Consider the following 115,343-nt stretch of genomic DNA (forward strand, 5'->3'; position numbering starts at 1 on the left):
CTCCTGACCTCAACTTCCCGAACCGCCCGGTGCGGACCCGCATGCCGGGTGGTGTGGCAGGGGCGTAGCCTCTTGGCTACCCCCTATGCCGATTGGCGCGTCGACGAACGTTGGGCGCCGAGCTCAGCTCAGTCGGCGACGAGGCCGCCGTTCCGAACGCGCACGCGCTCGCCGTCGCGCAACGGCGGCGCCTCGCTATAGGTGAAGTAGCGCGTCTTGCCGTCTTCCATGTGCACGCGCACCGAATACGACGTCGTGCTGCGCAGATGTTTTTCGACCGAGTTGCCGGCGAACCCGCCGCCCAGCGCGCCGAGCAGCGTCATCGCGGTACGCCCGCCGCCGGCGCCGAATTGATTACCGACGACGCCCCCGGCCACCGCACCGCCGACCGCGCCAATGCCGGTGCCATGTCCTTCATGCCGAACCGCCGAGATCGCGACGACGGTGCCGCAAGTCGAGCAATAAGCGGCATGCGGCGCCGGCTGCTGCGCATACTGCGGCGCGGCCTGTGCCTGCTGTTGCTGCGCGTATTGCTGCTGGGTCGGAGCGGCGGCAGGGGCGGCCGGCACCGCTTGCTGAGCCTGATCCTGCCGCTGTTGCGCAGATGGCTTGACCGGCGCGGCCGAATCGACGACGCCCGGCGCTTGCGTGCTGACCTGCGCGGCCTGCGTCTGATCGTTCTGTGCGCCGTTGCCCGACGCCTTCGGGAACACGCCGGTGATCGCCGCGGTAGCGACGAGACTCGCGACGAGCACCGCGCCGGCGGCCACCGCGATCAAGGGATGAAGACGACGTGGCTGCGTGGGTTGATGAGTAGGGGTGTCCATGTAGGGCCTCCGTTTCTGGCAGAGCCGACTTCTTGTGAGACTGAGTGTCGGGCAATTCGATCCGGGCGGCGTTTCTATTTGTAACCGCTCAGGTGGCGCCCTTTACGCGGTGCGCTTTGGTGTCAACAAGCTTCTAAGACCATCGAGTCCGCGGCGACTTGCGCGCGAACGAGCAGCTTTTACCGCTGGTTACAAACGATGGGAAGCAGAAAACGGTCCCGCAAAGCGAAAACGCGCGCATAAGAAAACGCCCGGCATCAACCGGGCGCTCTTCAAACCATCGCATTGCGCGCGAAGCACAACGAGCGCTCGCGCCCAGCGTCGCTCAGTCTTCGCGACGCAGATGCGGGAACAGAATCACGTCGCGGATGCTCGGGCTATCGGTCAGCATCATGACCAGACGATCGATGCCGATACCGCAGCCGCCCGCTGGCGGCATGCCGTATTCGAGCGCGCGGATGTAGTCGGCGTCGTAGAACATCGCTTCCTCGTCGCCGGCGTCTTTCTGGTCGACCTGCTTCCTGAAGCGCGCGGCCTGATCTTCCGGATCGTTCAGCTCCGAGAAGCCGTTGGCGATTTCGCGGCCGGTGATGAACAGCTCGAAACGCTCGGTGATGCCTGCCACCTTGTCCGACGCACGCGCGAGCGGCGACACCTCGATCGGGTAGTCGATGATGTAGGTCGGCTCCCACAGTTGCGACTCGGCGGTCTCTTCGAACAGCGCCAATTGCAGCGAGCCGACGCCCGCGTTCAGGAACTGCGGCTGCGATGCATCGACGCCGAACTTCTTCAGCTCGGCGCGCAGGAACGTGCCGTCGGCGAGCTGCTCGTTCGTGTATTGCGGCGCGTATTTCTGGATCGCCTGCGTGATCGTGAGCCGATGGAACGGCTTCGACAGATCGAGCTCGCGGCCCTGATAAGTGATGGTGGCCGTGCCGAGCGCATCGATCGCCGCCTGGCGAATCAGCTGCTCGGTGAAGTCCATCAGCCACTTGTAATCGGTGTAGGCCGCGTAGAACTCGATCATCGTGAATTCCGGGTTGTGGCGCACGGATACGCCCTCGTTGCGGAAATTACGATTGATCTCGAACACGCGCTCGAAGCCGCCCACCACCAGCCGCTTCAGGTACAGCTCCGGCGCGATGCGCAGGAACATCTGCATGTCGAGCGCATTGTGGTGCGTCGAGAACGGCTTGGCCGCCGCGCCGCCCGGAATCGGGTGCAGCATCGGTGTTTCGACTTCCATGAAGTTCGCGTCGGCCATGTACTTGCGGATCGACGAAATCGCCTTCGTGCGCGCGACGAACGTGCGGCGCGTTTCCGGCGTGACGATCAGATCGACATAGCGCTGGCGGTACTTCATTTCCTGGTCGGCGAGACCGTGGAACTTGTCCGGCAGCGGACGCAGCGACTTCGACAGCAGGCGCAGCTCCGTGCAGCGCACCGATAGCTCGCCCTTGTTGGTGCGGAACAGCACGCCGCGCGCGGCGACGATGTCGCCCATGTCCCACTTCTTGAACGCGTCGTAGGTCTCCTGACCGACGTCGGCCGGTGTGATGAAGAACTGGATCTGACCCGAGCCGTCGCGCACGGTTGCGAAACTTGCCTTGCCCATCACGCGTTTCAGCATCATGCGGCCGGCGATCGCGACTTCGAGCGGATTCGCTTCGAGTGCTTCCTTGTCGGTGTGCTCGTACTGCGCCTGCAGATCTTCAGCGTGGTGCGTGGGACGGAAATCGTTCGGATAGGCGACGCCTCGCTCACGCAGTTCGCGCAGCTTTTCGCGGCGCTCGGCGATGATCTTGTTGTCGTCCGCTTCGGGCACGACAGTCGGCTGGGTCGGTTCAGTCATGATGATTTGGTATTCGGTAGCCCGCCGCGGAGTGCTCCGCTGGCGGGAAGCCAGTCAGTGTAAAAACCTCAGGCGGTACTGGAAAAACGGCGAACAAATAGCGTGGAAGCAACGCAAAAGCAACGCAAAAGCAGCAACGAAGAAGGCGCGGTCCCGATCGGTGAACGGGGCCGCGCCGTGCGCGCCTAGACGCCCTGTTTCAGGCTCGCGCTGATGAACGGATCGAGGTCACCGTCGAGCACGCTCTTCGTATTGCTGATTTCGACGTTGGTGCGCAGATCCTTGATGCGGCTGTTGTCGAGCACGTACGAACGGATCTGATGGCCCCAACCCACATCGGTCTTGCCGGCTTCCAGCTTGTCCTGCTCGGCCTGACGCTTGCGGATTTCCGCTTCATAGAGGCGCGATTTCAGCATCGCCATGGCTTCGGCGCGGTTGCGGTGCTGCGAGCGGTCGTTCTGGCACTGCACGACGATGCCCGACGGCATGTGCGTGATACGCACCGCCGAGTCGGTCTTGTTGATGTGCTGACCACCCGCGCCCGAAGCACGGTACGTGTCGATGCGCAGGTCGGCCGGGTTGATGTCGACTTCGATCGAGTCGTCGATTTCCGGGTACACGAACACCGACGAGAACGACGTGTGACGACCGCCCGACGAGTCGAACGGCGACTTGCGCACGAGCCGGTGCACGCCGGTTTCGGTACGCAGGAAGCCGTACGCGTATTCGCCTTCGATCTTGATCGTCGCGTTCTTGATGCCGGCGACGTCGCCGTCGGTCTGCTCGAGTACTTCGGTCTTGAAGCCCTTGCGCTCGCAGTAGCGCAGATACTGGCGCAGCAGCATCGACGCCCAGTCGCACGCCTCGGTGCCGCCGGCGCCGGCCTGGATGTCGAGAAAGGCGTTGTTGGGATCGGCCGGGTTCGCGAACATCCGGCGGAATTCCATGCCGGCGACGCGTGCCTCGATGGCCTGGGCGTCACCTTCGCAGGCGAGAAGCGTGTCGTCGTCGGCTTCTTCGCGTGCCATCTCGAACAGGTCTTGCGCGTCGCGCACGTCGTTCGTGATCGACGTGAGCTTGCCGACCGTGTCGTCGAGCAGCTTCTTTTCCTTACCGAGCGCCTGGGCGTGCTTCGAGTCGTTCCAGACGTCCGGGTCTTCGAGTTCCCGGTTGACTTCGATTAGACGCAGTGCTTTGTCGTCGTAGTCAAAGATACCCCCGTAGGTCGTCCGCGCGCTTGCGCAGGTCGGCCAGAGAGGCTTCGATCGCGTTGAGACGTTCCGCTTCCATGTCGATCTTCTATTCTGCGTAAAAAGCAGAAATTATAGCCGATCGGCACGCCGCGCCGGAGCCTCGCGGGCGATCTGGCGCGTGTTCGCGATTGATTTTGCGGAAGATTTCAGCTCACCGCGTGCTCGACGATCAGTTGCACGCGCGACACGCCGTTCCATGTATCGCTCGCGAGCCGGTAGGCGACGGTGGTGCGCGCGGGCAGCGTGTCGGTGTGATTGAACCAGATCGCGTTGAAGCGCTGGCGGCCGCGCAGCAGTTGCAGCTTCAGGTGCTTGTCCTTCACCAACGCCTGCGAGGCGACCTCGAATTCGCCGGAGAACACCGGCGCCGGAAAACCCTGGCCCCAGACGGCCGCGTCGAGCATTTCGACGAATTGCGGCGTGAAGTACGCGTCTTCGAGCTCGCCGTCGGTTTCGATCGTGCGTGCGAGCGCCTGCGCGGACAGCCATTCGCGGCCGACCGCCTCGAACGCGGCGGTGAAGCGCGGCACGTTGGCGGCGGCGATCGTCAGGCCCGCGGCCATCGCGTGGCCGCCGAATTTGACGATCAGGTCCGGCTCGCGCTTCGAGATCAGATCGAGCGCGTCGCGCAGGTGGAAGCCCGCGATCGAGCGGCCCGAGCCCTTGACGAGCATGCCGGTATCGTCGGCCGGCGCGAACGTGAACGACGGGCGGTGGAACTTCTCTTTCAGCCGTCCCGCGACGATGCCGATCACGCCCTGATGCCAGCCCGGATTGAACAACGTGATCGTGGTCGCGCCGTCGGGATCGACCGTCGACAGGTCGTCCAGCGCCTGCTGCTGCATGCCGGCCTCGATTTCGCGGCGCTCGCGGTTCATCGTGTCGAGCTGCTGCGCGAGTTCCCAGGCACGGCCGACGTCGTCGGTGGTCAGGCATTCGATGCCGAGCGACATGTCCGACAGCCGACCCGCCGCGTTCAGGCGCGGTCCCAGCGCGAAGCCGAGGTCGAAGCCGGAGGCGTTGCGCGCATCGCGCGCGGCGGCCCGAAACAGCGCGGCGATGCCCGGCTGCATGCGGCCGCGGCGGATGCGCTGCAGACCTTGCGCGACCAGCACGCGGTTGTTGCCGTCGAGTTTGACGACATCGGCGACGGTGCCGAGTGCGACCAGATCGAGCAGGCCGTCGAGGCGCGGCTCGGGCAGCGCCTCGCCGAACGCCCCACGGCGGCGCAGTTCGGCGCGCAGCGCGAGCAGCACGTAGAACATCACGCCGACGCCGGCGAGACACTTGCTCGGGAACGTACAGCCCGGCTGGTTCGGATTGACGATTGCGCGCGCGGCGGGCAGTTCGTCGCCGGGCAGGTGGTGGTCGGTGACGAGCACGTCGATGCCGAGGGCGTTGGCCGCCGCGACGCCGTCGACGCTCGCGATGCCGTTGTCGACGGTGATCAGCAGATCGGGCTTGCCGGCCGCGCTACGCGCCGCCAGCTCGACGATGTCCGGCGTGAGCCCGTAGCCGTGCTCCATGCGGTTCGGCACGAGGTAGTCGATGCGCGCGCCGAACATGCGCAGCCCGCGCACCGCGACCGCGCAGGCGGTCGCGCCGTCGCAGTCGTAATCGGCGACGACCAGCATGCGGCGCTGCTGCTGGAGCGCGTCGGCGAGCAGCGCGGCGGCCGCGTCGCAGCCCTTCAGTTCGGCGGGCGGCACGAGCCGCGCGAGGCCGGTTTCGACGTCCTCGGGCAGGCACACGCCGCGCGCTGCGTACAGGCGTGCGAGCACCGGATGCAGGCCGCAGCGGGTCAGCACTTCGGCGTCGACGGGGGAGCAGGGGCGTGTAACGATTCGGGTCATGCGGAAGGGCCGTGGATCATTCGATGAAAAGCGAGGCCAGCACGCGCCGCCGCCAGAATTTGCGCAGATCGCCGCGCGTGACCGTCAGCGTCACCGAGCCGGTGTCGCCGCACAGCGTGAGGCCGAGCTCGGCGAGTTCGCCCGACTTGAGTGCCGCGAGCGCGGGCGCGAACCAGTCGGTCTGCAGCGCGGCGAATGCCTGGTTCCAGCGCGCCCAGTCCTGTTCGATGTAGGGCGCCGAGAAGGGGTCGAGTTCGACGAGCGTTGCGCCGCTGCCGTGGGTGGTACCGCGCAGCGCCGCGACCAGTTCGCGATACGACGCCGGCGGCGCGCCTGTCGCGACCCCCGCGCTGAGCGCGAGACCGCGCGTTGCGGCGGCATCGGACAGCACCTGCGCGAACGGACTGCGCACGCTCCGCGCGACGCCTTGCGCGTGAAACCAGATCGAGTTGACGGCCGGCAGTCCGCGTGCCTCCCGCGCTTCGTTGACCGGGTGCTCGAACCACGCCATCTGCACTTCGTTCTGCAGCTTCATCCACGCGCGAGAGCGTTCGCCGGAATGCGCTTCGTGCGGCAACCAGATCTCGATGTTGCGGCCGCTCGCGCGCAACGGCGACGCGCCCGCGAGCGAACCGAAAGCGTCGCTCGACAGATACCAGCGGATTGGCTTGGGCGCCTCGATGCGCACGCCGAGTTCCTCGATCAGCGGACGCGCAAGCGCGAGCAGCGTGCTCGCTTCGGCGTCCGACAGATTGAGCGACGCCGGGTCGATCAGCACCAGGTGGTCGTGCGCGATGTGCACGTGTACCGGCTGCACGCAGGCCCACGTCGCGTTGCCGGGTTCGCCGCCGTCGGCGCGCAGCATGTAGGGCGCGAGCGGGGCTTCGTCGGCGGCGGCCGAGGCGCCGTCGGGCAGCGCGCCGAATTGTCGCGCGACCCAGCGCTCGTGCGGCAGCGTGCGCTGAAAATCCTCGCCGATCACGCGTTCGATCAGCGTCGCGCGCGCGATCAGCCTGTCGAGAGCGGGACACTGGATGTCGTGAAGCGCGGTGGAGGCGTCGGCCGCGGCAGGCAGCGCGAAGGGCAGCAGAAGATGGAGGCGGTCGGCAGGCATGATGCTGCGCATTGTAGGGCAAACGGTGCGAGTATTTCGACGAAGCGCGGCCGGTTCGTCGATGGCGCGGCCGAGGCACGTCCTTTGCGCGAGCCGCCGGCATTGTGTGGCAAACTTCGCGCTTGATCGCTGGACCCGGCAGAGTGGCGCACCGCGGCGCCGCGCCTCTATGCGCCGGCAGAGCCGCACAGCGGCCGGGCGCGCGAGGAACGATCCGCGCCGCCGCGAGCCCAACGATCACGACGCTCGGGCCGCACGGCGGACGCTCGATGTCCGCCGGTCCCGACATACAGTCGAAGAACGCACAAAAGGATTCGCTTGAAATTTCCCTACGAATGGCAGATTGGCTGGCGCTACACACGCGCCGGCAAACGCACGACCGGTAACGGCTTCATTTCGTTCATCGCGCTGGTGTCGATGTCGGGCATCGCGCTTGGCGTCGCGGCGCTGATCGTCGTGTTGTCGGTGATGAACGGCTTTCAGAAAGAGGTGCGCGACCGCATGCTGTCGGTGCTCGCGCACGTCGAGATCTTTTCGCCGACCGGTTCGATGCCCGACTGGCAACTGACCGCGAAGGAGGCGCGCCAGAACAAGGAGGTGATCGGCGCGGCGCCGTACGTCGAGGCCCAGGCGCTGCTGACGCGCCAGGACGCGGTGAGCGGCGTCGCGTTGCGTGGCATCGAGCCGACGCTCGAGCCTGAAGTGTCCGACATCGGCAAGGAAATGAAAGGCGGCAAGCTGGCCGACCTCGTGCCCGGCGGCTTCGGCATCGTGCTCGGCGCCGATCTGGCGGCCAATCTCGGCGTGCAGCTGAACGACAAGATCACGCTCGTCGCGCCCGAAGGCACGATCACGCCGGCCGGCATGCTGCCGCGCCTGAAGCAGTTCACGGTGGTCGGCATCTTCGAGTCGGGCCATTACGAATACGACAGCACGCTCGCGCTGATCAACATCAAGGACGCACAGGCGCTGTTCCGGCTGCCCGCGCCGACCGGCGTGCGGCTGCGCCTCACCGACATGCAGCGCGCGCCGGAAGTCGCGCATCAGCTCGCGCGCACGCTGTCGGGCGATCTGTACATTCGCGACTGGACCCAGCAGAACAAGACCTGGTTCTCGGCGGTGCAGATCGAGAAGCGCATGATGTTCATCATCCTGACGCTGATCATTGCGGTGGCCGCGTTCAATCTGGTGTCGTCGCTGGTGATGACGGTGACCAACAAGCAGGCCGACATCGCGATTCTGCGCACGCTCGGCGCGCAACCCGGCTCGATCATGAAGATCTTCGTCGTGCAAGGCGTGACGATCGGCTTCATCGGCACGGCGACCGGCGTCGTGCTCGGCTGTCTGATCGCGTGGAGCATTCCGTGGCTCGTGCCGATGATCGAGCATCTGCTCGGCGTGCAATTCCTGCCGCCGTCGGTGTACTTCATCAGCGAGCTGCCGTCCGAGCTGGTTCCGGCGGACGTCGCGCGCATCGGCATCATCGCGTTCGTGCTGTCGGCGCTCGCGACGCTCTATCCGAGCTGGCGCGGCGCGAAGGTCCGTCCGGCGGAGGCGCTGCGCTATGAATGACCGCCTCGTCCATCCCTCAACCGATTCATCCATGACCGCTCAGGACTCCGCGTCGCATCCGTTCGTGCTCGAAGCCACCGGCATTTCCAAAGCGTTCGTGCAGGGCGGGCTGAACGTGCAGGTGCTCAACAATGCGCAACTCGCCGTGCGGCGCGGCGAGAAGCTCGCGATCGTCGGCGCGTCGGGCTCCGGCAAGAGCACGCTGCTGCACGTGCTCGGCGGTCTCGACGATCCGAGCGCAGGCCATGTGTCGGTGCTCGGCAAGCCGTTCACGAAACTCTCCGAGCGCGAGCGCAACGTCCTGCGCAATCGCGCGCTCGGTTTCGTGTATCAGTTTCACCATCTGCTGCCGGAGTTTTCCGCCCTCGATAACGTCGCGATGCCGCTGCGGATTCGTCGCGAGACGACCGAAGTCGCGCGCCGCGAGGCCATGGCGGTGCTGGAGCGCGTCGGCATGGGGCATCGCGCGAAGCATCGGCCGGGCGAGCTGTCGGGCGGCGAGCGTCAGCGTGTCGCGATCGCGCGTGCGCTCGTCACGAAGCCCGCCTGCGTGCTCGCCGACGAGCCGACCGGTAACCTTGACGGCGGCACCGCCGACACGGTCTTCAACCTGATGCTCGAACTGTCGCGCACGCTCGAGACGAGCTTCGTGATCGTCACGCACGACCCGGAGCTGGCGGGCCGCTGTGATCGCATCATGCGGTTGCGCGACGGCGTGCTGCACGAAGAGCCGCCGGTGCCGGTCTGAGTGCGGGCCGGCACGGTCCGTCCTCTTGCCAGCGAGATAACCCATGTGGATCGACACGCACTGCCATCTCGACGCTTCGGAGTTCGACGCCGACCGTGATGCGGTTGCGGCGTCCGCGCGCCATGCGGGAGTGTCGCGCATCGTGATTCCGGCGATCGGGCGACAGAACTTCACGGCGGTGCGCGAGCTCGCGCATCGCGTCGACGGCGGCGCGTACGCGCTCGGCATTCATCCCCTGTTCACGCCGCACGCCGTCGATGCCGACCTCGACCTGTTGCGCATGGAGATCGAGGCGAGTCTCGACGATCCGCGCTTCGTCGGCATCGGCGAGATCGGGCTCGACTATTTCGTCGACGGCCTCGACGATGCGCGCCAGCAGTTTTTCTACAACGGCCAGTTGCAGCTCGCGCGCGAATTCGATTTGCCGGTCATCTGCCATGTGCGCAAATCGCAGGATCAGGTGATCAAAGGGCTGCGCCGGCATCAGATTCATCGCGGCATCGCGCACGCGTTCAATGGCAGTTTCCAGCAGGCGCAGGCGTACATCGATCAGGGCATGCATCTTGGGTTCGGCGGCAACCTCACGTTCGAGCGCGCCCGGCAGATCCGGCGACTCGCCGAACAACTGCCGTTCGATGCGCTGGTCGTCGAGACCGACGCGCCGGATATCGCGCCGTCGTGGATGTACAGGCAGCGCAATTCACCCGAGCAGATTCCGGCGATCGGCGCGAGCCTCGCGCGACTGCGCGGTGTCACTTCCGACGCAGCCGCCCTTGGCACAACGGCTAACGCGCTTGCCGCGCTGCCGCGACTCGCGCTTTCCTCTGCATAATCGATTCCGTTGATCGAAAGGGTTCGCGTCGGGCGATCCCCACGCCCGGCGGGCTCGCTGCTGCCCGTTCGCTGGCGCGGTGACGAGGCCCGGCGCCAGCGGGTACGGAGGGCGGATGCGGGCGGTCTGGTGTGGATTTGCGTTGGGGGTGGTCTGGCTGCAGCGACAGGCGGTGTTGCCGGATACAGGCGCATGGTGCGCGTTGATACTGGTCGGCTGCACGGCGGCCGGCGTTGCGGTGTGGGGTTTGGGTGGCGGCGGAGCGGCTGCGGCGGCGGGTGTGACAGGTGCGGCCGGTGCGGCGCTCCAGCGCGAACACGAGCGGGGCTTCTCGCACCAGTTCGCTAGCCGCGTATGGCGCGACGCTCGCATGCGGCGGGTGGCCGGTTGGGGCGCGGTGTGGTGCGCGGCGATCTGCGTCGGCTTCGGCTACGCGGCCGTGCGCGCGCAAACGCGGCTCGCGGTGAGCCTGCCGCACGAGTGGGAAGGGCGCGATATCGAGGTGGTCGGCACGATCAAGGGATTGCCGACGCGTGACGACAAAGGCGCGCGCTTCCTGTTCGACGTCGATACGAACGGTGCGCGGCTCGCCGCTTTCCCGCGCGTGATCCAGCTAGCCTGGATCGCGCGCGACGCCGCGGCGCCGCGGCTCGAACCGGGCGAACGCTGGCGTCTGACCGTGCGCCTGAAGCGCCCGCACGGCAACGCGAATTTCGGCGTGCGCGATGCAGAGGCGAGTCTGGTCGCGCGCAACGTCCGCGCGACCGGCTACGTGAGCGTGCCGGACCATGCGCGGCGCCTGACCGGTCACGCGCGCGGGCTCGCCGTGCTGGTCGACCGCTGGCGCGCCGGGTTGCGTGCGCGTATCGACACGGTGCTTGCCGATGCGCCGCATCGAGGCATCGTCGTCGCGCTCGCGATCGGCGCGCAGGACGAAGTGAGCCCCGCCGACTGGCAATTGATGCGCGGCACCGGCACGAGTCATCTGGTGGCGATTTCCGGCTTGCATCTCGGCTTGGTCGCGGGGCTGACCGGCTGGCTCGCGGCGGCAATCTGGCGACGTTCGGGGTGGCTCGGCCGCAACTGGCCGCTGCGCTTGCCCGCGCAGCTCGTCGGCGTGACCGCGGGTGCGATGTTCGCCGCACTGCATGCCGCGCTCGCGGGCTTCAACGTGCCAGCGCAACGCGCGTTGTGGATGGCCGCGCTCGTCGCGCTGGCGTTCGTCGGCGGCCGGCAGCTAGCGCGCTCCACGGTGCTCGCGTGGGCGCTCGGACTCGTGCTGCTGGTCGATCCGTGGGCGGTCGTGTCGGCCGGCTTCTGGCTGTCGTTTTGCGCAGTCGGCGCGATCCTGTTCGCGATGTCGGGGCGGCCGCGCGTGCGGGTTTCACTGGCGTCCCGTCATCATGAAGACGAGGAGGGCAGCGCGGCGCGTCCCGTATCGATCCGGCGTCTGCGCATGCTCGCCGAACGGTTGCGCAGCGCCGCTCACGCGCAGTTCGCGGTGACGGTCGCGCTGGCGCCGCTGACCGCCTACTGGTTCGCGCAAATTCCGCTCGCCGGTCCGCTCGCGAACGCGTTCGCGATTCCCTGGGTGAGCCTGCTCGTCACGCCGACGGTGCTCGCGGGCGTCGCATTGCCCGCGCCGCTCGACGCGTTCGCGTGGCGCGCCGCGCACACGCTGCTCGATGGTCTCGTGGCCGGCCTGCAACTGGCGTCGGGACCGCGCTGGACGCTGTGGTGGCTGCCGCAGCCGAATGGGTGGGCGCTGGCCGCGGCGGCGCTCGGTGTGCTGTGGTGTCTCGCGCCGCGCGGCTGGCCACTGCGCTGGGCGGCGCCGCTGTCGTGGCTGCCGCTGCTGATGCCCAGCGCAAGCGGCGCACTCGCCGAGCCATCAGGCGCGTTCCGTCTGACTGCGCTCGATGTCGGGCAGGGCTCGTCGGTGCTCGTGCAGACCGCGCATCACGCCTTGCTGTTCGATGCGGGTCCCGGTCCGGAATCGAGCCATGCTGGCGAGCGCGTGGTGGTGCCGTTCCTGCGGGCGCAAGGCGTGACGACGCTCGATACGCTGATGATCAGTCACGCCGATTCGGATCATGCGGGCGGCGCCCCTGCCGTTTTCGATGCGATCGAGGTGCGTCAGCTGGTGGCTGCTCTGGAGCCGGACAATCCGCTGTGGCCGAAGGCAAAACAGCATGGCACGCAGACGCTGCCGTGCGTGGCGGGGCAGCGCTGGCAGTGGGATGGCGTTGAGTTCGCCGTGCTGTGGCCTGACGTCGGGGCACTCACGGGCAAGGCGAACGAGCATTGCTGCGTGTTGAGGGTCAGCACGTTGCCGCCCACCAACGCAAGCCAGGCGGCGGCGTTCGTCGGTGCGAACGCGCCGCGTTTCACGGCCCTGCTGACCGCCGACATCGAAGCGCCGACCGAACGCGCGCTGCTCGCGCGCGATCCCGCTATGCTGCGCGCGCAAGTGTTGGTGGTGCCGCATCATGGCAGCAAAACGTCGTCGACCGAGCCGTTCCTCGACTCTATCGATCCGTCCATCGCGTTATTTCAGGTAGGCTACGAAAATCGCTTTCATCATCCGAATGCGGGCGTGTTCGCGCGCTACGCGGCGCGTCATATCGAACTCGGGCGCAGCGATCGCGATGGCGCCGTGAGGGTCGACGTCGATCCGGACGCGCGCGGCGAGGAGGGCGCCGCGCTCACGCTCGAGCGCTATCGGGACACGCAGCGCCGCTACTGGATGGAGCCCTGAGCGCGTCGCGGCCCGATGAGCGCAACAGCGCAGACAACAGGCGCAAGCAGCGGCACAGGCAAAGCACCCGCCCACGCGTCAAAAACACAACGGAGATCGCCGCAGTTGAAAAACATCATCCATTTCTCGCATGCGAACGGCTTTCCGGCCTCGACTTACCGGACGATCTTCGCCGAGCTCTCCGACGACTACGACGTGCGCTCGATCGAGCGGATCGGCCATGATCCGCGCTTTCCGGTCACGCAGGACTGGCCCCATCTGGTCGAGCAACTGCTTGACGACATCGCCCGCAAGTACGAGCAGCCGGTGTGGCTCGTCGGGCATTCGCTCGGCGGTTATCTGTCGCTGATGGCGGCGCTGAAAAAGCCGCAGTGGGTGAGGGGCGTCGTGATGCTCGACTCGCCGGTGATCGCCGGCTGGCGCAGCAGCATGCTGCGCGTGTCGCAATGGACCGGGCTCGACGAGCGGCTGTCGCCCGCGGCCGCGACGCGCAAGCGGCGCACGCAATGGACGAGCCGTGACGAAGCATGGCGGCACTTCCATTCGAAGCCCGCGTTCGCGCGCTGGGACGAACGCATGCTGTCCGACTACATCGACTTCGGCATTCCGCAGAGTTCGCCCGACGGCACCCGGGTGCTCGCGTTCGATCGTCGCACCGAATACCAGATCTACCGGACGCTGCCGCATACGCTCGGCGCGCGGCTCGCGCGCGGCGCGCCGGTGCCGGTCGGGTTCATCGCCGGGACACGCTCGAAGGAAATCCGCCAGGCCGGGCTCGACGCGACGCGACGCGCGACCGGCGGGCACGTCGAGTGGCTCGAGGGCAGCCATCTGTATCCGATGGAAAAGCCGATCGAGACCGCGCGCGCGGTGCAACGCATGCTGCGTGAGCTGGAGCGAACCGCCTGACGTGCTGCGCGCACGAAGCGGGCCCCAAACCGCCGCGCCGGCTGCCACGCGAGGCGGCCTCGGCACGCGTGGGTCGGCCGCTTTTTGCTGGGTCGGGACCATCCTTTACGGTATAATCCGTTTTTCCCGCGAGCATCCAGCGATGACCAAATATGTTTTCGTCACCGGCGGCGTAGTATCTTCCCTCGGCAAGGGTATTGCCGCCGCTTCCCTCGCCGCGATCCTCGAATCGCGCGGTCTTAAAGTCACCCTCCTCAAACTCGATCCCTACATCAACGTCGACCCCGGCACGATGAGCCCGTTTCAGCACGGCGAAGTGTTCGTGACGGAAGACGGAGCGGAAACCGACCTCGACCTCGGCCACTACGAGCGCTTCATCAGCACGAAGATGCGCAAGGCCAACAACTTCACCACGGGCCAGATTTACGAGTCGGTAATCCGCAAGGAACGCCGCGGCGATTATCTCGGCAAGACCGTGCAGGTCATCCCGCACATCACGAACGAAATCCAGGCATTCGTCGAGCGCGGCGCAGCGTCTGCGACGTGCGGCGAGCCGGATGTCGCGATCGTCGAAGTGGGTGGCACGGTGGGTGACATCGAATCGCTGCCGTTCCTCGAAGCCGCGCGCCAGATGAGCCTGCGCCTCGGCCGCAACAGCGCGTGCTTCGTGCACCTGACGCTGGTGCCCTGGGTCGCCACGGCCGGCGAACTCAAAACCAAGCCCACCCAGCACAGCGTGCAGAAGCTGCGCGAAATCGGCATTTCGCCGCACGTGCTGCTGTGCCGTGCCGACCGCCGCATTCCGGACGACGAGCGCGCGAAGATCTCGCTGTTCTCGAACGTGCCCGAAGACGCGGTGATTTCCGTGTGGGACGCGGACAGCATCTACAAGATTCCGCAGATGCTGCACGACCAGGGTCTCGACGCGATCATCTGCGAAGAGCTGAAGCTCACGCCGAAGGCGGCGGACCTCTCCATGTGGTCGGACCTCGTCGAGAAGCTGCAGAACCCGAAGCACGAAGTGACGATCGGCATGGTCGGCAAGTACGTCGATCTGACCGAGTCGTACAAGTCGCTGATCGAAGCGCTGCGTCATGCGTCGATGCATACGTCGACGCGCGTGAACATCGAGTACATCGACTCCGAAGAAATCGAAACGCAAGGCGTCGGGAGCCTCAAGCATCTCGACGCGGTGCTCGTGCCGGGCGGCTTCGGCCGTCGCGGCACCGAAGGCAAGATCGCCGCGATCCGTTATGCGCGCGAAGCGAACGTGCCGTATCTCGGCATCTGCCTCGGCATGCAGCTCGCCGTCATCGAATTCGCCCGCGACGTCGTCGGCCTGAAGGACGCGAACAGCACCGAATTCGATCAGGAAACGAAGAACCGCGTGGTCGCGCTGATCACCGAGTGGTACGACCGCGAAGGCCGCGTCGAGAAGCGTACCGAAGAGTCGGATCTCGGCGGCACGATGCGCCTCGGCTCGCAGCGCTGTCCGATCAAGCCCGGCACGCTCGCCGAAGAGATCTACGGCACCGATGTGAACGAACGCCATCGTCACCGTTATGAGGTGAATAACCGCTTCGTGCCCCAGCTCGAAGGCGGAGGCCTCATCATTAGCGCCCGTACCCCGAGCGAGGATTTGCCGGAAATGATGGAGCTGCCGCGCAGCATGCACCCGTGGTTCGTCGGCGTCCAGTTCCACCCTGAATTCACGTCTACGCCGCGTGACGGTCATCCGCTGTTCAAGTCGTTCGTCGAAGCGGCGCTCGCGCATCAGCAGTCGAGGGTCGAGGAGAAAGCATGAAACTGGGCGATTTCGACATCGGGCTCGACAAGCCGTTTTTCCTGATCGCCGGTACCTGTGTCGTCGAATCGGAACAGATGACGATCGACACGGCCGGCCGCCTGAAGGAAATCTGCGCGAAGCTGAACATTCCGTTCATCTACAAATCGTCGTACGACAAGGCCAATCGCAGCAGCGGCAAGTCGTTTCGCGGTCTGGGCATGGACGAAGGTCTGCGCATCCTGTCGGAAGTGAAGCGCCAGCTCGGTCTGCCGGTGTTGACCGACGTGCACGCCGAACACGAGATCGAGCAGGTAGCGTCGGTCGTCGACGTGCTGCAAACGCCCGCGTTCCTGTGCCGTCAGACCGACTTCATCCACGCGTGCGCGCGCTCGGGCAAGCCGGTCAACATCAAGAAGGGCCAGTTTCTCGCGCCGCACGACATGAAGAACGTGATCGACAAGGCGCGCGACGCCGCGCGTGAAGCGGGCCTGTCCGAAGACCGCTTCATGGCGTGCGAGCGCGGCGTGTCGTTCGGCTATAACAACCTCGTGTCGGACATGCGTTCGCTCGCGATCATGCGCGAGACCAACGCGCCGGTCGTGTTCGACGCGACGCATTCCGTGCAGTTGCCGGGCGGTCAGGGCACGAGTTCGGGCGGCCAGCGCGAATTCGTGCCGGTGCTCGCGCGCGCCGCGGTCGCGGTCGGCGTCGCCGGTCTGTTCATGGAAACGCACCCGAATCCGGCGCAAGCGAAGTCGGACGGGCCGAACGCGGTGCCGCTCAATCGCATGGCCGACCTGCTCGAGACGCTCGTCACGCTCGACCGGGCCGTCAAGCGCGGGCCGTTCCTCGAAAGCGATTTCAACTGATTCAGGTGTGCGCCGCGTGTCACGATTGCCCTCGATAATCGACCCGCGGCGTTTTCGCATAATGGTCGTCGAACGTATCGGCGCGCGAGCTGTCTGTCGGGGAGACCGGCAGGCACGCGATGCAAGGTCACAGTAAAGAATTCAACGTCATCCTTTGAGGAAACCATGAGTGCTATCGTAGACATCATCGGTCGAGAGATTCTCGATTCGCGAGGCAACCCCACCGTCGAATGCGACGTGCTGCTCGAGTCGGGCACGATGGGGCGCGCGGCCGTGCCGTCGGGCGCGTCGACCGGCTCGCGCGAAGCGATCGAACTGCGCGACGGCGAAGCCGGCCGCTACGGCGGCAAGGGTGTGCTGAAGGCCGTCGAGCACATCAACACGGAAATCTCCGAAGCGATCATGGGTCTCGACGCTTCCGAGCAGGCGTTCCTCGACAAGACGCTGCTCGAGCTCGACGGCACCGACAACAAGTCGCGCCTCGGCGCGAACGCGATGCTGGCCGTGTCGATGGCCGTCGCGAAGGCCGCGGCTGAGGAGGCCGGTCTGCCGCTGTACCGCTACTTCGGCGGCTCGGGCGCCATGCAACTGCCGGTGCCGATGATGAACATCGTCAACGGCGGCGCGCATGCGAACAACAGCCTGGACATCCAGGAATTCATGATCGTGCCGGTCAGCCAGCCGAGCTTCCGCGAAGCACTGCGCTGCGGCGCCGAAGTGTTCCACGCGCTGAAGAAGATCCTGTCGGACCGCGGCATGAGCACGGCAGTCGGCGACGAAGGCGGCTTCGCACCGAACTTCGGCAGCAACGAGGAATGCCTGTCCACTATTTTGCAAGCCATCGAGAAAGCAGGCTACCGCGCCGGTGAAGACGTGCTGCTCGCGCTCGACTGCGCGGCCAGCGAGTTCTACCACGACGGCAAGTACCAGCTCGCGGGCGAAGGCCTGCAGTTGTCGTCGACGGAATTCGCGGACTACCTCGCGAACCTCGCCGACAAGTTCCCGATCGTGTCGATCGAAGACGGCATGCACGAGGGCGACTGGGAAGGCTGGAAGACGCTGACCGACAAGCTCGGCAACAAGGTCCAACTGGTCGGCGACGACCTGTTCGTGACGAACACGCGCATCCTGAAGGAAGGCATCGAGAAGGGCATCGCGAACTCGATCCTGATCAAGATCAACCAGATCGGCACGCTGACGGAAACCTTCGCGGCAATCGAAATGGCCAAGCGCGCGGGCTACACGGCGGTGATTTCGCACCGTTCGGGCGAAACTGAAGACTCGACGATCGCCGACATCGCCGTCGGTCTGAACGCCGGCCAGATCAAGACAGGTTCGCTGTCGCGTTCCGACCGCATCTCGAAGTACAACCAGCTGCTGCGTATCGAGGAAGATCTCGGCGATATCGCGAGCTACCCGGGCAAGTCGGCCTTCTACAATCTGCGCTAAGCGGTCTTCGCCAGATTGTTCACGCCGATCGATGAGCCGGTTATCCTTCGTTTCTGATTGACCTCGCCGCCCTGCGTATAGCGCAGGGCGGCGCGTATTTATTGTGCTTACTTCATGCGGCTTGTCACTGCTGTCCTGATCGTTCTGCTGGCGTTGATCCAGTACCCGCTCTGGTGGGGGCACGGCGGCTGGCTGCGCGTGCATGAGTTGCAGGGACAACTCGCGCAGCAACTGCAGAAGAATGCCGACGCGAAGCTGCGCAACGAGCGCATCCAGGGCGAAGTGCAAGACCTGCAGAATGGCACGGCCGCGGTCGAAGAGCGGGCGCGCTACGAAATGGGCATGGTCAAGGACGGCGAAGTGTTCGTGCAGTTCGTGTCGCCGAACCAGCCGTTGCCGTTGGCGAATACGCCGTCGGCGAACACCTCGACGCGCGGTGAGGTGTCGGCCGCGCCGCTGCATGTGGTGCCGAATCCGGAGTCGCGCGCGAAGCCGGGTCGCAAGCATGGCGGGAAGGCAGCGGCTGCGAAGGAGAAGAAGCGGGTGCACTGAGGTTCGATATTTCGCATCGGCCTCGCAGGAAGGCGCAAAAAAAGCGCGGTTCATCTTGAACCGCGCTTTTTTGTTTTTATGCTGCCGTGTTCGCCCTACCAGCCCCAATACGGCCCGAACCCGACGCCGATGCCGGTTCCCCAGCCACGTCCCCAACCGCCGCTCGAGAAGCCCGCGGAAAACCTCACGGGCGGCGAACGCGAGTAATAGCGCGACCAGGCTTGCGCGGCGGCGTCCGCGGCCATCGTCTGATTCTGTTCGAACATGACCTGTTGCTCGATCGCGTCATAGCGCGCGCGTTCCTCCGGTGTCAGCGTCTGCGCATGACTGATGGCTTCGGCCTGATCGGGCGGCAGGCGGCTCAGAATCGGCGCTGGGCCAGGCGGATCGATCGAGCAGCCGGCCAGCACCGCGCTGCCCGTGAGGACGGCAAGGATCAACGAAAGCGTTTGCTTCATGGTCGAATCTCCATCGGTCCGAGGCTCGAGCAAGCGTCTTCCAACGTGCAGCGCCGCATCCTTCCAAAGTATCAACGCCGCGCTCAAAAGCAACGCGCCGCCCGAGCCGTGACGAGGCATGGGGCGGCGCGCTCAGGACTTGCGTTGAAGAGCACGATCAGTTCACGGGCACGTACTCCGCTTCGGCGAAAGCGCGGTCTAGTGCCGCTGCGCGGCCGCCGGCGTCACACCCTGTGAGAGTCCGCCGGCCACGAAAAGTTGCGCGACGTCGACCGGGTCGAACTCGTAGCGCTGATTACAAAAGTCGCAGTGAATCTCGACGTGGCCGCGTTCCTCGATCACGCTGTCGACTTCATCGCGGCCAAGCATCTTCAGCATCGCGCCGACTTTTTCGCGCGAGCACGTGCATTCGAAGCGCGCGGTAACCGGCTCGAAATGCTGGACGTTTTCCTGCCAGAACAGGCGTCGGAACACCGTCTCAGGTTCTTCCTTCAGCAGCTCGTCGTGCGACAGCGTGCCGCCGAGCGTGCACACGCGTTCCCACGTATCCGCGTCGAGCTCGCCCGGATGCGGGACGATGCCGCCGTCGCCCGGCAGTTTCTGCAGCAGCATGCCGACCGCGCGCTCGGTGTTCGCCGCGAGCCACATGCGCGTGTCGAGCTGCTCGGAGTGATGCATATAGTGCTCGAGCACCTCGGCGATCGACTTCAGCGCTCCGTCCACGCCCGACAGCGGCACGATACTCTGGTACGGCTGCTGGCCGGGCTGCTTGGCGGTCGGGTCGAGCGTGATCACGCAGCGGCCGTAGCCGCTCGCGTTCACCAGATCGATGAGCGAGGTCGTGTCGTCGATCGTATGGGCGGCTTCGCCGGACAGCTTCGCGGTGGCGCGCATCGTCAGGTTCGAGCTGCACTGCACGACCAGCATCTTGACCGGGCCATCGCCGAAAATCTGCATGACGAGCGTGCCGTCGAACTTCAGGTTCGCCGACAGCAGCGCGCACGCGGCCATCATTTCGCCCAGAATCGTTCGCACGGGCGCCGGATAATCGCGGCGCGTCAGCACGTCCTGCCAGGTATTGCGCAGGGAAACGATCTCGCCGCGCACCGGCGCCGCGCTGAACATGAATTTTTGCAACTGGTCGTTCACAACTTTTCCTCGCTGGAATGACGCGGCATGACGCCGCGCCTTTGCGCACCGCGCGCCGGCCGTCTAGCCGATGCGTACGAGCTGCGCCTTGAAATACTCGCGGCGCCCGGCATAGCTTGCCGCGCCGCGCTGCATGTTGGCGATATCCGCTTGCGTCAGTTCGCGTACCGCCTTCGCGGGCGCGCCGAGGATCAGCGTATTGTCGGGAAACACCTTGCCCTCGGTGACGATGGCACCCGCTCCGACCAGACAGTTGCGGCCGATCACCGCGCCATTCAAGACCACCGCCTGAATTCCGATCAACGCGCCTTCCTTGATCGTGCAGCCGTGCAGCATCGCCTGATGGCCGATCGTCACGTTCGACTCGACCGTCAGCGGATAGCCGGGGTCGGTGTGCAGCACCGCGCTTTCCTGCACGTTGCTGCCGGCGCCGATCGTGATCGGCTCGTTGTCGCCGCGCAGTGTCGCGCCGAACCACACGCTCGCGTTCTCCTCGAGCGTTACGTTGCCGATGATGTTCGCCGAATCCGCGACGAACACGCTTTCATGAATGATCGGGGCGGCTTCGCCCAGCTTGTAAATCGTCACAATGTCTCCTTGTTGGTCAGAGCCGGGCCTTCGGTGACTCCGATCCTGTGCACGGTGATGGTCTGATCGGTTGCCACGCACGGGCAGGGCGGCGTGCACCCGGCGCGGTGCGAGGTTGGCGGTCTTGCGTCGCCAACTGACGGGCGTGCCCGAAAGCGCGCCGGTTGGTCGAATCGGGTATTGTAAACGGTTGTGTGCTTGAGCCGCTTGGCCGCTCGCGCGCGGCTCAGCCGCCGTCTGTCCGCCGTCTTTACCGCTTCCATCGCCGATCCGTTTGTCATGACGTCCGCCGCTTCGCCCGTTTCTGTCGCTTCTCGCGCATCGAATTCTCACGACGAGCCGCCGTGCGCGCGCCGCGCCGCGCTCGCCGCGTTGCGCGAGCGGGATCCGGCCGCGAAGGCCGCGGCGGCCCGCGAGCTGTACGCTGCGGTACTCGACGGTCGCGCGCTCTGTGACTCCGGCCTCGATCTCGCCGAGCCCGCTGGCCTGCCGGGCCGCCCCGAACGGCCCGAACTGGTCGAACCGCGCCAACTCGGTCGACGCAGCATGCAGTCGCCGCAGGGTCGCGCGGTGCTGCTCCACGCGCTCGCGCACATCGAGTTCAATGCGATCAATCTGGCGCTCGACGCCGTCTGGCGTTTCCCCGGCATGCCCGCCGGGTTCTATACCGACTGGCTCAAGGTCGCCGCCGAAGAGGCGTATCACTACTCGCTGCTCGCCGCGCGTCTCGCCGAATATGGCCACGCGTACGGCGACTTCCCTGCGCACGGCGGCCTTTGGGACATGTGCGAGCGCACCCGTGGCGACGTGCTCGCGCGCATGGCGCTCGTGCCGCGTACGCTCGAAGCGCGCGGCCTCGACGCGTCGCCGCCGATCCGCGCGCGTCTGCAGCAGGCCGGCGATCACGCGTCGGCGGCGATTCTCGACGTGATCCTGCGCGATGAAATCGGCCACGTGCTGATCGGCAACCGCTGGTTCCGTCACCTGTGCGCCGCGGACGGCCTCGATCCGCACTCCACCTATCTGCGTCTCGCCGACCAGTATCACGCGCCGAAACTGCGTGGCCCGTTCAATTTCGAAGCGCGCCGCGACGCTGGTTTCGACGATGCCGAACTCGCCGCGCTCGCGAGTCAGGATGCGCAGCAAGCCATGCAGGCAACGGACGACCGAGCATCGCGTCGATGAACCGTTACCACTTCTTGCGCCGCTGTTCCTATAATCGAACGACCATTCTTTTTTTACGGGTGCGCCGTTCATGAATACATCCCGCTCTGAGTTCGTTGCCGCGCGCGGCGTCCGGCTGCACGTGCGGCGCTGGGGCCATCCCGATGCGCGGATACTGTTCATGCTGCACGGCTGGATGGACGTCGGCGCGTCGTTCCAGTTCGTCGTCGATGCGCTCGGTGGCGACTGGCAGGTGATCGCGCCCGACATGCGCGGCTTCGGTCTGTCCGGCTGGCCGGTCGCCGAGCGCGGCGGCGGCAGCTACTGGGTGCAGGACTATCTCGGCGATCTCGACGCGCTGATCGACCACTACGCGCCCGACGGCCAGGTGAACCTCGTCGGTCACAGCATGGGCGCGAACGTCGTGTGCCTATATGCGGGCGTGCGGCCGCAGCGGGTACGGCGCGTGGTCGATCTGGAAGGCTTCGGGCTCGCGCCATCGCATCCGGCGCAGGCGCCGAAGCGCCTGCTCAATTGGCTCGACGAATTGCGCGATCCACCGCAACTCAAGCGCTACGCGTCACTCGACGAGGTCGCCGCGCGCCTGATGAAAACCAATCCGCGCCTCGTTCCGCGGCGTGCGCAGTTTCTCGCGCAGCACTGGTCGAAGCCGGATGGCGAAGGGCGCTTCATGCTGCTCGCCGATCCGGCGCACAAGGTCCGCGGCCCGACGCTGTATCGCCTCGACGAGGTGATGGCGGTGTGGCGTAAGGTCAGCGCGAAGGTGCTGCACGTCGAGGCCGCCGGCTCGCCGACGCTCGCGCAGATCGCCGGCGACATTCCGCTCGACGAATTCAAGGCGCGTTTCCAGGCGTTTCCCGATTGGCGCGAGAAGATCATCGACGGCGCGGGGCACATGGTGCATCACGACCAGCCGAAGCAGATCGCCGCGTTGATCGAGAGGTTCTGCGCCTGACACCGCGCCTGAAGCTACGTTTGAAACGGCGCTCGTGGGTCGCCCGGAGGTCGCGGGATCGGCGCTGACTGGTCTTGACCTCGCGGCACGCCGGCAACCGGCACTGGCGTCGCGAGATACCCCTGCGGCCCCTTAATGCATTGCAGTAAAATGACCGCAGAACCCTTCCAGGACCACGATGAACGCCGATCTTCACTGCCACTCCACCGTTTCCGACGGCCAGTTCGCGCCGGCCGACGTCGCGCGCCGCGCGCACGCTAACGGCGTGACGCTGTGGGCGCTCACCGATCACGACGAAGTGGGCGGCCAGCACGAGGCGCGCACCGCGGCCGAGGCTCTCGGCATGGATTACCTGAGCGGCGTCGAGATTTCGGTCACGTGGGCGGGGCGCACCGTGCATATCGTCGGACTCGGCATCGATCCGGGCAGCCAGATCCTGATCGACGGTCTCGCCCGCACGCGCGACGGCCGCGCCGCGCGCGCCGAAGCAATCGGCGAGCAACTGGCCACGCTCGGCATTCCAGACGCGTACGAGGGCGCGCTGCATTACGTGTCGAATCCCGACATGATGTCGCGCACCCATTTCGCGCGCTTCCTGGTCGAGCGCGGCCACTGCGCAAACACCCAGGAAGTGTTCGACCGCTATCTCGGCGACGGCAAGCCGGCTTACGTCGCGCACCGCTGGGCCAGGCTCGCCGACGCACTCGGCTGGATCCAGGCCGCGGGCGGCGTCGCGATCGTCGCGCATCCCGGTCGTTACGCATATTCGCAACTCGAATTCGACGCGTTCTTTGGCGAATTCATCGACCTCGGCGGCGAGGCGATCGAGGTCGTGACCGGCAGCCATACGCCCGATCAGTACCGCGAATATGCGGACGTCGCGCGTCGCTATGGCTTCGAGGCCTCGCGCGGTTCCGACTTCCATGCGCCTGGCGAAGGCCGCATCGAACTCGGTGCACTGCCGCCGTTACCCGCCGATCTGAAGCCCGTTTGGGAACGCTGGCTGTGACCGCGCGCCGTGCCGGAGCGGCACGGCGCGCGCGGGCCGGCTGGATGCGGCACGCGCTCTGCTCGCCGCAGCCCATCCGCCGCAGTTAGTCTGCAGCCATCGTGAGTCTCCATGTCCCAATACTTTCGGCTTCACCCCGACAATCCGCAACCGCGTCTCGTCAAGCAGGCCGTGCAGATCATCAACGGCGGCGGCGTGGTCGCCTTGCCGACCGATTCGACCTACGCGCTCGCCTGCCGTCTCGACGACAAGGATGCGGTCGAACGCCTGCGGCGCATCCGCGGACTCGACGAAAAGCAACTACTGTCGCTGCTCGTGCGTGATCTGTCGGAGCTCGCCAATTTTGCTATGGTGGACAACTGGCAGTACAGGCTGCTTAAGTCGGTGACCCCGGGTCCGTACGTGTTCGTGCTGCAGGCCACCAAGGAAGTGCCGCGGCGCGTGTCGCATCCGTCGCGCAAGACGATCGGCCTGCGCGTGCCGGATCACGCGATCACGCTCGCGATTCTCGAGGAGCTCGGCCAGCCGCTGCTCGGCTCGACGCTGATCATGCCCGGCGAAACCGAGCCGCTGAACGACCCCGAGGAAATCCGCGCGCGGCTCGAAAAGCAGCTCGATCTGGTGATCGACGGCGGCGCGTGCGTGTGCGAGCCGTCCACCGTAATCGATCTGACCGGCTCGGAGCCGGTGCTGGTGCGGGCAGGGCGCGGCTCGCTCGCGCCGTTCGGTCTCGAGGAAACGGTGTGAGCGTCGTGAGCGAAAGCGGACAGACACGCGCGAGCGCATTGTTACAATAGTGAGCTATGGATTCTTCCCTGATACAGACGATTGCGGTGTACGCGCTGCCGGTGATCTTCGCGATTACGCTGCACGAGGCTGCGCACGGCTACGTCGCGCGCTGGCTCGGCGACAACACCGCGTACGTGCTCGGCCGCGTGTCGCTGAACCCGATGCGGCACATCGATCCGCTCGGCACGATCGCCATTCCGCTGCTGCTGTACTTCGCGACGAGCGGCGCGTTCGTGTTCGGCTATGCGAAGCCGGTGCCGGTCGCGTTCGGCAATCTGCGCGACCCGCGCTGGGGCAGCCTATGGGTCGCGGCGGCCGGGCCCGTGTGCAATTTCATCCAGGCGCTGTTCTGGGGCGTGTTCGGCGTTGCGCTCGCGGGGCTCAATGTCAACGAACCGTTTTTCACGCGCATGGCGGGCGCGGGCGTCGGCGTCAATCTCGTGCTCGGCGTGCTGAACCTGTTTCCGCTGCCGCCGCTCGATGGCGGCCGCGTGGTGATGGCACTATTGCCGCCGAAGCAATCGATCGCGTTGTCGCGGCTCGAGCCGTACGGCTTTTTCATCGTGATGGCGCTGGTGATGACGGGTACGCTCACGCGTTTCTGGTTGAGGCCACTCGTGACGCTCGGCTATAGCGCGATCACTGCAATTCTGACTCCACTTGTTTCGCTTTTCTAAATAACCATGTTCCCAGACCGTATCTTCTCCGGCATGCGGCCCACCGGGTCGCTGCACCTCGGCCACTATCATGGCGTGCTGAAAAACTGGGTGCGGCTGCAGTCCGAATACCCGTGCTTCTTCTGCGTGGTCGACTGGCACGCACTGACGACGCACTACGAAACGCCCGAAGTGATCGAAAAGAACGTGTGGGACGTGCTGATCGACTGGCTCGCTTCCGGCATCGATCCGGCGCAGGCGACGCTGTTCATCCAGAGCAAGGTGCCCGAGCATGCCGAGCTGGCGCTGCTGCTCGGCATGAGCACGCCGCTCGGCTGGCTCGAACGCGTGCCGACCTACAAGGAGCAGATGGAAAAGCTGAAGGACAAGGACCTGTCCACCTACGGCTTCCTCGGCTATCCGGTGCTGATGGCGGCGGACATTCTGCTGTATCGCGGCTCGCTCGTGCCGGTCGGTGAAGACCAGGTGCCGCACGTCGAGATGACGCGCGAAATCGCACGTCGTTTCAACTACCTGTACGGCCGTGAGCCGGGCTTCGAGGAGAAGGCGAACGAAGCCGCGAAGAAGCTCGGCGGCAAGCGCTCGAAGCTGTATCACGAGTTGCGCAACGCGTATCAGCAGGAAGGCGACGACGAAGCGCTCGAACGCGCGCGGGCGATGCTGCAGGAATCGCAAAGCCTGTCGATGAGCGATCGCGAGCGCCTGTTCGGCTATCTCGAAGGTTCGCGCAAGATCATCCTCGTCGAGCCGCAGGCGATGCTGACCGAGGCGTCGCGCATGCCGGGTCTCGACGGCCAGAAGATGTCGAAGTCGTACGGCAACACGATCGGCCTGCGCGAAGACGCGGAAACCATCACGAAGAAGGTCCGCACGATGCCGACCGACCCCGCGCGCGTGCGCCGCACCGATCCGGGCGATCCCGACAAATGCCCGGTGTGGCAGTTGCATCAGGTCTATACCGACGAAGCGACCCACGAGTGGGTGCAGAAGGGCTGTCGCTCGGCAGGCATCGGTTGCCTCGATTGCAAGCAGCCGGTCGTCGAAGGGATTCTGCGCGAGCAGCAGCCGATGCTCGAGCGCGCGCAGAAGTACATGGACGACCCGTCGCTGTTGCGCGCGATCGTCGCCGATGGCTGCGACAAGGCACGCCGGTTCGCGACCGAAACGATGCGCGACGTCCGTGAGGCGATGGGGCTGTCGTACAACTGATGCGCACCCGACGCGCCGCGGTGCAGCGATGAGCACGCCCGTTACCAGTGGCTTGCATGGCCTCGGTGAACCGTCGCGCTGGGTGCGTCACTGGGCGCACCTGATCGCGCCGGGCGGCGCGGTGCTCGACGTCGCGTCGGGGGCCGGGCGGCATGCGCGCTTTTTTGCGTCGCTCGGCCATCCGGTCACCGCGATCGATCGCGACGCGGCTGCTCTCGACCTGCTGCGCGACGCGCCGCTCGTCACACCTCTCGTGGCCGATCTCGAAGGTGCGACGTGGCCACTACCGGCCGATGCGGCGTTCGCCGCCGTCGTGGTCACCAACTACCTGCACCGGCCGCTTTTTCCGCAATTGCTGCGCGCGCTCGCGCCCGGCGGCGTACTGGTTTACGAGACCTTCGCGCAAGGAAACGAAAGCGTCGGCAAACCCTCCAATCCGGCGTTTTTGCTCGCGCCTGGCGAGCTGCTCGACACCGTGCGGGGCCGCCTGCGGGTGATCGCATTTCAGGACGGATTTCTCGCCGAGCCGCGTCCGGCCTACGTTCAGCGCATCTGCGCGGTTCGGGAAACGGCCCGGGCGCATGATCCCGCACGGGCAACAGCGCCACCTTGTTACGAGTTGGCTGGCTAATCCGCTACAATCGCGGTTTACCTGATCATATTCATGGCGTTTCATGACTAACGGCAACCACAGCGGTCACCAGGACGGCGTTCAGATCCGCGGCAGCATTCCTGCCATCATCACTCCGATGCTCGAAGACGGCAGCCTCGATCTGCCGGCGTTTCGCAAACTGATCGACTGGCACGTCGAGGAAGGCACGAATGCGCTCGTCGTGGTCGGCACGAGCGGCGAGTCGGCCACGCTGTCGGTCGAAGAACACGTGCTGATGGTCAAGACCGCGGTCGAGCACACCGCTGGACGCATTCCTGTCATCGCGGGCGCGGGTGCCAATTCCACCGCCGAGGCGATCGAACTCACGCAACACGCGAAGGACGTCGGCGCGGATGCCACGCTGCAGGTCGTGCCGTACTACAACAAGCCGACCCAGGAAGGCATCTACCGCCATTTCGCGAAGATCGCCGAAACAGTCGATCTGCCAGTGATTCTGTACAACGTGCCGGGCCGCACCGTCGCCGACATGAGCAACGAGACCATCCTGCGCTGCGCGCAGGTGCCGGGCATCGTCGGCGTGAAGGAGGCCACGGGCAACATCGACCGCGCCGCGCATCTGATCAAGTCGGCGCCGGCGCATTTCGGCATCTATAGCGGCGACGACCCCACCGCGATCGCGCTGATGCTGCTCGGCGGTCACGGCAATATTTCGGTCACCGCGAACGTCGCGCCGCGCGCAATGAGCGAACTGTGCAAGGCCGCGCTCGCCGCGGACGTGAAGACCGCGCGCGACATTCATCTGAAACTCCTGTCGCTGCACAAGTACCTGTTTGCCGAAGCGAATCCGATTCCGGCGAAGTGGGCGCTGCAGCAACTGGGGCGTGTGCAGGGCGGCATCCGCCTGCCGCTCACGCCGCTCGACGCGCAATACCACGAAGTGGTGCGCGGAGCGCTGCGCGAAGCGGGCCTGCTCGGCTGAACGGGCCGACCGTCCCGCCGCCCACGCAAGACCGCCACCGGCATTTCATTAACCGACGTCGCTTCAGCCCACGTTCCCGGCAGATCGAACGAGGCATCGCGTTCCAGCATCACGAAGGACCTCATGAAACGTTCCGCACTTTCCCTCCACGCAACCCGCATGGCGGCGCTGGCGCTTGCCCTGTCGACGCTCGCCGGCTGTGACACGCTGAACGACTGGTTCGCTTCCGACCGCGTCAACTACAAGGCGACCTCGAGCGCGCCGCCGCTCGCCGTGCCGAGCGATCTGAGCACGTCGCCGAACGACCAGCGCTATGTGGCACCGCCGGCCAATCTGGCGCTTGGTGGCACGCCGACGCGCGCTGTCACGGCGGCCGGCAACGCGACCGAAGGTCAGCCGAACGCGCAGGATCCGCTCGGCATGCATATCGAGCGCGACGGCGACCGTCGCTGGCTGGTGGTCGACGGCCGTTCCCCGGAACAGCTCTGGCCGCAGCTGCAGGAGTTCTGGCAGGAAAACGGCTTCGTGCTGAAGACTGATGCGCCGGCCACCGGCATCATGACGACCGACTGGGCGGAAAACCGCGCGAACATTCCGGACGACTGGTTCCGCCGCACGGTCGGCAAGGTCATCGACTTCGCCTATTCGTCGGGCACCCGCGACAGTTTCCGCACGCTGGTATCGCGCGGTCCGGACAGCGCGACCGATATCTCGATCACGCACAGCGCGATGGAAGAGGTGATGACCGGGCAGGACAAGACGTCTTCGCGCTGGGAAGAGCGTCCGCGTGATCCGGCGCTCGAGGCGCTGTTTCTCGCCAAGCTGATGCAGAAGTTCGGCCTGACTGAAGCACAATCGAAGCAGTTGCTGACCGACGCGCGCACCGCCGCCGCGCCGACCACGATCGAGCAGAACGCGGGTGCGTCGACGCTCGATCTGCAGGAGTCGTTCGACCGTGCCTGGCTGCGTGTGGGCCTCGCGCTCGATCGCACCAACTTTACGGTCGATAACCGCGATCGCGAGAAAGGCATCTACTACGTGCGCTACGCGGATTCGATGCAGGAACTGAAGAAGGAAGGCCTGTTCGGCAAACTGTTCTACAGCGGCAATTCGACGCGCAAGCCGGGCCAGGAATTCCTCGTCAACGTGCGCGCGAAGGGCGACGCGGTGACGCAGGTCGCGGTCGTCGACGCGAATGGGCAGATCGACACGTCGTCGGACGCGCAGCGCATCGTGTCGCTGCTGCACGCGCAACTGAACTAAGGCGGGTCGTGCGCTTCGCAAGTCTCGGCAGCGGCAGTGAAGGCAATGCGCTGCTGGTGGAGGCGCGCAGCGGTGCGGTCACCACGCGTGTGCTGCTCGATTGCGGTTTTTCCGCGCGCGAAGTCGAGCGGCGTCTGACGCGGCTCGGCGCGAGTGCCGAGCACCTCGACGCGATCCTGATTACGCATGAACATAGCGATCACATCGGCAGCGCATTGACGCTGGCGCGCAAGTGGTCGATTCCGCTGTACACGAGTTGGGGCACCGCGCGCGCGGTGGGCGCCGACGAAGCCGATGTTGACCTGCAGGTGCTGTGGGGCGACGAGGCGGTATCGATCGGAGAGCTCAGCGTTCTCCCTTATACCGTTCCGCACGACGCCCGCGAACCGCTCCAATACGTGTTCTCGAACGGCGCGAGCCGGCTTGGCGTGCTCACCGACGTGGGTACGTCCACGCCGCATATCAGCGCGGTGCTGAGTGGCTGCGACGCGCTCGTGCTCGAATGCAATCATGACGTGCAGATGCTCGCGGGCAGTCGTTATCCGCCGTCGCTGAAGGCGCGTATCGGCGGCAATCACGGGCATCTGAACAATCACGCGGCGGCTGAAATCCTGGCGTCGCTCGACCGCTCGCGCTTGCGGCATCTGGTCGCGGCGCATCTGAGCCAGCAGAACAATCTGCCGGAACTTGCGCAGGCGGCGCTGGCGGGCGTGCTTGACGCGGCTCCCACGGAGGTGGTGGTTGCGTCGCAGAGCGAAGGTTTCGCGTGGTTGACGGTGTGACTGTGGCGCCCGGTTGGCGTCCAGTCGCGCTGCACGCCATGCACCGGGTGGTCAGGTAACGAAAAAGCCCATAACGAGCAATCGTTATGGGCTTCTAATTTGAGCGTCGAGTGCGGCGTGGGACACGCCGCACGACCGGGCAAACTTAATTGCGGTTGCCGCCAAAAATGCCGAGCAGCGCAAGCAGATTGACGAACACGTTGTACAGATCCAGGTAGATCGCCAGCGTCGCCGTGATGTAATTCGTCTCGCCGCCGTTCACGACGCGCTGCACGTCGAACATGATGTAGGCGGAAAAGATCACGATTGCCATGACTGAAACCGTCAGCATCAGCGCCGGCAGTTGCAGGAACACGTTCGCGACCGAAGCCAGCAGGATCACGATCACGCCCATGAAGAGCCACTTGCCGAGGCCCGAGAAGTCGCGTTTGCTGACCGTGGCGATGGTCGCCATGGCCGCGAAGATCACACCGGTGCCACCAAAAGCGAGCATGATCAGCGACGGGCCGTTCGAGAAGCCGAGCACGAACGCGAGAATGCGCGACAGCATCAGCCCCATGAAGAACGTGAAGCCGAGCAGTACGAAGACGCCGACGGCGCTGTCCTTGGTGCGCTGGATCGCGAACATGAAGCCGAAGGCGATCGCGAAGAATGCCAGCATGCTCATGGCGGGACTGGTGGCGGCGAACAGTGAGAAGCCGGTGGCAAGACCCACCCACGCGCCGAGCACGGTCGGAATCATGGACAGCGCAAGCAGCCAGTAGGTATTCCGTAGCACGCGGTTGCGTGTTTCGACCGTGCTGACCGCGCCGTTGCGGCCAAACATATACGGATGTTCGTTCATGATCTCTCCTTACCTCGGAAGCGTGTTTCGTGATGGTGATACGGCAATTTGCGAAGCGCCGGCGGGCGCACCGTTCATCCGTAAGATTAGCGCGGCAGCACGGAGTTTCAATACCTCCAGTCGCCCACATGGCCTACGCTACCAGTATTTCGCGCCCTTTGCTTTGATCCTTTCAGTGCTGTAAGGGTTCAATCGCAATGATGCACGGGAACATGCTACAATAGCGGATTCATTTGAATCTGTAACTTCTTAATTTTTTGGAGTTTTTATGGCGATCGAGCGTACCTTGTCGATTATCAAGCCGGACGCAGTGGCCAAGAACGTGATCGGCCAGATCTATACCCGTTTTGAAAACGCTGGTCTGAAGATCGTGGCATCGCGCATGGTTCATCTGTCGCGTGCTGACGCCGAGAAGTTCTACGCCGTGCACGCAGCGCGTCCGTTCTTCAAGGACCTCGTCGAATTCATGATCTCGGGTCCGGTGGTCGTGCAGGCGCTGGAAGGCGAAAACGCGATCCTGAAACACCGTGATCTGATGGGTGCGACTGACCCGAAGAAGGCAGAAAAGGGCACGATCCGTGCCGACTTCGCGGACAGCATCGACGCCAACGCGGTGCACGGCTCGGACGCAGCGGAAACGGCCGCGATTGAAATCGCATTCTTCTTCCCCCAAGTCAACGTCTACTCGCGTTGAGCGCCTCGCGCTGAGGTCAGGCACTGGCCTCGATCGTCAGCCGTGTCCGCCTGGCGCGTTTCGTGCAGCCGAATTGTTTTGTCGCATGAATCGCGCGCGTTGCACGGCAAAGTAGTAAGGTAAAAGCAGCAGGAATGGGCGCGAACGGGCACGGCGTTCATGCAGCTTGTTGCATGAACGTAGTCTCGCAATGAAATGGCAGGATTCGATATGACGAGCAGTCCCTCCGTCAACCTTCTCGACCTCGACGCCCAAGGGCTCGTCGCCTATTGCGACAGCCTGGGCGAGAAACCGTTTCGCGCCAAGCAATTGCAGCGCTGGATTCATCAATACAACGCTGCCGACTTCGACGGCATGACCGATCTCGCGAAGTCCTTGCGCGAAAAGCTCAAGGGGCGCGCCGCGATCACGATGCCGGGCGTCGTCAGCGACCACGTTTCGTCGGACGGCACACGCAAGTGGCTGATCGACGTCGGAAACGGCAACGCCGTTGAAACCGTCTACATCCCCGAAGAAACGCGCGGCACGCTGTGTGTGTCGTCACAGGCTGGGTGTGCGGTCAACTGCCGGTTCTGCTCGACCGGCAAGCAGGGGTTCTCCCGCAATCTCACCACCGGCGAAATCATCGGCCAGTTGCGCATGGCTGAGTTTGCCCTGCGCGCGTCGCGAGGTGATGCTGGCGGCCGCGCGATGGGCGGCGACGGCAAGGGCGAGCGCGTCGTCACGAACGTCGTGATGATGGGGATGGGCGAGCCGCTGCTCAATTACGACGCGGTCGTGCCGGCCATGCGCCTGATGCTCGACGACAATGCGTACGGCCTGTCGCGCCGGCGCGTCACGTTGTCCACTTCGGGCGTCGTACCGATGATGGACCGGCTCGGCGCGGATCTGCCCGTGGCGCTCGCGGTGTCGCTGCATGCCTCGAACGACGCGCTGCGCGACGTGCTGGTGCCGCTCAACAAAAAGTATCCGCTGCGCGAGCTGATGGCGGCGTGCGAGCGCTATCTGAAAGTCGCGCCGCGAGATTTCATTACGTTCGAATACTGCATGCTCGATGGCGTGAACGACAGCGAGGCGCACGCGCGCGAGTTGCTCGCCGTCACGCGTAACGTGCCGTGCAAGTTCAATCTGATTCCGTTCAATCCGTTCCCCGAATCGGGCCTTATCCGTTCGAGGCCGGAACAGATCAAGCGGTTTGCGCAGGTGTTGATGGACGCTGGCGTGGTCACCACTGTGCGCAAGACCCGCGGCGACGATATCGATGCTGCCTGCGGTCAGCTGGCCGGCGCGGTGAAAGACCGCACGCGTCTTGCTGAGCGCACCGGGAAGGCGGCGAAGGTGATCGAGGTTCGCGCCGTGTAATCGCGAGGGGCGGCAGGGCGTCGGCGTTCGGCGGAAAGTACCGCGAGCGCAAAAATGCTCCCATGCCACCGGCGATTAAAAGAAAGTTTGCAGAATCGATCGGGAGCGGTACACAAAGCCGCACATTTTGTTATAAACGGTCTGCGATTTGGACGTGACGCTCGAGCCCGTCCGGTCGCACGATTAAAAGAATCGACGCGAAAGGATTTGGGATGAGTGAGCCGCAGCACCCGCAGCCGCACGAGACAGACACGAGCGATGGCCATCCGGCACCCGTTGCAAGGGCGGTTGTCCAGCCTGTCGTGCAGCCGGCCCTTGATTCGTTGGCAGCGGTTGGCGCGCGCTTGACCCAGTTGCGCGAGTCGAAAGGCTGGACTATCGAGGACGTGTCGGCGCGGCTGAAGGTGTCGGTCGTCAAGCTGAGCGCGCTCGAGGCGGGCGACGTCAGCCATCTGCCGGACACGACGTTCGCACTCGGCGTCGTGCGCAGCTACGCGAAAATGCTGGGCGCCGATCCGGCGCCTTTTACGGCTGCGCTGCGTCGCGAGAAGGGCGTGCCGGCGCCGAATCTGTCGATGCCGGCGTCATCGGGCAAGGATCTGCCGCGCGGCAAGGTTTCGCTGTCGCTCGGCGACAGCGGGCATAAGAGCCGTTCGTGGCTGTGGGGCATTGCGGCGATCGTCGTCGCGGTCATCGCACTCGGGATGTGGCGCACTAACGGCGGTGATTCGTCCGCGTGGCTCGCGCGCCTGAAGGCAAGCGCGAATGGTTCGACTATCAGCGACACGGCGGCTTCGGGCGCGGTCGCTCAGGGTCCGGCGACGGCGGCGGAAGGGGCATCGGCGCCGGACGCGGCGGCCACGGCTGACAACGCGGCGAGCGCGGATAATGCGGTGTCTGCGTCGGCAACGCCGATGCCGGCTCCGCTTGCCACTGGCACCGCGCCGGGCTCGGCCCCGGCAGCGAATACAGCGGCAACGCCGGCACCGACGGCCGCGGCACCGAAGGCCGGCTCGCAGGCTCAGGCACAGGCCGCCATGGGGAGCGCAAATGCACCGGCGGTCGTGGCGAACGCGTCGGCACCGGCGGTCACGCCAGCGCTCGGCGAGGCGGTCGTCGCGCTGCGCGTGACGCAGGACAGCTGGTTCAGCGTGCGTGACAAGAACGGCAAGGAACTGTTCTCCGGCCTCGTGCATGCCGGCGATCCGAAGCAAGTGACGGGTGTCGGTCCGTTCAAGGTCACGGTCGGCAACAAGGCGGGTCTCGAGTCGGTGACGCTCGACGGCCAGCCGGTCGATCCGTCGAAATATGCGACAGCCAAGGGCAACGTGGCGCGCTTTGCGCTGCCTTGACAGATACGGTACGCGCCGCGGTCAACCGGTCCGCGGCGCTTTTTCAATTCAGGCGCTGCGTTTTTGCATAGCGCGTGCGGCGTAAATGGGTTTTTCGATGCAAACCGAAGCTCAATCCCAATCCTGTAGCAAGATCGTTTCAGACGAGCCGGTGTTCGGCGGCCCCGCGATGCGGCGCAAGTCGCATGCGGTCAACGTCCGCTGGGGCGGTCAGCTCGTGACCGTCGGCGGCGATGCGCCGGTGCGCGTGCAGTCGATGACCAACACCGACACCGCCGACGCGATCGGCACCGCTATTCAGATCAAGGAACTGGCGCAAGCCGGGTCCGAACTGGTGCGTATCACCGTGAATACGCCGGAAGCGGCGGCGGCCGTGCCGGCGATCCGCGAGCAACTCGACCGCATGGGCGTGATGGTGCCGCTCGTCGGCGACTTCCACTACAACGGCCACCTGCTGCTGCGCGACTATCCGGGCTGCGCGGAATCGCTGTCGAAGTACCGGATCAATCCGGGCAACGTCGGGCACGGCGCGAAGCGCGACACGCAGTTCGCGCAGATGATCGAGACGGCGGTCAAATACGACAAGCCGGTGCGCATCGGCGTGAACTGGGGCAGCCTCGACCAGGATCTGCTCGCGAAGATGATGGACGAAAACGGCTCGCGCGCCACTCCGTGGGAAGCGCAAAGCGTGATGTACGAAGCGCTGATCCAGTCGGCGATCGGCTCGGCGGAACGTGCGGTCGAACTCGGCCTCGGCCGCGACCAGATCATCCTGTCGTGCAAGGTCAGCGGCGTGCAGGATCTGATTGCCGTGTACCGCGAACTCGCGCGCCGTTGCGATTTCGCGCTGCATCTTGGCCTGACCGAAGCGGGCATGGGCTCGAAGGGCATCGTCGCGTCGACCGCGGCGCTGTCGGTTCTGCTGCAGCAGGGCATCGGCGATACGATCCGTATTTCGCTGACGCCGGAACCGGGCGCGTCGCGCACAGGCGAAGTGATCGTCGGTCAGGAAATTCTGCAGACCATGGGCCTCCGGTCGTTCACGCCGATGGTGATCGCGTGCCCCGGCTGCGGCCGCACCACGAGCACGCTGTTCCAGGAACTCGCGTCGCAGATCCAGACCTATCTGCGTCAGCAGATGCCGGTGTGGCGCGACCAGTATCCCGGCGTCGAGCAGATGCACGTCGCGGTGATGGGCTGCATCGTCAATGGTCCGGGCGAATCGAAGCAGGCGAATATCGGCATCAGCCTGCCGGGCTCGGGCGAGAATCCGGCCGCGCCGGTGTTCGTCGACGGCGAAAAGGTGAAGACGCTGCGCGGCGAGAACATCGCGCAAGAATTCCAGCAAATCGTGAGCGACTACGTCGAGCGCCGCTATGGCCGCGCCGACGCGCTCAACTAAATACCGGCTATCGAAACACAGATGACTGAACAGAAGAATAAGCTCGAGAAGCTGTCTGGCGTGAAGGGCATGAACGACATCCTTCCGCAGGAAGCCGGGCTCTGGGAATTTTTTGAAACCACCGTCAAGTCGATGCTGCGTTCGTACGGATACCAGAATATCCGCACGCCGATCGTCGAGCATACGCAGCTGTTCACACGCGGTATCGGCGAAGTGACCGACATCGTCGAAAAAGAGATGTACAGCTTCACCGACGCATTGAACGGCGAAAACCTGACGATGCGCCCGGAAAACACGGCGGCCGTGGTGCGCGCGTCGATCGAACACAACATGCTGTACGATGGCCCGAAGCGGCTGTGGTATATCGGTCCGATGTTCCGTCACGAGCGTCCGCAGCGCGGCCGTTATCGCCAGTTCCACCAGGTCGGTGTCGAGGCGCTCGGTTTCGCGGGTCCGGATGCGGACGCGGAAATCATCATGATGTGCCAGCGTCTGTGGGACGATCTCGGTCTGACTGGCATCAAGCTCGAAATCAACTCGTTGGGCCTCGCTGAAGAGCGCGCCGCGCACCGTGTCGAACTGATCGCGTATCTCGAAAAGCACATGGACGTGCTCGACGAAGACGCGAAGCGCCGTCTCTATACGAACCCGCTGCGCGTGCTCGATACGAAGAATCCTGCGCTGCAGGAGGTTGCGCGGAACGCGCCGAAGCTGATCGATTTTCTTGGGGAAGAATCGCGCGCGCACTTCGAAGCTCTGCAGCGTCTGCTGAAGGCGAACAACCTTCCGTTCACGATCAATCCGCGTCTCGTGCGCGGTCTCGATTACTACAATCTGACCGTGTTCGAGTGGGTGACCGACAAACTCGGCGCGCAAGGCACGGTCGCGGCGGGCGGCCGCTACGATCCGCTGATCGAACAGCTCGGCGGCAAGCCGACGGCTGCGTGCGGCTGGGCGATGGGCGTCGAGCGGATTCTCGAGCTGCTGAAGGAAGAACAGCTCGTGCCGGAAGACGAAGGTTGCGACGTGTACGTGGTCCATCAGGGCGACACCGCGCGGGAGCAGGCGTTCATCATCGCCGAACGTCTGCGCGATACCGGTCTCGACGTGATCCTGCATTGCAGCGCGGACGGTCAGTCGGCAAGCTTCAAGTCGCAGATGAAGCGCGCCGACGCGAGCGGCGCCGCGTTCGCGGTCGTGCTCGGCGAAGATGAGATCGCCAACGGCACTGTCGGCGTGAAACCGCTGCGCGATACGCAAGCCCACGGCCGTAAGAACGAGCAACAGAACGTGCCCGCCGAAGACTTGACCGAATATCTAATCAATGCGATGGTTGCATCCGCCGAAGACGGCGACGACTGATCGCGATGTCGTTGGGCCGGCTGGCTCGACACGCACACGTAGCAAGAATGAGGAAATCGCCGGGCGATGAGTTACCACGACGAACAAGAATCGATTGAAAGTCTGAAGGCATGGTGGACACGGTGGGGCAATGCGACCACGTGGATCGTGCTGGTGGTGTTGCTGGCAGGCGCGAGCTGGAACGGCTGGAATTTCTGGCAGCGTCGTCAGGCCGCGGAAGCCGCGGTGCTGTATGACCAGGTTCAGCAAGCCGCGGCATCGGGCGATAAGGCGCAGATTGCGCGCGTCGCCGCCGACATGGAAGACAAGTTCGGCCGTACTGCCTACGCGCAGATGACCGCGCTCGGCGCCGCCAAGGCGCTGTACGCCGCTGGCGACGAAGCCGGCGCGAAAGCGCAGCTGCAATGGACGATCGATCACGCGAAGGACGACGAGTTCAAGCAGATCGCGAAGCTGCGCATGGCATCGCTGCTGCTCGACGACAAGGCATACGACCAGGGCCTCGCGCTCCTGGCCGAGCCACAATCCGATGCCTTCAAGGGCGTCGTGGCGGACCGCCGCGGCGACCTGCTCGCCGCCCAGGGCAAGCGCGACGACGCGCGCGCGGCCTACAAGCTCGCGCTCGACTCGCTGTCGAACAGCGACAGTTCGGCGCGCCAGCTGATCCAGTTCAAGCTGGATGCGCTTGGCGGCTGAGCGTCCCGCGCGGCGCGCCGCGAGCCACGACCGCAAGGCGGTCTCCTTTAATCCATTTTCCTGAATGCTTCGTCCACCGATGAATCTGCTGAAACGTTACGCCGTGCCCGTTATCTGTGCGATGACCGTTCTCACGCTGGCGGCTTGCTCATCCACGAAAGACGAGCGCCGTGTGCCGACGCCGCTCACCGAGTTCAAACCCGTGCTCGACGTGCAGCAGTCCTGGTCGGCGAGCGTCGGCAAGGCGGGCCGCTACCTGTTCTCGCCGGTTGCGGTCGGCAATGCCGTGTATGCTGCCGGCACGAATGGCACGGTCGCCAAGATCGACGCGCAAACGGGCAAGGACGTGTGGCGCGTCAAGTTGCACGATGATCTGTCGGCGGGCGTCGGCAGCGATGGCACGCTCACCGCGGTCGGTGGCTTGAAGGGCGACGTGTACGTGCTAGGCGCGGACGGCAAGCAGCTGTGGACCGCGAAGGCGCCGGGCGAGATCATTACGCCGCCGCTCGTCGGCAACGGCCTCGTGATCGTGCGCACGATCGACGGCCAGATCGTCGCGTTCAACGCGCAAACCGGCGAGCAGAAGTGGAACTTCCGCAACCGCGCGGTGCCGCTGAACCTGCGCGTGTCGTCGGGCATGACGTTCGCAGGTGACGCGGCCGTGCTGGCCGGCTTCCCGGGCGGCTCGTTCGCCGCGATCAACTTGCAGACGGGCGACGCCTACTGGCAGACGCCGGTGTCGTATCCGAAGGGCGTGACCGAGGTCGAGCGTATCAACGACGTGACCGGCCCGCCCACGCTGGTGGGTTCGGAGACCTGCGCGGTGACGTTCCAGGGCCAGATTGGCTGTTTCGACGCCAACTCGGGCCGCGCGCTGTGGGGCAAGCCGTTCTCGAGCACGACCGGCCTCGCGCAGGATGAGCGCAGCGTGGTCGCCGCCGACGACTGGTCGGTCGTGTCCGCATTCGACGTGAACAACGGCTCGGTGCTGTGGAAGAACGACACGCTGAAGAACCGCGACCTGAGCGTGCCGACGCTGCTCGGCCGCGCGGCCGTGTTCGGCGACTACAAGGGCTTCGTGCATTTCCTGTCGACCGTCGACGGCACGCTCGTCGCACGAGTGAAGACCGACGGCAGCGCGATTACCGCGGCGCCGGTGCTGGCCGGCGACACGCTGGTCGTACAGACGCGCGACGGCGGCCTGTTCGGCTATCGTCCGCGCTGATCGCTATCAATGATGTCGGGCGCGCAGGCCGGCTTTGCCGGCCGCGCGCTTTTTAATTGAAGTCTGCACCGGCTTTGGCGTGCGGCTCCTGCGTCGGGTTGCCACGCTGCCCGTCGCGTGATCGGGCAGGCTCAATAGAAAAAATCGCCGGACGGGCTGGTCCGGCAACTCGGATCGAGGCTGTGGCCGCCGGCATGCAAGGCGGCGCGTGCGCTTCGTCGACGGCCTTGCAAATTAAAGACGCCCTCGAACACGAGCGCGTCAGCCGTCGAGCAGCCCGGTCTGAAGCAGGCGCCCCCGGCGGCGTCTGTGCAGCCCACGCCCGTCCGCCCGGATGCGCATATCGATCGCGCATCCGGAGCAGGCTGAATTCGTGATAATTTCGTCAGAACGCCACCCCGTGGCGGCCGCCTGGCGTCGCTACGCGCGCGATCGGTTGCGATCCCGCGTTTCACCGTGAACAACATCAGATGAAACCCGTTATTGCCCTCGTTGGGCGCCCCAATGTGGGGAAATCCACGCTGTTCAACCGCCTTACGCGTTCGCGTGACGCGCTGGTTGCCGATCTGCCCGGTCTCACGCGCGATCGCCATTACGGCGAAGGACGCGCCGGCGAGCGGCCGTATCTGGTCGTCGACACCGGCGGCTTCGAGCCGGTCGCGAAAGACGGCATCCTGCACGAGATGGCGCGCCAGACCCGCCAGGCGGTCGAGGAGTCGGACGTCGTCGTGTTCATCGTCGATGGGCGCAACGGTCTCGCGCCGCAGGACAAGTCGATCGCCGACTATCTGCGCAAGGTTGGCCGGCCGATCTTCCTCGTCGTGAACAAGGCCGAGGGCATGAAGTACGCCAACGTCGCGGCCGACTTCTACGAACTCGGTCTCGGCGATCCGCGCGCGATTTCGGCCGCGCACGGCGACGGCGTCACCGACATGATCAACGAGGCGCTCGAAGTCGCGTATGCCGGTCAGCCGGAAGAGAGCGAGGTAGACAAGGAAGCGCGCGGCGTGAAGATCGCCATCGTCGGCCGGCCGAACGTTGGTAAGTCGACGCTGATCAATGCGCTGGTCGGCGAAGAGCGCGTGATCGCGTTCGACATGCCCGGCACTACGCGCGACTCGATCTACGTCGATTTCGAGCGCAACGGCAAGCCGTATACGCTGATCGACACGGCCGGCCTGCGCCGCCGCGGCAAGGTGTTCGAGGCGATCGAAAAGTTCTCGGTCGTGAAGACGCTGCAGTCGATCTCCGATGCGAACGTCGTGATCCTGCTGCTCGACGCGCGTCAGGACATCTCGGATCAGGATGCGCACATCGCTGGCTTCGTCGTCGAGCAGGGCCGCGCGCTGGTGGTTGGCGTGAACAAATGGGACGGTCTCGATCCGCATGTGCGCGAGCGCACCAAAGCCGACCTCGAACGCAAACTAAAATTTCTGGACTTCGCCAAATTCCATTTCATTTCCGCCGCGGAAAAAACCGGAATCGGGCCGCTGATGCGTTCGGTCGACGACGCGTACACGGCCGCGATGTCGAAGCTGCCGACGCCGAAGCTGACGCGCGCGCTGATCGAGGCGGTCGAATTCCAGCAGCCGCGCCGTCGCGGTCCAGTGCGTCCGAAGCTGCGTTACGCACACCAGGGCGGACAGAATCCGCCGATTATCGTGATTCACGGCAATGCGCTCGACGCGATCACCGACACGTATAAGCGGTACCTCGAAAATCGCTTCCGGGAAACTTTCAAGCTGACGGGGACTCCATTGCGAATAGAGTTCAGATCGTCGACGAACCCTTACGCGGACAAAGGCTGAAGCAAGCTGAAGCTGGTCTTGAACCTGGGCTGAAACCCGCGTGTATGCTGGGTTTGGCCGGGGGTCCCAGGCCCGCGCGTCGAAATGAAAATCAGCTATAGTGTAGCGGTTGGCGGCGGATCTCTTTTTCTTCGCCGTCAATTCAGTCAACCTGCAAAAAAATACGGAGTTTGCTATGAGCAACAAAGGGCAATTGTTACAAGACCCGTTTTTGAACGCACTGCGTAAAGAGCATGTGCCGGTGTCGATCTACCTGGTCAACGGCATCAAGCTTCAAGGGAACATCGAATCGTTCGACCAGTACGTCGTGTTGCTCCGGAATACGGTCACCCAGATGGTCTACAAGCACGCCATTTCGACGGTCGTGCCTGCCCGTCCGGTGAATTTCCACCCGGATTCCGAACAGTCCTAACCCTCGCCGCGGCCGGCACACTGTCGCCCGTTGGCGATCACTCCCGGCCGCGTCATTTTGATACCCTCCAATTTGATCAATGCAGCGCTCGTTGGCATCGACTTCGGCAAGATCGATTTCGAAGCCAGTCTCGAAGAACTCAGCCTGCTCGCGCAAAGCGCGGGCGCGAACCCCCTGGTCACCCTCACCGGACGCCGTTCCAGTCCCGACGCGAAGATGTTCGTCGGCAGCGGCAAGGCCGAAGAATTGCGCCTTGCGTGCGAAGCAAACGACATCGAACTCGTGATCTTCAACCATGCTCTGGCGCCTGCGCAGCAGCGCAATCTGGAGCGGGCGCTTAATCGGCGCGTGGTAGATCGCACCAGTCTGATCCTCGACATTTTCGCGCAGCGCGCGCGCAGCCACGAAGGCAAGCTGCAGGTCGAACTCGCGCAGCTGCAATATCTGTCGACCCGGCTGATTCGCGCGTGGACCCACCTCGAACGTCAGAAGGGCGGTATCGGATTGCGCGGTCCAGGCGAGACGCAGCTCGAAACCGACCGCCGGCTGATCGGCGAGCGCATCAAGGCGCTCAAGATCCGCCTCGACAAGCTGCGCCGCCAGCATGGCACGCAACGCCGGGCGCGGAATCGCAACCAGACGATGTCGGTGTCGCTCGTCGGCTACACGAACGCCGGCAAATCGACGCTCTTCAACGCGCTGACCAAGGCGCAGGCGTATGCCGCCGACCAGTTGTTCGCCACGCTCGATACCACTTCGCGGCGCGTGTATCTGGGCGACGAAGCGGGGCAGGTGGTGGTGTCCGATACCGTCGGTTTCATCCGCGAGCTGCCGCACCAGCTCGTCGCCGCGTTCCGCGCGACGCTCGAGGAAACCATTCACGCGGACCTGCTGCTGCATGTCGTCGATGCATCGAGCGCGGTGCGGCTCGACCAGATCGATCAGGTCAACGAGGTGTTGCACGCGATCGGCGCGGACACGATCCGTCAGGTGCTCGTGTTCAACAAGATTGACGCGGTGCCAGAGCTGGCAGCCCGTGGCGACGCGGTCGAGCGGGACGAGTATGGTAATATTTCGCGCGTCTTTTTGAGCGCGCGCACCGGGCAGGGGCTGGATGCATTGCGCGCTGCCATCGCCGAAATCGCTACAGCCGAACCGCTTGCCGACATGCCGCACGATGACCGCGCGGCGCAACTGCGCGACGACCACAAGGTTCCAGAACTCGGGCACTGACCCGTTCCAAAATTGCACTGACCCGCTGTCTACTCTGGTGAACGAACACAGGTGAACGATTACAACGAGCGGAGTATCTGGCTGCGTATGCGCGCCTTGCTTTCACTGAACGATCCGCGTTGGGGCCGGGGCGATGGCAACGGCGACCGGCAACGGCCGAACGATCCGAAGCGACCGGCACGCGACGGTGAAGGTCCGCCCGACCTGGACGAAATGTGGCGCGAATTCAATCGCCGTCTGTCCCGGATTTTCGGGCGCAGGGGCGGCGGTGTCGGCGGTGGCCGTCCTGACAACGGCCGTGGCGCGCGCATCGGCGTCGGCATCGTGATCGGCGTGCTGATCGCGATCTATCTCGGCAGCGGCGTGTTCGTCGTGCAGGATGGCCAGGCGGCCGTCGTGCTGCAGTTCGGCAAGTATCGCTATACCGCGGCGCCGGGCGTGCACTGGCGTCTGCCGTTTCCGTTCGAGTCCCACGAGTTCGTCAATGTCGAGCAGATCCGCCAGGTCGAGATCGGCCGTAGCAATGTGGTGCGTCTCGCGAACGTGAAGGATGCTTCAATGCTCACGCACGACGGCGACATCGTCGACGTGCGCTTCGCCGTGCAGTACCAGGTGCGCAAGCCCAACGACTTTCTGTTTCGCAGCGTCGATCCCGATCAGAGCGTGATGCACGCCGCGCAGGCGGCGGTGCGCGGCATCGTCGGCGCGCAGAGCACTAGCGATATCCTCGATCAGGATCACGAAACTTTGCGCCAGCAGCTGATCGCGGCGATCCAGCAATCGCTCGATCAGTACCAGTCCGGTCTGGCAGTCACGGGCGTGACGATCCAGAGCGTGCAGGTGCCCGAGCAGGTGCAACCGGCGTTCGCCGACGCTGCGAAGGTGCACGACGAAAACGAACGCGCGAAACGCGATGCGCAGGCTTATGCGGGCGATCTTCTGCCGCGCGCGCAGGCCGACGTCGATCGTCAGGTCCAGGAAGCCAAAGCCTATAGCCAGACCACGGTCGCGCAGGCGCAGGCCGAGGCCGAGCGCTTCAACCAGGTCTACGCCCAATACGCGAAGGCGCCGGCCGTCGTGCGCTTCCGCCTGTACATGGAAACCATGCAGCAGATTTACGCGAACGCGACCAAGGTGTTCGTCGACGCGAAGAACGGCAACAACGTGCTGTATCTGCCGCTCGACAGGCTCGTCGAGCAGAACCGCGAACGCCAGGCGGCGGCGGCGGGCGCCGCCGCTTCGGGTCCTGCTGTCGCGGGCGCGCCGCAAGCGGCGAGTGCGGCCGCGCCGTCGGCCGCGTCGGCCGCTGAGACCGGTGCCGCGGCAGGCTCCGCCGCCGATGGCGCATCCGCACCCGCCGCTTCCGCGCCTGCGCCAGCGAGCCGGCCGAGCGCCGCGTCGCTGCGCTCGCGCGAAGCGTTCCGCAATCGCATGCGCGAAGACGACGTTCAATAAGGAGCGCACAAGAATATGAACCGAATCATTGCGCTCGTCGTCGCGGTCGTCATCGTGCTGTTCGCGGCATCGTCGATGGTGTTCGTCGTCGATCAACGGCATATGGCTGTGTTGTCCGCGCGCGGCGACGCGACGCCCACGCTGCTCGGCCCGGGGCTGCACGTGAAGCTGCCGCCGCCGCTGCAAACGGTCGCGTTCGTCGACAATCGCATCCAGTCGCTCGACGCACCCGACGAAGATCATTACGTCACGTCCGACAAAGCCGATCTGCTGGTCAACCCGGTGATCAAGTTCCGCGTGACCGATCCGCTGAAGCTGATCGCCGAAACGAAGGGTGATCCGCAGAGTCTGCCCGACCGGCTCGCGCTGCTGTCGCGCGGCGCGCTCGGCGACGCGTTCGGCAAGTTCACGCTGTCCGATGCGCTCGCCAAACAACCGGCGATCGCCGAACAGGCTCGCGGTGCGATGGACAAGGGCGCGGCATCGCTCGGCGTATCGGTCGTGGATGTGCAACTCACGCGCGTCGATTTCCCGGCAGCGGTGGCCGACTCGGTATTCAAGCGCATGATCGCCGCGCGCAAGCAGGTCGCGGCGGACGAGCGAGCGAAGGGCGCCGCCGAAGCGAACCAGATCCGCGCGGACGCGCTCGCGAAGCAGCAGGCGGTGCTCGCCGACGGCCTCGCGCAGGCGCAGGGCATTCGCGGCGAAGGCGATGCAAAGGCCGCGGAGATCGCTGCCGAAGCGTTCGGCAAGGATCCGCAGTTCTACCAGTTTTATCAAAGCATGCAGGCGTACCGGAAGACCTTCAAGCCGGGCGACCTGATCGTGGTCGACTCCAGTAGCGAGTTCTTCCGCTTCATGCGTAGCCCGACCCGCGGCGTCGCCCCGGACGCTTCCGCGCCTGCTGCGCGCAAACGCTGATTACCGAAGGCCGCGGCATCCGCATCGCGGCCGCTTCACTCGCATGGACATAGCTGGTTCGTTATTGCTCGCGATCGCGCTGATGCTGATTATCGAGGGGATGTTTCCGTTCGTTTTTCCAACCGCCTGGCGCGACACGTTCCGTAAAATAGCGGAACGACCGCCGCATCAGATTCGTGTCGGAGGGCTCATCGTGATGTTGCTCGGGCTGGTTCTACTGTTCATCGCGACCTGAAGCCGGCTTGCTCGTCTGACGAACGCCGCGTGTTGCGGCGTGTTTTGCCGGCCCGAGCAAAACGCCTACTGACCTGTCACGCCGCCGCGCGTCGCGCGCGTGCCGCGAAACGCCGCCCGAGCGTCTGTGTCAGCCGCCAGAATCAAGCCGCTATACGTCATTCACACTCATCATCGGCGCTGCAAGACGCCGTGTTCAACGCCGTAGGACTGTATCGATGTCGACCTGGTTGCTTCCTGAGAATATCGCCGACGTGCTGCCGTCGGAGGCCCGCAAGATCGAAGAATTGCGGCGTCATTTGCTGGACCGTTTCCGCTCGTACGGCTACGAGATGGTGATGCCGCCGCTGCTCGAATACCTCGAGTCGCTGCTGACGGGCGGTGGGCACGATCTGAATCTGCGCACCTTCAAGCTCGTCGATCAGCTGTCGGGCCGCACGCTCGGTCTGCGCGCCGACATCACGCCGCAGGTCGCGCGCATCGACGCGCATCTGCTGAACCGCCAGGGCGTCACGCGTCTTTGCTATGCGGGCAACGTCGCGCATACGCGCCCGCGCGGCCTGCATGCGACGCGTGAGCAGATCCAGATCGGTGCGGAAATCTACGGCCACGCGGGGCTCGAAGCGGACCTCGAAATCCAGCAGCTGATGCTCGACGCGCTGCGTCTCGCCGGCCTCGCGAAGGTGCGTCTGGACCTGTGTCACGCGGGCGTGCTGGCGGCGCTGATCGAAGCCGAGCCGGCCGCCGAGGAACTCGGCCAGGCGCTCTACGACGCGCTGGCCGGCAAGGACGTGCCGCGCCTCGTCGAGATGACCGCGCAATTCTCGCCGGTGATTCGCGATGCGCTGCGCGCGCTGCCGACGCTGTACGGCGACGCGTCGGTGCTCGAAGAGGCCCGCGCGCGTCTGCCGAATTCACCGGCGATCGCCCGCGCGCTCGACGACCTCGCGTTCCTCGCGAGCCAGGTCGACGGCGCCGAAGTGATGATCGACCTCGCCGATCTGCGCGGCTACGCGTACCACAGCGGCGTGATGTTCTCCGCTTACGTGGACGGCGTGCCGAACGCGGTCGCGCGCGGCGGCCGTTACGACCACGTCGGTCAGGCCTATGGCCGCGCTCGCGCGGCAACCGGCTTTTCGCTGGATCTGCGCGAAGTCGCGCGGATCTCGCCGGTCGAAGCGCGCAGCAGCGCGATCCTCGCGCCGTGGCGGCACGACGAAGCGTTGCGCGTGGCGGTCGCGGCATTGCGCGATGGCGGTGAAGTGGTAATCCAGGCGCTGCCTGGCCACAAGCACGATCTCGATGAATTCGCGTTCGACCGGGTGCTGGTCGAGCGCAATGGCGCATGGGTGGTTGAACCGCGCGCTTGAGCCGCGCGTTCCGATCTACGCTGCCGGGGCCCCATCCCCCGACGTTCGCCCGAGGGCGGCGCAACCACCGCCCGAATCGCGCGCGGCCGCGCATCCCTCCCGATACTCAACATAACGTGCATACCGTTGAGCGGAAACGGAAAAATTCCGGAAGCTTCCGCGAACCTAGGTAAAATACGTTTTTAACCAGCTTACGAAACAACATGTCTGCCAGCGCAGTGAATGTGAACCCCGGGCGCAACGTCGTCGTCGTGGGTACCCAATGGGGTGATGAGGGCAAGGGCAAGATCGTCGACTGGCTGACGGACCACGCTCAGGGCGTCGTTCGCTTCCAGGGCGGTCACAATGCCGGTCACACGCTTATCATCGGCGGCAAGAAAACCATCTTGCGTCTGATTCCGTCCGGCATCATGCATCCCGGCGTCGCGTGCTACATCGGCAATGGCGTCGTGTTGTCGCCGGAAGCGCTGTTCAAGGAAATCGGCGAACTCGAAGCCGCCGGCATCGACGTCCAGAAGCGCCTGTTCATTTCCGAAGCCACCACGCTGATCCTGCCGTACCACATCGCGATCGACCAGGGCCGCGAAGCGCGCCGCGGCGCGAGCAAGATCGGCACGACCGGCCGCGGCATCGGCCCGGCCTACGAAGACAAGGTCGCGCGCCGCGGCCTGCGCGTGCAGGACCTGTTCGACGCGCCAGCCTTCGCCGAGCGTTTGCGCGAAAACCTCGACTATCACAACTTCGTGCTCACGCAGTACCTCGGCGCTGCCGCGGTCGACTTCCAGCAAACGCTCGACACGATGCTGAGCTATGCCGACCGACTGAAGCCGATGGTCACCGACGTGTCGCGCCGTCTCTACGACGTCAACGCGAACGGCGGCAACCTGCTGTTCGAAGGCGCGCAGGGCACGCTGCTCGACATCGACCATGGCACCTATCCGTTCGTCACCTCGAGCAACTGCGTCGCGGGCGCCGCGACGGCGGGCGCGGGCGTCGGTCCGCAGAAGCTCAACTACATCGTCGGCATCACGAAGGCGTACTGCACGCGTGTCGGTTCGGGCCCGTTCCCGAGCGAACTGTACGATGCAGACAATGCCTCGCGCCAGGACCCGATCGGCCTCGAACTCGCCACCGTCGGCAAGGAATTCGGCTCGGTCACCGGCCGTCCGCGCCGCACCGGCTGGCTCGACGTCTCCGCGCTGCGTCGCTCGATCCAGATCAACGGCGTGACGGGGCTGTGCATGACCAAACTCGACGTGCTCGACGGTCTCGACGAAGTGAAGCTGTGCGTCGGCTACACGATCGACGGCCACAACGTCGATCTGCTGCCGCGCGGCGCGACCGAAGTCGCGCGCTGCGTACCGGTCTACGAAACCTTTGCGGGATGGAAGGAAAGCACGGTCGGCATCAAGGAGTGGGACAAGCTGCCCGCCAACGCGCGTGCGTACCTGACGCGCGTGCAGGAAGTCGCGGACATTCCGATCGACATGGTCTCCACCGGTCCGGACCGCGACGAAACGATTCTGCTGCGTCATCCGTTCAAGGTCTAAGCGATGCAAGGTGTACCCATGATCGCGATGAAAGATCCGCGCAACGACGACAAGAACCTGTGGGTCGGCTGGGACGAATATCACCGGTTGATCGAGATGCTCGCACTTGCCGTGCACGAATCGGGCTGGAAGTTCGACAAGATCCTGTGCCTCGCGCGCGGCGGTCTGCGCGTCGGCGACCAGCTGTCGCGTATCTACGATCTGCCGTTGGCGATTCTGGCAACGAGCTCTTATCGCGAGGCAGCGGGCACGCAGCAGGGCGAACTCGACATCGCGCAATACATCACGATGACGCGCGGCGAACTGCACGGTAACGTGCTGCTCGTCGACGACCTCGTCGATTCGGGCGTCACGCTCGCGCGCGTGCAGCAGCATCTGAAGGAACGCTATCCGGCCATCACCGCGGTGCGCTCGGCCGTGCTGTGGTACAAGGGCTGCTCGAAGGTGAAGCCCGATTACCACGTGCAGTATCTGCCGACCAACCCGTGGATTCATCAGCCGTTCGAGGAGTGGGACACGGTGCGTCCGCATAACCTCGGCGCGTGGATCAAGCGCGGCATCGCCCAGGCCGATGAGGCGTCGGACAATTGACGCGAAGCCGCGCGCCTCACGCTTTGTCGCATCGGATCTCGTGCGTCATCGCGGTGTCACAAAACGGAGCCCAGTCGGGCTCCGTTTTTTTATGCGTCACGCGCGGCGCCAGGACGTCCGCACCGCGACAGGCGCGTCCATATCGCAGTGCTACACTGCGCGGACATCCACGTGGCGTATCCACAACAAGCCGGGCGGTACCGGATGGGCAGTTTAAAATAGCGGTCGTTTTTTCCGCCCCGGAACGGATTTCCTCGCGTCCATGACAGATAACAATCACGTACACAAACAGCCACTGCCTTCCCTTGCGATTGCCGCGATCGGAGTGGTGTTCGGCGACATCGGTACGAGCCCGTTGTACGCGCTGAAGGAAGCCTTCAGTCCGTCGCACGGCATCCCGTTGACCGATCAGTCGATCCTTGGCGTTATTTCGCTGCTGTTCTGGGCAATCGTGATCGTGGTCGGCGTCAAGTACGTGCTGTTCGTAATGCGCGCCGACAACAACGGCGAGGGCGGCGTCCTCGCGCTGATGGCGCTGGCGATGCGCTCGGTCGATCAGAAATCGAAAATGGCCGGCCTTCTGATGATGCTCGGCATCTTCGGCGCCTGCATGTTTTACGGCGACGCGGTGATCACGCCGGCAATCTCGGTGATCTCGGCGGTCGAAGGTCTCGAAATCGCCGCGCCGCATCTGGCGCATCTGGTGATTCCGCTGACCGTCGTGATCCTGATCGTGCTGTTCTGGATCCAGCGGCACGGCACGGCCACGGTCGGCCGTCTGTTCGGGCCGATCATGACGCTTTGGTTCCTCGTGCTCGCCGTGCTCGGCCTGTGGCACATCATGCAGTCGCCGAATGTGATCCAGGCGCTCAATCCCTACTACGCGTACACGTTCATGGCCGCGCACGTGCTGCAGGCCTACGTGGTGCTCGGCTCGGTCGTGCTGGTGCTGACCGGCGCGGAGGCGCTGTACGCGGACATGGGCCACTTCGGCGCGCAGCCGATCCGCATGGCGTGGTACGTGCTCGTGATGCCTTCGCTCGTGCTGAACTACTTTGGCCAGGGCGCGTTGCTGATGCACGACCCAAAGGCGATCGAAAATCCGTTCTTCCTGCTCGCGCCGGACTGGGCGTTGTTGCCGCTCGTCGTGCTGTCGACGGTCGCGACGGTGATCGCGTCGCAGGCGGTGATTTCGGGCGCGTACTCGCTGACGAGCCAGGCGATCCAGCTCGGCTACGTGCCACGCATGAAGGTCCTGCACACGTCCGAACTCGCGATCGGGCAGATCTATGTGCCGGTCGTGAACTGGATGCTGCTGTTCATCATCCTGTGCATCGTGATCGCGTTCAAGAGTTCCGACAATCTGGCGGCCGCGTACGGTATCGCGGTGACGGCAACGATGGTGATCACGACGATCCTTGCCTGCGTCGTGATGGTGAACGTGTGGAACTGGAACAAACTGCTGGTTGGGCTCATCATCGGCGTGTTCATGGTGGTCGACCTGGGCTTTTTCGGCGCGAACCTGCTGAAGGTCGAAGAGGGCGGCTGGTTGCCGCTGTGCATCGGCGGCCTGCTGTTCTTCCTGCTGATGACGTGGTTCAAGGGCAGGATGATCGTGAAGGAACGCACGGCCGCCGACGGTATTCCGCTGATGCCGTTCCTGCAAGGCCTGCTCGCGCATCCGCCGCATCGGGTGTCGGGCACCGCGATCTATCTGACCGGCAGCGATTCGCTGGTGCCGGTGAGTCTGCTGCACAATCTGAAACACAACAAGGTGCTGCACGAGCGCACGATCTTTCTGACTTTCGTCACGCGCGACATTCCGTACGTGAAGGACGCCGATCGCGTGACCGTGAAGGACATGAACGGTGGCCTGTGGCTGGTGAAGGCAGCCTACGGCTTTAACGAAACGCCCGACGTGAAGGCGGTGCTGCTCGACGTCGGCCGCACGCACGACATGACCTTCGAATTGATGGACACGTCATTCTTCCTCGCGCGCGAAACGGTGGTGCCGACGCAATTGCCGGGCATGTCGGTATGGCGCGAGCGTGTGTTCGCGTGGATGCATCAGAACGCCGCGAAGCCGACCGACTTCTTCAGCATCCCGGCTAACCGGGTCGTGGAACTGGGAACGAAGATCGAGATTTGACGGCTCGCGCGTGACGTGCGGGAGCGCAAACAAAAAGCCCACGCAATGCGTGGGCTTTTTGTTCAGGCGCGCGTGCAAGCGGTTGAGCGCGCGACGCGGTCATGTCACGGACCGGAGCGCGTGCGACGACGGGCTCCGGTCCGTGACGCTCACTTCTGCTTGAGCTTTGCAAACGCAGCCGCCATCGCGCCGCCCGGCTCCGGTTCGCGCGAGCGTTGCGGCGCGCCGCGTCCCGCTCCGCCGCGATTGAAGCTGCCGCCCGAGCCACCGCGATCCTGCTGCGCACCGCCGCCGCTGCGCGCGGCCGCTGCGCCGGGTTCGTCGTCGAGCCGCATCGTCAGTGCGATACGCTGGCGCTTCACGTCGACTTCGAGCACCTTGACCTTGACGATCTGACCGGCTTTCACGACCTCATGCGGGTCCTTCACGAACTTCGTCGATATCGCCGACACGTGCACGAGGCCATCCTGATGCACACCGACGTCGATGAACGCGCCGAACGCCGCGACGTTCGTCACGACGCCTTCGAGCACCATGCCCGGGATCAGATCGCTGACCTTCTCGACACCTTCGCGGAACGTCGCGGTCTTGAACTCGGGACGCGGATCGCGGCCCGGCTTCTCGAGTTCGACCAGGATGTCGCGCACGGTTGGAAGACCGAAACGCTCGTCGACGAATTCGGTGGGTGACAGTCCGCGTAACGCGTCGCGATTGCCGAGCACTTCGCCGACCTGCTTACTGATCCTCGCGAGGATGCGCTGGACGACCGGATACGCTTCCGGGTGCACCGACGAACGGTCGAGCGGATTCTCGCCGTTATTGATGCGCAGGAAGCCGGCAGCCTGCTCGAAGGTCTTGTCGCCGAGACGCGGCACCTTGCGTAGATGCTCGCGCGACGGGAACGGCCCGTTCGCATCGCGATAGTCGACGATGTTGCGCGCGAGCGTTGCGTTTAAGCCCGACACCCGCGCGAGCAGCGCGACCGACGCGGTGTTCGCATCGACGCCGACCGCATTCACGCAGTCTTCGACGACCGCGTCGAGCGAGCGCGCGAGTTCGCGCTGGTTCACGTCGTGCTGATACTGGCCGACGCCGATCGCCTTCGGCTCGATCTTCACGAGCTCGGCGAGCGGGTCCTGCAGACGTCGCGCGATCGACACGGCGCCGCGCAGCGACACGTCCATGGCGGGGAATTCCTTCGCGGCAAGCTCGGACGCCGAGTACACCGACGCGCCGGCTTCGGACACGACGATCTTCTGCAGCTTCAGCTCCGGGTGACGCGCGATCAGCTCGCTCGCGAGCTTGTCCGTCTCACGCGACGCGGTGCCGTTGCCGATGCTGATCAGTTCGGCCTGCGTTTGCGCGGCGATTCGCGCGAGCTTCGCGAGCGAGCCGTCCCAGTCGCGGCGCGGCTCGTGCGGGTAGATCGTGTCGGTCGCGAGCACCTTGCCGGTGCGGTCGACCGCCGCCACCTTCACGCCGGTGCGCAAGCCCGGATCCAGACCGATCACGGCCTTCGGACCAGCCGGCGCCGCGAGCAGCAGGTCCTTCAGATTGCGCGCGAACACGCGGATCGCTTCGTGTTCGGCTTCGTCGCGCAGATTGGTCAGCAGCTCGTTTTCGAGGTGCGGCTGCACCTTCACGCGCCAGCACCAGCGGCACACGTCGGAGAGCCACTTGTCGGCGGGGCGGTTCTGATTGGCGATGCCGAAGTGCCGCGCGATCAGCGCTTCGCCCGGGTGCGGCACCTGCGCGTCGAGCTCTTCGCCGAGGCCGAGCTTGATCATCAGCACGCCGGCATTGCGGCCGCGGAACAGTGCGAGCGCGCGATGCGACGGCACCGTGCGAATCGTTTCGGTGTAGTCGTAGTAGTCGCGGAATTTCTCTTCTTCCGCCGTTTCCTTGCCTTCCACGACCTTCGATGACACCACGCCCTGGTTGAACAGATAGTCGCGCAGCTTGCCGAGCAGCTCGGCGGTCTCGCCGAACTGTTCGGAAAGGATGTCGCGCGCGCCGTCGAGCGCGGCCTTCACATCGGCGACGCCTTTGTCCGCGTCCACGTACGCCGCGGCTTCGGCTTGCGGATCGAGCAGCGGATTGCCGAGCAGCGCGTCGGCGAGCGGCTGCAAGCCGGCTTCGCGCGCGATCTGCGCGCGCGTGCGGCGCTTCGGTTTGTATGGCAGATAGAGGTCTTCGAGCACCTGTTTGCTGTCGGCGCCTTCGATCGCGCCGCGCAGCTCGTCGGTGAGCTTGCCCTGTTCGTCGATGCTCGCGATGATCGCCGCGCGCCGGTCTTCCAGCTCGCGCAAATAGACTAGCCGTTCCTCGAGATTGCGCAGTTGCGTGTCGTCGAGATTGTCGGTCACTTCCTTGCGATAACGGGCAATGAACGGTACGGTCGCGCCTTCGTCGAGAAGTTCCACTGCGGCCGCGACCTGGCGCGGCTGGACGGACAGTTCGGTGGCGATGCGCTGGACGATCTTGAGTGCTACGGTTTCCGTCATAAGGTCTTGGTGTTCCTGCGGACTCAGTGATGGGCCGCGCGCGGGCGGCAAATCGGGACAGGCCGGGCGTGCGCCGCGACCAGGTTGCTAGAGCGGGGCATTTTGCCATAAATGCCAAAGGGCTCAACCGTGGGGTGTTAGAATTTCGGGCATGTTCCGTTGACCCTCTACGACGTTGCCAATCTCCTTGTCCCTCAACCGCCTGGTCTCTTCGCTGGCGTCAGGTTCACTGCCGGGTTCACTGCCGGGTTCGTCTCAATTGCCGCTGGTTTCTTTGCGCTCGTTCGGTCGGTCGGCTTTAACGGCTGCCGCGTCGTGCGTGATCGCCGCAGCGCTCGTCGTGCCGGTGTCGGCCGCGGCGCAAAGCGCGACGCCGGCGCAAGGTACGGCGCCCGTCGCGGGCTCGGGCCCGCAAGCCGCCGCAACCGCCGACGGCCCTCAAAGCGCAAGTGACGTAGCCGTGCTGGACAAGTCGTTCGACGAGCGGCAACAGGTGCTCAATCAGCGCACCGACGACAACAACTATCAGTTCGCTGTCGCGCAACACAACTGCTACAGCCGCTTCTTCGTCAATCACTGTCTGAACCGCGCGCGCGACGCGATGCGCAGCGTGCAGGCGGACATCCGCAAGGAACAGCTCGCGCTCGACGCCGAGCAGCGTGCGCAGCGCGCCCGTGAACGCGACGAACGCACCGCGTTGCGGCGCGCGCAAAACGAGGCGGAAGCGCCGCAACGTGCCGCCGAAGACGCGCGCAACGAGCAGGCGTATCAGGAAAAGCAGCGTCAGCACGCGCTCGACCAGGCGCAGCACAACGCCGAGGCGCCGCAGCGCGAAGCCAATGCGCAGGCCTACGCGGAGAAGCAACGTCAGCACGCGCTCGATCAGGCGCAGCGCAACGCCGCGGCACCGCAGCACGAAGCCAACGCGCAGGCCTACGAGGAGAAGCAGCGCCAGCACGCGCTCGATCAGGCGCAGCGTGGCGTCACGCCTGCGCAGGCGGCGGCCAATCAGAAGGCCTACGACCAGAAGCAGAGCGACTACCAGCGCAAGCTCGAGGAAGCGCGTCGGCAGGGTGCGCAAAAGGCCGCGGAGCGCCAGCAGAAACAGGAGACTTTCGAGCGGAAGCAGGCCGAGGCCGCGCAGCACAAGCTCGATGTCGAAGCACGTCAAAAGCAGGCCGCCGAGAAGGCCGGGCAGAAGCGTCAGGACGAGCTGAAGCAGCAACAGCTCGAAGAGCAGCAAAAGCAGCAACAAGAGCAACAGTAAGCGTGCTGTAGTGGCTGTATCGTAGAGTAAGCCGTGGCGGTCGTGGCCAGGGCCGCCGTAGTCGCCGTAATGCGTTTTGAGGCGGACAGCAACCTCAGGCATCGGACCGCGCGCACGCGGTTCGTGCCGCCGACCAGAGGAGGCGAGCATGCGCGATCGTCATCACGTCATCGACGCAAACACACTTCGCGACCGCATTCTGCAACTGGAATCGGAGCATAGTGGACTCGACCGGTTGATCGACCGAATATCGGATGAACCCGGCATCGACGGCTTCGAGTTGCAGCGCCTGAAAAAGCGCAAACTTAAAGTCAAGGACACCATCATCTTGCTGCAATTGCAGCTCGAACCGGACGCGCGCGCCTGAGTTCGTGGCCTGGCAGGCGCCGGGCGCGCAGCGCGCGAGCCGGACTTAGCAGGAACGCTTGCCTTGAATTCATCGCATGACACTTCATCCCGGGCCGCGCCGGACAACGCATCTGCTTCGGGCACGCCCGCGCCGCGCGCGGCAGCACCGGTGCCAGGTGTGTCGTTGAATCGGCGCCGCGCGAGCGAGCTCGACGACATCTTCGCCGACAACGGTCTGCTCGCACGGCAGATCGACGGTTATCGGCCGCGTGCGTCGCAGATCGAGATGGCGCGCGCGGTTGCCGCGGCGATGGAGGCGTCGGGCCGCGCGATGCCCGAGCCCGCGATGTTCGAGACGCAGAAGCGCCCGGCGCGGCGCCTGCAGCAGACCGGCGCTGAAGCCGTCTCTGAGTCGACGGGGAGCAACGCGCAAGCCGATGGCGTCGACGGTGGTGAGAATACGCTGATCGTAGAGGCGGGTACCGGCACCGGCAAGACCTATGCGTACCTCGTGCCGGCCATGCTGTGGGGCGGCAAGGTGATCGTCTCGACCGGCACCAAGCATCTGCAGGATCAGCTGTTCCAGCGCGACATTCCGACCGTGCGCGACGCGCTCGCGGTGCCGGTGTCGGTCGCGATGCTGAAGGGCCGCGCGAACTACCTGTGCCATTACTACCTGCAACGCACCGCGGACAACGGCCGTCTGCCGTCGCGCCAGGAGACCTCGTATCTGCAGGACATCGTGCGCTTCGCGAAGCTCACGCGCACCGGCGACAAGGCCGAACTCGCGAGCGTGCCGGAAACGGCGCAGGTGTGGTCGATGGTCACGTCGACGCGCGACAACTGTCTCGGCCAGGAGTGTCCCCACTACAAGGACTGCTTCGTGATGCAGGCGCGCCGCGAAGCGCAGCAGGCCGATATCGTGGTGGTCAACCACCATCTGTTTTTCGCCGACATCATGCTGCGCGATACCGGCATGGCGGAGCTGCTGCCGACTGCGAATACGGTCGTCTTCGACGAAGCGCACCAGCTGCCCGAAACCGCGACGCTGTTTTTCGGCGAGACGCTATCGACCGCGCAGTTTCTCGAACTCGCACGCGATTCGGTGGCCGAGGGCCTCGGTCACGCACGCGATGCGATCGATTGGGTCAAGCTCGGCGCGACGCTCGAGCGCGCCGCGCGCGACGTGCGGCTCGCGTTCAAGGAAGACTCGGTGCGTCTGTCGATCGGCCAGCTGCCCGACGATCACCCGCTGTTTGCCGCGCTCGAGACGCTCGAGGCCGAGCTCGACGCGTTGGCCTCGGCGTTGGCGGGCCAGGCCGAGCGAGCCGAATCGCTCGGCGCGTGTTTGCGTCGCGCGCGCGAGTTGCAGGACGTGCTGAGCGGCTGGACCACGCCACCCACGAGTGCAGAACGCGACGCGGTTGCGACCCGCGAGGGTGGCGCCAGCGCGGAGCGCGCCGATCCGAATGAAAAGGTGCGCTGGATCGAGGTGTTCTCGCACACGGTGCAGCTGCACGAAACGCCGTTGTCGGTCGCGCCGATTTTCGCGAAGCAGCGCGCCGGCGTACCGCGCGCGTGGATCTTCACATCGGCGACGCTGTCGGTGCGCGGCGACTTCACGCACTATGCGGCGCAGATGGGCTTGAACTCGAAGCGCTCGATGACATTGCCGAGCCCATTCGACTATCCATCGCAAGGGCTTCTGTACGTACCGCGCAATCTGCCACAGCCGTCATCGCCGATGTTCACCGACGCCGTGTTCGATGCCGCATTGCCCGCGATCGAAGCCTCGGGCGGCGGCGTCTTCATGCTGTGCACGACGCTGCGCGCAGTGGATCGTATCTCGGCGAAGCTGCGCGACGCGATCGAGTCGCGCGGCTGGGACTATCCGCTGCTCGTGCAGGGCGATGCGAGCCGCACCGAACTGCTCGACCGCTTTCGCGCCTACGGCAATGCGATCCTGGTCGGCAGTCAGAGCTTCTGGGAAGGGGTGGACGTGCGCGGCGACGCGCTGTCGCTGGTCGTGATCGACAAGCTGCCGTTCGCGCCGCCGGACGATCCCGTGCTGGCCGCGCGGCTCGACGCACTGACGAAGAAGGGCTTGAGCCCGTTCGCCGTGCATCAGCTGCCGCAGGCCGTCATCACGCTGAAGCAGGGCGCCGGCCGGCTGATTCGCGCGGAGACCGATCGTGGCGTGCTGATGATCTGCGATACACGTCTCGTCGATAAACCTTATGGCCGCCGCATCTGGCAGAGTCTGCCGCCGTTCAAGCGCACCCGCGAGATCGACGTGGTGCGTGAGTTCTTTGAGGAGAGCGCTGGGCCAGCGGCGCCGGTTCGATAGGGGATGTGTTCCACACATGCGACGAGCTCCGCAGCGCAAAGCGGCCCTGAATGACAAAACGCCACGGATGTGAATCCGTGGCGTTTTTCTTTTCCCGTTTGCGGCCCGCGCCGTTTCCGGCCAGCCTCCAAACGTTTCATGCGCAGGCGCTGTAGCGGCAGCGCCGCTACAGCGCCGAACCGTTGCGGCTTACTGGCTTGCGCCTGCTGCCGGCGATGCTGCTTCAGCCGGCGATGCTGCCATTGCCGGCGATGCTGCTTCGGCCGGCGATGCTGCTTCGGCCGGCGATGCCGCAACTGCCGGCGATGCTGCTTCAGCAGGCGATGCTGCCGCCGGTGCGGACGCAGCTTCCGACGGTGCAGCAGCCTGATCGTTGCTCTTGTTGCATGCAGCGAGTGCCACAACTGCCAACAGGGATGCTACGAGGAGGGATTTCTTCATGATCACGTCCTTTTATGGTTTAAAGGTAAGCAACAGCGCAAAATAAAACCGGTAATGTGCTCCAACACCGACCTGGGCCGCTGGTGGAAATGCTCTTTTGACGAGCTGGAATCTTCCCTACGGCTTGGGCGGAAATTATATGCACTTTCGTACTGACAGTCGATAAATGCGGGTCAATACGTTGTCTTTCTCATACAAAATTTCACTGTACGGTATAACAGGCGGGCAGAGTTACGCAAGCTCGCCTACCTGTATCCAGCCCGCACAATACCACTCGTGTAGCAGTGCTGTCACCGATGAATCGTGCGATAGTGTTACAAAGCGTATCGCACTCATGCACCGCAGATTTGCGAGTTCAAACAGCCATTTTTTCGCGCCGGTCCACGATATTTCTTCTCCATTTACGAAGAAAAAACGTCGTTCATACAACAGGTTAGTCTTGCGATCGAGCCGTAGACCGGATCTCGACGCCGCGCCGATGAAACGGGCTTCGTTGAGCGGCCGTTGCGGCGGATCGAAGACGACACTCGGCTTGGGTTCGCTGAGGTACGTGCCAAGGAACGACGCAATGTCCTGCTCATTCCATCGCACTTTAGCAAGCATCGCGCCCACCCGTTCGACGAGCGCCGCGGGCAACTCGGCCGGCTGTTCGACGGCGGCCTGCCGGGGGTCGCGATAAAGGGCGCCCGCCTTGCCCGTGGCCTCTCCGCGCTCGGCCAGGTGGTAGAGGAACTGCGCGCTCAGCTCGCTTTCGGAGGGCGCGCGAAAACCGATCGAGCAGGTCATGCATTCGCCCTCGGCGATGCCGTCGTGCGCGATGTGCGGCGGCAGGTACAGCATGTCGCCGGGCTCGAGTACCCACTCCTGTTCGTGCTCGAAGTGCTGTAAAACCTTCAACGGCAAGCCGGGCTGCAGCGTCAGATCTTTCTGCGCGCTAATGCGCCAGCGGCGCTTGCCTTTTACTTGCAAAAGAAACACATCGTAGGAATCGAAATGCGGGCCGACGCCGCCGCTATCGGTCGCATACGAAATCATCAGGTCGTCGAGACGCGCATCCGGCACGAAACGGAAACGGTCGAGCAACGCGCGCGCGCGGTCGTCGTGCAGATCCACGCCCTGCACGAGCAGTGTCCATGCGCGCTGTTTGACGGACGGCAGTTCGTCGGGCGCGAACGGGCCGTGCTCCAGCTGCCATTTGTTGCGCAAGTGCGTGATCAGGCGCGCTTCGACGTCGTCGCGATCGGCCAGCTCGAACAGCTCGTCGCGCGACAGCGGCGCTTCGATGTCCGGAATCGCCTGACGGATCAGCAGCGGCTTTTTCTGCCAGTAGCGGCGCATGAATTGCGACGGGCTCAGATGGCCGAGAAGTGCGGTCGGAACGTCGGGCGAGGGCGGAAGAATGGGCCGCGTGGCCGGCTTTGCAGCAGACGGCGAATTGCTTGCCGAACCTGCATCGGCCGGGAGGTGGGTGGGCCGCCTGGGCATCGTATAATGTGAGTTGTATTCTGGAGAATCGAATGAAAATCGCAAAGAACACCGTCGTGTCGGTCGCCTACAAGCTGTCGGATGCGCAGGGCAATCTGATCGAGGAAAGCGAAGAGCCGATGGTCTATCTTCACGGCGGCTATGATGGCACGTTCCCCAAGATCGAGGAAGAGCTCGACGGCCACGAGGCTGGCTTCGAGACCCAGATCCAGCTCGAGCCGCAAGACGCGTTCGGCGAATACGATCCCGACCTTGTGAAGATCGAGCCGCGCGATCGCTTCCCGGAACCGCTCGAAGTCGGCATGCAGTTCGAAGGCACCCCCGAAGATGGCGACGAGGAAATCGATGCGCTGGTGTACGTGGTGACCGACGTCGCGGAAGACAAGGTCGTGCTCGACGGCAATCATCCGCTCGCCGGCATGGCGCTGCGTTTCGCGTTGACCGTCAAAGACGTGCGTCCGGCAACTGAAGACGAAATCCAGCACGAGCACGCGCATGGCGCGGACGGCCTCGAAGTTCTCGACGACGATGAAGACGAGGACGAAGAAGACAGCTCAAAACCGACCCTGCACTGAGCTTGCGGGCATGCGCGGTGTCGTCGCGGGGGCAGACGGCACCGATGCGGGCAACGCAGGCGAGGCTGGCAGTATCGACCCCGGCGGCATCGAGATAGCGGGCCCATAGTCGCCGCCGCCCTGGTCGGACGGGATGCGCGGCTGCTGCTCCTGCGACTCTCCAGGTGTCTGCAATACGGGCGGCAATTCCGACGCCGGCCCGAAACCTTCCACATTCGGCATCTCCGGCGCAACCGGCATCGAAGCGCCGGATTCGTCGCGCGGCGACGCGGGCGGCAAGACCGCCGGCGTGGTGGGCAGCGGCATCTGCTTCGGCACGTCGCGCACGCTGACTCTGAACGGCGGCTTCCTGCCGAAATCCGCTTCTATCTGAATCCATTGGTTGAGACGATCATGCGGCGCGAGCGCAATGCGCGTGAGGTTCGTCACGACCATCCCCTTGTCGTTGCGTAGCGGCTGATCGATGACGAAACCGCCGGCCGGGCGGTCGTCGTCTGCATGAATGACGACCACGGGTCCGGGGAAAATCTGCGCGAGCTTGACCAGACTGCGCTTGAATTCCAGAAAGCCGTCGCGGCGCGAGCTATGGGCGAAGTGCAGCCAGGCGAACCGTTCGGGTCGCTCGTAGCGCTCCGGGTCGAAGTCGCCTTGAATGAACACGACGACCGCGCGCGCGTCGCGGCGCTTCGCGTATTCGGCCGCGTGCTCGAGCCAGAATGCGTTGGCGATCACGCGATCTTCGAACTCGCCGTTGCGGCCGCCCGCGCTCAGGTAGTGGTTGTTCGGACCCGGCGCGTTCAGGCCGATGAAGACGATGTCGCCGGCTTTGGTGTTCGCTTTGTCGTTCGTTTTTTCGTTGACCACCCAGCGCACGTTTTCACGGAACGGGCGGAAGCGCGACACCTCGCTCTCGCGCGTCAACGCGATCGGGTTCTGCCCCATCGACGTTGGATCGGCGAACAGCGTTTGCCGCAACTGGTCGAGCCGCTCGACCGGATCGAAGCCGCCGGCTTCCGCCGTGCCGCAATCGACCCAGTCATGCTGGCCGGGGATAAAGAAGAGGGCAGTGCGCGAGCTGTCGAGCAGCGCGTGGCGGCGCTCGAACAGCGCGTCGCGGCAAACTTCCTTCGGCCCCTTCAGATTGCCGTCGTAGACGATGAAGCGCACGTCGCGCTCGCGGCCGATTGCCTCGAGCAGCCGTTGCGTGGCGGCTTCGTCGGCGGGGCTGTGCATCGTGCCGGAAATCACCGCGAACGCGAAGCGCGAGGCCTCGGCGTGCGCCGGCGCGGTCCATGCGCACACTGCCACGAGCACGACGATGCCGCCTGCCGGTGCGAGCACGTGGCGCAGCGCCGCGCGAAGCCCGCGCGGCCGCGGCGGGTGTCCCGGCGTGTCAGTGGTCCGCATCCGGCGCGACGGCCAGTTCATGCAGTTCGTACAGTAGATCGAGCGCTTCGCGCGGCCGCAGATCGTTCGGATCGATGCCGCGCAGACGCTCGACGAGTGTCTGCATCGCGGGCGACGCGGGCGTTGCGTCGCTCGCCGCCTCGTGGTCGTCGTCCGCGTCTTCGGCGAGCATGGCAGGCTGCGTCGCGAACAGATCGAGTTGCGGCGCGGGCTGCGCGGCCGATTGCTGCTCCAGATGCGCGAGATGCTTGCGTGCCGCGCGGATCACCGCGTTCGGCACGCCGGCGAGTTGCGCGACCTGCAGACCGTAGCTCTGATTGGCGGGCCCTTCGTTGACCGCGTGCAGGAACACGATGCCGTGCCCGTGCTCGACTGCCGACAGATGCACGTTGGCCGCGTGCGGAAACTCCGCGGGTAGTTGCGTCAGCTCGAAATAGTGCGTCGCGAACAGCGTGTAGCAGCCGTTGTGGGCGAGCAGGTGGCGCGCGATCGCCCACGCGAGCGCGAGGCCGTCGAACGTCGACGTGCCGCGGCCGATCTCGTCCATCAGCACGAGGCTTTGCGGTGTCGCGTCGTTGAGGATCGCGGCGGCTTCGGTCATCTCCACCATGAAGGTCGAGCGGCCGCCGGCGAGGTCGTCGGCCGCGCCGATGCGCGTGAAGATGCGGTCGATCGGTCCGAAGGCCGCGCGCCGCGCTGGTACATAGCTGCCCACGTAAGCGAGCAGCGCGATCAGCGCGGTCTGGCGCATGAAAGTCGACTTACCGCCCATGTTGGGACCGGTGATCAACAGCAGCTTGCGCTCGGTCGCGAGTGAGCAATCGTTGGCGATGAACTGCTCGACTTGCGCCTCGACCACCGGATGACGACCCTGCTCGATGTCGATACCCGCGTTCGCCGAGAAGGTCGGCGCAACCCAGTCGAGCGCGCGAGCGCGTTCGCCGAGCGCGGCCAGCAGATCGAGTTCGGCGAGCGCGAGCGCAACGCGCTGGCAGTCGGGAATGAACGGCAGCAACGATTGCAGCAACGCGTCGTACAGTGCGCGTTCGCGCGCGAGCGCGCGTTCCTGCGCGGACAGCGCTTTGTCCTCGAAGGTCTTCAGCTCGGGCGTGATATAGCGCTCGGCATTCTTCAGCGTTTGCCGACGGCGATAGTCGTCCGGCACCTTGTCGGTCTGGCCGCGCGTGACTTCGATATAGAAGCCGTGCACCTTGTTGTACTCGACGCGCAGATTGCTGATGCCGGTGCGCGCGCGTTCGCGTGTTTCGAGATCGATCAGGAACTGTCCGCAGTTCTCCGAAATATCGCGCAGTTCGTCGAGCTCGGCGTCATAACCACGCGCGATGACGCCGCCGTCGCGCACCATCGCGGCCGGCTCTTGCGCGACCGCGAGCTTCAGCAAATCGGCGCACGCGTGCGGCGGTTCGAGCGCCGCGTCGATGCGCGCGAGCGAATCCGCGTTCGAGGCTACCGCCGCGAGCTGCGAGCGCAATGCAGGCAGCGCGATGAAGGTATCGCGCAGGCTCGATAGATCGCGCGGCCGCGCCGACAGCAGCGCGAGACGTCCGGTGATCCGTTCGATGTCCGAAATCTGCCGCAATGCGCCGCGCAATGTATCGAGATCGGCGCCCGGCGGCGCGTCGAGCAACGCGCCGATCGCCTGCTGACGTGCCTGCGCCACCGCCGAATCGCGCGGCGGATGATGCAGCCAGTGCCGCAGCAGGCGGCTGCCCATCGTCGTGCAGCAGGTGTCGAGCAGCGAGCACAGCGTCGGCGATTCGGTGCCGCGCAGTGTCTCCGTGAGTTCGAGGTTGCGGCGCGTGGCCGGATCGAGGCCGATGTATTCGGATTCGTATTCGACCTTCAGGCTGCGCACATGGCGCAGTTGCTGGCCCTGCGTGGACGCCGCATACAGCAGCAACGCGCCGGCCGCGCCGCACGCGCAGCCGAGCGAATGCGCGCCGAAGCCGTCGAGGCTCGCGACTTCGAGCTGGTCGCACAGGCGCTTCGTGCCCGAGGTGATATCGAAGTGCCAGGCCGGTACACGCTTGAGCGCGCTGGCGTTGACAGGCGGTGTCCAGCTAGTCGAATCGGCGGTGGCGTCGGCGACCAGAATTTCCGCGGGACGGATGCGCTCCAGCGCGGCGGCGACCTGATCGGGCGCGACTTCGGCGAGGCGCAGCGCGCCGCTCGCGAGATTGAGCCATGCGAGACCGACGCTCGTGGCGACACCGCGGCGATTGTGCGCGACGCCCAGCGCGAGCAGATAGACGTCGCTCTTGTCGGACAGCAGCGCGGCGTCGGTCAGCGTGCCAGGCGTAACCACGCGCATGACCTTGCGCTCGACCGGGCCTTTCGAGGTGGCCGGGTCGCCGATCTGTTCGCAGATCGCGACCGATTCGCCGAGCTTCACGAGCTTGGCCAGATACTGTTCGACAGCGTGATGCGGCACGCCGGCCATCTTGATCGGATTGCCCGCCGACGCGCCGCGCTGCGTGAGCGTCAGGTCGAGCAGGCGCGCGGCTTTTTCCGCGTCGTCGAAAAAGAGTTCGTAGAAGTCGCCCATCCGGTAGAACACCAGCGTGCCCGGATGCTCCGCCTTGATGCGCAGGTACTGCTGCATCATCGGCGTATGTTGTGCGACGTCGTTGGCCGCTGCGGTTTGAATACCCATCCTTCGTGTCTTCTTGCGGTAGATGCTCAGGGCGTGAGTTTAACCCGCCGGCGCGGCGAGCGGACCCTGGCCGAACGGACGATGCCCAACACAAGAGCTGAATGTCAGCATGACCGATTCGATCAAAGCGGGGGTTGCACGCCGTCGCGGCGGGTTACGGCCGTCGAGCCGCGCCTCGCGCTGTCATTGCTGGAGCACCGTGGTGCATTCATTCCTCGATCATCGCCCGCATGTCCACCCTGCGTTCGTTCGCCGCGCTGCGGCGTTTCGCGAGCCACATCAGCAGCGTGACGAAGGTGCCGAACACGACGATGATCCACTGCGCGGGCATCTTCGCCGTGAGCAGCAGCGCGTACACGCCGAGCATCAGCAGCACCGCGAGGTTCTGGTTGAAATTCTGCACGGCGATCGAGTGACCGGCCGACAGCAGCGTCGCGCCGCGATGCTGCAGGATCGCATTCATCGGCACGATGAAAAAGCCCGACAACGCACCGAGCACGATCATCAGCGGATAGGCCAGCAGAATGTAGTAGGGCGCGACGTGCGTGCCGAAGCGCAGGCCCGCGCCCGCCGGGAACAGGTCCTTGTTGTAGAAGGCCATCGCGATCGCCACCGCGCCCGTCAGCACGCCGACCGGCAACACCCTCAGCGAGTGGCGCAATGGAATCAGCGCGGCCGCGCCCGCCGCGCCGATCGCGATGCCGAAGCCGGTCACGCCTTGCATCACCGCCGCCTTCGACAACGACAGCCCGAGATTCACGTTCGCCCATTTGAGCACCAGCAGTTGCATCGTCACGGCGGCGCCCCACATCAGCGTGGTCACCCACAGCGCGATCTGCGCGAGCTTGTCGGCCCACAGCACCCGGAAGCAGTGATGGAAATCGCCGACCAGCTTATTCGGCTCGGTCAGTCGGTTCGGATAGCGCGCGCCAGTGTCCGGAATGAAGATGTTGATCGCGGCGGCGATCGCGTAGGTGAGGATGACCGCGCCCATCGCGAGATCGGCGGCCGAGCGGATCAGCGGCATATGCGCACGCGTGACCAAATGCTCGAAGACGGTGCTGATCAGCGCACCGCCGAGCATCGTGCCGGCGATCGTCGACAGCACCGTCGCCGATTCGAGCCACGCGTTCGCCTGCACGAGCTTTTCGGCGGGCAGCAGCTCGGTGAGGATGCCGTACTTGGCGGGCGAATACGCGGCTGCGCCGAAGCCGACCACGCCGTAGGCGATCATCGGATGAACGCCCAGAATCATCATCAGGCAGCCGCTCGCTTTCAGCGCGTTGGAGATGAACATCACGTGGCGCTTCTGCATCGAATCGGCGAACGCGCCGACGAACGGCGCGAGCAGCACGTACGAGATCGTGAAAAAAATCTGCAGCAGCGGCGTAACCCACGCGGCCGAGCGCATCACGGAAAGCAGGGAGATGGCGGCGATCAACAGCGCATTGTCGGCCAGCGACGAAATGAACTGTGCCGCGATGATCGTATGGAAGCCTTTTTTCATGGGGCAGATTGGAGGCTGCGCCCGGGGCGAAAGTCGGGCAGGGTCAAAGCGGCAGAGAGCAGGGAACGGTCCCGGCCGAGTACCGCCCCGAATAACTTCCCGCTTTTTAGCACGACGCTCCGCACACTGGAGCGCCGCCAACAGAAAAGCGGCCGAAGCCGCTTTTCTCTGCAACCGCTATGCGTTGCCGCGGACCGGCCGCGGCGGCGCACCTTACGCCGACTGCTGACGCGTGCGGCTGTAGCGCGACAGGATCGGAATCATCTGCGCGTAGACCTTCGGGTTGCCCGCGACGACTTCGCCGACGTGCAGGAACTCCGAATCACCGGTGTAGTTGCCGACCAGGCCGCCGGCTTCGGTGATCAGCAGGCTGCCCGCCGCGACGTCCCATGCGTTCAGGCCCTGCTCGAAGAAGCCGTCCATGTGGCCGGCCGCGACGTTGGCCAGATCGAGCGCGGCGGCGCCCGGACGGCGCAGGCCGGCGCAGGCTTCGGTCATCTCGGCGAACTGACGGCCGTACGATTCGAGGCTGTCCTGCGCGCGGAACGGAAAGCCGGTGCCGATCAGGCAGTCGGCCAGGCGGTCACGCTTGGCGACGCGGATGCGGCGATCGTTGAGAAACGCGCCACGGCCGCGCGATGCGGTGAACAGATCGTTGCGGGTCGGATCGTAGACGACGGCCTGCGTGACGACGCCCTTGTGCGCGAGCGCGATCGACACGCAGTAGTAAGGGAAGCCGTGGATGAAGTTGGTGGTGCCGTCGAGCGGATCGATGATCCACTGGTATTCGGAATCGTGGTCCGACTTGCCCGACTCTTCGGCGAGGATGGCGTGATCGGGATAAGCGGTCTTCAGCGTTTCGATGATCGCCGCTTCGGACGCTTTGTCGACCTCCGTGACGAAATCGTTGTGCTGCTTTTTGCTGACCTGAATCAGGTCGAGATCGAGCGATGCGCGGCTGATGATCTGAGCTGCGCGGCGCGCGGCCTTCACAGCGATATTGAGCATGGGATGCATAAACTGATCCTTGTGCCGGGGCAGCACGGCTGCCGGCCGGTAAATAAGCGCGAAACTGCGCTGACGGGCGCCGCAACGACGCAAAAACAGCACGGAACGGCAGACCGGCTATCAAACCGGAGAGCATTCCGTCGACGGAGACGAATTGAATAAGAACGGTGCGACCGGTTCGACGCAAGCTTCAGCAAACGTCGGCGCCGGACGCGAAAAGCGGTATTTTACCTGAGTCCGGGCGCCCTCGCGCAGGTGCTCGCTTACGTGCGGCTGACGTACCGCACAGGCGCCCGCCGGTGCCGGTCCGATGCTGCGCCCTCGTCCGCGCGCGTGGCTCGCGCGTGTGTCTGATTCGGCATAGGTGCCCGTTGGCGCTAACATACGCGTCTTGAGTCCTAGCCAGCCGAGTTTCATCGTGGATCACACCCACCATTCCTCCGACCCCGCCGTGGCCGATTTGCGCGGCGGCTTCACGTCGACGCGTTTCGTGCTGGTCGAGCCCAGCCATCCGGGCAATGTCGGCGCCGCGGCGCGCGCGCTGAAAACCATGGGCTTTTCGCGGCTCGTGCTCGTGTCGCCGCGCGTGCCGAACGTGCAGAACGACCCCGAAGCGATCGCGATGGCGAGCGGCGCCGACGATGTACTCGCCTCCGTGCACGTGGTGCCCTCGCTCGCCGATGCACTGACTGGTGTGCACTGGTCGATTGCGCTGACCGCGCGGCTGCGCGAATACGGTCCGCCGCAATGGACGCCGCGTGCTGCCGCCGCCGCCGCGCACGCTGAGGCGATGCACGGCGAGATCGCGCTGGTGTTTGGCAACGAGCGCACGGGCTTGTCGAACGAGGACGTCGAGCGATGCAGCGCGATCGCGCACATTCCGGCCAATCCGGCCTATAGCTCGCTCAATCTCGCGCAGGCGGTGCAGGTGCTCGCCTACGAGCTACGCACCGCGTACCTCGGCGCCGACGAAGCGAGCGACGGCGCACCCACCGCGGGAGCACACGCGGCGCCGGCCGAATCCGCCGCTTCACGCGCGCAGATGGCGGCCAGCGACGAGATCGAGAGCATGTTCGCGCATCTGGAAAGCGCACTGGTCGCGCTCGAGTTTCTCGATCCGGCCAATCCGAAGAAGCTGATGTCACGGCTGCGGCGGCTCTTCGCGCGCTCGGGCCTCGAGCGCGAGGAGGTCAACATCGTGCGCGGCATCGCCAAGCACATCCTGCTCAAGACCAGGCGGACCGGCTGACGGTCCGTTGACCAGCCCGTGACGGCGCACCTGATGCGCCGCCTTCGTCTGACGACAACCTTGCAGGTGACGGGGACTTCCGGCAGGTTTCGCGCAATCGCCCTACAATCCACGAAACGTTAGAAGCAAAGCTGCCGCCGTGCCAAGCGGCAGCGATGCCGTTAGCTATGGCGCGAAACGCAGAGTCCCGCGCATGCGCAAACCGCGCGGATTCGCTCACGCAGACGGTTTTCCCCCAACAATACAGTCCCTGCCATGTTCACGAGACTTCGCGAAGATATCGCCACCATCCGCGAGCGCGATCCCGCCGCCCGCAGCGCATGGGAAGTGCTCACGTGTTATCCGGGGCTGCACGCGCTCGTGCTGCATCGGATCGCTCACGCGTGCTGGCGCGCGAAGCGCCGCTGGCTCGCGCGTTTCGTGTCCCAGATGGCGCGCTTCATGACCGGCATCGAGATTCATCCGGGCGCGAGCGTCGGGCGGCGCGTGTTCATCGATCACGGCATGGGCGTCGTGATCGGCGAGACCGCGCAGATCGGCGACGACTGCACGATCTACCAGGGTGTGACGCTCGGTGGCACGTCGCTCACGCGCGGCGCGAAGCGGCATCCGACGCTCGAGCGTGGTGTGATCGTCGGTGCGGGCGCGAAGGTGCTCGGCGGCTTCACCGTCGGCGCGGACGCGAAGATCGGATCGAATGCGGTCGTGACGAAGCCGGTGCCCGCGCGTGGCACGGCGCTCGGCAATCCGGCGCGGATCATCGTGCCGGCCGCGGCCGCGGCGGCTGCGAACGGTGCGAACCCGAATGCGAACAACGCCGCGCGTGAGGCGAAGCGCGGCAGCGAAATCAGCGCGTTTTGCGCATACGGCATCACGCCCAACGCGGACGATCCGGTTTCGCTCGCGATTCACGGTCTGATCGACCATGCGGCTACTCAGGCGCGACGTATCGATGAAATCGTCGATGCGCTCGAGCGGCTCGGCACGAGCCTCGAAGGTCTGCAAGGCGCGGATGCGGCGTTGCTCGATTTGCGGCGGCTATCGGCGGCGATCGGGGGGAAGGTGGAGGGGCTGGCGGGGGAGCGCTAGGTATCGGCGCCTCGGCAGAGCGAAGCGCACGCCGTATCCACGAGGTCAATCCAGCGGCAACGCTCGAATCCCGTCGGCATCGATCTTCAGATAGCCGCCCCGGCGCTCGCCGTGATCGAGATCCCAGTCGGGCAGAACCCAGCGCGTGCCACCCGGCTCGCGATGCCGCGCGGGCAGATGGGTATGCCCATGAATGATCGTCGCGGTCTTCGATTTCCTGAACAGCGCGGCGACACCTTGCGGGGTCACGTCATACTTGATCGGCATCGGCCGCGTGCGGGCATGCTCGCTCTTCGAGCGCATGTTCTCGGCGAGCTTGCGACGCCAACGAAACGGCCACGCGAGAAACAGAATCTGCGCGAGTCGATTGCGCGCGAAACACCTGAACAACTGATAGCCGCGATCCGCGGTGCACAGACCATCGCCATGGGCGAGCGCAATGCGCGTGCCGAACGCGGTAATCACGAACGGATCGGGCAGCCAGATCGCGCCGGCCGCTTTCATGAAGCGCTTGCCCAGCAGAAAGTCGCGGTTGCCGTGCATGATGTAAAGCGCGATGCCGCGCTCGGACAGCGTGTGCAGCAGCGCCGCAATATGGGCGACGAACGGCTCGCTCAGCATGTCGTCGCCGACCCAGTACTCGAACAGGTCGCCGAGGATGAACACCGAGTCGGCCGCTTCCGCGCTCACGCGGATGAAATGCTCGAACGCGGCGACCGTGCGCGGAATCGCCTCGCTCAGATGCAGATCGGAGAGGAAGAAAAAAGGGCGCGCGGCGTGCGGGCGTTGGCCCTCGCCTGGCACGCCCGCGGCGACGCTTCGCAGCGGCGTCTCTTGCAGCATTGAAGGTGCCTGATTTCAGTTCAAAGGAGTCGACGCCCGCATGAGGCGCGACTCACTCACGGTTTAGCCGACGACGACAGCTTTTTCGATCACGACATCATCGACCGGCACGTCCTGATGGAAGCCCTTCGAACCGGTCTTGACCTTCTTGATCTTCTCGACCACGTCCATGCCTTCGACGACCTTGCCGAACACCGCATAGCCCCAGCCTTGCGGCGTCGGCGACGAGTGGTTCAGGAAGTCGTTGTCGTTCACGTTGATGAAGAATTGCGCGGTCGCCGAATGAGGGTCGTTGGTACGCGCCATCGCGATCGAGCCGTTCTCGTTCTTCAGACCGTTGTTCGCCTCGTTGGTGATCGGCTCGGCCGTCGGCTTCTGCTTCATGCCGGGTTCGAAGCCGCCGCCCTGGATCATGAAGCCGTCGATCACGCGGTGAAACACCGTGTTGTCGTAGTGGCCGGCCTTCACGTAGTTCAGGAAGTTCTCGACCGACTTCGGCGCCTTTTCGGCATTCAACTCGAGTTTGATGAGGCCGTGGTTCGTATGCAGTTCAACCATGATGGAATCCTTTGATGAACAGGTGGATAAAAGGCGCGGCGCGTCGTCATGTGCTGACGACCGGCCGCGCCGGGGCGTTGGTTGGGGCCGGGCTTCGGCCGCGCGGGTTCGCTTGCCCGTTCGTTTTTACTTGCTCACCACCGTCGCCGACTGGATCACGATCGGCTTCTGCGGCACATCGCTCATCGGGCCGCGCGTGGTGGTGGGCGTGGCTTCGATGCGTTTCACGACGTCCATGCCGCTCGTGACCTTGCCGAATACCGCGTAGCCGTTGCCGTCCGGATTCGGGTAGTCGAGATTGGCATTGTCCACCGTGTTGATGAAGAACTGCGCGGTGGCCGAATTCGGGTCGCTGGTGCGCGCCATCGCGATCGTGCCAGCGGTGTTCTTCAGACCGGTGCGGCTCTCGAGCGGAATCGGCGCGCGCGTCGGCTTCTCGACGAAGCTCTGCGTATAGCCGCCGCCCTGGATCATGAAGCCCGGAATCACGCGATGGAAGATCGTGCCGCTATATTGGCCGGCTTTCACGTAGTCGAGGAAATTGGCGACCGTTTTTGGCGCTTTCTCGGGATACAACTCGACGCGGATGTCACCCTCCGACGTCTTCAGCAGCACGGAAGGATGAACGGCCTGCGAACCGGACTGCGCAAAGGCGGGTGCGTTTGCGATCAGGGCGGCGCTGCCGAGCGCCAACATCAACCATTTCATGAAAGTCCTCGGGGTTGGAGAAAACTTGCGGCAGGCAACGAGCCCGGCGCTCAGCGCGACGGCGCCATGTACGGCGGCATGGCGAGCGAGCCATTCGAGCCGCCGAATTGGAAGCTCGGGCTGTCCGTGATGTTCGACGTGGGGTGCGCGGCGGGCACGGTCGTCTGCTCGGCGGCAGGCTGCGACGCCGCGGCAGCGGGCGTTGCCGGCGACACGACCTTCTGGATATCCGCGAGACGCTGCGCGGTCCTCGGGCTCGCCTTGCCGAGGCTCTCCGCGCGACGATACGCGGCATCGGCGAGGCGCAGATAGAGGTCACCGAGGTTCTCGAACGCGAGGCCGTAGTTCGGATTCACCTGGGTGGCCATTTCGAGCGCCGCGCGCGCTTCGGTCAGGCGGCCTTGTCTCGCGAAGAGTGTGGCAAGGTTGTTGTACGGTTCGGGCAACTCGGGATACAGCTGCGTGAGTTCGGTGAACGCTGTGATCGCTTCGTCGTCGCGATTCAGATGCACGAGCACGTTTGCGCGCTTGAACTTCGCTTGTGCGTCGCGCGGATTCGCGGCGACGCGCGCATCGAGTTGGGTCAGCGCGGCTTGCCAGTTTTTCTGCGCGATCGACGCGTCGATTTCCGGCGTATTGTCACGCACGGCGGGACCTTGCGGCATCACCGCGGTCTTCTGCGCATAAGCGCTCGCGACCGGCACCGCGGCAAGTGCGGCAACGACGGTGACGCGCCACGCGAGGGCACGCGCCGCTTCGAAAGTAACGCCGCCGACAACGTTGCCAAACGCAGTCGCGGCGAGGGTCGCAGCGCTGCGCGCGCGGCCGCTGGAGTGTTTCATAGGCTCAGGTCTGGATGTTATACTCCGAGCCATTCTAACAAAAGGTCTGCGAGTTCCGTCGAACCGCCGACTGTCTTTTCGCCACTCGTGGCCGTCTCCGCCCGGTTCGCAGCCTCGTCTGCAGCCTGATCGCCGCACGAGGTGCGCCGGTTTCAGCTGTATGCGATGCACCCGTTATCCTGTTCGTTTCGCGGGTCGCGGCGCGCATGAAGCAGAATGCGGACTTCTTTCGGCCCACGCACCGCTCTCTATGGAATCTCTGCGCATTTACAACACGCTCGCGCGTGACAAACAGACTTTCGTGCCGCTGCGCGAAGGTGTCGTGCGGATGTACGTCTGCGGGATGACCGTGTACGACTATTGTCACGTCGGTCATGCGCGGGTGATGGTCGTGTTCGACATCGTGCAGCGCTGGTTGCGTGCGCTTGGCTACAACGTGACTTACGTGCGCAACATTACCGATATCGACGACAAGATCATCAAGCGCGCAGTCGAGAACGGTGAAACCATCAAATCGCTGACCGATCGCTTCATCGCCGCGCTGCATGAAGATGCGGACGCGCTCGGCATCGAGCGTCCGGACATCGAGCCGCGCGCGACCGACTTCATTCCGCAGATGCTCGGCATGATCGAGACGCTCGAGAAAAACGGCTACGCCTACCAGGCGAGCGACGGCGACGTCAACTACGCGGTACGCAAATTCGCAGGCTACGGCAAGCTGTCGGGCAAGTCGCTCGAAGACCTGCGCGCTGGCGAACGCGTCGCGGCCAACGACGCGAAACAGGACCCGCTCGACTTCGTGCTGTGGAAGCGGGCGAAGCCCGAGGAACCGGCCGACACCGGCTGGGATTCGAAGTACGGGTGCGGTCGTCCCGGCTGGCACATCGAGTGCTCGGCGATGGGCTGCACGCTGCTCGGTGAACAGTTCGACATTCACGGTGGCGGCCAGGATCTGCAGTTTCCGCACCACGAAAACGAGATCGCGCAAAGTGAGGCCGCGACCGGACAAACATTCGTCAATTACTGGATGCACAACGGCTACGTACAGATCGACAATGAGAAGATGTCGAAGTCGTTGAACAATTTTTTTACGATTCGCGAAGTGCTCGCGCAGTACGATGCAGAGGTGGTGCGTTTCTTCATCGCGCGGGCGCATTACCGCTCGCCGTTGAACTACAGCGACGTACATATCGACGACGCGCGCAATGCACTCGCGCGTTTGTACACGGCGTTGAAAGACGTGACGCCCGATAGCGCCGTGCTCGACTGGAACGAAGCGCACGCGCAGCGTTTCCAGGCGGCAATGAACGACGACTTCAACACGCCGGTGGCCGTGTCGGTGCTGTTCGAACTGGCCACCGAAGTGAACCGCACGCGCGACCCCGCGCTGGCCCGTCAATTGCGCGCGCTTGGCGCGATGCTCGGGCTGCTCGGACGCGAACCGCGTGCATACCTGCAGCAGGCAGCGGGTGCTGCAGCCGAAGGCGCGCTCGAGCCCGCCGCGATCGAAGCGAAGATCGCCGCGCGCATCGCCGCCAAGCAGGCAAAGGACTATGCGGCAGCAGACCGGATCCGGGCCGAATTGCTCGATGCCGGCGTTGCCCTTGAAGACAAACCCGGCGGGTTGACCGAGTGGCGGCGCGTGTGAGCGCACCTCGTACTTCCCTCTGAACGACTCGCCAGGCAGGAGGCAGGATGGCAACGGCCACGAAGACGCCGGCTAAACGCGCGGCGTCTCAAACCAGTGCGGCAGCCGCGGCATCGGCTGCCGCGGCATCGGCTGCCGCAGCTCAGTCGACTCGTGCGGGCGGCGGCGCGGTAGACAAAGCGCCCTCGAAAGCGGGCGGGACGGCGGCGAAAGCCGACTCGGCCGCGGCAAAGAAGAGCGCGGCCAAACGCTCGCTCAATGGCGCGGGCACTGAAGCTGCGCACGCGCCTGCGAAACGCGCGAAAACGGCGTCGCGTGCGAAGGGCAACGGTGCGTTGCCGGCCAAACTCGCGGCCGAGCTCGCCGGCGACGTGCAGGAACTCGTGCGCGACAAGAACGCGGGCGAAGTCGTGCGCAAGACGCGCGTATCGGCCACCTCGGCCACCTCGGCCACCTCGGCGAGCACGGCCAGCGCGGGCGGCGAAGCGGCCGGTGTCGCATCGCTCGCGAACGAAGTCGCGGTGCCGGTGCAGATCGGCGGTCTCGCGCCTGAAGTCACGCGTCCCGCGTATTGGGACAAGGCGTGCGCGGATCTCGTCAAGCGCGATCGCATTTTGAAGAAGCTGATTCCGAAGTTCGGCCCCGTGCATTTGCTGAGTCGTGGCGATCCTTTCGTCACGCTTGCGCGCTCGGTGGTCGGCCAGCAGATCTCGGTCGCCTCGGCGCAGGCCGTGTGGGCGAGGGTCGAAGTCGCGTGTCCGAAGCTCGTGCCGCAGCAGTTCATCAAGCTCGGTCTCGAGAAGCTGACCGCGTGCGGGTTGTCGAAACGCAAGGCCGAGTACGTGCTCGATCTCGCGAGGCATTTCGTGTCGGGCGCGTTGCACGTCGGCAAGTGGACGTCGATGGACGACGAGGCGGTGATCGCCGAACTCACGCAGATTCGCGGCATCGGCCGCTGGACCGCGGAGATGTTCCTGATTTTCAACCTGTCGCGTCCCGACGTGCTACCGCTCGACGACCTCGGCCTGATCCGCGCGATCAGCGTCAACTATTTCAGCGGCGAACCCGTCACGCGCAGCGAAGCGCGCGAGGTTGCCGCGAACTGGGAGCCGTGGCGCACGGTGGCGACCTGGTACATGTGGCGTAGTCTCGATCCGTTACCGGTCGACTACTAAAGAAGAACAGGAAACGAAGCCGTTTCAAAGACTATCGCGTATATGATGTCGATAGTTGAGAAATGGTTTTGACATCGGCGCACGCGGTTAGAATACGCGCTGCCCGGTAAGTCCAAGGATTACAACCAATGAAGACCACGTTTCTGGATTTCGAACAGCCGATCGCTGAACTCGAAGCGAAGATCGAAGAATTGCGCTTCGTGCAGGACGACTCGGCCGTCGATATTTCGGAAGAGATCGAGCGGCTGTCCAAGAAGAGCCAGCAGCTCACCAAAGATCTGTATGCGAACCTCACACCGTGGCAGGTTTCGCAAATCGCCCGTCATCCGCAGCGTCCGTACACGTTCGACTACGTGAGCGAGCTGTTTACCGATTTCCATGAACTGCATGGCGACCGCAGCTTCGCGGACGATCTGTCGATCGTCGGCGGTCTCGCGCGGTTCAACGGCCAGGCGTGCATGGTGATCGGTCATCAGAAGGGCCGCGACACCAAGGAGCGCGCGCTGCGCAACTTCGGCATGCCGCGTCCGGAAGGCTATCGCAAGGCCGAGCGGCTGATGCGCCTCGCCGAGAAGTTCGGCCTGCCGATCTTCACGTTCATCGACACGCCGGGCGCGTACCCGGGCATCGGCGCGGAAGAGCGGGGCCAGTCCGAAGCGATCGGCCGCAATCTGTACGTGATGGCCGAGCTGAAGACGCCGCTGATCGCGACGATCATCGGCGAGGGCGGCTCGGGCGGCGCACTCGCTATCGCGGTAGGCGACAGCGTGCTGATGTTGCAGTTCTCGACCTACTCGGTGATCTCGCCGGAAGGCTGCGCATCGATCCTGTGGAAAAGCGCTGCCAAGGCACCGGAAGCAGCGGAGGCGCTCGGCCTGACCGCGCATCGTCTGAAGGCGCTCGGTCTGATCGACAAGATCGTCAACGAGCCGCTCGGCGGCGCGCATCGCGATCCGAAGGGCATGGCGGCGATGCTGCGCCGTGCGCTCGCCGATTCGCTGCGCCAGTTCCAGGGTATGAGCACCAACGACCTGCGCGAACGCCGTTTCCAACGGCTGATGGCGTACGGCAAATTCAAGGAAACGACGCCGGGCGCATAAGCCCGCGCGTTGGCCTGTCTCTTTCATCCACCGGCGCTTTCCTCGCTAACGACGTGACCACCACCGCCGACTCATCCGCCGAGCGCCTCGTGATCGAGGCGCTCGGCGCCGCGCTGTCCGGGCTCGATTCGAACGCGCGCATTGCGGTCGCATTCAGCGGCGGAGTCGATTCGAGCGTGCTCCTCGATGCGGCGGTGCGCGTCGCGGGTGCGTCGCGCTGTATCGCGCTGCACGTGCATCATGGATTGAGTCCACATGCCGATACTTGGCTCGCGCACTGCGAGGCTTTCGCGCGCGAACGTGGCGTCGAATTCGACGCGCGACGCGTGGATGTTTCGCGCGCGCCGGGCCTGAGCATCGAGGCCGCGGCACGCGACGCGCGTTACCGCGCGCTCGAAGCGATGTGCGCAACGCACGGCATTGGCACGCTATGGCTCGCGCAGCATGCGGACGATCAGGCCGAGACCGTGCTGCTGCAACTGCTGCGCGGCGCGGGGCTCGCGGGTCTCGCGGCGATGGCGCCCGGCACGCTGCCGACAGGTGCGTCGACGACACGTGTGCGGCCGCTTTTGCATCTGCTGCGCGCGCAGCTCGAACACTATGCGAGCGCGCGCAAGCTGCGCTGGATCGACGACGAATCGAACGCGGATACGCGTTATGCGCGCAACGCCTTGCGTCATCAGGTGATGCCGGTGCTCGCGGTGCACTTCCCGGGCTTTCGCGATGCGCTCGCGCGCACGGCCGCGCATTCGGCAGCGGCGCAGCGATTGCTCGACACGCTCGCGCGCGCCGACATGGAAAGCGCGTCGCGCGATGAAGGACGCGCCCTCGCGCACGACGTGCTGCTCGCTCTCGACGACGATCGCGCGCTGAATCTGCTGCGCTACTGGATGCGTACGCTCGGCTTCGTCGCGGCATCGAGCGCGCGTGTCGCGGATGCACTGCGGCAGTTGCGCGAAGTGGCTGCGGGGCAGGACGGACATCGGCTCCGCATCGATCATGCGGGGCATGCGTTGCGCAGCTATCGCGGCCTTGTCTACTGGGAGGCCGGCGATAGCAGCGAACCCGCCGACGAAACCGCGCTCGTCGAGCGCAAGATCAGTGAACTCGCGTGGCAAGGGCAAGAGATCTGGCATTTGCCGCAATGGCGCGGCACGTTCGTGTTCGCGATCGTGGATGCAGCCGCTGCTTCCGACGTAGCCGACGCAGCGCACGCAGCGCCACGTAACGAAGCATGCGACATCGTTCCCGTCAGCGTCCTGCAACGAGCCTCTCTAAGCGTGCGGGCGCGCCGCGGCGGAGAACGCATGCGCGTCGTTGTGCCGAACACGCCGAGCCGCACGCTGAAGAACCTGTTTCAGGAGCGCGGCATTCCCGCATGGAAGCGCGACGTGCCATTGCTTTACGTTGGCGATGAACTGCTGTTCGTGCCGCTGATCGGCGTGAATCGCGGGACTGTGCGCGACGCATCTCCGGAGCGCGAAGCGTGCCTGAAAATCGTCTGGCGCGAGGATCTGCTGATCGCCTGAGCGCCGGTCGGACAGTCGCGCAAGCCGTGCGTGCAGATGTCGAAAGCGTGAAACAGGGCGCAAATCAACGATAAAACAGGCCATTGCAGGCCTGATTCGACGCATTTGAGCGCTCGTTGCGTCTTGTCTTTTTGCGCCTAATCAGGTACTTTAGCTTGTTTGCCCGACCCGATTTCGCCGTCGCTTTTGTCGCTATCGGTCGTTAGTGTCGGCAGGCGTGCGTGATCCGTCGTCGCCGTTCAATTCCGATCAGCCATTTGCGATTTCATCCCGGGCAAATCCGCGCGTGCTGCACGCGTGCTGCATCTACGCCGCCACACACTTTGCCGCCGTTCACGAGACGTTGCGCCCCTGTGCTTTCTGTGCGGTCGTCTCCAGCGCGCCAGCGCGGTTTCTCTTCCAGTTCAGAACGACAATGGCACTCATCGTACATAAATACGGCGGCACCTCGATGGGCTCGGTCGAGCGCATCAAGAACGTCGCCAGGCGCGTCGCGAAATGGCACAAGGCCGGCCATCAGATGGTCGTCGTGCCGTCGGCAATGTCCGGCGAAACCAATCGCCTGCTTGGCCTCGCGAAAGAAATCACGACTCAACCGAGCCCGCGTGAACTCGACATGATCGCCGCCACCGGCGAGCAGGTCAGCTCGGGTCTGCTCGCGATCGCGCTGCAGGAAGCCGGCGTCGAAGCGGTCAGCTACGCAGGCTGGCAGGTGCCGGTCAAGACCGATAGCGCGTTTACGAAAGCGCGCATCAGCGACATCGACGGCGAGCGCGTCATGCAAGACCTCGCAGCCGGCAAGGTGGTCGTGATCACCGGCTTCCAGGGCATTGACCCGGACGGCCACATCACGACGCTCGGCCGCGGCGGCTCGGACACGTCGGCAGTCGCGGTCGCGGCCGCGCTGAAGGCCGACGAGTGCCTGATCTACACGGACGTAGACGGTGTGTACACGACGGACCCGCGCGTCGTTGAAGAAGCGCGCCGGCTCGACCGCGTGACGTTCGAAGAAATGCTGGAAATGGCCAGCCTGGGTTCGAAGGTGCTGCAGATCCGCTCGGTGGAATTCGCCGGCAAATATCAGGTGAAAACGCGCGTGCTGTCGAGCCTGACCGATCCGCTGATGCCACTCGACGAAGAATCGAAGTCGGGCACCCTGATTACTTTTGAAGAAGACGAGACCATGGAAAAAGCAGTCATCTCGGGTATCGCGTTCCAGCGCGACGAAGCTCGTATCGCCGTGATGGGCGTGCCCGACAAGCCGGGCATCGCGTATCAGATTCTCGGCCCGGTGGCGGACGCGAATATCGATGTCGACATGATCATCCAGAACCAGAGCGTCGAGGGCAAGACGGCATTCACGTTCACGGTCGGCCGCGGCGACTATGCGCGTGCAATGGAAATCCTCACCGGCACGGTGAAGGCGCACGTCCAGGCCGAGCAGGTGCTGGGCGACCCGAAGGTGTCGAAGGTGTCGGTGGTCGGCGTCGGGATGCGCTCGCACGTCGGCATCGCCAGCAAGATGTTCCGCACGCTGTCGGAAGAGGGCATCAACATTCAGATGATCTCGACCTCGGAGATCAAGATTTCGGTGTTGATCGACGAAAAGTACATGGAGCTCGCGGTACGCGCGCTGCATAAGGCCTTCGAACTCGATCAGGCATAAGTGGCGGGAAAAACGGGGCGCTCTGGAGCGTCCCGTTTGTTTTGTGGCGTTCATGTGAATGAATTGCGTGATGAGACGCCACGTTGGCACAAATAATGTTCGTCAGACATTGACCTTATCGGCCCGGCCCGCTATGATCTTTGCTTCGTCGCACTGACTCCCTGTGCGACAGAAAGTTTGGGAGACGTGGCCGAGAGGTCGAAGGCACTCCCCTGCTAAGGGAGCATCTGGGCCAAAACCTGGATCGAGGGTTCGAATCCCTCCGTCTCCGCCAGCAATGGTGGCGAAACCCCGCAGAGTCTAGGCTCTGCGGGGTTTTTGTTTGTGCGCGGCGAGATTTTGATCTCGCTCGCTACTTCAGCGATGTCAGCGGCATTCCCAGCCCTCCAGCGTGTGACCACGTCCTACGTGAATAGGCAGGTCTGCTGATCAATGCATGGCGCCGTTAGCCCGCCACGCTGGTCCGCAGAAAACCGCGCCAGATCCGGCGCGGCAGGCAAGGAGTCCGCATGACTGATCCCGTCGTGCCGCTGACCGAGACCGCCTCGCTTAGAACGCGTGCCGCAACCCCACCATGCCGACGAACTGAGACGGACCCGATGACGGCGTCGTGTTCTGCGAGTCGCCGACCACCGCGACCGCGTCGGCGATGGTCACACCGCTGCCCGACGAGATCAGCGACTTGCCGCCTGCATGCTGATAGGCCTCGAGCGCGTACAGCGTGGTGCGCGTCGACAGGTTGTAGGTCTGTTCGAGCGAGATCTGATGATAGTGCGCCGGATCGCTGATGCCGTTCGCCTTGCTTGCCTGGGTGAAGCTATAGCCGCCGCCGACCGTCAAGCTCGGCGTGATCCGGTACGTCGCGATCGCACCGTACGTGTTGAACACGGCCTTGTCGAAGAACAGCGAGCCGTGCCCCGGCGCGTACTGCACATTCGAGTAGTTGAGGCCCACCATCAGATCGTGCCACGTATAGCGACCCGCCGCGGCGAACAGCTGCGCGCTGCGCGCGCTCGCGTAACCGTTGTTGACCGGCGAGTTGATCGCGAAGCTGCCGAGCGCCGCGCTCGTCGAAATGTCCTTCAGCTTCACGTAGCCGGCTGCGAGCGACACGGGCTGGAAGTCATAACGCAGCGCCGCGCTGAACAGGCTGCCGTTCGCGACGCTGCCGGGCACGCCGCCGAGACCATACTGCGCGCTTGCCTGCAGGCCCCCGATCGTCGGCGATAGGTAGGTTACCGAATTATTGAAGCGCAGCGTCGTGTCGAGGGCGTCGAGATCGCCGGGGTGCGCGCCGGTCGCGCCGGTCAGCACGCCGGTCGGTCCGAGCGCGCCGACCATCTGGAAGTAGGGTGTGTACTGGCGGCCGAGCGTCACCGTGCCGTAGGGGTCGTTCGCGAGGCCGACATAGGCCTGGCGATTGAACAGGTAGCCCGCGGTGCTTTGCGCGCCAGTCAGCGAATTGAAGCCGCTCTCGAGCCGGAAGATCGCCTTCGTGCCGCCGCCGAGATCTTCCGAGCCGAGGAAGCCGAACTTGCTCGCCTGCAGGTTGCCCTGGCTCATGTAGAAATTCGAATGCCCCTTCTGGTTGCTGGCATAGGCGAACGCATTGTCGACGACGCCATACAGCGTGACGCTGCTTTGCGCCGATGCGCTGGTGGACAACGCGGTGCCCGCGAACGGCAGGCAGCAGAGGACGAACGCGCGGGTGCGCGCGCGCTGGTTTATTTTCATGATTGGGATGTCTCCAGACTGATGGGACGGCCTGATCCCTCAGGCCGGTGCGGTGGGTTGTTCAGTGCGGCACCGAAATCGTCAGGCAGCGCCAGCCGTGCGCGGTGTGATCGGTGACGAGCGTGCCGTTAGCGCAGACGACCGCGCGTGTTTCGCGCATTGGCACGAACACGCGCACTTGCGGCTGCACGCGCGGCATCCATTGCGAACGCTCGAGCGTCACCCGCAAAGTGTTTGCGTCGCCCGTCAGCGTGACGTTCCAGCGGCCTTGCTCGCCGTTGCGCCAGGCTTCGGTCTCGCCGTCGTCCTCGATCGAGCCGCCTTGCGCGGTGCCCGCGTCGGCATACGGCACGGCGAGGAATGCGCGTTCGTCGGCAGGGCGGCCAAAATGCTGCTCGGCGATGTTGAGCGGAATCACGCTGCCTTCACGCAGCAGGAACACCGGCCGCTCGAACGGCGCGGGCAACGTGACGGTCTGGCCGCCGTCGAACGTTTCGCCGCTCCAGTACGACACCCAGCGCGAACCGGCCGGTAGATACACGGCGCGCGTGCTCTGGCCCGGATCGACCACTGGCGCGACCAGCATCGACGAGCCGAGCATCATGTCGTCGCCATCGACGAGGCAGCGCGGATCGTGCGGAAACTCCGCGAACAGCGGCCGCAGCACCGGCTCGTACGCGCTATGCGATTGCCACAGCAACTCGTAGAGATAAGGGATCAGGCGATAGCGCAGCTTGATCAGGTCTGCCACGTGCCGCGTGACTTCGGGATGCATCCACGGCTCGTTGACGGTGCCGTCGTCGTTCCACGAGTGAATCGAAAAGCGCGGCAGGAAGATGCCGAACCCGACCCAGCGCGCAAACAGCTCCGGCTCCGGCGCCGGACCCGAGAAGCCACCGATGTCGTGACCGCTATTCGACACGCCCGACATCGCGAGCCCGAGACCCATCTTCAGATTGAAGCGCAGCGTTTCCCACGACGTGTAGTTGTCGCCCGACCACGTCTGCACGTAGCGATGCATGCCGACGCCGCCCGAGCGCGACACGAGGAACGGGCGCCTGTCAGGCGCGTGCTCGCGCTGCGCGTCGTGCGACGCGCGCATCATCAGCTGCGTCTGCAGCACCTTCGCCTGGTGTGCCGGATACGGCTTGCCGAAGCCGCGCGCGATCGCATGCGGCGACCAGATCTCGAACTCGTTGTTGTCGTTCCAGGTGGCCGCGATGCCGTATTTGAGCAGTGCGTCCTTCACGCGAGCTTTCCACCAGTCGATCGTCGCGGGATTCGTGAAGTCGAGGTACGCGCCGACTTCGTCCCAGAACTGCACCCATGCGGGATCGCCATCGGGCGCTTCGATCAACAGGCCGGCGTGGGCGACGTCGTCGAACGCCGGGTGGTCTTGCAGCAGACACGGCTTGATGTTCGCGCACAGACGCACGCCGTGATCGAGATAGCTCCGCACGAAGCCGTCGATGTCCGGAAACTTGTCGTGATTCCAGTTGAACACGTAGCGCTTCGGCCCGATCGACGTATAGCCCGACGACAGATGAAACGAATCGCACAGCACGTCGTGCTCGCGGCAACGCTCGATGAATTCGCCCATCTGCTGTTGCGCGTCCGGCGCGTCGGTATAGCTCATCGTCGAGCCCGAGTAGCCGAGGCCCCACTTCGGCATCCACGCGGGACGTCCGGTGAGCCACGTGAAGCGGCGCACCGCGTCGAGCGGCGAGCCGGGCGATGCGATGAAGTAGTAGTCGAGATCGCCGTGTTCGGCGATGAAGTGCCGATAGTGGCCGTGATAGTTGTCGAGCTCGCGGCCCATGTCGAAGCGGCAATCGGCGAGCGTGTCGTAGTACAGGCCGAAGCCCGTCGACGTCTGCGGCTGCCACGTCACGTAGAACGGGATGTGCTTGTACAGCGGGTCCGTGGTGCGCGCGCTGTAGCCCATCGCGTCGATGTTGCGCATCTCGTAGCTTTGCCGCGCGCGATCGAGCGAGCCGGCACGCTCGCCGAGGCCCACGTACATTTCGTCGCGGCGCCGCTCGAGGTAGTGATAGACGCGCGAGTCCCACCAGCCGAAGTTGTACGCCTGGGTCTTGCGATCGCTCATCACGCGATGCCATGTGCCTTCGTGCAGGATGTCCCAGGCGCAGGCGCCGCCATCGAGCGCCACGCTCACGCGCACGCGCGCCGTTTCGATCACGATGTGACCGGCTGCTTCGTTCACCGTGAACGGCGGCGGCGTGAAGCCGCTCAGGTCGCGGCGCTCGCGGCCTTCGAGCGGCACGTCGTCCATCCCGGGCGCGATCGCCCACGTGCGCGGGCCGCGCGTTTCGCCGTCCGGCAGCACGAGCACGCGGATGATGTCCTCGGCGAGCACGAACAGCTCGATGCGGCAATTCGACTGCGCGCTTAGCACGACCGGGTTGGCCGCCGGGTTGCCAGCGTGGGGGGCGAGCGCGAAGCGCGGTGGATGTTTGAGATTGATCTGTGAACGCATGATGAGTCTTCGAGGAAGGTCAGGCAGCAGTGTTGACGCTCAGTTCGGCGCGGCGCGCGCGGCCGTGGCGCGGCACACCGCGCATCAGGATGATCAGCAGCGTCGCGCCGATGATGTCGAATGCGCCGAGCGCACCGAACAGCGGCGTGTAGCCGATCGAATCGGCGAGCGCGCCGACCATCAGCGAGAAGCCGAGGCCGCCGATCCACGCGGCCATGCCCGCGAAGCCGGCGACGGTGCCGACTTCGCCCGGATCGAATACGTCGGCGGCGAGCGTGTTGACGAGCGCCGAGATCATCTGGTGCGCGAAGCCGCCGACGCAGAAGAGGGCGATGGCCTGGTAGGGCGACGCGACGAGACCGATCGAGGCCGGCCCGATCATCATCAGCGCGCCGAGCACGACGCCCGAGATGCGCGACCAGATCAGCGGCACGCGAAAACGCTTCATCAGGAATGGCGACAGATAGCCGCCGAACAGACCGCCCAGGTCCGCGGCTAGAAACGGCAGCCACGCGAACATCGCGATCTGCTTCAGATCCATATGACGCTGCGTGGCGAGATACAGCGGAATCCAGAAGCTGAACGTTTGCCACGCGGGCTCGGCGAAAAAGCGCGCTTGCGCGATCGCCCAGAAACGGCGCGTGCGCAGCACTTCACGCACGCTCGCGCGGCGCGCGGCGGGCGGTGCCTGGCCTTCGACGATCGCGGCGCGCTCGGCATCGCTCACGCGCTTGTGCTCGGCGGGCGAGCGGTACAGCACGAACCATGCGGCGGCCCACACGAAGCCGAGCGCGCCGGTCACCGCGAACGCGCTCTGCCAGCCGTAGCGCAGCGACAGGAAAACGACGAGCGGCGGCGCGAGCAGCGAGCCGAGCGAGGTGCCCGCATTGAAATAGCCGACCGCGACGGATTTCTCGCGATCGGGAAACCATTCGGCGACGACCTTCATGCCGGCCGGAATCGCGACCGCTTCGGACAGGCCCATGAAGCCGCGCAGCGCCGCGAGCGAAAACCAACTGCCCGCGAAACCGTGGAACACGCCGGTCAGCGACCACAGACACGCGAACAGCGCGAAGCCGAGGCGCAGGCCGATCAGATCGATGATCAGGCCGCAGACGGGCTGCATCACCGTATAGCCGACCTGGAACGCGCCGACCACGTACGAATACTGCCGCGTGTTCATGTGCAGCAGTTTCATCAGCTCGGGCGCCATCACGCCGAGCGCGTTGCGCGACAGATAGTTGACGATCGTCCCAACGCACACGAGGGCGATGATCCACCAGCGCAATCCCTTGATCGTTTTCAAAATCAGTCTCCGTGGCGCATTGAGCGGTTGCTTCCGACGCAGTGCTCGGGTATGCGCGAATTCGAACATTTATTGGTTTTCAATGGCAGTCATCCTATCACTTGGAAACGACCTGGATATCCGTGGAAACCATAGTTGTTGCCACGTCATCCCTTGATTTGTCTGGATAAGTTGATATTTTTTTACCTCTTCTACGAGCGGTGATCGGATGACTATGGTGAGGAATATCGAACAGATATGTTCTTTCGAACTTTAAAATGTTCGTTTTCGAGATGCCAGCCAGGCCGCGAGCCGGCGCCCGTGCGGAGGGTGCTTTTTCACCGCCGTCTGGCGTGTGTAACCAGACATTACGCCGCCGCCGGCGAGGCGATTTTCAGCATCAGTTATTACAAAGTTGAAATACGCGTGTTGCTGCCTTTGCGTTATATTTCCGCCAACAAAACATGTTCCTACAAAGGTGATCAATGAAGTCCGCTCGTCTTGTTCCGCTTGTGCTCGGCGTGTTGACGTTGGCTGCATCGGGTGCCGCGATGGCCGCGGGGCTCAACATCGGGGTCAATATCGGCATTCCCGCGCCGGTCTACGTCGCACCGGCGCCGGTCTACGCACCGCCGCCGCCTCCGCCGCCGCCCGTCGTCTATCAGCCGGCTCCCGTGTACTACGGCGGTCCGCAAATCGTGATCGGCTGGCATGGCGACCGTTACTGGGACGGCCATCGCTACTGGGCGCGCAACGACTGGTATCGCCACCATCCGCCGGGCCGCGGCGACTATGCGCGCGGTCACTACGACCAACATCGCGGCTGGCACTGAGTCGCCACTGCGTCAGCGCTGAAGCGCGCCAACCGGCCGCAGCGATGACAGAACCGCCCTTGGAGGGCGGTTTTTGTTTTTTGTGCTGAAACATTCGTCGCTGACGCATTTCGTCGCAGTCGGCCGCCAGATCGCGCAAGCTAATTGGGTAGAATTCCCCACATCGCCACTGCCCATCTACCAGCACGACTCCATGACAACTGGCTCGCGACGGGTTCAAACGCCTGAGGGACTTCGACACAGCGTGATCCACGGACCCTTGCGCGCCGCGTTCGCCGTCGCGTTGCTGTGCGCGAGTCTGCTCGTCGCGCCGCACGCGCATGCCGCGCAGGCGATCGCGCAATACGGCGAGCCTAAATATCCGGCCGGCTTCAAGCACTTCGACTACGTCAATCCCGATGCGCCGAAAGGCGGCACGCTCGTGCTCGCGAACCCGAGCCGTCTAACGAGCTTCGACAAGTTCAATCCGTTCACTCTGCGTGGCAATGCGGCGCCCGGCCTCGAATTGATGTTCGAGAGCCTGACGATCGGCAGCAGCGACGAAGTCGCGTCCGCCTACGGGCTGCTCGCCGACGACATCGTCGTCGCGCCCGACGGTCTGTCGGTCACGTTCCACATCAATCCGCGCGCGCGCTTTTCGAACGGCGAGCCTGTGACCGCCGACGACGTCAAGTTCTCTCTCGACACGCTGAAGAGCCCGCAGGCCGCGCCGCAGTTCGCATCGCTTTTCAGCGAGTTCAAGCGTGCGGTCGTCGTCGATCCGGCCACGGTGCGCTTCGAGTTTCGCGAGCGCAATCGCGAGTTGCCGCTGCTCGCGGGCAGCATGCCGGTGTTCTCGCGCAAGTGGGGGATGAAGCCCGACGGCAGCCGTGTTCCGTTCGACCAGCTCGCATTCGAAAAGCCAATCGGCAGCGGGCCGTATCTGATCGACAGCTACGACAACGGCCGCACGATCACGTTCAAACGCGACCCGCACTATTGGGGCGCCGATCTGCCGGTGCGCGTCGGCATGAACAACTTCGATCGCATCGTCTACAAGCTGTATGCCGATAGCACCGCGCGGCTCGAGGCGTTCAAGGCTGGCGAGTACGACGCGCTGGTCGAATACATCGCGCGCAACTGGGTGCGGCGCGACGTCGGCAAGAAGTTCGACAGTGGCGAGTTGATCAAGCGCGAGTTTGCGCAGCACAACGGCACCGGCATGCAGGGCTTTTTCCTGAACACGCGCCGGCCGCTGTTCCAGGATGTGCGGGTGCGCAAGGCGCTCGATCTCGCGCTCGACTTTCAGTGGCTGAACCGCCAGCTGTTTTTCAACCAGTACACGCGCATCGACAGCTATTTCGCCAACACCGAATGGCAGGCGAAGGGGCTGCCTTCGCCTGGCGAGCTCGCGCTGCTGGAGCCGTTTCGCGCCCAACTCGACCCGGCGGTATTCGGGCCGCCGCCGAAGCAGCCCGATACCGATCCGCCCGGCTCGCTGCGCGCGAATCTGCTGCAGGCGCGCGATCTGCTGCAGCAGGCCGGCTGGACCTATCGTGACGGCGCGCTGCGCAACGCGAAGGGCGAGCCGTTCCAGTTCGAGATACTCGACGACTCGGGTTCGGCCTCGTCGATGGAGCCGATCATCGCGACCTTCACGCGCAATCTGCAAAAGCTCGGCATTACCGCGAACTTCCGCACCACCGACTTCGCGGTCTATCAGAAGCGGCTCGACGCATTCGACTTCGACGTGACGACGATTCGCATGCCCGACGTGCAGGTGCCGGGCTCCGAGCAGATCACCCGCTTCGGCAGCAAGGCCGCCGATACGCCCGGCTCGGACAACGCGATCGGCCTGAAGTCGCCGGCCGTCGACGCGGTGTTGAACGCGCTCGTGCATGCGCAAACGCGCGAGCAGCTGACCGATGCCGCGCACGCGCTCGACCGTCTGCTGATGCATGGCTACTATGTGGTGCCGCACTGGTACAGCGGCACGCATCGCGTCGCGTTCAAGCGCGGGCTCGCGTGGCCGAAGACTTTGCCGCTGTACTATGGCGCGGAGGGCTGGATCACGACGATGTGGTGGTACGAGGACCCGCGGGCGCGCACGCCCATGGGCAGCGCCGACTGATCCGCAGATCCATCGCCCCCACCAACGCGTTCACTGGAACACCGCCTATGTGGAGCTACATCCTCAAACGCCTGCTGCTGATGATCCCGACGCTGCTCGGCGTGCTGACGCTGACCTTCGTCGTGATCCAGTTCGTGCCGGGCGGCCCCGTCGAGCAGATGCAGCACGAACTGCGCAAGGGCGCGGAGGGCGCCTCGCCGTTCGGGCTGCGCTCGCATAGCGGCGTCGATGCGCAACAGATCGCGCAACTGAAGCAGCTGTACGGCTTCGACAAACCGCCGCTCGAACGCTACGTGCTGATGCTCAAGCGCTTCGCGACCTTCGATCTCGGCCAGAGCTATTTCCGTCATCAGAGCGTGTTGTCGCTGATCGTGTCGAAGCTGCCGGTGTCGATCAGCATCGGCCTGTGGACGTTCTTTCTCACCTATCTGATATCGGTGCCGCTCGGCATCGCGAAGGCGGTGCGCAACGGCTCGCACTTCGATATCGCGACGAGCCTCGTCGTGCTGGTCGGCTACGCGATTCCGGGCTTCGTGCTCGGCGTGCTGCTGCTCGTGCTGTTCGGCGGCGGCACGTTCCTGCAGCTGTTTCCGCTGCGCAACCTCACTTCCGACAACTGGGACCAGTTGAGCCTCGTCGGCAAGATCCTCGACTATCTATGGCATATCACGCTGCCGATCACGGCGTCGGTGGTGGGCAGCTTCGCGGTCGTCACGATGCTGACGAAAAACGCGTTCCTCGACGAAATCCGCAAGCAGTACGTGCTGACCGCGCGTGCCAAAGGTTTGTCCGAGCGGCGCGTGTTGTGGAAGCACGTGTTTCGCAATGCGCTGCTGCCGCTGATCGTCAATTTCCCGGGCGCGTTCATCGGCGCGTTCTTCACCGGCAGCCTGCTGATCGAAACGCTGTTCTCGCTCGACGGGCTCGGGTTGCTGTCGTATGAATCGGTAATGCGGCGGGACTATCCGGTCGTGCTCGGCACGTTGTATCTGTTCACGCTGATCGGCCTCGTCACGCGGCTGATCTCCGACCTTTGCTATGTGTGGGTCGATCCCCGCATCCAATTCGAACAACTGGAGCGCTGATGAATCGAGCCCGCCTTTCCGCCGACGCGGCGGCGCGCACCGAACCCGCGCGGGCACTGATGTCGCCGTCGCCGGCGCGTCGCGTGTGGCAGCGTTTTCGCCAGCAGCGTCTCGGCTACTGGAGCCTGATCATCTTCGTCGTCGCGTTCGCGGCGAGCCTCGTGGGGCCGCTGTGGTCGAACGACAAGCCGGTCGTCGTGCGCTACGACGGCCATCTGTATTTCCCGCTCGTCAAGACCTACGCCGAGACCACCTTCGGTGGCGACTTCCCCACGCCGGCCGATTATCTCGATCCGTACATCCGTCACCGCTTCGATGCGCCGGGCAACTTCGCGCTGTATCCGCCCAATCACTACTACTACGACACGCTCAATTACTTTTCGAAGACGCCCAACCCGGCGCCACCGTCGCGCGAGAACTGGCTCGGCACCGACGACCGCGGCCGCGATCTGTTCGCGCGTCTGCTGTACGGCTTCGGCGTGTCGGTCGTGTTCGGCCTCGTGCTGAGCGTGATCAGCACGATCGTCGGCATCGCCGCGGGGGCGGTGCAAGGTTACTTCGGAGGGCGAACGGACATCGTCGGGCAGCGTCTGATCGAGGTCTGGAACGCGATGCCGCAACTCTATCTGCTGATCATCTTTTCATCGATCTTCGAGCGCAGCTTCGCTCTTTTGATCGTGCTGCTGTCGCTGTTCAACTGGATCGGCCTGTCCGACTACGTGCGCGCCGAGTTCCTGCGCAATCGCCAGCAGGACTACGTGCGCGCCGCGCGCGCGATGGGCCTGTCGCATTGGCAGATCATGTGGCGTCACGTGTTGCCGAACAGTCTGACGCCGGTCATCACGTTCCTGCCGTTCAGCATGAGCAGCGCGATTCTCGCGCTGACGAGTCTCGACTTCCTCGGCCTCGGCGTGCCGCCGCCGACGCCGAGCCTGGGCGAACTGCTCGCTCAGGGCAAGGCGAATCTCGACGCGTGGTGGATCTCGGTGTCGACCTTCGGCGTGCTGGTGGCGATGCTGCTGTTATTGACCTTCATGGGCGACGCGCTGCGCAACGCGCTCGACACGCGTATCTCCGATGCGATACACGCCGGAGGTGGTCAATGAGCGCGCCGCCGCAAATCGATCCGCAATCGACGGACACGCCGCTGCTCGAACTCGACCATCTGCGTGTCGCGTTCGGCGACACGGTGGCCGTCGACGACGTCACGCTCGCGATCGCGCGCGGTGAACGCGTCGCGCTCGTCGGCGAGTCGGGCTCGGGCAAGAGCGTGACCGCGCTGTCGGTGCTGCGCCTGCTGAACGACGCGCAGGTGAGCGGGGCGATCCGCTTCGATGGCAAAGATCTGCTCGCGAAGAGCGAGCGTGCGATGCGTGGCCTGCGCGGCTCGGACATCGCGATGATCTTCCAGGAACCGATGACCGCGCTCAATCCGCTGTATACGATCGGCGACCAGATTGCGGAAACGATCGTCGTGCATGACGGCGTCAGCGCGGCCGAAGCGTGCAGGCGGGCGGTCGCGCTGCTCGCGCGCACCGGCATCACCGAGCCGGAGAGGCGCATCAACAGCTACCCGCATCAGCTGTCGGGCGGGCAGCGGCAGCGCGCGATGATCGCGATGGCGCTCGCCTGCCGGCCGCGCCTGTTGCTCGCCGACGAGCCGACCACCGCGCTCGACGTGACGATTCGCGCGCAAATCGTCGAGCTTCTGCTGGAACTGCAGCGCGACGAAGCAAAAAAGCGCGGCATGGCCGTGCTGCTGATCACGCACGACCTGAACCTCGTGCGTCACTTCGCGCAGCGCGTCGCGGTAATGGAGCGAGGCGTGCTGGTCGAAACCGGCACGGTCGAGCAGGTGTTCGAGGCGCCGCGCCATCCGTATACCCAGCGGCTGCTCGCGAGCCGGCCGCAGCGCGAGGTCGTGCCGGTGCTGCCGATCTCGCCGGTGCTGCTCGAAGCGCGCGACGTGGCGGTCGACTTCAGAACGAAGCTGCCCGGCCCGCGTGGCTGGTTCGGCGCGGGGCGGTTTCGCGCGGTCGACGCGGCGAACGTGTCGGTGCGCCAGGGCGAGACGCTCGGGATCGTCGGTGAATCGGGATCGGGCAAGTCGACGCTCGCGATGGCACTGCTCGGCGTGCAGCGCACCGCGCATGGCGAGATCCAGTTTCAGGGCAGGGCGCTCGCGAGCTATCGCGGCGCCGAAAAGACCGCGCTGCGCTCGAATATGCAGGTCGTCTTTCAAGACCCTTTTAGTTCGCTTTCGCCGCGGCAGACGATCGAGCGGATCGTCGGTGAGGGGCTCGCGCTGCATCGGCCGCAGATGACTCCGCAGGCGCGGCGCGACAAGGTCGTCGCGGTGCTGCGCGAAGTCGGCATCGACCGGACCGCGCTGTATCGCTATCCGCATGAATTTTCGGGTGGGCAGCGGCAGCGCATCGCGATCGCGCGCGCGCTGGTACTGGAGCCGCGCGTGCTGATCCTCGACGAACCGACCAGCGCGCTCGACGTATCGATCCAGCAGCAGGTGCTCAAGCTGCTCACCGGTTTGCAGCACAAATACAACCTCGGCTTCGTGTTCATCAGCCACGACCTGGAAGTGATCGGGGCGATGGCGCACCGAGTCGTGGTGATGCAAAACGGATCGATCGTCGAGGCCGGCGAAGTCGAGAAAATTTTTGCTGCACCGGCGCATCCTTACACGCGAAAGCTGCTGAAAGCGGCGCTTGATCGTTGATTTTTCACCGTTTCCCCAATTGAGTGCGTCCGTCGATTGATTTTTCCTATTCCTTTTGACAGGCAAATACTTACTGGCTAGTATCGAGCAAACTTTTTTTCTAGACCCCTGATTTTTTGGCAAAAACTACCGACCAATGCAGCACAGAAACTTCACCCAGGCTTGCACGCGCGTCGTCGCCGGGATGTTCATTGGCGTCTTGATGGCAGCAGCTCCCGGCGCGTTCGCCGACGAAGTAAGCGGTTTTAATCAGAATGCCTCATATCCGACCACCAACGGCTCGGATCCTCTCTCCCTTCTCACTCCCCAAACCAAGGCCGCCGGCAGCGAAGGCGGCAGTGCCAAATCGTTCCTTTCGGGCATGGCCGGCAAAGCGGGCGACGTGGTGGTCGGCGCGCTGAACATGATCGGCGTTCGCTACCGTTGGGGCGGCAATACGCCTGATTCGGGGCTCGATTGCAGCGGTTTCGTGCGCTACGTGTTCCAGGACACGCTCGGTCTCGCGCTGCCGCGCCGTGCCGAGGAAATGAGCCGCCTGGGCGAGAAGGTGCGGGTAAGCGACCTGAAGCCGGGCGATCTGGTGTTCTTCAATACGATGCGCCGCACGTTCTCGCACGTCGGCATCTATATCGGCGACAACAAGTTCGTGCACTCGCCGTCCACCGGCAGCACGATCCGCGTCGACGACATGGATGACGGCTACTGGGAAAAGCGGTTTACGGGTGCGCGTCGGATCGAGACCTCGTATCAGGCCGACGATCTGCGCAAGCGCGTGACCGCGACGATCGGCGGGAATAACTGATTCGGCGCCACGTTTGGCGATAAAAAAGCCTGCTTCGTTCGAAGCAGGCTTTTTGCGTTTGATGCGCGCATTTTTGCCATGGCGACGCACAGCCACTGCGCGTCGCCGGGCTTTCAGGCTCCCATGCGCCGCGCGGCGAGCTTGCGCTGCAACTCCGGCATCATCTTCGCGACCGCTTCCTCGCCGGCGAGGATCGCGGCGTTGCGCTGTGAGAAATCGCTGCCGCTCATCGCCGCGAGATTCGGCCGGATCACCACGTCGGCGTACTTGTCGAGCTCGTAGGCCTTGATCGTCTGGCCCATGATCGTGAAGGTCTGCATCAACACGTCGAACGAGCTTGCCGTGACGCCGTTTTCCGGTCGCTGGGAGATATCGACGGCGATCACGAAATCCGCGCCCATCTTGCGCGCGAACGACGCCGGTACCGGACTCACGAGACCCCCATCCACGTACTCGTGACCGCCGATCTTCACCGGCTCGAAAATCGACGGCACGCTGCACGACGCGCGCACCGCGATGCCGGTGTTGCCACGCTGGAACAGGATCGGCTGGCCGGTTTGCAGATCGGTCGCGACCACGCCGAGCGGCCTCGCCATCTTCTCGATCGGGCGGTCGTTCAGCGTCGTGTTCAGGTAGTTCTGCAGCGCGACGCCCTGCAGGAAGCCGCGCGTACGAAACGGCATCGCCCAGTCGCTGATCGACGCTTCGTCCATCGACAGCGCGAGCTTGTTCAGCGCGAAGCCGTTCATGCCCGACGCGTACAGCGCACCGACGACGGAGCCGGCGCTCGTGCCGGCAATCAGGTCGATCTGGATATTGCGCGCCTCGAGAGCCTTGATGACGCCGATGTGCGCAAAGCCGCGCGCGGCGCCGCCGCCGAGAGCGAGCGCGACGCGAACCGGCTTCTGTTGCGCTTTTTCAGGCGGCGGGGGAACGGCGGGCGTCGCGGTGATCGGCGCGCCATCGAGTTTGCCGGCGGTCGTGGTGCAGGCGGCAAGCACCGCGGATGCGGCCGCCAGCGAAAAGCTGCGGCGGCTCAAGTTCGGGGATGAGGGTTTCAACGAGTTCTCCAGCAACGGCGCGCGCGCCGCGAGCGGCGTCGCGTGTACCGCGATCAGGCTGAGGTCAGACCGGGCGGATCGCCGACGGCGATTGCGCGCGCTTGCAGCGGCGTTCGCTCCGGATCGGATCGAGGTGCGGTAAGCCCGCATCGCAGCGCGCGCACATCTTAATGCAAACGATCGGCTCGCGCGGTCCGCTGTAATGAAACGTTGCAGAGGAAGTATTCGGAACTGACGCGGCGCTTTTCCAAGATGAGTTGGGTGAGCGCTGGGAAGGTGCGAACGCAGATGTCTGGACGCCGTTCGCCCATGCGCCATTGGCCGTTCGGACGAGGGCGGCAACCCGCGTGCGGAAGGTATAATTCGGCTCTTGCACTTATTCCCTCGTGGCCGTGCGCGACGTCGCGCGCAGCATGGTCACGCTTCGCTGCCGCGCTTCGCAGCCATGTTCGCCTGAGCGCCGGCGCCTGTTTTCCGAGTAACCGCTAATGACCACCTCCGTTCGTACCCGTTTCGCACCGAGTCCCACCGGCTTCATCCACTTGGGCAACATCCGCTCCGCGCTGTATCCGTGGGCGTTCGCGCGCAAGATGAAAGGGATCTTCGTGCTGCGGGTCGAGGACACCGACCTCGAGCGCTCCACGACCGAATCCGTCGACGCGATTCTCGAAGGCATGGCGTGGCTCGGCCTCGATTTCGACGAAGGCCCGTTCTACCAGATGCAGCGCATGGACCGCTACCGCGAAGTGCTGAAGCAGATGCAGGAGGCGGGGCTCGTCTATCCGTGCTACATGTCGACCGAAGAGCTCGACGCGCTGCGCGAGCGCCAGCGCGAAGCAGGCGAAAAGCCGCGCTACGACGGCACGTGGCGCCCGGAGCCGGGCAAGGTGCTGCCGGAGCCGCCCGTGGGCGTGAAGCCGGTGCTGCGGTTTCGCAATCCGCTGACCGGCGTGGTTGCGTGGGACGACGCGGTGAAAGGCCGCATCGAAATCTCGAACGAAGAACTCGACGACCTCGTGATCGCGCGTCCGGACGGCACGCCGACGTATAACTTCTGCGTCGTCGTCGACGATCTCGACTTGCGCATCACTCACGTGATTCGTGGCGACGACCACGTCAACAACACGCCGCGCCAGATCAACATACTGCGCGCGCTCGGTGGCGAGCCGCCGGTGTATGCACACCTGCCGACCGTGCTGAACGAGCAGGGCGAGAAGATGAGCAAGCGCCACGGCGCAATGAGCGTGATCGGTTATCGCGATGCGGGGTATCTGCCGGAAGCGGTCGTCAACTATCTGGCGCGCCTCGGCTGGTCGCATGGTGACGCGGAGATTTTCACGCGCGAGCAGTTCGTCGAGTGGTTCGATCTCGAGCACCTCGGCAAGTCGCCGGCGCAGTACGACCATGACAAGCTGAACTGGCTCAACGCGCACTACATCAAGGAAGCCGACAACGCACGCCTCGCCGAACTGGCGAAACCGTTCTTCGCGGAGCTCGGCATCGACGAAGCCACACTCGCCCAAGGTCCGGATCTGACGGGCGTGGTGGGCCTAATGAAGGATCGGGCTTCGACCGTGAAGGAGATCGCGCAGAACGCCGCGATGTTCTATCGCACCCCGGCACCCGACGCTGAGTCGCTTGCACAGCACGTCACCGACGCGATTCGTCCGGCGCTCGCTGATCTGGCCGCTGCATTGAATACGGTCGAATGGACCAAGGAGGCGATCGCCGCCGCGCTGAAAGCGACGCTCGGCACGCACAAGCTGAAGATGCCGCAGCTCGCGATGCCGGTGCGTCTGCTGGTGGCGGGTACGACGCATACACCGTCGATCGATAGCGTGCTGATGCTGATCGGTCGCGACGTCGTCGTTAGCCGCATCGAAAAAGCGCTTGGCTAATCCGTTGGCAGCGTGCGTCAGAGGTTTCGCATGCCTCCGGAGAAAATTCGAATGTAATTGCTCAAAGGGTATTTACAAAGCGCAGATCGCCCTCTAAACTCTCGTTTCTCTGATGTGCGCGGGGGTATAGCTCAGCTGGGAGAGCGCTTGCATGGCATGCAAGAGGTCAGCGGTTCGATCCCGCTTACCTCCACCAACAGAGCAGAGAGGTGAAAGTGGTTAAGAAGTCTGATGGTTGTAGAAAAAAGACTTCACAAATCGCTGAAATGTAGTTAAAGTAGCGTTCTTCGCTGTTGACCAGAAAATAGCTTGGCGAATTAACTGAAAAGTTAGCGCGAGTTGATCAAGTCAAAAGCGAATCGAGACGGATCTGAAAAGATTTTGTCCCCTTCGTCTAGAGGCCTAGGACATCACCCTTTCACGGTGAGTACAGGGGTTCGAATCCCCTAGGGGACGCCAAACATCAGCGTCGCTTTAGTATTCGAGTAGTAGTAAAGCAGCGCAGCTTGCAGAGAATTAACCGACGCTCGCAAGCAGGGTGTAAAGACTGGAGTGGTAGTTCAGTCGGTTAGAATACCGGCCTGTCACGCCGGGGGTCGCGGGTTCGAGTCCCGTCCACTCCGCCAGACAAAGCCCGTTCACACATACTTGAACGGGCTTTTTCATTAAAGGTGTAAGCAGTACGTTGTCCCCTTCGTCTAGAGGCCTAGGACATCACCCTTTCACGGTGAGTACAGGGGTTCGAATCCCCTAGGGGACGCCAGAACATCGGCGTCGTTCGGTTGGAAGTTTGAACGGTGCAGCAAGCTGTGAGTATGGCATCGCAGGCTGCGATGCAAAATCTGGAGCGGTAGTTCAGTTGGTTAGAATACCGGCCTGTCACGCCGGGGGTCGCGGGTTCGAGTCCCGTCCGCTCCGCCAGATTTGAGAAAGCCCACTTCGCAAGAAGTGGGCTTTTTTATGTGCGCCCAGCATGGGCGCGCTCCTGCGAGTGCAAGTCTCGCCATAAGCTGGTCGCAGCGAATGAAGTGAAGCGCAACTGCATGACGGCGGCCGGATGTGGGAAGGAAGCGTGGAGCGTAAGTCGCGAGCCGATAAACAAGACCCGCATAGAAGGCGTTGCCAAGCAGGGCGGGCGGGTAATAGACCGCCAAGCTCTCGTGACCAGGGCGAAGCGGCGTAAATGCGGCGGCTGTGCCATGAAGGAGTGCGCTCTTACCTGGGGAGATTTCGCCTCATGCCTGAAAGGGCGACGGCGTCGAGCCGGAGCGAGAAGTCAGCAGAAGCCGCAAGTAGTCACAGGACAGGTCGGTGAGACTGGAGCTGGTGATGAAGGGCCGAACGGGAGGGAGTGTCCAGCGCCAGGTCGATGCGACAGGAATTGCGTCAGATGCCCGCGCAAGCGGGGCGATCGGGAGGCACGCGCGGTGAAGCTGCGCCTATTTCCGTGAGCGACGAAGCCTGTTGCCCGCGCCATGAATCCGGGGACACAGGGTCACCGCTGCTGGTAGCGGCGTTGACGAAAGAGAACCCGAAGCACGCGTTCAAACGGGTACGGGCCAACAAGAGAGCCGCTGGCGTGGACGGTCTGGACATTGACCAGACGTCGCGCCATCTGGTGACAGCGTGGCCCGCGATTTATGAACAGTTCCAGAAGGGGACGTACCGGCCCGGTCCGGTATGGCGGGTGACGATCCCGAAACCGGACGGAGGTGAGCGCGAGCCTGGCATCCCGACGGTAACGGACCGGCTGATCCAGCAGGCGCTACGGCAGGTGCTGCAGCCGGTTCTGGACCCGACCTTCAGAGGAGAGCTACGGCTTCCGGCCCGGACGGCGTGCGCACGACGCGGTGCTTGCCGCGCAGTCATACGTGTAGTCGGGCCGGCGAATCGTGGTGGACGTTGATCTGGCGAAGTTCTTCGACCGGGTCAACCACGACATCCGATTGACCGTCTACAGAAAACGAATTGGGGAGGCCAGCGTGATCCGGCTGATCCGCCGTTGCTGGCCAACGTGTTGCTCGACTTGGTGGACAAGGAACTGGAACGGCGCGGCCACTGCTTCGTGCGCTGTGCCGACGATGCGAACGTGTATGTGCGCAGCCGTCGTGCTGGTGAGCGGGTGATGGCGCCTGCGCATAGGACCGTAACCGCTCCGTTTCTACTGCCGTTGCCGGCCGCCTCCCGGAAGGCTCGGGACAAACAGCCATTGCCAGCGCGCGCGGCCTGTTTTACCGTTTATCCGACTCATCCTCGCGGTCCTGCCATGTTCGATCCCACCGAAGCTCCGTCACCGTTTCATCTGCGCACGGCCAGCATGGACGATTTCGAGTTTGCCGAGGCGCTGACCCGCAACAACATGGGCGGCTACTATCGCCGGCATCATCTGGTGTGGCGCAGCGATCTGTTTCTCGGCAGTTGGCGCGAATCGGAGAATTTCATTCTCGAAGTGGATGGCGTGCCGATGGGCGTGCTGCGTATCACCGAGGAGGGTGATTCGCTGCATATCCGCGACGTGCAGATCGCCGAAGGATATCGTCGGCTTGGCGCCGGTACGTTTCTGCTCGACATCTCGCATCAATGGGCGCGCGAGCGCGGGCTGCGCGAGTTGCAGTTGCGCGTGTTCGTCGACAATCCGGCGGCGCGGCTCTATCAGCGCAAGGGCTATAAGCTCGCCGGGCCGCGGCTCGCGCAGCTAGGCGCAATCCGTCATCTGGCGCGGCGGGTTTGAGGCGTGCCCGCATTGGATGGCCGACGCGCAGCGCCAGTTGTCGCCATTCACCGCTCGGCGACGTCCGTCGAACCGGCTTGATCCTGTGCCGTTTCATCGTCCGCTTGCGCGTCATCATGCTCGCCGTTGCTCGCGCGATGCTCGGCGCCTCGCTCGATAAACGCGCGTGGACTCGCGCCGAACGCACGCCGGAACATCGCGGAGAAGGCGCTCTGGCTCTGATAGCCCAGTTCCTGCGCGACGTGCGACAGCGGCCGTCCCTGGCTCAACAATGGAATGGCGCGCGCGAGAATCGCCTGCTGACGCCACTGCGAAAAACTCACACCCAGCTCCTGGCGGAACAGCCGCGCGATCGTGCGCGTGCTCGCGCCCACCGTCGATGCCCACTGCTCGAGCGACTCGCCATGCATCGGGTCGGCGATCACGGCCTCGCACAGCGCGCGCAGGCGCTTTTCGCTGGGCATCGGCACGGACAGCGGCAACGGCTCGGAGCGCGTCAGCTCATCGAGCGCGAGCGCGCCGAGCAGCTGCTCGCGGGCGGCGGACAGGCCAGGCGTATCGAGCGCGGCAATCACCTCGCGCAACAGGTTCGATACTTCGACGACGCGCGGCGTATCGAGCGCGGCCGGCACCGTACTCTCGGTGATGTACAGCGTGCGCAGGAACGCATCCTCGACGGCGACCACTTCGTGCGTCACATGCGGCGGCAACCAGATTGCGCGCGATGGCGGCACCATCCATGTCGTGCCCGTCGTTGCGACCCGCAGCACGCCGCGCGACGCATACGCGACCTGCGCCCAGGCATGCGTATGACGCGCGATATGCCAGCCCGCCAGCATTGGCCGCGAGCGCACGCGGATCGGATGCATGTCGTTCGGCGCGAACTCGGGCGGTATGTCGGCGAAACGCACGCGGCTCAACAAGTCGGAGTCGGAGGACGAGGTCATGGCAAGGTCGGTTCGGATCACGGAGCTGGCAACGGCGAAGCACGGTCGAGGCCATTCACCGCCGCGGGCATCAAGCATTGTAGGCCGTGCCCAGTTTCTGTTGCCGACGGGCCGCCGTTGCATAATGTCCCGATGGCCCCCCCGAGCCACCGACATCACCTCTGACCATGGAGACTCAACGACGATGCAGACCGTCTTTGTCTACGGCACGCTGCGTGCCGGTGAAACCAACGACATCAGCGAAGCCGCCGCGCGCAATGACATCCCCGCACCGAGCCTGCTCGGCAGTACCACCGTGCGCGGCCATCTGTTCGATTTTGGCGCCTATCCGGGTCTCGTCGTCGACGAAGCGGGCATCGACGTGCGCGGCGACGTCTATGAAATCGACGACGCGCTCGTCGCGGTGCTCGACGAAATCGAAGCCGTGTATCCGGACGTCGAGGATCGTTTTCTGGCACGTGAGGTGATGGTCAAAGTGGACGGCAACGTCGTGAATTGCCGCTTCTATCCGGTCGCGCCAAGCGCCGTAAAGGGGCTGCCCGAGATCCGTTCAGGAGATTGGGTCGAACATCGGCGCACGCGCTGAGCTGGTCCACGAAGGCGAGCAAAAAAAACGGCGCGCCACGTATGTCCGCGGCGTGCCGTCGTTCAAGCCGATGGGGTCCCCTGGCTCGAGCAGGCCCAAGGCGCTCGAGCCCGCATCATCAACACCATCAAATCTCTTCGTAAAGCGGCAGCGTCAGAAAATCGGTGAACTGCGCCGCGGTCGACATCTGCTCGAAGATCTGCGCGGCACGCTCATACGGCTTCGTATCTCCGCCCACCGTCTGTTTGACCTTGTCGAGCTCCTGCGCCGCGAGCTCGCGCACCAGTTCGACCGTCACCTTGCGACCGTCGTCGAGTTTGCCCTTCGGCGAGCGTATCCACTGCCAGACCTGCGAGCGCGAAATCTCGGCGGTGGCCGCATCTTCCATCAGGTTGTGAATCGGCACACAGCCATTGCCCGCGAGCCACGAACCGAGGTAGTGAATGCCGACGTTGATGTTGTTGCGCAAGCCCGCTTCGGTGAGCGGCGTTTCCGGGCGGAAGTCGAGCAGGTCGGTCGCGCTCACGAGCACGTCGACGCGCTGCTTGCCGATCTGGTTCGGCCGATCGCCGAGCACCTTGACGAACTCTTCCATCGCGACCGGCACGAGGCCCGGGTGCGCGACCCAGCCGCCGTCGTAGCCGTCGCCCGCGTCGCGCGCCTTGTCTGAACGCACGCCGGCCATCGCCTTGTCGTTCGCGGCCGCATCGTTCCTGATCGGAATCAGCGCGCTCATGCCGCCGATCGCCGGCGCGTTGCGGCGATGGCAGGTCTTCAGCAGCAGCAGCGCGTACGCGCGCATGAACGGCGAGGTCATCGTGATCTGCGAGCGATCGGCGAGGCAGAAGTCGCGGTCGCTCTTGAACTTCTTGATCGCCGAGAAGATGTAGTCCCAGCGGCCCGCGTTCAGGCCCGAGCTATGTTCACGCAGCTCGTACAGGATCTCGTCCATTTCGAACGCGGCGACGATCGTCTCGATCAGCACCGTCGCGCGAATCGTGCCGCGCGGCACGCCGACCGCTTCCTGCGCGGCGACGAAGATGTCGTTCCACAGCCGCGCTTCGAGATGGCTTTCCATCTTCGGCAGATAGAAGTACGGGCCCGAGCCGCGCGCGATCAACTCCTTCGCGTTGTGCACCATGTACAGCGCGAAATCGAAGATGCCACCCGACACGCGCTGGCCGTCGACCTTCACGTGCTTCTCGTCGAGATGCCAGCCGCGCGGACGTACGATCAGCGTGGCGGTCCTGTCGTTGAGCCGGTACGACTTGCCGTTCTGTTCGAGCGAGATCGTGCGGCGCACGGCGTCCTTCAGATTGATATGACCGGTGATCTGATTGTCCCAGCTCGGCGCATTCGAATCCTCGAAGTCGGTCATGTAGGAGTCGGCGCCCGAATTGAGCGCGTTGATGATCATCTTGCGCTCGACGGGGCCGGTGATCTCGACGCGCCGGCACTGCAGATCCTGCGGCAGCGGCGCGATCTTCCAGTCGCCTTCGCGCACGTTCTTCGTGGCGGCGAGGAAGTCGGGCCGCTCGCCCGCGTCGAGCCGCTTCGCGCGCTCGACGCGCGCCTGCAGCAACTGCTGACGGCGCGGCCCGAAGGTACGGTGCAAGGCCGCGACGAGTTCCAGCGCTTCGCGGGTGAGGATCGCTTCAAAGCCGGGCTTGATGTCGCCGGTGATTTCCATGCCTTGCGGCAACGACAGCGGATTAGCCATGTTTTTTCCTTGGTCGGTCAGATTGCAAAAATGCGAAGGTTGAAAAGGGGGAAGGGGATTGCCGAATGCGAGGGGCGCCGTCATACGCGCGGGCCGGCGCGCTTGCGACTGCCACTGCCAGGAACTTTGGTTCGACCGCCGCCGCTCGAGCGTGACGACGTCGCGAGTGTGCGCAGAAAGTCCAGCAGATCGTTCATGCCGCTACCGGTGCCATGCGGCGTCACGCCGAGCTCTTCGACGGGCAGGTTCTGCCGGTTCAGCCAGAACGTCGTGAAGCCGAACCATGTCGCGCCCGCGACGTCCCAGCCGTTCGACGACACGAACACGATCTCGCGCGCGGCCACGCCGAACGCGTCGGGGCCGAGCGCATACGCGGCAGGCGAGGGTTTGTACGCGCGCACGGCGTCGACCGACAGCACGTGATCGAAGAGGGCGTTCATGCCGGCGCTCTTGACCGCGATATCGAGCATTTGCGGATTGCCGTTTGACAGAATCGCGAGCCCCACGCGTGGCGCGGCGGCGGCCTCGCGCAACGCACGCAGCACGGGCACCGCGTCGGGAAATGCGGACAGGCACGCGTATTCGTCCATCAGCCGCTTTTCGGCCGCGCGGCCGAGCGTGAGCTGCAGTCTTTTCGCGGCGAAGCGCAGCGCGTCGAGCGTGATGTCCCAGAACGGGCGGTAGTGTTCGCCGGGGGCGTCGCTGCGCGCGGCGAGCGTGCGCAATTGCGTGTATTCGATCTGCTTCTGGCGCCACAGCTGCGACAGCGCGTCGCCGTGGCCGGGGAACAGTTGCTCCGCGGCGGCGATCACCGAATGCACGTCGAACAACGTGCCGTAGGCGTCGAAAATCACTGCTCGCGGGGAAGGTGTCGTTGTGGCCGACATTGCCATGCGCTCCTGTCAGAGGTCGGGATCGATTGTATTGCTGACCTTAGGTGCTAAAAAATAGGCTAAAGATCACTTGATCTTTTACTTTTGCGTACCTAATCTGACGTGCACTGCTCACTGTTCCGCCTCGCCGCGGCGCGTATCGTTCATGGACCGTTTCAAGCAGATCGAGACCTTCGCCACTGTCGCGGCCAAAGGGAGCCTGTCCGCGGCGGCGCTCGCCGAGGGCGTCGCGCCCGCGATCATCGGCCGGCGCATCGACGCGCTGGAGGAGCGCCTCGGCGTCAAGCTGCTCGTGCGCACGACGCGCAAGCTCACGCTGACCTTCGAAGGCTCGGCCTTTCTCGAAGACTGCCAGCGCATTCTTCACGACATGCAGAACGCCGAGGCGAGCGTGTCGGCGGGCGGCGTGAAGGCGAGCGGCCATCTCCGGCTGTCGGCGCCGGCCGGCTTTGGGCGCCGGCACGTGGCGCCACTGGTGCCCGCGTTCACGGTCGCGCATCCGGACGTGTCGATCACGCTCGATCTGTCCGACCGTCTCGTCGACCTCGTCAACGAAGGCTTCGATTGCGCGGTGCGGCTCGGCGAGTTGCCCGATTCGTCGCTGGTGTCGCTGAAGCTCGCGGAGAACCGGCGCGTATGCGTCGGGTCGCCCGCGTATCTGAGCCGGCGCGGCGCGCCGCACAGCCTGGCCGATCTCGCGCGCCACAACTGCCTCGCGCTCGGCGCCAGCGCGAACCAGCAGCGCGGCTGGATGTTTCAGCACGACGGCAAGGTCGTGTCGATCAAGGTGTCCGGCACGATGGAGTGCTCGGACGGCGCGGTGCTGCACGAATGGTGTCTCGCCGGACACGGGCTCGCGTGGCGCTCGTGGTGGGAGGTCGGCGCGGAGATCGCGACGGGCCGCCTCGTCAGCGTGCTCGACGAATTCGCCGCGCCGCCGATCGGCATCCACGCGGTGTTCCCGCAGCGCCGTCATCTGCCGCTGCGGGTGAGGCTGTTTCTGGACTTTCTCAAGCATACGTACGGCGAGCCCGGTTACTGGGACTGATGCGCCAATCTCCAGACAGACGCGAATACCCGCATTCATACGCATTACAATCGTTTCGAGCAGCCTGCACCCTGGGCTTTGTTGGACGCTGACGCCGTGCTGCGGGCAGCCGGCGACGGAGGGGATCATGTTCAGGCACATCCTGGTTCCGACCGATGGTTCAGATCTGTCACGCAAGGCGATAGCGGGCGCGATCGACCTCGCGCAGGCCGTGGGCGCCCGCGTTACCGCATACGCCTGTCTGCCGCAATATCCGTACTCGCCGTTCTCCGATGTCGTGGTCGAACCGCCTGGCGAGTTCCTGCAACGCAGCGAGCGCGAGGCGCGCGTGCATCTGCGCGAAGTCGAGCATGCGGCGCACCGCGTCGGCGTCAGTGTCGAGAGCCGCACGAGCGTGCATCCGGCGCCGTATCTCGGCATCATCGAAGCGGCCGAGCAGGGGCGCTGCGACGTGATCTTCATGGCATCGCATGGGCGGCGCGGACTCGGCAGCCTGTTGATCGGCAGTGAAACGCAGCGCGTGCTCACGCATACGAAAATTCCTGTGATCGTCTATCGCTGAATCGCTTGGCACTGCCGGCAGCGTGCCGGCATGCACCGCCTTCGAAAAAAAGCGCGCCGGCGGCGCTGCCGGCGCGTTCAGGTTCGCCGCACGCTTGCCGCGTGCTGGCTTCTTTGAGACTCTCCGGCCGTCGGCGTTCGCGCTGACGCTCCTGCCAATCCAGCACGGCACGGCCCTCCCTGCGTCGGCGGCACTCTGGTGGCGCCGCTCGACGTTTGCCGATCGTTCCTGCGCTCAGGCCACGGGACTGCATAACCCGACTGGCTGATCTCAGGCGACCTTCTTGTCGAAGAACTGCTCGTCTTCCGTCGAACCGTGCAGCGCGGTCGTCGATGCTTCGCGCTCGACCGTCTGCGTGACCGCGTCGAAGTAGCCGGTGCCGACTTCGCGCTGATGCTTGACCGCGGTGAAGCCCTTTTCGGCCGCCGCGAACTCCGCCTGCTGCATTTCGACGAACGCGGTCATCTGGTTGCGCGCATAGCCGTACGCGAGGTTGAACATCGAGTAGTTCAGCGCGTGGAAGCCGGCCAGCGTGATGAACTGGAACTTGTAGCCCATCGCGCCGAGTTCGCGCTGGAACTTCGCGATCGTCGCGTCGTCGAGGTTCTTCTTCCAGTTGAACGACGGCGAGCAGTTGTACGACAGCAGTTGGTCCGGGTACTCCTTGTGGATCGCGTCGGCGAATTTCTTGGCGAACTCGAGGTCCGGCTTGCCGGTTTCGCACCAGATCATGTCTGCGTACGGCGCATAGGCGAGGCCGCGCGAGATTGCCTGCTCGAGACCGGGCTTCGTGCGGTAGAAGCCTTCGACGGTACGCTCGCCGGTCAGGAACGGGCGGTCGTTGTCGTCGATGTCCGAGGTCACGAGGTCGGCGGCTTCCGCGTCGGTGCGGGCGAGCAGCACGGTCGGCACGCCCGACACATCGGCGGCCAGACGCGCGGCGCTCAGCTTCGCGACGGCTTCGCGGGTCGGCACGAGCACCTTGCCACCCATGTGACCGCACTTCTTGACCGATGCGAGTTGGTCTTCGAAGTGCACGCCGGACGCGCCCGCTTCGATCATCGCCTTCATCAGTTCGAACGCGTTCAGCACGCCGCCGAAACCGGCTTCCGCGTCGGCCACGATCGGCGCGAAGTAATCGACGTAGCCTTCATCGCCCGGGTTCTTGCCTTCCGACCACTGGATCTGGTCGGCGCGCGTCAGCGTGTTGTTGATGCGCTTGACGACCAGGGGCACCGAGTTGGCCGGATACAGCGACTGGTCCGGGTACATTTCACCGGCGACGTTGGCATCGCCCGCGACCTGCCAGCCCGACAGATAGATTGCCTTCAGACCAGCCTTCACCTGCTGCATCGCCTGGTTACCGGTCAGCGCGCCGAGCGAGTTGACGAACGGCTCGTTGTTGACGGCGGCCCACAGCTTTTCCGCGCCGCGCTTCGCGAGCGTGTGCTCAGGTTGCACCGAGCCGCGCAGACGCACCACGTCGTCGGCCGAGTAGGTGCGCTTGACACCTTTCCAACGCGGGTCCGTTTCCCATTGCTGCTTGAGTTGCTGCACTTGCTGTTCGCGGGTCATGGTCATGATGTGCTCCTTCGATGCCAGTTATGGAGGATGGGTGACTCTGTCTTCTCGAAGCGTCGGGCCCGGAGAGGCGTTCTGTTTCGTGAAGTCTTATATAAGAGTCTAGGCAAATCGAAGGACGCGCAATAGACGCCGCAAAGCGTTTTTCCAATATTTATTTTTATATAAAATCAATGACTTGATGCCTGCGTTTCGCGATAAGAAACGATATTTCCCCTGTTGCAATAGTCCTTCTTGTGCCTTGCAGCATGATTTTTTACGACGCAAAAAAATTTTTTACATCGTGAAATTTGGGGCGGGCAGTCGATAGACGAAAAAAAACCGGCGCCCGAGCGCCGGTTTTCTTCAGTGTCACGGACGGCGCGAAGCCATCCGGTCGGTCAGGTGGGTCGCTATTAGCTGCCGCGACGTGCCGAACGGGGACCGTCGTTGCGGCGCGCGCCGTAGCCGTCACGCGAGCCACCGCCGAAGCCTTCGCGCGAACCGCCGTGGCTTTCGCGCGAGCCGAAGCCTTCGCGCGAACCGCCGGCCGACTTGTTGCCCCAGCCGCCGCCGTTGCTGTTGCCAGTGCCGTTACCGTTGCGCGAGCCGCCGTAGCCGCCCGGCTTACCCGAGCCGCTGCCGAAGCGACGGCCATTACCACCGCCAGGACGGCCGCGGCCGCCGAAGCCAGGACGGCCATTGCCCGCGGGCGGCGCCTTGCGCGGCTCGAAGCCTTCGACGACGTTGACCGGAAGCGGCGTGCGCACGAAGCGCTCGATGCGCTTCAACGCGCCTTGTTCGGCGTGATGCACGAGGCTCACGGCGATACCCGAGCGGCCCGCACGGCCGGTACGGCCGATGCGGTGCACGTAGTCTTCGGCGAACTTCGGCAGGTCGTAGTTGAACACGTGCGTGATGCCCGGGATGTCGATACCGCGAGCGGCGACGTCGGTCGCAACCAGCACGCGCACGCGGCGCTCGCGCAGTGCGCGGATCGTGCGGTTACGCGCGCCTTGCGGCAGGTCGCCGTGCAGCGCGGCCGATTCGAAGCCGGCGTCGGCCAGACGGCCCGCCAGCTGGTCGGCGTCCATCTTGGTGGCCGTGAAGACGATGGCCTGGTCGAGGCCGTCGTCACGCAGCAGATGGTCGAGCAGACGGTCCTTGTGATCGCGGTCGTCGACGTAGTGGACGGTTTGCGCGATGTTGGTGCGCTGTTCCAAGCGCTGGACGATCTCGATCCGCTCCGGGTCCTTCAACAGACGGCCGGTCAGCGAGCCGATCTTGCCGTCGAGCGTGGCGGAGAACAGCATGGTCTGACGCGTAGCCGGCGTTTCGGCGACGATCGTGTCGATGTCGTCGATGAAGCCCATGTCGAGCATGCGGTCGGCTTCGTCGAGCACGAGGATCTGCAGTTGCGACAGATCGATGCGGCCGCGCTCGAGGTGGTCGATCAGACGGCCCGGCGTCGCGACGAGGATTTCAGGGTTCTTCGCGAGCAGCATCAGCTGCTGGCCATAAGCGACGCCGCCGAGAATGCTGACGGTGCGCAGGCGCTTCAGGTGCTTGCCGTACGTCGCGGCGGCGGTCGTGACCTGCATCGCCAGTTCGCGGGTCGGAGTCAGCACCAGCATGGTAGGACGCGCGACCGGCTGCGGACGACGGCCGCGGCCACCGTCGGCCGGGCGCGGTTCGCGCGGCTGGCTCGCCTGCGTCTTTTGCAGCTGCGAGAAACGCTCGATGGCGGGCAGCATGAACGCGGCGGTCTTGCCCGAGCCGGTCGGGCTCGAAACCAGCAGATCGCGGCCGGCGATCGCTGCCGGCACCGCGCGTTGCTGCACCGGCGTCGGGTGCTCGTAGCCGGCGGCGGTCAGCGCGGAGACGACGTCCGCGGACAGGCCGAGCGACGCGAAGGTCGGCTTGGCGTCAGCCTGCGCGGCGGCTTCGGGAGCGGCGGGCGAAAGACCGAGTGCTTCGTCGGCGACGGCGTTCAACGGGCTGCTGGAGGTGTTGCTCAAAGTCATGTGAATCCTTGAAAACGATCCTGGGTGGTTCATCGGATGAAAACGTCAACGCCAATCGGCATACCCAAGTCGTCGGATTCAGCGAGCAAAACAGCAGCGAGCAAATCGAAAAACGGGGGCAACTCGCGACAATGAAGGCGAGTTTTTCGTTAGAAGCTGTATCGGATGCGACGTGCCAACATGGCGAGTCGCCAGCCTGGGACTTGAGCCCGGAGCGGGCTAGGCAGAAGGGGACAGGTTCTAAACTGGATTGGAGCAAACGCTATGGACGCTGCGCCGCGAGGACCGCTGGAAAAAACGGGCAAAGCAGTGAAGCGCAGGCGGCATTATAGCGACATTTGCTGCACTGCGCCACCATTCAGGCAATTCCGACAGAAGAAAGTGCCGGAATGAAGTAGGCGAGTGAGGGCGGCGGGCCGGAGCTTCGTGTCCGAAACCGCCGCGAGGCGGTCGCAGCATTGCCAGACGGCTATTTCGGCAGATGATTGGCGCGCCGGAAACTCAGGCCGCGGTGCCGCTCTTCAGCGATTCGACGAGTTCGACGTATTGCTGCTTCGCAGCGTCCTGCGTGGTGCCCTTGAGCGCCGCCCACGCATCGTACTTGTATTTGCCGACGATGTCGGTGAAGCCCGGCTTGTCGCCGTGCACGTCGCCTTCGCTCGCCTGCTTGAAGAGCGCATAGAGACGCAGCAACGTCAGGTTGCCCGGGCGCTCTGGCAGTTGCTTGACGTCTTGCTGGGCTTGCTCGAACTGGGAAGTGATGTCGGTCATGGTCGTTTGGCCCGCGTGGCGGGATAGATGAGAGCGGCCGAAAATCATAGCAATTGCCCGCCGCCCCGGGACCGAGGGCTTATTCCAAACGATGACGGCCGCGAAGCCGGGCAGCGCGGCCGCGCAAACCACGATTGAGACGCACCGCGCCGATTACAATACGGTCCATGACTCAAACAGTGCTCCTTGCCCTCGATACATCGACCGAATTCTGCTCGGCGGCGCTCGTGTCCGCGTCCGTCGATGCCGCCGGTCAGCCCCGCGCCGAACCGCGCGTCTGGGTTCGTCACGAACAAACCGGCGCGGTGTCCAGTACCCGCCTGCTGCCGGCGATCCGCGAACTGTTCGACGAAGCCGGCCTCACGCTGGCGGATTGCGACGCGATCGCGTTCGGCTCGGGTCCGGGTTCGTTCACCGGGCTGCGTACGGCGACCGGCGTCGCCCAAGGCCTCGCGTTCGGCCTGAACCTGCCGGTCGTACCGATCGGCACGCTGCTCGCGTGCGCGGAGAGCGCCCGCCTGCGCGATCCGTCGACGACGCGCGTGCTCGCCGCGCTCGACGCGCGCATGGACGAAATCTACTGGGCCGACTACGCGTGGGACGACACGCAACACGAATGGCGCACCGTGCAGGCGGCGACGCTCGATGCACCCGAGCGGCTCGTGCTGCCCGACGTGCCGTTCACACTCGCCGGCAACGCGGCCGCCGCGTTCGGCGAGCGCTTGCCGGCGGTCGCGGCCGCGCGGAGCGTCGATGGCCAAGCGTTGCCGCATGCGTTGCCGCTCGCGTACGCGGCGCTGCGCGCATTTCATGCGGGCCGCACGGTGCGCGCCGATCAGGCCGCACCCGAGTACGTGCGCGACAAGGTCGCGCAGACGACCGCAGAGCGCATGGCCGACAAAGCGGCGAAATCAGCGAAAGCGGCTCATAGCGCCGAGCAGTCCGCGCAGCACGCACCCGATGGCGGCTCCGGCCAACCGTCCCACGACGAGGCGCGCCCATGAGCGGTGTGCTGCTCACGGACCGCTACATGTCGCCGATGACCGAAAGCGACCTGGACGAAGTCGCCGCGATCGAGAAACTTGCGTATGAGTTTCCGTGGAGCCGCGGCAACTTCGGCGACTCGCTGCGCAATGGCTATTTCGGCGTCTGTCTGCGTCACGTGACGGGGACGTTGATCGGCTACTGCGTGCTGATGCCAGTCGTCGATGAAATGCATCTGCTGAATCTGTGCGTCACGCCGCAAGCACAAGGCGCCGGCGCAGGCCTCGCGCTGCTGCGCGAGGCGGTGCGCATCACGCACGCGGAGAGGCTCGAGGGGCTGCTGCTCGAAGTGCGGCCGTCGAATCGTCGGGCGATCCGGTTGTACGAGCGCTTCGGCTTCGCGTCGATCGGCCGGCGCAAAAATTATTATCCGGCGCGGCATCGCGGCCGGGAGGACGCGATCGTGATGCGTCTGTCGTTAGCCACGGAGGGCGCAGATGGCGCTGCATGAATCGGTGCTCGAAGAATTCGGACTCGCGCCGTTGTGGGTGCGTCGCGGACTCGCGGCGCGAGAGGAGGCCGGGCAAAGTGATGCGTTGCAGTCGCCGCGGGAACACGCGGAAGACTTGCGTCGCGCGGAGCCTGCGACGCACACCTCGCGCGAACCGCTGCGCGCGTCCGCCGAGGTGCAGCCGCCGCAAGTGCAGCGCGAATCCACGCCGCGCTTCGACGAAACTGCAGCGCGGCGCGAAACATCAGAACCGCAAACTGACTTTTCAGCCCCGCCGACTTTCGACGCCCCTTCCGAGGACGACTTCGCGTGGTTCGACGATCCGACCGCATCGGCCTCCGCGCCCGCCGAAGCGCGCCGCGACGCGCCCGCGCTGCCGTCTATCCACACACTCGACTGGGACGCGCTCGCGGAGCGCGTCGCCGGATGCGAGGCGTGCCGGCTGTGCGAGAAGCGCACGAACACGGTGTTCGGCGTCGGCGATCGCGAGGCCGACTGGATGCTGATCGGCGAAGCCCCCGGCGAGAACGAGGACCGACAAGGCGAACCGTTCGTTGGCCAGGCCGGCAAGCTGCTCGACAACATGCTGCACTCGCTCGCGCTCGCGCGCGGCACCAACGTGTATATCGCGAACGTGATCAAGTGCCGGCCGCCTGGCAATCGCAATCCGCAGCCGGACGAAGTCGCGCGTTGTGAACCTTATCTACAGCGTCAGGTGTCGCTCGTGAAGCCGAAGCTGATCGTCGCGCTCGGCCGTTTCGCCGCGCAAAGTCTGCTCAAGACCGACGCGAGCATTTCGTCGTTGCGCGGCCGCGTGCACACGTACGAGGGCGTACCGGTGATCGTCACCTATCACCCGGCCTATCTGCTGCGTAGCCTGCCCGACAAGGCCAAGGCCTGGGCGGATCTGTGCCTCGCGCGTGCCACGTGGCTCGCGAACGGCGGCGTGCCGTCGAACGAATCAAAGTGACGATGCCCGAGGGACCGGCGGCGCGCATACCCGCCGCGTTTGTCAGCCGCGCGGCGCTTCTCGATACCTTGCTGGGTTTGCGTGGCGATGCTTCAGTCGATGCGCTGCGCGATCCCGCTGTCCGCGATCTCGCGTGGCTGCTGCTCAGTTCCGATCTGTTGCGCCCTCGGCTTCCCACAGGCGCGCTCGCCGATCCTTTCGGCACACCGCAGGAATTGCAGGCCACGCTCGACTGGCTGCGCGCGCTCGACGCCGCGCCGGCACTTCTGCGTCAGGATCTCGCGGCAACGCGTATCACGCGCCTTGGCCGCTACGCCGAACGCCTGCTGGGCTTTTTCCTTCGTCATGGACCGGCGACGCAACTGATCGCGGCGGGTGTGCCGCTACGACATGCGGGCCTCACGCTCGGTGAATGCGATTTTCTCGTGCGCACGCGCCAGGGCGCGCGACTGCATTGGGAACTTGCCGTGAAGTGCTATCTGCATGCGGGCGATGCGAATGGGGCAGAGGCGGCGCGTCTCGCCGATTACGTCGGCCCCAATCTGAAAGACCGCCTCGATCTGAAGCTCGCGCATTTGCTCGATCATCAGTTGCCGCTCAGCGCACGCGAGGAATTTGCCTCGACGGGCTATGCGGGCGCGTGGACGCCGCAGATGTTCGTCAAAGGCTGGCTGTTTTACCGGCATGGCGAGATGCCGACCGATCCTGCCGAACTCGATCCCGCGCACGGTCGGGGCTGGTGGGTCACGCATCGCGACTGGCCGGCTTTCGCGTGCGCGCATGCGCACAGGTGGGGGGTGTTGCCGCGGCTCGAATGGCTCGCGCCGCAATATCGAACGCAAGCCGGTGCGGACGACACGTGGTACGTCGAGGCCAACACGCTCGCCGCGCAGATCTCACCGCAACACAGCCCGACGATGGTCGCCGGATTCATCGAAGACAACACGGGGCGGGTACTTGAACGCTCGCGCGGTTTTATCGTGCCCAACGACTGGCCCGAGCACGCGCGGCGTTACGCGAAGCAATGACGTCGCTCACCACCACCGATGAAAGTGGTGCACCGGCCCCACGCCGTGGCCGACGTCGAGCCGCTCGCTCGCCTGCAACGCACCCGTCAGATAAACCTTCGCATCGGCGACCGCGCTAGCGAGATCGTCGCGCTGCGCAATCAAGGCCGCGATCGCCGACGACAACGTGCAGCCCGTGCCGTGCGTGTTCTTCACCGGCACGCGCGGACCGCCGAGACGCAGCGTGCCGCTTTCCTGCACGAGCCAGTCGGGGCTATCGGTCGCGCTCAGATGGCCGCCCTTCATCAGCACCGCGCGCGCGCCGAGCGCGCGCAACGCTTCGCCTTGCTCGACCATGCCGGCTTCGTCGGCGGCGGGTTGCATGCCCAGCAATGCGGCCGCTTCCGGCAGATTCGGCGTCAGCAGATCGGCGAGCGGCAGCAGTTCGTCGCGTACCACCGCGACCGCATCGGGTAGTAATAGCGCGTGATTGCTCTTCGAGATCATCACCGTGTCGAGCACGATGTGTTTGGGCCGATGACGGCGCAGCGCGTCGGCGACCGCACGCGCGATCGGCGCATTCGCGAGCATGCCGATCTTCACCGCGTCGATGCGGATGTCGTCGAACACCGCGTCGAGCTGCGCGGTGACGAAGCCCGGGTCCGGCGCGTGAATCGCGGTCACGCCGCGCGTGTTCTGCGCGGTCAGCGCGGTGATCACGCTCGCGCCATAGGCGCCGAGCGCGGAGAAGGTCTTCAGATCGGCCTGGATGCCGGCGCCGCCGCCGGAGTCGGAACCGGCGATCGTCAGCACATTGGGAATCGATTGAGTCATGGTCGAGCGAGGAAGAAGGGGGGCGCGCTCGTGTGTGCCGCGGCCGGCCCGGCGCAGCCGATCAGTGCTTGGCTTCGCCGATCAGCGCGACCGAATCGAAGGCGCGCTGGTTCGCCTGATGGCGTCGCATCACGAGCCACATCATCAGGCAGACGAAGGTGCCGAACAGCACGATCACGACGGTGACCGGCACGTCGAGCCACACGAGCACCGCGTACAGACACAGCATCACGAGCACGGACAGATTCTCGTTGAAGTTCTGCACGGCGATCGAATGGCCCGCCGACAGCAGCACGTGCCCGCGATGCTGCAGCAGCGCATTCATCGGCACGACGAAAAAGCCCGACAGGCCGCCCACGAACATCAGGAAGATATACGCGAAAATCAGATAGCCCGACACGTGCATGCGGCCAAAATACACGCCCCAATGCGGGGGAAACAGATCGCGCGTGTAGAACGCCATCAGCATCACGGAGATACCCATCATGATGCCGACCGGCAAGACCGACAGCGACTTCTTCAACGGCACACGCGAAGCCGCGAAAATCGCGCCGAACGCGACGCCGACCGCGACCACCGCCTGCAGGATCGCCGCCTCGGACAGCGACATGCCCAGCGACACTTCGGCCCACTTCAGCACGATGAATTGCAGCGTCGCGCCCGCACCCCAGAACAGCGTCGTCACGGCGAGCGAAATCTGTCCGAGCTTGTCACGCCACAGCACGAGAAAGCAGTCGGCGAAATCGGTGATCAGGCGGATCGGCCCGTGCTCCTGTCGTGGATAGCGCGCGCCGGTGTCGGGAATGCGCAGATTGAACAGCGCGGCGATCACGTAAATGGCCATGATCACGAGCATCGCGGCTTCCGCGGGCGTGTTCACGGAGGGGACGTGCCATTTGAGAATCGGCGCGGCGATATGCGGGCTGATCAGCGCGCCGCCGAGCACCGTGCCGAGAATGATCGAGCCGACCGTGGTGCCTTCGATCCAGCCGTTCGCGGCAACGAGCCGGTCAGGCGGCAACAGTTCGGTGAGAATGCCGTATTTGGCGGGCGAGTAGGCCGCCGCGCCGAAGCCGACGATGCCGTACGCAATCAGCGGATGCGCGCCGACCAGCATCGTTATGCAGCCAACCACCTTGATCGTATTGGTGATGAACATCACGCGTCCTTTCGGACGGGAGTCGGCGAATGCGCCCACGAAGGCGGCAAGAACGACGTACGACAGCACGAAAAACAGCTTGAGCAGCGGCGTCATCCAGTTCGGAGCGTGAAGATCTTTCAGCAGAGCGATAGCAGCGATCAGAAGCGCATTGTCGGCCAGCGACGAAAAAAACTGCGCGGCCATGATGGTGTAAAAACCTTTTTTCATCTGATGCGATGCTGTCCTCGCTGCGGTCTGTCCGCCCCGGCCGTTTGTCATGTGTCCGGGCTTATGCCGATCGAAATGGGTTGTGCGCACGGCTTTATATCATGAAAATAGCTGAATTCGGACTAGCAGAATCCTTGATCGCACCGCCCAGCGGGCCGCCGAGCGCTGAAAACGCCCTGTAGGCCGCTGATTCGCAAGTGTCTTTACGAAAAAATCCCATGCCGCGCCCCCTTTCCGCCACGATTCATACCGCTGCTCTCGCCAATAACCTCGCTGTCGCGCGGCGCTATGCGCCGAAATCGAAAATCTGGGCCGTCGTCAAGGCTAATGCCTACGGGCATGGCCTCGCGCGCGTGTTTCCCGGTTTGCGCGCTACGGACGGCTTTGGGCTGCTGGACCTCGAAGAAGCGGTGAAGTTGCGTGAATTGGGCTGGGCGGGCCCAATTCTTCTGCTGGAAGGCTTTTTTCGGCCGACCGACATCGACGTAATCGACCGCTACAGTTTGACCACGGCGCTGCATTCGGACGAGCAGCTGCGCATGCTCGAAATGGCGCGTCTGTCGAAACCCGTCAATATTCAGTTGAAGATGAACACCGGCATGAACCGGCTCGGCTACACGGTCGAAAAATTCCGTGCCGCGTGGGAACGTGCGCGCGCCTGTCGGGGCGTCGGCCAGATCACGTTGATGACGCATTTTTCCGATGCCGATGCCGAGCGCGGCATCGCGCATCAGATGGAGGCGTTCGAGCGTGGCGCGCAGGGCATCGCCGGTGCGCGCAGTCTGTCGAATTCGGCCGCGACGCTGTGGCATCCGGAAGCGCATTTCGACTGGGTGCGTCCGGGCATCATCCTGTACGGCGCGTCGCCGTCCGGCGTGACGGCCGCGATCGACGGCACGGGCCTGCAGCCCGCGATGACGCTCGCGTCGGAACTGATCGCCGTGCAGACGCTCGGCGAAGGCAGCTCGGTCGGCTATGGGTCGAAGTTCACTGCGCGCGCTCCGATGCGCATCGGCGTGGTCGCGTGCGGTTACGCGGACGGCTATCCGCGCGTCGCGCCGGAAGGCACGCCGGTGATCGTCGATGGCGTGCGCACACGGATCGTTGGACGTGTGTCGATGGACATGCTGACCGTCGACCTGACCCCGGTGCCGACCGCCAACGTCGGCTCGCGCGTGGAATTGTGGGGCACCGCGCTGCCCATCGACGACGTCGCGCAGGCCTGCGGCACGATCGGCTACGAGCTGATGTGCGCGGTCGCGCCGCGTGTGCCGGTTCGGGCGGAGTAACGCGTGGCGAAAGCGAAGACGTTGTACATCTGCGGGGAATGCGGCGGACAGTCGCCGAAGTGGTCCGGTCAATGCCCGTCCTGCCAGACGTGGAACACGCTCGTCGAATCGGTCGCGGAGGTGCCGTCCGGTCACCGTTTCCAGTCGCTCGCGAAGAGCACGCCGGTACGGCGCCTCGCCGACATCGACGCGTCGGACGTGCCGCGCTTTTCCACCGGCGTCAGCGAATTCGACCGCGTGCTCGGCGGCGGCCTCGTGCCGGGCGGCGTGGTGCTGATCGGCGGCGATCCGGGCATCGGTAAATCGACGCTGTTGTTGCAATCGCTCGCGGAAATCGCGGCGGACAAACGCGCGCTCTATATCAGCGGCGAAGAATCTGGCGCGCAGATCGCGTTGCGCGCGCAACGGCTGGCGTTGCTCGAACCCGGCTCGAAGGCAAGCGAGCTGCAATTGCTCGCGGAAATCCAGCTCGAAAAAATTCAGGCGACGATCACGGAGCAACGGCCTGAAGTCGCCGTGATCGATTCGATCCAGACCGTCTATTCGGATGCTTTGACATCGGCGCCGGGCTCGGTCGCGCAGGTGCGCGAGTGCGCGGCGCAACTCACGCGCATCGCCAAGCAGTCGGGCACGACGATCATCATGGTCGGGCACGTGACGAAAGAGGGCGCGCTCGCAGGTCCGCGCGTGCTCGAACATATCGTCGATACGGTGCTGTATTTCGAGGGGGATACGCACTCGTCGTACCGTCTCGTGCGCGCGATCAAGAACCGTTTCGGCGCGGTCAACGAACTCGGCGTGTTCGCGATGACCGAGCGTGGTTTGCGCGGCGTCGCGA

General features: G+C 64.7%; 97 protein-coding genes, 6 tRNA genes and 1 pseudogene (1 of these 104 running past the window's edge). 72 read left to right on the top strand and 32 right to left on the bottom strand.

The window, feature by feature from the left end:
• Positions 1-128: 128 nt before the first annotated feature.
• The 5 genes from HDG37_RS15010 to HDG37_RS15030 all read right to left on the bottom strand — a co-directional run bounded on the left by HDG37_RS15010 (position 129) and on the right by HDG37_RS15030 (position 6,911).
• Positions 129-827 (bottom strand): glycine zipper 2TM domain-containing protein, encoded by a 699-nt coding sequence (locus HDG37_RS15010; RefSeq protein WP_184048849.1) that lies wholly within the window; start codon positions 825-827, stop codon positions 129-131.
• Between the two features lie 325 nt (positions 828-1,152).
• On the bottom strand, positions 1,153-2,679 hold the full coding sequence (gene lysS, locus HDG37_RS15015; RefSeq protein ID WP_184048852.1) for a lysine--tRNA ligase: 1,527 nt from the start codon (positions 2,677-2,679) through the stop codon (positions 1,153-1,155).
• 185 nt (positions 2,680-2,864) lie between these two features.
• Positions 2,865-3,969, bottom strand: a protein-coding gene (prfB, locus tag HDG37_RS15020) for a peptide chain release factor 2 (protein ID WP_184048855.1) whose coding sequence is annotated in 2 segments (ribosomal slippage) — positions 2,865-3,887 and positions 3,889-3,969 — 1,104 coding nt in all. Because the reading frame shifts where the segments join, the coding sequence is not laid out codon by codon here.
• Positions 3,970-4,078: 109 nt separating this feature from the next.
• Positions 4,079-5,785, bottom strand: a complete 1,707-nt coding sequence (gene recJ / locus HDG37_RS15025) for a single-stranded-DNA-specific exonuclease RecJ (RefSeq protein WP_184048858.1) — start codon at positions 5,783-5,785, stop codon at positions 4,079-4,081.
• 16 nt (positions 5,786-5,801) lie between these two features.
• A complete protein-coding gene (locus HDG37_RS15030; protein WP_184048861.1) occupies positions 5,802-6,911 on the bottom strand; it encodes a regulator in 1,110 nt (369 codons plus the stop codon).
• Positions 6,912-7,217: 306 nt separating this feature from the next.
• Here HDG37_RS15030 and HDG37_RS15035 point away from each other — a divergent pair, with 306 nt between their 5' ends.
• The 9 genes from HDG37_RS15035 to ftsB all read left to right on the top strand — a co-directional run bounded on the left by HDG37_RS15035 (position 7,218) and on the right by ftsB (position 18,374).
• The gene (locus HDG37_RS15035) at positions 7,218-8,471 is read left to right on the top strand and encodes a lipoprotein-releasing ABC transporter permease subunit (protein WP_184048864.1); all 1,254 of its coding nucleotides are present in this window, start codon (positions 7,218-7,220) and stop codon (positions 8,469-8,471) included.
• Positions 8,472-8,502: 31 nt separating this feature from the next.
• On the top strand, positions 8,503-9,219 hold the full coding sequence (gene lolD / locus HDG37_RS15040; protein WP_409260126.1) for a lipoprotein-releasing ABC transporter ATP-binding protein LolD: 717 nt from the start codon (positions 8,503-8,505) through the stop codon (positions 9,217-9,219).
• Between the two features lie 43 nt (positions 9,220-9,262).
• On the top strand, positions 9,263-10,051 hold the full coding sequence (locus HDG37_RS15045; RefSeq protein ID WP_184048870.1) for a TatD family hydrolase: 789 nt from the start codon (positions 9,263-9,265) through the stop codon (positions 10,049-10,051).
• Between the two features lie 115 nt (positions 10,052-10,166).
• Complete coding sequence (locus HDG37_RS15050; RefSeq protein ID WP_184048873.1) at positions 10,167-12,809, top strand: DNA internalization-related competence protein ComEC/Rec2; 2,643 nt, start codon at positions 10,167-10,169, stop codon at positions 12,807-12,809.
• Between the two features lie 105 nt (positions 12,810-12,914).
• On the top strand, positions 12,915-13,718 hold the full coding sequence (locus HDG37_RS15055; RefSeq protein ID WP_184048876.1) for an alpha/beta fold hydrolase: 804 nt from the start codon (positions 12,915-12,917) through the stop codon (positions 13,716-13,718).
• Positions 13,719-13,860: 142 nt separating this feature from the next.
• A complete protein-coding gene (locus tag HDG37_RS15060) occupies positions 13,861-15,522 on the top strand; it encodes a CTP synthase (protein WP_090800767.1) in 1,662 nt (553 codons plus the stop codon).
• On the top strand, positions 15,519-16,373 hold the full coding sequence (kdsA, locus tag HDG37_RS15065) for a 3-deoxy-8-phosphooctulonate synthase (protein ID WP_184048879.1): 855 nt from the start codon (positions 15,519-15,521) through the stop codon (positions 16,371-16,373). The genes HDG37_RS15060 and kdsA overlap by 4 nt, the downstream gene beginning before the upstream one ends.
• A 165-nt stretch (positions 16,374-16,538) precedes the next feature.
• Positions 16,539-17,822, top strand: a complete 1,284-nt coding sequence (gene eno / locus HDG37_RS15070) for a phosphopyruvate hydratase (protein ID WP_018417543.1) — start codon at positions 16,539-16,541, stop codon at positions 17,820-17,822.
• A gap of 114 nt (positions 17,823-17,936) precedes the next feature.
• The gene (gene ftsB, locus HDG37_RS15075) at positions 17,937-18,374 is read left to right on the top strand and encodes a cell division protein FtsB (RefSeq protein WP_184048882.1); all 438 of its coding nucleotides are present in this window, start codon (positions 17,937-17,939) and stop codon (positions 18,372-18,374) included.
• Between the two features lie 95 nt (positions 18,375-18,469).
• Here the strand turns inward: ftsB and HDG37_RS15080 are convergent, their stop codons facing one another.
• From HDG37_RS15080 to HDG37_RS15090, 3 genes are all read right to left on the bottom strand, one after another.
• Entirely contained in the window at positions 18,470-18,832 is a 363-nt protein-coding gene (locus tag HDG37_RS15080) for a hypothetical protein (RefSeq protein WP_184048892.1), read from the bottom strand.
• 198 nt (positions 18,833-19,030) lie between these two features.
• Positions 19,031-19,981, bottom strand: coding sequence for an Hsp33 family molecular chaperone HslO (gene hslO, locus HDG37_RS15085; protein ID WP_184048894.1), 951 nt, complete (start codon positions 19,979-19,981; stop codon positions 19,031-19,033).
• A 63-nt stretch (positions 19,982-20,044) separates the two neighbouring features.
• On the bottom strand, positions 20,045-20,569 hold the full coding sequence (locus HDG37_RS15090; protein ID WP_184048896.1) for a gamma carbonic anhydrase family protein: 525 nt from the start codon (positions 20,567-20,569) through the stop codon (positions 20,045-20,047).
• Positions 20,570-20,848: 279 nt separating this feature from the next.
• Between HDG37_RS15090 and HDG37_RS15095 the strand changes: the two genes are divergently transcribed.
• The 10 genes from HDG37_RS15095 to HDG37_RS15140 all read left to right on the top strand — a co-directional run bounded on the left by HDG37_RS15095 (position 20,849) and on the right by HDG37_RS15140 (position 30,030).
• On the top strand, positions 20,849-21,754 hold the full coding sequence (locus HDG37_RS15095; RefSeq protein WP_184048898.1) for a ferritin-like domain-containing protein: 906 nt from the start codon (positions 20,849-20,851) through the stop codon (positions 21,752-21,754).
• A 70-nt stretch (positions 21,755-21,824) separates the two neighbouring features.
• Positions 21,825-22,709 (top strand): alpha/beta fold hydrolase, encoded by an 885-nt coding sequence (locus HDG37_RS15100; protein ID WP_184048900.1) that lies wholly within the window; start codon positions 21,825-21,827, stop codon positions 22,707-22,709.
• Between the two features lie 178 nt (positions 22,710-22,887).
• The gene (locus tag HDG37_RS15105) at positions 22,888-23,718 is read left to right on the top strand and encodes a 3',5'-nucleoside bisphosphate phosphatase (RefSeq protein ID WP_184048902.1); all 831 of its coding nucleotides are present in this window, start codon (positions 22,888-22,890) and stop codon (positions 23,716-23,718) included.
• A 111-nt stretch (positions 23,719-23,829) separates the two neighbouring features.
• Positions 23,830-24,465, top strand: coding sequence for an L-threonylcarbamoyladenylate synthase (locus HDG37_RS15110; protein WP_184048903.1), 636 nt, complete (start codon positions 23,830-23,832; stop codon positions 24,463-24,465).
• 56 nt (positions 24,466-24,521) lie between these two features.
• Positions 24,522-25,184 carry a site-2 protease family protein gene (locus tag HDG37_RS15115; RefSeq protein WP_184048905.1) on the top strand — a complete coding sequence of 221 codons (663 nt, stop codon included), beginning with the start codon at positions 24,522-24,524 and terminating at the stop codon, positions 25,182-25,184.
• A gap of 6 nt (positions 25,185-25,190) precedes the next feature.
• A complete protein-coding gene (locus tag HDG37_RS15120; RefSeq protein ID WP_090800748.1) occupies positions 25,191-26,393 on the top strand; it encodes a tryptophan--tRNA ligase in 1,203 nt (400 codons plus the stop codon).
• Positions 26,394-26,421: 28 nt separating this feature from the next.
• Positions 26,422-27,024: a bifunctional 2-polyprenyl-6-hydroxyphenol methylase/3-demethylubiquinol 3-O-methyltransferase UbiG gene (locus HDG37_RS15125; protein ID WP_184048907.1), complete on the top strand. Its 603-nt coding sequence runs from the start codon at positions 26,422-26,424 to the stop codon at positions 27,022-27,024.
• A gap of 43 nt (positions 27,025-27,067) precedes the next feature.
• Positions 27,068-27,985, top strand: coding sequence for a 4-hydroxy-tetrahydrodipicolinate synthase (dapA, locus tag HDG37_RS15130; RefSeq protein ID WP_184004131.1), 918 nt, complete (start codon positions 27,068-27,070; stop codon positions 27,983-27,985).
• Positions 27,986-28,108: 123 nt separating this feature from the next.
• Positions 28,109-29,248 carry an outer membrane protein assembly factor BamC gene (bamC, locus tag HDG37_RS15135; RefSeq protein WP_184048909.1) on the top strand — a complete coding sequence of 380 codons (1,140 nt, stop codon included), beginning with the start codon at positions 28,109-28,111 and terminating at the stop codon, positions 29,246-29,248.
• 8 nt (positions 29,249-29,256) lie between these two features.
• A complete protein-coding gene (locus tag HDG37_RS15140) occupies positions 29,257-30,030 on the top strand; it encodes an MBL fold metallo-hydrolase (RefSeq protein ID WP_184048912.1) in 774 nt (257 codons plus the stop codon).
• Between the two features lie 145 nt (positions 30,031-30,175).
• Here the strand turns inward: HDG37_RS15140 and HDG37_RS15145 are convergent, their stop codons facing one another.
• Positions 30,176-30,874, bottom strand: coding sequence for a Bax inhibitor-1/YccA family protein (locus HDG37_RS15145; protein WP_018417558.1), 699 nt, complete (start codon positions 30,872-30,874; stop codon positions 30,176-30,178).
• A gap of 268 nt (positions 30,875-31,142) precedes the next feature.
• Between HDG37_RS15145 and ndk the strand changes: the two genes are divergently transcribed.
• From ndk to HDG37_RS15230, 17 genes are all read left to right on the top strand, one after another.
• A complete protein-coding gene (ndk, locus tag HDG37_RS15150) occupies positions 31,143-31,568 on the top strand; it encodes a nucleoside-diphosphate kinase (protein ID WP_184048915.1) in 426 nt (141 codons plus the stop codon).
• A 210-nt stretch (positions 31,569-31,778) separates the two neighbouring features.
• A complete protein-coding gene (gene rlmN, locus HDG37_RS15155) occupies positions 31,779-32,930 on the top strand; it encodes a 23S rRNA (adenine(2503)-C(2))-methyltransferase RlmN (RefSeq protein ID WP_184048918.1) in 1,152 nt (383 codons plus the stop codon).
• A gap of 212 nt (positions 32,931-33,142) precedes the next feature.
• The gene (locus tag HDG37_RS15160) at positions 33,143-34,282 is read left to right on the top strand and encodes a helix-turn-helix domain-containing protein (RefSeq protein ID WP_184048921.1); all 1,140 of its coding nucleotides are present in this window, start codon (positions 33,143-33,145) and stop codon (positions 34,280-34,282) included.
• 85 nt (positions 34,283-34,367) lie between these two features.
• A complete protein-coding gene (gene ispG, locus HDG37_RS15165) occupies positions 34,368-35,684 on the top strand; it encodes a flavodoxin-dependent (E)-4-hydroxy-3-methylbut-2-enyl-diphosphate synthase (protein WP_184048924.1) in 1,317 nt (438 codons plus the stop codon).
• Positions 35,685-35,705: 21 nt separating this feature from the next.
• On the top strand, positions 35,706-37,046 hold the full coding sequence (hisS, locus tag HDG37_RS15170; RefSeq protein ID WP_184048927.1) for a histidine--tRNA ligase: 1,341 nt from the start codon (positions 35,706-35,708) through the stop codon (positions 37,044-37,046).
• A gap of 66 nt (positions 37,047-37,112) precedes the next feature.
• On the top strand, positions 37,113-37,742 hold the full coding sequence (locus HDG37_RS15175; protein ID WP_184048930.1) for a tetratricopeptide repeat protein: 630 nt from the start codon (positions 37,113-37,115) through the stop codon (positions 37,740-37,742).
• Between the two features lie 79 nt (positions 37,743-37,821).
• A complete protein-coding gene (gene bamB / locus HDG37_RS15180) occupies positions 37,822-38,967 on the top strand; it encodes an outer membrane protein assembly factor BamB (RefSeq protein ID WP_184048933.1) in 1,146 nt (381 codons plus the stop codon).
• Between the two features lie 470 nt (positions 38,968-39,437).
• On the top strand, positions 39,438-40,775 hold the full coding sequence (gene der, locus HDG37_RS15185; protein ID WP_184048936.1) for a ribosome biogenesis GTPase Der: 1,338 nt from the start codon (positions 39,438-39,440) through the stop codon (positions 40,773-40,775).
• A 175-nt stretch (positions 40,776-40,950) separates the two neighbouring features.
• A complete protein-coding gene (gene hfq / locus HDG37_RS15190; RefSeq protein ID WP_006051315.1) occupies positions 40,951-41,187 on the top strand; it encodes an RNA chaperone Hfq in 237 nt (78 codons plus the stop codon).
• Between the two features lie 57 nt (positions 41,188-41,244).
• Positions 41,245-42,420, top strand: a complete 1,176-nt coding sequence (hflX, locus tag HDG37_RS15195) for a GTPase HflX (RefSeq protein WP_184048939.1) — start codon at positions 41,245-41,247, stop codon at positions 42,418-42,420.
• Positions 42,421-42,471: 51 nt separating this feature from the next.
• Positions 42,472-43,875, top strand: a complete 1,404-nt coding sequence (gene hflK, locus HDG37_RS15200) for an FtsH protease activity modulator HflK (protein WP_184048942.1) — start codon at positions 42,472-42,474, stop codon at positions 43,873-43,875.
• A 15-nt stretch (positions 43,876-43,890) separates the two neighbouring features.
• Complete coding sequence (gene hflC, locus HDG37_RS15205) at positions 43,891-44,796, top strand: protease modulator HflC (protein ID WP_184048945.1); 906 nt, start codon at positions 43,891-43,893, stop codon at positions 44,794-44,796.
• A gap of 43 nt (positions 44,797-44,839) precedes the next feature.
• Complete coding sequence (locus HDG37_RS15210) at positions 44,840-45,031, top strand: DUF2065 domain-containing protein (protein ID WP_090800720.1); 192 nt, start codon at positions 44,840-44,842, stop codon at positions 45,029-45,031.
• A gap of 217 nt (positions 45,032-45,248) precedes the next feature.
• Complete coding sequence (locus tag HDG37_RS15215; RefSeq protein WP_184048948.1) at positions 45,249-46,400, top strand: ATP phosphoribosyltransferase regulatory subunit; 1,152 nt, start codon at positions 45,249-45,251, stop codon at positions 46,398-46,400.
• Positions 46,401-46,603: 203 nt separating this feature from the next.
• Positions 46,604-47,950: an adenylosuccinate synthase gene (locus tag HDG37_RS15220; protein WP_184048951.1), complete on the top strand. Its 1,347-nt coding sequence runs from the start codon at positions 46,604-46,606 to the stop codon at positions 47,948-47,950.
• Positions 47,951-47,968: 18 nt separating this feature from the next.
• Positions 47,969-48,541 (top strand): phosphoribosyltransferase, encoded by a 573-nt coding sequence (locus HDG37_RS15225; RefSeq protein ID WP_184048954.1) that lies wholly within the window; start codon positions 47,969-47,971, stop codon positions 48,539-48,541.
• Positions 48,542-48,803: 262 nt separating this feature from the next.
• Positions 48,804-50,690, top strand: a complete 1,887-nt coding sequence (locus HDG37_RS15230) for a potassium transporter Kup (protein ID WP_184048956.1) — start codon at positions 48,804-48,806, stop codon at positions 50,688-50,690.
• Between the two features lie 149 nt (positions 50,691-50,839).
• Here HDG37_RS15230 and HDG37_RS15235 read toward each other — a convergent pair whose 3' ends face one another.
• Positions 50,840-53,194 (bottom strand): Tex family protein, encoded by a 2,355-nt coding sequence (locus HDG37_RS15235; RefSeq protein ID WP_184048958.1) that lies wholly within the window; start codon positions 53,192-53,194, stop codon positions 50,840-50,842.
• A gap of 319 nt (positions 53,195-53,513) precedes the next feature.
• Here HDG37_RS15235 and HDG37_RS15240 point away from each other — a divergent pair, with 319 nt between their 5' ends.
• The 3 genes from HDG37_RS15240 to HDG37_RS15250 all read left to right on the top strand — a co-directional run bounded on the left by HDG37_RS15240 (position 53,514) and on the right by HDG37_RS15250 (position 57,156).
• Positions 53,514-54,461 carry a hypothetical protein gene (locus HDG37_RS15240; protein ID WP_311541377.1) on the top strand — a complete coding sequence of 316 codons (948 nt, stop codon included), beginning with the start codon at positions 53,514-53,516 and terminating at the stop codon, positions 54,459-54,461.
• A gap of 148 nt (positions 54,462-54,609) precedes the next feature.
• Positions 54,610-54,828: a DUF465 domain-containing protein gene (locus HDG37_RS15245; RefSeq protein WP_184048962.1), complete on the top strand. Its 219-nt coding sequence runs from the start codon at positions 54,610-54,612 to the stop codon at positions 54,826-54,828.
• Positions 54,829-54,891: 63 nt separating this feature from the next.
• Positions 54,892-57,156, top strand: a complete 2,265-nt coding sequence (locus HDG37_RS15250) for an ATP-dependent DNA helicase (RefSeq protein ID WP_184048964.1) — start codon at positions 54,892-54,894, stop codon at positions 57,154-57,156.
• 189 nt (positions 57,157-57,345) lie between these two features.
• Here HDG37_RS15250 and HDG37_RS15255 read toward each other — a convergent pair whose 3' ends face one another.
• Positions 57,346-57,597 (bottom strand): hypothetical protein, encoded by a 252-nt coding sequence (locus HDG37_RS15255; RefSeq protein ID WP_084753953.1) that lies wholly within the window; start codon positions 57,595-57,597, stop codon positions 57,346-57,348.
• Between the two features lie 231 nt (positions 57,598-57,828).
• The gene (locus tag HDG37_RS15260) at positions 57,829-59,082 is read right to left on the bottom strand and encodes a cupin domain-containing protein (protein WP_184048966.1); all 1,254 of its coding nucleotides are present in this window, start codon (positions 59,080-59,082) and stop codon (positions 57,829-57,831) included.
• Between the two features lie 32 nt (positions 59,083-59,114).
• On the opposite strand from HDG37_RS15260, the gene HDG37_RS15265 reads away from it, so the two are divergent.
• Entirely contained in the window at positions 59,115-59,657 is a 543-nt protein-coding gene (locus HDG37_RS15265) for a peptidylprolyl isomerase (protein WP_184048969.1), read from the top strand.
• Here HDG37_RS15265 and HDG37_RS15270 read toward each other — a convergent pair.
• The 4 genes from HDG37_RS15270 to HDG37_RS15285 all read right to left on the bottom strand — a co-directional run bounded on the left by HDG37_RS15270 (position 59,637) and on the right by HDG37_RS15285 (position 66,262).
• Positions 59,637-61,085, bottom strand: a complete 1,449-nt coding sequence (locus tag HDG37_RS15270; protein WP_260334876.1) for a hypothetical protein — start codon at positions 61,083-61,085, stop codon at positions 59,637-59,639. The two genes, HDG37_RS15265 and HDG37_RS15270, sit on opposite strands and share 21 nt — an antisense overlap.
• Positions 61,051-63,738: a DNA mismatch repair protein MutS gene (gene mutS / locus HDG37_RS15275; protein WP_184048971.1), complete on the bottom strand. Its 2,688-nt coding sequence runs from the start codon at positions 63,736-63,738 to the stop codon at positions 61,051-61,053. Before mutS ends, HDG37_RS15270 begins: the two co-directional genes overlap by 35 nt.
• A 208-nt stretch (positions 63,739-63,946) precedes the next feature.
• Entirely contained in the window at positions 63,947-65,245 is a 1,299-nt protein-coding gene (lplT, locus tag HDG37_RS15280; protein WP_184048974.1) for a lysophospholipid transporter LplT, read from the bottom strand.
• A gap of 213 nt (positions 65,246-65,458) precedes the next feature.
• Positions 65,459-66,262 (bottom strand): inositol monophosphatase family protein, encoded by an 804-nt coding sequence (locus HDG37_RS15285; protein ID WP_184022466.1) that lies wholly within the window; start codon positions 66,260-66,262, stop codon positions 65,459-65,461.
• 409 nt (positions 66,263-66,671) lie between these two features.
• Here HDG37_RS15285 and HDG37_RS15290 point away from each other — a divergent pair, with 409 nt between their 5' ends.
• Entirely contained in the window at positions 66,672-67,502 is an 831-nt protein-coding gene (locus HDG37_RS15290) for an RNA methyltransferase (RefSeq protein WP_184048977.1), read from the top strand.
• 255 nt (positions 67,503-67,757) lie between these two features.
• Positions 67,758-68,591: a serine O-acetyltransferase gene (gene cysE / locus HDG37_RS15295; protein ID WP_184048980.1), complete on the top strand. Its 834-nt coding sequence runs from the start codon at positions 67,758-67,760 to the stop codon at positions 68,589-68,591.
• Positions 68,592-68,636: 45 nt separating this feature from the next.
• On the opposite strand, the gene HDG37_RS15300 is transcribed toward cysE, so the two are convergent.
• The 4 genes from HDG37_RS15300 to HDG37_RS15315 form a co-directional block, all read right to left on the bottom strand.
• Positions 68,637-69,434, bottom strand: a complete 798-nt coding sequence (locus HDG37_RS15300; RefSeq protein ID WP_184048982.1) for a UDP-2,3-diacylglucosamine diphosphatase — start codon at positions 69,432-69,434, stop codon at positions 68,637-68,639.
• 63 nt (positions 69,435-69,497) lie between these two features.
• Positions 69,498-69,992, bottom strand: a complete 495-nt coding sequence (locus tag HDG37_RS15305) for a peptidylprolyl isomerase (RefSeq protein ID WP_090800697.1) — start codon at positions 69,990-69,992, stop codon at positions 69,498-69,500.
• 126 nt (positions 69,993-70,118) lie between these two features.
• Positions 70,119-70,700 carry a peptidylprolyl isomerase gene (locus HDG37_RS15310; protein ID WP_184048985.1) on the bottom strand — a complete coding sequence of 194 codons (582 nt, stop codon included), beginning with the start codon at positions 70,698-70,700 and terminating at the stop codon, positions 70,119-70,121.
• A gap of 50 nt (positions 70,701-70,750) precedes the next feature.
• Positions 70,751-71,542: a tetratricopeptide repeat protein gene (locus HDG37_RS15315; protein WP_184048987.1), complete on the bottom strand. Its 792-nt coding sequence runs from the start codon at positions 71,540-71,542 to the stop codon at positions 70,751-70,753.
• A gap of 250 nt (positions 71,543-71,792) precedes the next feature.
• Here HDG37_RS15315 and cysS point away from each other — a divergent pair, with 250 nt between their 5' ends.
• The 6 genes from cysS to HDG37_RS15345 all read left to right on the top strand — a co-directional run bounded on the left by cysS (position 71,793) and on the right by HDG37_RS15345 (position 78,934).
• Positions 71,793-73,190: a cysteine--tRNA ligase gene (gene cysS, locus HDG37_RS15320; RefSeq protein WP_184048990.1), complete on the top strand. Its 1,398-nt coding sequence runs from the start codon at positions 71,793-71,795 to the stop codon at positions 73,188-73,190.
• A 47-nt stretch (positions 73,191-73,237) separates the two neighbouring features.
• Entirely contained in the window at positions 73,238-74,365 is a 1,128-nt protein-coding gene (locus HDG37_RS15325; protein WP_184048993.1) for a DNA-3-methyladenine glycosylase, read from the top strand.
• Between the two features lie 128 nt (positions 74,366-74,493).
• Positions 74,494-75,465: an acetyl-CoA carboxylase carboxyltransferase subunit alpha gene (locus HDG37_RS15330; protein WP_184048995.1), complete on the top strand. Its 972-nt coding sequence runs from the start codon at positions 74,494-74,496 to the stop codon at positions 75,463-75,465.
• A gap of 53 nt (positions 75,466-75,518) precedes the next feature.
• Positions 75,519-76,994 carry a tRNA lysidine(34) synthetase TilS gene (gene tilS / locus HDG37_RS15335; protein ID WP_184048998.1) on the top strand — a complete coding sequence of 492 codons (1,476 nt, stop codon included), beginning with the start codon at positions 75,519-75,521 and terminating at the stop codon, positions 76,992-76,994.
• A gap of 415 nt (positions 76,995-77,409) precedes the next feature.
• Positions 77,410-78,660: an aspartate kinase gene (locus tag HDG37_RS15340; RefSeq protein ID WP_184049001.1), complete on the top strand. Its 1,251-nt coding sequence runs from the start codon at positions 77,410-77,412 to the stop codon at positions 78,658-78,660.
• Positions 78,661-78,840: 180 nt separating this feature from the next.
• Positions 78,841-78,934 (top strand) — tRNA-Ser (locus HDG37_RS15345).
• A 275-nt stretch (positions 78,935-79,209) separates the two neighbouring features.
• Here HDG37_RS15345 and HDG37_RS15350 read toward each other — a convergent pair.
• The 3 genes from HDG37_RS15350 to HDG37_RS15360 all read right to left on the bottom strand — a co-directional run bounded on the left by HDG37_RS15350 (position 79,210) and on the right by HDG37_RS15360 (position 84,197).
• A complete protein-coding gene (locus HDG37_RS15350; RefSeq protein WP_184049004.1) occupies positions 79,210-80,394 on the bottom strand; it encodes a porin in 1,185 nt (394 codons plus the stop codon).
• Between the two features lie 61 nt (positions 80,395-80,455).
• Positions 80,456-82,891: a glycoside hydrolase family 31 protein gene (locus tag HDG37_RS15355; RefSeq protein ID WP_184049007.1), complete on the bottom strand. Its 2,436-nt coding sequence runs from the start codon at positions 82,889-82,891 to the stop codon at positions 80,456-80,458.
• A 19-nt stretch (positions 82,892-82,910) separates the two neighbouring features.
• The gene (locus HDG37_RS15360; protein WP_184049010.1) at positions 82,911-84,197 is read right to left on the bottom strand and encodes an MFS transporter; all 1,287 of its coding nucleotides are present in this window, start codon (positions 84,195-84,197) and stop codon (positions 82,911-82,913) included.
• Between the two features lie 464 nt (positions 84,198-84,661).
• Between HDG37_RS15360 and HDG37_RS15365 the strand changes: the two genes are divergently transcribed.
• The 6 genes from HDG37_RS15365 (at position 84,662) to HDG37_RS15390 (ending at position 91,740) form a co-directional block, all read left to right on the top strand.
• Positions 84,662-85,009, top strand: coding sequence for a hypothetical protein (locus HDG37_RS15365; RefSeq protein ID WP_184049013.1), 348 nt, complete (start codon positions 84,662-84,664; stop codon positions 85,007-85,009).
• 193 nt (positions 85,010-85,202) lie between these two features.
• Positions 85,203-87,119: an extracellular solute-binding protein gene (locus HDG37_RS15370; RefSeq protein ID WP_184049016.1), complete on the top strand. Its 1,917-nt coding sequence runs from the start codon at positions 85,203-85,205 to the stop codon at positions 87,117-87,119.
• Between the two features lie 47 nt (positions 87,120-87,166).
• Entirely contained in the window at positions 87,167-88,204 is a 1,038-nt protein-coding gene (locus HDG37_RS15375) for a microcin C ABC transporter permease YejB (RefSeq protein WP_090800650.1), read from the top strand.
• Complete coding sequence (locus tag HDG37_RS15380; protein ID WP_184049019.1) at positions 88,204-89,310, top strand: ABC transporter permease; 1,107 nt, start codon at positions 88,204-88,206, stop codon at positions 89,308-89,310. The genes HDG37_RS15375 and HDG37_RS15380 overlap by 1 nt, the downstream gene beginning before the upstream one ends.
• Positions 89,307-90,938 carry an ABC transporter ATP-binding protein gene (locus HDG37_RS15385; RefSeq protein WP_184049022.1) on the top strand — a complete coding sequence of 544 codons (1,632 nt, stop codon included), beginning with the start codon at positions 89,307-89,309 and terminating at the stop codon, positions 90,936-90,938. Before HDG37_RS15380 ends, HDG37_RS15385 begins: the two co-directional genes overlap by 4 nt.
• Before the next feature lie 136 nt (positions 90,939-91,074).
• Positions 91,075-91,740: a C40 family peptidase gene (locus HDG37_RS15390; protein ID WP_184049025.1), complete on the top strand. Its 666-nt coding sequence runs from the start codon at positions 91,075-91,077 to the stop codon at positions 91,738-91,740.
• Positions 91,741-91,853: 113 nt separating this feature from the next.
• Here HDG37_RS15390 and HDG37_RS15395 read toward each other — a convergent pair whose 3' ends face one another.
• Positions 91,854-92,801: a patatin-like phospholipase family protein gene (locus HDG37_RS15395; RefSeq protein ID WP_184049029.1), complete on the bottom strand. Its 948-nt coding sequence runs from the start codon at positions 92,799-92,801 to the stop codon at positions 91,854-91,856.
• A 488-nt stretch (positions 92,802-93,289) separates the two neighbouring features.
• Between HDG37_RS15395 and gltX the strand changes: the two genes are divergently transcribed.
• The 8 genes and pseudogenes from gltX (at position 93,290) to HDG37_RS15435 (ending at position 97,430) form a co-directional block, all read left to right on the top strand.
• Positions 93,290-94,699, top strand: a complete 1,410-nt coding sequence (gltX, locus tag HDG37_RS15400) for a glutamate--tRNA ligase (protein ID WP_184049031.1) — start codon at positions 93,290-93,292, stop codon at positions 94,697-94,699.
• Positions 94,700-94,819: 120 nt separating this feature from the next.
• A tRNA-Ala gene (locus tag HDG37_RS15405) sits at positions 94,820-94,895 on the top strand.
• Positions 94,896-95,082: 187 nt separating this feature from the next.
• Positions 95,083-95,158, top strand: a tRNA-Glu gene (locus HDG37_RS15410).
• Between the two features lie 90 nt (positions 95,159-95,248).
• Positions 95,249-95,325 (top strand) — tRNA-Asp (locus HDG37_RS15415).
• Between the two features lie 61 nt (positions 95,326-95,386).
• Positions 95,387-95,462: transfer RNA gene (locus HDG37_RS15420), tRNA-Glu, on the top strand.
• 81 nt (positions 95,463-95,543) lie between these two features.
• Positions 95,544-95,620 (top strand) — tRNA-Asp (locus HDG37_RS15425).
• A 448-nt stretch (positions 95,621-96,068) separates the two neighbouring features.
• Positions 96,069-96,842 (top strand): annotated as a pseudogene (locus HDG37_RS39295) (reverse transcriptase domain-containing protein); the annotation flags it as partial.
• Between the two features lie 123 nt (positions 96,843-96,965).
• Complete coding sequence (locus HDG37_RS15435; RefSeq protein ID WP_018417609.1) at positions 96,966-97,430, top strand: GNAT family N-acetyltransferase; 465 nt, start codon at positions 96,966-96,968, stop codon at positions 97,428-97,430.
• A 47-nt stretch (positions 97,431-97,477) separates the two neighbouring features.
• On the opposite strand, the gene HDG37_RS15440 is transcribed toward HDG37_RS15435, so the two are convergent.
• Positions 97,478-98,377 (bottom strand): helix-turn-helix domain-containing protein, encoded by a 900-nt coding sequence (locus HDG37_RS15440; RefSeq protein WP_184049034.1) that lies wholly within the window; start codon positions 98,375-98,377, stop codon positions 97,478-97,480.
• Positions 98,378-98,561: 184 nt separating this feature from the next.
• Here HDG37_RS15440 and HDG37_RS15445 point away from each other — a divergent pair, with 184 nt between their 5' ends.
• Positions 98,562-98,963, top strand: a complete 402-nt coding sequence (locus tag HDG37_RS15445) for a gamma-glutamylcyclotransferase (protein ID WP_184049037.1) — start codon at positions 98,562-98,564, stop codon at positions 98,961-98,963.
• A 127-nt stretch (positions 98,964-99,090) separates the two neighbouring features.
• Here the strand turns inward: HDG37_RS15445 and aceB are convergent, their stop codons facing one another.
• Both aceB and HDG37_RS15455 read right to left on the bottom strand, forming a co-directional pair.
• A complete protein-coding gene (aceB, locus tag HDG37_RS15450; RefSeq protein WP_184049040.1) occupies positions 99,091-100,683 on the bottom strand; it encodes a malate synthase A in 1,593 nt (530 codons plus the stop codon).
• Between the two features lie 80 nt (positions 100,684-100,763).
• On the bottom strand, positions 100,764-101,570 hold the full coding sequence (locus tag HDG37_RS15455; protein WP_184049043.1) for a haloacid dehalogenase type II: 807 nt from the start codon (positions 101,568-101,570) through the stop codon (positions 100,764-100,766).
• A 151-nt stretch (positions 101,571-101,721) separates the two neighbouring features.
• On the opposite strand from HDG37_RS15455, the gene HDG37_RS15460 reads away from it, so the two are divergent.
• Together HDG37_RS15460 and HDG37_RS15465 are read left to right on the top strand one after the other, a co-directional pair.
• Complete coding sequence (locus tag HDG37_RS15460) at positions 101,722-102,624, top strand: LysR family transcriptional regulator (protein WP_184049046.1); 903 nt, start codon at positions 101,722-101,724, stop codon at positions 102,622-102,624.
• Between the two features lie 127 nt (positions 102,625-102,751).
• Positions 102,752-103,186 (top strand): universal stress protein, encoded by a 435-nt coding sequence (locus tag HDG37_RS15465; protein WP_090800630.1) that lies wholly within the window; start codon positions 102,752-102,754, stop codon positions 103,184-103,186.
• Positions 103,187-103,456: 270 nt separating this feature from the next.
• On the opposite strand, the gene aceA is transcribed toward HDG37_RS15465, so the two are convergent.
• Both aceA and HDG37_RS15475 read right to left on the bottom strand, forming a co-directional pair.
• Positions 103,457-104,761, bottom strand: a complete 1,305-nt coding sequence (gene aceA, locus HDG37_RS15470) for an isocitrate lyase (protein ID WP_184049368.1) — start codon at positions 104,759-104,761, stop codon at positions 103,457-103,459.
• Positions 104,762-105,162: 401 nt separating this feature from the next.
• Positions 105,163-106,770 (bottom strand): DEAD/DEAH box helicase, encoded by a 1,608-nt coding sequence (locus tag HDG37_RS15475; protein WP_184049049.1) that lies wholly within the window; start codon positions 106,768-106,770, stop codon positions 105,163-105,165.
• Positions 106,771-106,778: 8 nt separating this feature from the next.
• Between HDG37_RS15475 and HDG37_RS15480 the strand changes: the two genes are divergently transcribed.
• Positions 106,779-107,102, top strand: a complete 324-nt coding sequence (locus HDG37_RS15480) for a hypothetical protein (protein ID WP_184049052.1) — start codon at positions 106,779-106,781, stop codon at positions 107,100-107,102.
• Between the two features lie 169 nt (positions 107,103-107,271).
• On the opposite strand, the gene HDG37_RS15485 is transcribed toward HDG37_RS15480, so the two are convergent.
• Positions 107,272-107,541, bottom strand: a complete 270-nt coding sequence (locus HDG37_RS15485; protein ID WP_184049055.1) for an acyl-CoA-binding protein — start codon at positions 107,539-107,541, stop codon at positions 107,272-107,274.
• A 167-nt stretch (positions 107,542-107,708) separates the two neighbouring features.
• On the opposite strand from HDG37_RS15485, the gene tsaB reads away from it, so the two are divergent.
• The 4 genes from tsaB to HDG37_RS15505 are packed head-to-tail and all read left to right on the top strand — an operon-like array spanning position 107,709 to position 111,034.
• Positions 107,709-108,545 carry a tRNA (adenosine(37)-N6)-threonylcarbamoyltransferase complex dimerization subunit type 1 TsaB gene (gene tsaB, locus HDG37_RS15490; RefSeq protein WP_184049058.1) on the top strand — a complete coding sequence of 279 codons (837 nt, stop codon included), beginning with the start codon at positions 107,709-107,711 and terminating at the stop codon, positions 108,543-108,545.
• The gene (rimI, locus tag HDG37_RS15495) at positions 108,542-109,036 is read left to right on the top strand and encodes a ribosomal protein S18-alanine N-acetyltransferase (RefSeq protein ID WP_184049061.1); all 495 of its coding nucleotides are present in this window, start codon (positions 108,542-108,544) and stop codon (positions 109,034-109,036) included. Before tsaB ends, rimI begins: the two co-directional genes overlap by 4 nt.
• Complete coding sequence (locus HDG37_RS15500) at positions 109,023-110,006, top strand: uracil-DNA glycosylase family protein (protein WP_184049064.1); 984 nt, start codon at positions 109,023-109,025, stop codon at positions 110,004-110,006. The genes rimI and HDG37_RS15500 overlap by 14 nt, the downstream gene beginning before the upstream one ends.
• Positions 110,003-111,034, top strand: coding sequence for a DUF1853 family protein (locus tag HDG37_RS15505; RefSeq protein WP_409260131.1), 1,032 nt, complete (start codon positions 110,003-110,005; stop codon positions 111,032-111,034). Before HDG37_RS15500 ends, HDG37_RS15505 begins: the two co-directional genes overlap by 4 nt.
• A 6-nt stretch (positions 111,035-111,040) precedes the next feature.
• Here HDG37_RS15505 and thiD read toward each other — a convergent pair whose 3' ends face one another.
• Together thiD and lplT (HDG37_RS15515) are read right to left on the bottom strand one after the other, a co-directional pair.
• Positions 111,041-111,847, bottom strand: coding sequence for a bifunctional hydroxymethylpyrimidine kinase/phosphomethylpyrimidine kinase (gene thiD / locus HDG37_RS15510; RefSeq protein ID WP_184049067.1), 807 nt, complete (start codon positions 111,845-111,847; stop codon positions 111,041-111,043).
• A 61-nt stretch (positions 111,848-111,908) separates the two neighbouring features.
• Positions 111,909-113,216, bottom strand: a complete 1,308-nt coding sequence (lplT, locus tag HDG37_RS15515; protein ID WP_184049070.1) for a lysophospholipid transporter LplT — start codon at positions 113,214-113,216, stop codon at positions 111,909-111,911.
• A gap of 218 nt (positions 113,217-113,434) precedes the next feature.
• Between lplT (HDG37_RS15515) and alr the strand changes: the two genes are divergently transcribed.
• A complete protein-coding gene (gene alr, locus HDG37_RS15520) occupies positions 113,435-114,505 on the top strand; it encodes an alanine racemase (protein ID WP_184049073.1) in 1,071 nt (356 codons plus the stop codon).
• Between the two features lie 3 nt (positions 114,506-114,508).
• A protein-coding gene (gene radA, locus HDG37_RS15525; RefSeq protein ID WP_184049076.1) for a DNA repair protein RadA crosses the window boundary here: on the top strand, positions 114,509-115,343 show its 5' portion. 542 nt of this gene lie beyond the right edge of the window; the window shows 835 of its 1,377 coding nt (coding positions 1-835); the start codon lies at positions 114,509-114,511; the stop codon falls past the right edge of the window.

This window comes from Paraburkholderia sp. MM5384-R2 (genome assembly GCF_014201025.1).
Lineage (GTDB): Bacteria > Pseudomonadota > Gammaproteobacteria > Burkholderiales > Burkholderiaceae > Paraburkholderia > Paraburkholderia tuberum.

Excerpts from the sequence above, each read along its gene's own strand:
- HDG37_RS15485 (WP_184049055.1), bottom strand. The coding sequence starts at position 107,541 with ATGACCGACATCACTTCCCAGTTCGAGCAAGCCCAGCAAGACGTCAAG.
- HDG37_RS15225 (WP_184048954.1), top strand. The coding sequence starts at position 47,969 with ATGATCGCGATGAAAGATCCGCGCAACGACGACAAGAACCTGTGGGTC.
- HDG37_RS15245 (WP_184048962.1), top strand. The coding sequence starts at position 54,610 with ATGCGCGATCGTCATCACGTCATCGACGCAAACACACTTCGCGACCGC.
- HDG37_RS15235 (WP_184048958.1), bottom strand. The coding sequence starts at position 53,194 with ATGACGGAAACCGTAGCACTCAAGATCGTCCAGCGCATCGCCACCGAA.
- HDG37_RS15230 (WP_184048956.1), top strand. The coding sequence starts at position 48,804 with ATGACAGATAACAATCACGTACACAAACAGCCACTGCCTTCCCTTGCG.
- cysE (WP_184048980.1), top strand. The coding sequence starts at position 67,758 with ATGTTCACGAGACTTCGCGAAGATATCGCCACCATCCGCGAGCGCGAT.
- HDG37_RS15175 (WP_184048930.1), top strand. The coding sequence starts at position 37,113 with ATGAGTTACCACGACGAACAAGAATCGATTGAAAGTCTGAAGGCATGG.
- gltX (WP_184049031.1), top strand. The coding sequence starts at position 93,290 with ATGACCACCTCCGTTCGTACCCGTTTCGCACCGAGTCCCACCGGCTTC.
- ftsB (WP_184048882.1), top strand. The coding sequence starts at position 17,937 with ATGCGGCTTGTCACTGCTGTCCTGATCGTTCTGCTGGCGTTGATCCAG.
- HDG37_RS15500 (WP_184049064.1), top strand. The coding sequence starts at position 109,023 with ATGGCGCTGCATGAATCGGTGCTCGAAGAATTCGGACTCGCGCCGTTG.
- HDG37_RS15300 (WP_184048982.1), bottom strand. The coding sequence starts at position 69,434 with ATGCTGCAAGAGACGCCGCTGCGAAGCGTCGCCGCGGGCGTGCCAGGC.
- der (WP_184048936.1), top strand. The coding sequence starts at position 39,438 with ATGAAACCCGTTATTGCCCTCGTTGGGCGCCCCAATGTGGGGAAATCC.
- HDG37_RS15460 (WP_184049046.1), top strand. The coding sequence starts at position 101,722 with ATGGACCGTTTCAAGCAGATCGAGACCTTCGCCACTGTCGCGGCCAAA.
- cysS (WP_184048990.1), top strand. The coding sequence starts at position 71,793 with ATGGAATCTCTGCGCATTTACAACACGCTCGCGCGTGACAAACAGACT.
- hflC (WP_184048945.1), top strand. The coding sequence starts at position 43,891 with ATGAACCGAATCATTGCGCTCGTCGTCGCGGTCGTCATCGTGCTGTTC.
- aceA (WP_184049368.1), bottom strand. The coding sequence starts at position 104,761 with ATGACCCGCGAACAGCAAGTGCAGCAACTCAAGCAGCAATGGGAAACG.
- HDG37_RS15100 (WP_184048900.1), top strand. The coding sequence starts at position 21,825 with ATGAATACATCCCGCTCTGAGTTCGTTGCCGCGCGCGGCGTCCGGCTG.
- HDG37_RS15310 (WP_184048985.1), bottom strand. The coding sequence starts at position 70,700 with ATGAAATGGTTGATGTTGGCGCTCGGCAGCGCCGCCCTGATCGCAAAC.
- HDG37_RS15030 (WP_184048861.1), bottom strand. The coding sequence starts at position 6,911 with ATGCGCAGCATCATGCCTGCCGACCGCCTCCATCTTCTGCTGCCCTTC.
- HDG37_RS15385 (WP_184049022.1), top strand. The coding sequence starts at position 89,307 with ATGAGCGCGCCGCCGCAAATCGATCCGCAATCGACGGACACGCCGCTG.
- HDG37_RS15365 (WP_184049013.1), top strand. The coding sequence starts at position 84,662 with ATGAAGTCCGCTCGTCTTGTTCCGCTTGTGCTCGGCGTGTTGACGTTG.
- HDG37_RS15265 (WP_184048969.1), top strand. The coding sequence starts at position 59,115 with ATGAAAATCGCAAAGAACACCGTCGTGTCGGTCGCCTACAAGCTGTCG.
- dapA (WP_184004131.1), top strand. The coding sequence starts at position 27,068 with ATGACTAACGGCAACCACAGCGGTCACCAGGACGGCGTTCAGATCCGC.
- HDG37_RS15380 (WP_184049019.1), top strand. The coding sequence starts at position 88,204 with ATGAATCGAGCCCGCCTTTCCGCCGACGCGGCGGCGCGCACCGAACCC.
- HDG37_RS15115 (WP_184048905.1), top strand. The coding sequence starts at position 24,522 with ATGGATTCTTCCCTGATACAGACGATTGCGGTGTACGCGCTGCCGGTG.
- HDG37_RS15285 (WP_184022466.1), bottom strand. The coding sequence starts at position 66,262 with ATGCATCCCATGCTCAATATCGCTGTGAAGGCCGCGCGCCGCGCAGCT.
- HDG37_RS15045 (WP_184048870.1), top strand. The coding sequence starts at position 9,263 with ATGTGGATCGACACGCACTGCCATCTCGACGCTTCGGAGTTCGACGCC.
- HDG37_RS15110 (WP_184048903.1), top strand. The coding sequence starts at position 23,830 with ATGTCCCAATACTTTCGGCTTCACCCCGACAATCCGCAACCGCGTCTC.
- HDG37_RS15445 (WP_184049037.1), top strand. The coding sequence starts at position 98,562 with ATGCAGACCGTCTTTGTCTACGGCACGCTGCGTGCCGGTGAAACCAAC.
- bamB (WP_184048933.1), top strand. The coding sequence starts at position 37,822 with ATGAATCTGCTGAAACGTTACGCCGTGCCCGTTATCTGTGCGATGACC.
- hisS (WP_184048927.1), top strand. The coding sequence starts at position 35,706 with ATGACTGAACAGAAGAATAAGCTCGAGAAGCTGTCTGGCGTGAAGGGC.
- rimI (WP_184049061.1), top strand. The coding sequence starts at position 108,542 with ATGAGCGGTGTGCTGCTCACGGACCGCTACATGTCGCCGATGACCGAA.
- HDG37_RS15260 (WP_184048966.1), bottom strand. The coding sequence starts at position 59,082 with ATGCCCAGGCGGCCCACCCACCTCCCGGCCGATGCAGGTTCGGCAAGC.
- alr (WP_184049073.1), top strand. The coding sequence starts at position 113,435 with ATGCCGCGCCCCCTTTCCGCCACGATTCATACCGCTGCTCTCGCCAAT.
- HDG37_RS15465 (WP_090800630.1), top strand. The coding sequence starts at position 102,752 with ATGTTCAGGCACATCCTGGTTCCGACCGATGGTTCAGATCTGTCACGC.
- lplT (WP_184048974.1), bottom strand. The coding sequence starts at position 65,245 with ATGAAAAAAGGCTTCCATACGATCATCGCGGCACAGTTCATTTCGTCG.
- HDG37_RS15440 (WP_184049034.1), bottom strand. The coding sequence starts at position 98,377 with ATGACCTCGTCCTCCGACTCCGACTTGTTGAGCCGCGTGCGTTTCGCC.
- HDG37_RS15340 (WP_184049001.1), top strand. The coding sequence starts at position 77,410 with ATGGCACTCATCGTACATAAATACGGCGGCACCTCGATGGGCTCGGTC.
- HDG37_RS15435 (WP_018417609.1), top strand. The coding sequence starts at position 96,966 with ATGTTCGATCCCACCGAAGCTCCGTCACCGTTTCATCTGCGCACGGCC.
- HDG37_RS15330 (WP_184048995.1), top strand. The coding sequence starts at position 74,494 with ATGAAGACCACGTTTCTGGATTTCGAACAGCCGATCGCTGAACTCGAA.
- HDG37_RS15080 (WP_184048892.1), bottom strand. The coding sequence starts at position 18,832 with ATGAAGCAAACGCTTTCGTTGATCCTTGCCGTCCTCACGGGCAGCGCG.
- mutS (WP_184048971.1), bottom strand. The coding sequence starts at position 63,738 with ATGGGTATTCAAACCGCAGCGGCCAACGACGTCGCACAACATACGCCG.
- HDG37_RS15455 (WP_184049043.1), bottom strand. The coding sequence starts at position 101,570 with ATGTCGGCCACAACGACACCTTCCCCGCGAGCAGTGATTTTCGACGCC.
- HDG37_RS15475 (WP_184049049.1), bottom strand. The coding sequence starts at position 106,770 with ATGACTTTGAGCAACACCTCCAGCAGCCCGTTGAACGCCGTCGCCGAC.
- HDG37_RS15325 (WP_184048993.1), top strand. The coding sequence starts at position 73,238 with ATGGCAACGGCCACGAAGACGCCGGCTAAACGCGCGGCGTCTCAAACC.
- rlmN (WP_184048918.1), top strand. The coding sequence starts at position 31,779 with ATGACGAGCAGTCCCTCCGTCAACCTTCTCGACCTCGACGCCCAAGGG.
- HDG37_RS15370 (WP_184049016.1), top strand. The coding sequence starts at position 85,203 with ATGACAACTGGCTCGCGACGGGTTCAAACGCCTGAGGGACTTCGACAC.
- bamC (WP_184048909.1), top strand. The coding sequence starts at position 28,109 with ATGAAACGTTCCGCACTTTCCCTCCACGCAACCCGCATGGCGGCGCTG.
- HDG37_RS15315 (WP_184048987.1), bottom strand. The coding sequence starts at position 71,542 with ATGAAACACTCCAGCGGCCGCGCGCGCAGCGCTGCGACCCTCGCCGCG.
- HDG37_RS15305 (WP_090800697.1), bottom strand. The coding sequence starts at position 69,992 with ATGGTTGAACTGCATACGAACCACGGCCTCATCAAACTCGAGTTGAAT.
- thiD (WP_184049067.1), bottom strand. The coding sequence starts at position 111,847 with ATGACTCAATCGATTCCCAATGTGCTGACGATCGCCGGTTCCGACTCC.
- eno (WP_018417543.1), top strand. The coding sequence starts at position 16,539 with ATGAGTGCTATCGTAGACATCATCGGTCGAGAGATTCTCGATTCGCGA.
- tsaB (WP_184049058.1), top strand. The coding sequence starts at position 107,709 with ATGACTCAAACAGTGCTCCTTGCCCTCGATACATCGACCGAATTCTGC.
- HDG37_RS15215 (WP_184048948.1), top strand. The coding sequence starts at position 45,249 with ATGTCGACCTGGTTGCTTCCTGAGAATATCGCCGACGTGCTGCCGTCG.
- HDG37_RS15095 (WP_184048898.1), top strand. The coding sequence starts at position 20,849 with ATGACGTCCGCCGCTTCGCCCGTTTCTGTCGCTTCTCGCGCATCGAAT.
- HDG37_RS15120 (WP_090800748.1), top strand. The coding sequence starts at position 25,191 with ATGTTCCCAGACCGTATCTTCTCCGGCATGCGGCCCACCGGGTCGCTG.
- HDG37_RS15220 (WP_184048951.1), top strand. The coding sequence starts at position 46,604 with ATGTCTGCCAGCGCAGTGAATGTGAACCCCGGGCGCAACGTCGTCGTC.
- HDG37_RS15375 (WP_090800650.1), top strand. The coding sequence starts at position 87,167 with ATGTGGAGCTACATCCTCAAACGCCTGCTGCTGATGATCCCGACGCTG.
- HDG37_RS15160 (WP_184048921.1), top strand. The coding sequence starts at position 33,143 with ATGAGTGAGCCGCAGCACCCGCAGCCGCACGAGACAGACACGAGCGAT.
- hfq (WP_006051315.1), top strand. The coding sequence starts at position 40,951 with ATGAGCAACAAAGGGCAATTGTTACAAGACCCGTTTTTGAACGCACTG.
- HDG37_RS15145 (WP_018417558.1), bottom strand. The coding sequence starts at position 30,874 with ATGAACGAACATCCGTATATGTTTGGCCGCAACGGCGCGGTCAGCACG.
- HDG37_RS15050 (WP_184048873.1), top strand. The coding sequence starts at position 10,167 with ATGCGGGCGGTCTGGTGTGGATTTGCGTTGGGGGTGGTCTGGCTGCAG.
- aceB (WP_184049040.1), bottom strand. The coding sequence starts at position 100,683 with ATGGCTAATCCGCTGTCGTTGCCGCAAGGCATGGAAATCACCGGCGAC.
- HDG37_RS15125 (WP_184048907.1), top strand. The coding sequence starts at position 26,422 with ATGAGCACGCCCGTTACCAGTGGCTTGCATGGCCTCGGTGAACCGTCG.
- kdsA (WP_184048879.1), top strand. The coding sequence starts at position 15,519 with ATGAAACTGGGCGATTTCGACATCGGGCTCGACAAGCCGTTTTTCCTG.
- HDG37_RS15060 (WP_090800767.1), top strand. The coding sequence starts at position 13,861 with ATGACCAAATATGTTTTCGTCACCGGCGGCGTAGTATCTTCCCTCGGC.
- lplT (WP_184049070.1), bottom strand. The coding sequence starts at position 113,216 with ATGAAAAAAGGTTTTTACACCATCATGGCCGCGCAGTTTTTTTCGTCG.
- lolD (WP_409260126.1), top strand. The coding sequence starts at position 8,503 with ATGACCGCTCAGGACTCCGCGTCGCATCCGTTCGTGCTCGAAGCCACC.
- HDG37_RS15105 (WP_184048902.1), top strand. The coding sequence starts at position 22,888 with ATGAACGCCGATCTTCACTGCCACTCCACCGTTTCCGACGGCCAGTTC.
- lysS (WP_184048852.1), bottom strand. The coding sequence starts at position 2,679 with ATGACTGAACCGACCCAGCCGACTGTCGTGCCCGAAGCGGACGACAAC.
- ispG (WP_184048924.1), top strand. The coding sequence starts at position 34,368 with ATGGGTTTTTCGATGCAAACCGAAGCTCAATCCCAATCCTGTAGCAAG.
- HDG37_RS15390 (WP_184049025.1), top strand. The coding sequence starts at position 91,075 with ATGCAGCACAGAAACTTCACCCAGGCTTGCACGCGCGTCGTCGCCGGG.
- HDG37_RS15010 (WP_184048849.1), bottom strand. The coding sequence starts at position 827 with ATGGACACCCCTACTCATCAACCCACGCAGCCACGTCGTCTTCATCCC.
- recJ (WP_184048858.1), bottom strand. The coding sequence starts at position 5,785 with ATGACCCGAATCGTTACACGCCCCTGCTCCCCCGTCGACGCCGAAGTG.
- HDG37_RS15210 (WP_090800720.1), top strand. The coding sequence starts at position 44,840 with ATGGACATAGCTGGTTCGTTATTGCTCGCGATCGCGCTGATGCTGATT.
- HDG37_RS15355 (WP_184049007.1), bottom strand. The coding sequence starts at position 82,891 with ATGCGTTCACAGATCAATCTCAAACATCCACCGCGCTTCGCGCTCGCC.
- HDG37_RS15270 (WP_260334876.1), bottom strand. The coding sequence starts at position 61,085 with ATGAACTGGCCGTCGCGCCGGATGCGGACCACTGACACGCCGGGACAC.
- ndk (WP_184048915.1), top strand. The coding sequence starts at position 31,143 with ATGGCGATCGAGCGTACCTTGTCGATTATCAAGCCGGACGCAGTGGCC.
- HDG37_RS15255 (WP_084753953.1), bottom strand. The coding sequence starts at position 57,597 with ATGAAGAAATCCCTCCTCGTAGCATCCCTGTTGGCAGTTGTGGCACTC.
- HDG37_RS15350 (WP_184049004.1), bottom strand. The coding sequence starts at position 80,394 with ATGAAAATAAACCAGCGCGCGCGCACCCGCGCGTTCGTCCTCTGCTGC.